Here is a 111,552-nt window from a genome sequence, read left to right as displayed (position 1 = left end):
TTGGTCACACGGGCGCGTTCGGCCACGACGTCGTCGGTGCGGGCCAGCAGTTCGTCGGCGGCGTCCAACGATGCGATCGCCGCGGCCTGCGAGACGCTGGTCGCGGTGAACGGGATGTAGACCTTGCCGAGCGCGGTGATGATGTCGGGGTCGGCGACCGCGTAGCCGATGCGCAGGCCGGCCAGCCCGTACGCCTTCGAAAAGGTTCGCAGCACAACGACATTGCGATGGGCGCGCACCAGTCCGAGGCTGTCCGGCAGCAGTCCGTCGCGGATGTATTCGACGTACGCCTCGTCGACGGCGATCAGGATGTGCGAGGGCACCGCCTCGACGAACCGGGCCAGCTTCTCGGGGTCGACCACGGTGCTGGTGGGATTGTTCGGGTTGCACACGAAGATCAGTCGGGTGCGGTCGGTGATCGCGGCCAGCATCGCGTCGAGGTCGAAGGTGTAATCGGTCAGCGGAACCTGCACGGGTGTGGCACCCGCAGTGCGGACCTGAAGCGGGTAGATCTCGAAGCTGCGCCAGCCGAAGAGCACCTCATCGCCGACGGAGGAGGTGATCTGTATCAACTGCTGACAGAGACTGACCGACCCGCAGCCGACGGAGATGTGCTCGGGGGAGAAGTCGACATGCTTCGCCAGGCGTTGCTTGAGCTCCACATAGCCGTTGTCGGGGTACCGGTTGATGTTGGCGGTGGCCTTCTCAATAGCGGCCCGAACGCCGGGCAGCGGCCCGTGCACGGTCTCGTTGCTTGCGATCTTGATCGCTCCCGGCACCGTTTTCCCCGGTGTATAGGCCGGCAGATCAGCAATTTCGGGTCGCAGGCGGGCGGTCACCCGACCAGTTTATGGGGCGCGGAACTGCGCTTTGCCTCGCACTATCGGGGCTGTGTACTCTGTCGGATCGGCGGTAAACGTCGGGAGGCGTGCCAGAGCGGCCGAATGGGACTCACTGCTAATGAGTTGTCCGCCTTAAAGCGGACCGGAGGTTCAAATCCTCTCGCCTCCGCCAACAACTGAACACATGCGCCCGTAGCTCAACGGATAGAGCATCTGACTACGGATCAGAAGGTTGGGGGTTCGAATCCCTTCGGGCGCACTCACGGTGTAACCCACATGCCTATCTACTGGTATGTCACTCAACTCGATCACCAACGACCGCGCCTCCGTCGCGATTCTGCTCATCCGCCTGTATGTGGGCGCGATCTTCGTCATCGAAGGCGTCCTGAAGTTCGTTCGGGCCGACGCCCTCGGCCCGGGTCGCTTCGCGAAGATCGGGCTGCCTGCCAGCGATCTCCTCGCCAACCTGGACGGCGTCCTCGAGATCGGATGCGGGCTGCTGATCCTGGTCGGTCTCGCCACCCGGCTCGCTACCCTGCCGATGATCGCCGACATGATCGGCGCGATTCTGCTCACCAAGATCCCCCTGCTGTGGGGAAACGCCGCGCTCTATCCGAAGGAGAGCGGCATCTGGGACTTCCTGCATGAGGCGCGGCTCGAGGTGGCGATGCTGTGCGGTTCGCTGTACCTGCTCATCGTCGGCGCTGGGGCGTACTCGGTCGACGCGATGCGCACCCGCGGCGACCGTGCCGCGCGCGAACCGGTCGCGGCGGCCTAGTCACATCCACAGCATTCCTCAAGGTTGATTCTCGGACGGCGGCGTGTGATACCCATCGAGAATGGCGTGCAACCGCGCGCAAGGAGAGGGCTGCATCCGGTGACCGGCCCTGCTTATCCGGACTGGGACTCGGTGTACCGCGACAACGTCACCTGGGTATATCGGCAGATGTACCGCAAGGTCGGCAATCAACCGGACGCCGAGGACCTGACCGCGGAAGTGTTCATGACGGCGCTGCGGCCGATGCGGGTGTCGGCGACCGTCCCGGAGGTGCGCAAGTACCTGCACATGACCGCGCGAACGGTGCTCGCCGCGTACTGGAAAGACCGGATGGGCAGGCAGATCACCGTGATCGACGAGGATGTCCCCGAGGCGGTGGAACCGGAGCAGTCGCGCAGCGATGCGACCGAGACCGTACGGAGGCTGCTTGCACGGCTTCCGGACAACTACCGCCGGATACTGGAACTGCGCTTCCTGCAGGCGTCTTCGGTTCGGGAGGCCGCGAATCAAATGGGTGTCAGCGTTGCCAATGCCAAAGTGCTGCAACACCGCGCTCTTCGAATGGCGGCTCAAACCAACGAGGAGTCGACGTCGTGAGCGATAGAACGGTCCGCCGATTCGTGGAGAACCTGCTACGAGGCCGGGCCACCGAACGCGCACGTCCCGACGACTTCGAAGCCGAGCAGATGAAGGCGGCGATCGACCTGCGGGCCGGGCGGCTGGGCAGCGATGCGCCGCGAGAGGAGTTCCTGACCGACCTGCATCGCCGGCTGTCGAGCGAGGTGGCCGACGAGCAGCCGTCGGTCAGCCATCCCCACTGGGCACCGCGGCGGCGCGACGTGGTGATCGGCGGATCGGTGGCGGCGGCATCGGCGGCGGTCGGCATCGTGGTGGGTCGCAACGTGCTGGCCCCGGATGGCGTCACGACTGCCGCACCGCCGGCCCAGGGCGAGCTCGATCCGAACCAGGGGACATGGCAGCCCGTCGGCTCCAGCGATGAACTGGTCGAGGGCGCGGCGCTGGCGTTCGACCTCGGATCGGTCAACGGCTTCGTGCACCGTGCAGACGCGCAGCTCGAAGCGGTCTCGGGTGTGTGCACGCACCAGGGCTGCAGGCTGTGGCTCGACGCGCCCGAGAACCGATTGCGCTGCCCCTGCCACACGACGTCCTTCTCGCTCGAGGGAGACACGCTCACCCATCAGCTGCCGGTGGCGCCGCCGCCGCTGCCCAAGCTTGCCGTGCGCGAAAGCGACGGTGTCATCGAGGTTTTCGCGCCGCCCAAGTCGACGTAGGCGCCTACGGTGTCGGTATGACGGACACCCCGTGGGAACCGCCGCTGGCAGGCACCGAGGTCGAGCATCTGATCGGTGCGCTCGACCGGATGCGCACGACGTTCCGCTGGAAGACCGACGATCTCGACGCGGCCGCGTTGCAGACGCGCATCGGCGCGTCGGCGTTGACCCTCGGCGGTCTGCTCAAACACCTGGCCATCAACGAGGACTACATCTTCACCCAGAAGCTGACCGGTGAATCGGTCGGTGAGCCATGGGAGTCGGCCTGGGACGGAACCGATGACTGGGAGTTCACGTCAGCGGCCGACGATCCGCCGGAGACTCTGTATGCGCTCTGGGAGGACGCCGTGACGCGCTCCCGCGGCCGGCTCGATGCGGCGCTGGCCCGCGGAGGCCTGGAGCAGCTCGCTCACATCTCCGACGGCGACGGCAACCATGCGAGCCTGCGCCGGCTGCTGTGCGATCTGATCGAGGAGTACGGCCGCCATACCGGCCACGCGGATCTTCTCCGCGAGGCGGTCGACGGGCGAGTCGGTGAGGACCCGCCGCCCGGATGGCAGCCCGTCTCGGGTCGCTAGATTGGGGCGGTGCGGCTCCTGCTCATCGCCGATACCCACGTACCCAAGCGGGCCCGCGACCTTCCCGCGCAGGTGTGGGACGAAGTCGCCGCGGCCGACGTGGTCGTGCACGCAGGCGACTGGGTCGAACCCGAGCTACTCGACACGCTGGATGCGCGCGCCGCGAGGCTGGTCGCCTGCTGGGGGAACAACGACGGTGCCGAATTGCGACGCCGCCTTCCCGAACGCGCCGACGTCACGCTCGAGGGCGTGCGCTTCACGGTCGTGCACGAGACCGGCGCGTCGGGTGGCCGCGATGCGCGGATGGCCAGGGAATACCCCGACACCGACGTCCTGGTGTTCGGTCACAGCCACATCCCGTGGGACACATGCGCGAAAACCGGCCTGCGGCTGCTCAACCCGGGCTCGCCGACGGACCGCCGACGCCAGCCGTTCTGCACCTACATGACCGCCACCGTGCACGACGGCGCGCTGACCGACGTCGTCCTGCACCGGCTGGAGCGCCATGCGTGAGGTGCCTGCCCGCCTCGCCGACGTGCACGAGATCGCCGCCGCGATGCCACACGTAACCCGTATCGAAGGTCCCAAGGGCAACGCGATCTATCAGGTGGGTGGCAAGTCCTTCGTGTTCTTCCGAACGCCGCAGCCCGATGCCGAGGATCCCGAGACCGGTGAGCGCTACGCCGACGTCATCATGATCTGGGTCGAGTCCGAGGCCGACAAGCTGGCGCTCATCCAGGATCCGAGGTCGCCGTTCTTCACTACGGAGCGCTTCGACGGCCATCTCTCCGTTCTGGTGCGCGCCAGCCGGTTATCGTCGATCGGTAAGACCGAGCTCACGGAGCTGATCCAGGACGCGTGGCTGTCGCGGGCATCGAAACGCCGCGGCGAACGATGGTTGGCCGAACAATAGGAGGCAGGCACCTCGGCGAGAGAAGGTCAGCCATGTCGCAAGTGTCCGCAGTCAACGGAAAAGTCATCGCGATCACCGGAGGAGCCCGAGGTATCGGCCTCGCCACCGCGAAAATGGCGCACGGTCTCGGTGCCAAGGTAGCCATCGGTGACGTCGACGAGGCGACGGTCAAGGAGAGCGGCGCCGAGTTCGACTTCGGGTTCTACGCACGCCTGGATGTGACCGACCGGCAGTCGTTCACCACGTTCCTCGACGACGTCGAACGTCAGCTGGGACCTATCGACGTTCTGGTGAACAATGCCGGAATCTGCCCCACCGGCCGCTTCCTCGACGAACCTGACGAGGTGACCGAGCGCACCATCGCGATCAACACCACCGGTGTCATCCTCGGCACAAAGGTCGCGGCGCAGCGAATGGTCAAGCGCGGCAGGGGCCACATCATCAACGTCGCGTCGCTCGCCGGACTCAACGGGGTACCGGGAATCGCGACCTACTGCGCGACCAAGCACGCCGTCGTCGGATACACCGACACCGCACGGATGGAACTACGCGGCACCGGGGTGCACGCCTCCTCCGTGCTGCCGACGCTGACCAACACGTCGATGATCGACGGGGTCACCAGCATGCCGGGGATGCGCAACGCTCAACCTGAAGACATCGCGGCGGGCATCATCAACCTCATCGAGAGACCGAAGCCACGCTTGATCGTCACACGCCAGGCCTCGGTGATGATGGCGATCACGAAGCGATTGCCGCTGCGCCTGAGCGAAGCGGTGACCCGCGCCCTGAATGCCGACCGGATCTTCGCCGATGCCATCGACAAGCCAGAGCGCCGCGACTATGAGGACCGCGCCCGCCACTCGTGATCAGGCAGGCGGCACGTTCGCGTGGTTCGCGCCGCACATGAAGACCGCAAGCCGCGCCGTCGTGTCGCCCGCGTTCCTCCAGCGGTGTCGAGTGCCGTTCTGCACCACGGTGTCTCCGGGACCCAGCACCACCTCCGCGCCGTCATCGAGCTCCAGCACGACGGTGCCCTCCATGACGACTTCGAAGTCGATGGTGTCGGTGGTGTGCATTCCCGGATCGGACATGTCCATGTAGCTGAGCAGACCCGGGACCTCGCTCTCGAAGTCGACGGGACCCGTCGCGGTGCCGGAAGCGGCGGCGCCGTCCGGAGGCAACGCGAACATCCCGAAACGGAATCCGCCGATCGGCGGGAAGTAGGTGTGATGGTCGGGGACGCTGCCGTCGTCGGGAAACTGCGGCGTGGCGTCGCCGCCCCACAGTCTGTGGAACCCGGTCACAGGCAGGGCGGCGACCTTCTCGTCGCTGGCGAACACGGACTTGCCTGACTCGTCGTGTCCGGTTACCACTCGGCGAACATCCATCGGGTTAGTGAACCACCATCCGCATGGACATCCGGATGAATATCGTGGCGGGCATGGATCAGAAGCCACCCACCGCCGTCATAGAGTCCGCGAACCGCGAGCACCCGGGCGACCTGCCGTTCGACGACACCACCGACTTCGACAACGCCGACCGCGGGTTCATCGGCGCTCTCGAACCGTGCGTCGTCAAGGCCGCCGACGGAAGAGTGGTGTGGGACAACGACGTCTACGCGTTCCTGAACGCCGATGCGCCGAGCACTGTGCATCCCAGCTTGTGGCGGCAGAGCCAGCTGTGCGCCAAGCAGGGCCTCTACGAGGTGGTCGAGGGCATCTACCAGGTCCGCGGCCTCGACCTGTCGAACATCACCTTCATCGAGGGCGACACCGGCATCATCGTCATCGACCCGCTGATCTCCACGGAGACCGCGGCCGCCGCTCTCGCGCTGTACCGTGCACATCGCGGTGACCGGCCGGTGGTCGCGGTTATCTACACCCACAGCCACGTCGATCACTTCGGCGGTGTGCTGGGTGTGACGACGCAAGCCGACGTCGACGCCGGGAAGGTGGTGATCATCGCACCCGAGCACTTCACCGATCACGCTGTGCAGGAGAACGTCTACGCGGGAACGGCGATGGCACGTCGCGCCGCCTACATGTACGGGGCAGCGCTGGCACGCGGACCACAGGGGCAGGTCGGTTGTGGGCTGGGCCAGGTCGGGTCCTCCGGTGAGGTGGCGCTGATTGTGCCGACGCTCGACATCTGCGAGACCGGCGAGAAGCACACCATCGACGGCGTCGAGATAGAGTTCCAGATGGCGCCGGGCACCGAGGCGCCCGCCGAAATGCACTTCTATTTCCCGGCTTTCCGCGCGCTGTGCATGGCCGAGAACGCCACACACAACCTGCACAACCTGCTGACCCTGCGCGGCGCGCTGGTTCGTGATCCGCACGGCTGGGCCGGTTACCTGACCGAGGCCATCGACACTTTCTCCGACCGCGCCGACGTCGTGTTCGCCTCTCACCACTGGCCCACGTGGGGCACGGATCAGATCGTCGAATTCCTTTCCCTGCAACGCGATCTGTACGCGTATCTGCACGACCAGACGTTGCGGCAGCTCAACCAGGGATTCACCGGAATCGAGATCGCCGAAGGTTTCCAGATGCCGCCGGCACTGCATAAGGCCTGGCACACGCACGGCTACTACGGCTCGGTCAGCCACAACGTCAAGGCGGTATACCAGCGCTACATGGGCTGGTTCGACGGCAACCCGGGCCGGCTGTGGCAGCACCCGCCGGAGGCGATCGGGCCACGCTATGTCGAGGCGATGGGTGGCATCGACGCGGTCGTGGAGATTGCCCGCAAGGCCTTCAGCGATGGCGATTTCCGTTGGGCAGCAACGCTACTCGACCACGCGATCTTCACCGATCAGAACCACCAGTCGGCGCGCGAACTCTACGCCGACACTCTCGAGCAGTTGGCTTACGGCGCCGAGAATGCGGTGTGGCGCAACTTCTTCCTCGGCGGTGCGACGGAGTTGCGTGAGGGCAACTTCGGTACTCCGACCCAGACCGCGTCGCCGTCGCTTCTGGGCCAACTCACACCTGAGCAGATGTTCGACACCTTCGCGATCAACGTGAATGGGCCGAGGGCGTGGGACCTCGACGTCGCCGTCGACATCACCTTCCTCGACGTCGAGACCAACTACCGGCTGACGCTGCGCAACGGAGTGCTGGTGTACCGCAAGGTGCCTGCCGACGCGGGGAGCGCACAGGCCACCGTCAAACTGGCGAACAAGATGCGGCTGCTGGCGTTCGCGGCGGGTGACGCGAATTCGCCCGGGCTGGAGATCAGCGGCGATGCCGACGCGTTGCCATCGCTGCTTGCGGTGGTCGACCGGCCGGACCCGGGCTTCAACATCGTCACGCCGTAACTCCCTGAGCCGAGTGTGGAGTTGGTGCACGCTTTTCGGCCAAATGCGTGCGGGTAACCCACGTTCGGCGCTCTTCGACTTAGGGAATGCCGCCGTCGACCCGGATGATCGACCCGCTGGTGTAGCTCGACGCGTCCGACATCAGAAACAGTGCGGCGCCGACGATCTCGGCAGGCTGGCCAAGGCGCTTGAGCGCAAACCGCTGCGCACCGGCTGTCGTCGCCTCGATGTCCCAGGCCTTGCTGACGTCGGTGAGGAACGGGCCGGGCATCAGCGTGTTGACACGCACGGTCGGGCCATAGGCGAGTGCCAGCCCCTGGGTCAATGCGTTGAGTCCGGCCTTGGCCGCTGCGTAGGGCAGCTCGTGCGGCCCGGGACGCAGTGACCCCGTCGAGCTGACGTTGATGATCGATCCGCCGCCGACGGCCACCATCCGCTCGGCGATCAACGCCGACAGCCGGAACGGCCCTTTCAAGTTCAGGTTGACGACCGCATCGAACAACTTCTCGGTCACCGTGCCCAGCGACTCGTACAACGGCGACATGCCCGCGTTGTTGACGAGTACATCGACCTTGCCGAAGCGGTCGTATGCCGCGTCGACCAGCCCGTCGAGCTCATCCCAGCGCCCGACGTGCACCGCATACGGCAGCGCGGCGCGGCCGGTCGCGGCGGCGATCTCCTCCGCGGTGGCCACGCATGCGTCGTACTTGCGGCTCGCGATGACGACGTCGGCGCCGCATTGTGCGGCGCCGAAGGCCATCTCCCGGCCTAACCCCCGGCTGCCGCCGGTGATCAGCACCACCCGGTCGGTGAGGTCGAACAGTTCGGCCGCAAAACCCTTGTCGGAGCCCATGCACTTATGGTGTCACGGTGCAATTGCTACTCATCCGGCATGCGTTGCCGCTCCGCAGCCAACCAGGGCAGGGCTCGGACCCCGAATTGTCCGAGGACGGCATCGAGCAGGCCAAGAGGCTGCCCGATGCGCTCGCGCGCTTTCCGATAAGCCGCATCGTCAGCAGTCCGCAGATCCGGGCCAGGCAGACCGCGCAGCCCGTCGCCGATGCCAGGGGGGTCGCGGTCGACATCGACGACCGGCTCGCCGAATACGACCGCGACCTCACGCACTACACCCCGGTCGAGCAGATCTCCGAAGAGGACATGAAGCGGCTCGCCAGCGGCGATCTCCCCAGCGGCGTGGACCAGCCCGCATTCATCACGCGGGTGCTTCAAGGCGTCGACGACATCGTCGCGGCCGCCGATCACGAGGACACCGTCGCGGTGTTCAGCCACGGCGGCGTCATCAACGCCCTCGTCCACACCGTGATGAAAACCCAGCGGTTGCTCTGCGTACAGGTCGACTATGCCGGCGTGACGAGGCTGCTCTGGTCGTCGCGGCAGAAGGCGTTCTTCGTGGCGGGCGTCAACTCCACCGAGCACGTATGGGACCTGCTGCCACGAAACCAGCAGTGGTAGACAAGTCCAGTGACCACACGCCTGGACGGGCTTGACCTCGACGCACTGGACCGGCACCTGCGCTCTGCGGGCATCCCCCGCTCCGGCGACCTGCGCGGCGAGTTCATCTCGGGCGGCCGGTCCAACCTGACCTTCCTGGTGTACGACGACGCGTCCAAATGGGTGCTGCGCCGGCCCCCGTTGCACGGGTTGACCCCGTCGGCACACGATATGGCGCGCGAATACCGGGTGGTGGCCGCCCTGCACGACACCCCGGTGCCGGTGGCCCGGGCCGTCACCATGCGCAACGACGACTCAGTGCTGGGCGCACCGTTCCAGATGGTCGAGTACGTCGACGGCCGCGTCGTCCGTCACACCAAGCAACTCGAGGCGCTCGGCGACAAGAACGCGATCAACGACTGCGTCGACGCCCTGATCAAGGTTCTCGCCGATCTGCACGCGGTCGACCCCGAGGCGGTGGGCCTGGGCGACTTCGGCAAACCCACTGGCTATCTCGAACGCCAGGTCCGGCGCTGGGGCGGGCAGTGGGATCTGGTGCGGACCGAGGACGATCCGTCCGATGCCGACGTCAAGCGCCTGCATTCGGCTCTGGCAGAAGCGATTCCGTCGCAGAGCCGCACCGCGATCGTGCACGGCGACTACCGGATCGACAACACGATGCTCGACGCGCAGGACGCCACCAAGGTGCTCGCCGTACTGGACTGGGAGATGTCGACCCTTGGCGATCCGATCAGCGACGCCGCGCTGATGTGCGTGTACCGCCATCCGTTGTTCAATCTGGTGCACGCGGACGCGGCGTGGTCGTCACCGCTGATCCCGTCGGCCGACGAACTCGCGCAGCGCTACTCCGTGGCCGCAGAGGTCGGGCTGGACCACTGGGAGTTCTACATGGCGCTGGCGTACTTCAAGCTGGCGATAATTTCCGCGGGCATCGCCTATCGGGGCCGCGAGGGTGGCGGCGTCGCCGACGACACCGATGAGGTGGCAGGGGCGGTCGGCCCACTGATCAGCGCGGGTCTTGAGACGTTGAAGCCCTGAGTCAGTAGGGCTGTGCCTTGAGGTTGCGCTTGGCGGCGCGGCGCAACTGAACGATCCTGGCGGTGCCGACCGCAACCGTCAGCAGGCCTCCGCATACCGCGGCCAACAGGATCGCCACGCCCACAGGCAGATTCCACTCCCAGCCGAAGAAGTGGATGCTGGTGGATTCGGTGTTCTGCATGATGAACACCAACAGCACGATCAGAATCACGAAACCGGTGATCAACGCCGACCACAGCGCTGCAGCGCGGGTGAATTTCACCGCCGATTCCGGTTTGACCAGATATTCGCCCGGTGTGGCGACCGGATCCGGTGGTTCCCCCCTGCCGGACGCCGATGGTGGCGGCGGCAGATCGGGCGGCACGGGCGGAACGCTGGTCATGAGTCCATCTTGCCCTTTCCCGCGTCGAATGAAACCACTCTGGGTACTCACGCTGAGCTAAAGCGCGGCGTTGACGCGTGCATGTCGATAATGTCCGGAAGAGTCGGTGCGCCGAAAGGATCGTGTCTATGTCGAGCACGCGGAGCTGGAATCTGGCGATTTTGGCCGCCCTACTTGCACTGATCGCATCGCTGTCGTCGGCGTGCGGTAGCTCCAATCCGCTCGGCGGCGGAGCGGTATCGGGGGACCTGAAGTCCATTGCCGTGGGTTCGGCCGACTTCACCGAAAGCAAGATCATCGCCGAGATCTACGCTCAGGCGTTGGAGGCCAACGGCTTCACCATCCGCCGTCAGTTCGGGATCGGCAGCCGCGAAACCTATATCCCTGCGGTGCAAGACCATTCCATCGATCTGATTCCGGAATACACCGGCAACCTCCTGCAGTACTTCGATAAAGAGGCCACCGCGACCACGCCCGATGCGGTGCTGCTGGCACTGCTCAAGGCGCTTCCGGGCGACCTGTCGATCCTGTATCCGTCACCCGCGGAGGACAAGGACACCCTCGCGGTCACCGAGGAGACGGCGCAGAAGTGGAACCTCAAATCCGTCGCCGACCTCGCGAAGCACTCGCCGGAGGTGAAAGTCGGTGCACCGTCGGAGTTTCAGACCCGGGTGACCGGGCTGGTGGGTCTGAAGAACAAATACGGTTTGGAGATCTCGCCCGCGAACTTCGTCTCGATCAGTGACGGAGGTGGTCCGGCGACGGTGAAGGCCCTGACGAGCAACGCCATCACTGCGGCCAACATCTTCAGCACTTCACCGTCGATCGAGCAGAACAAACTCGTGGTTCTGGAAGACCCCGAGAACGTGTTTCTGGCGGCGAACGTCGTTCCGCTGGTCGCATCGCAGAAGATGTCGAACGAATTGAAGACCGTGCTCGACGCGGTGAGCGCCAAGCTCACCACCGAAGCGCTGATCGAACTCAACACCTCGGTGGAGGGCAACCAGGGCATCGACCCCGACGAAGCGGCGGCCAAGTGGATCAAGGACAACGGCTTCGACCAACCGGTCCAGGGGCCTGGCCGATGAGCGCTTGCGCGAAGAGGAGACGGCACGGTTGATCACGTTCGAGAACGTCACCAAGAAGTATCCCGACGGCACCGTCGCGGTCGACGACCTGACGCTCGAGGTTCCCGAGGGCACGCTCACTGTCTTCGTCGGCCCATCGGGCTGCGGCAAGACCACATCGATGCGGATGATCAACCGGATGATCGAGCCGACGTCGGGCACGCTGACCGTCGACGGCAAGGACGTCACCAAGGTTGACGCGGTCCAGCTGCGGCTCGGCATCGGCTACGTCATCCAGAGCGCCGGGCTGATGCCGCACCTTCGCGTGGTCGACAACGTGGCCACGGTTCCGGTGCTGCGTGGCGAATCGCGGCGCAGCGCACGCAAATCCGCGCTGGAAGTGATGGAGCGCGTCGGTCTGGATCCCAAGCTCGCCAACAGGTATCCCGCGCAGCTGTCGGGCGGTCAACAGCAGCGCGTCGGCGTCGCGAGGGCCTTGGCCGCAGATCCGCCGATCCTGTTGATGGACGAGCCGTTCAGTGCCGTCGACCCGGTGGTGCGCGAGGATCTGCAAACCGAAATCCTGCGCCTGCAAAGCGAATTGCGGAAGACGATCGTGTTCGTCACGCACGATATCGACGAGGCGGTCAAGCTCGGCGACAAGGTGGCTGTGTTCGGCCGCGGCGGCGTGTTGCTGCAATACGCCGATCCGTCGTTCGTGTTGTCCAACCCTGCCGACGAACACGTTTCGGCATTCGTCGGCGCCGACCGGGGCTATCGGGGACTGCAGTTCTTCCACGCGACGGGTTTACCGCTGCATGACATCAAGCACGTCGCCGAAAACGATCTCGATAGCGCTTCGCTGAACCAGGGGGAGTGGGCCCTGGTCATCAAGGAGGGCAAGCCCTACGCGTGGATCAACGCCGAGGGAGTCGAACTGCACCGCAAGGGCAAGGAGCTCTACGACAGCACCGTCGGCGGCGGGTCGTTCTTCCGTCCGGACAACACGTTGCGGCAGGCACTAGACGCGGCGCTGTCCTCACCGAGTGGATTGGGTGTGGCGGTCGACGACGACGGGAAGCTGATCGGTGGTGTGCGCGCCGATGACGTCCTCGATGCGCTCAAGGAGCAGCGCCGGATTCCGGAGCTGGGGTAGCGGATGCGCTATCTGTTCACCCACCTGGACGACCTGTGGGCGCTGACGCTGATCCACCTGCGGTTGTCGCTGATTCCGATCCTGCTGGGGTTGATCATCGCCGTGCCGGTCGGTGCGCTCGTCCAACGAACAACGACGTTGCGACGGATCACGACGCTGACCGCCAGCATCATCTTCACCATCCCGTCTCTTGCGCTGTTCGTCGTGCTGCCGCTGATCATTCCCACGCGCATCCTCGACGAGGCGAACGTCATCGTCGCGCTGACCCTCTATACCGTCGCACTGCTGGTGCGTGCGGTACCCGAGGCGTTGGACGCGGTGTCCCCTGCGGTGCTCGACGCCGCCACCGCCGTCGGTTACAAGCCGCTGGTTCGGATGCTGAAAGTTGAACTGCCGCTGGCTGTTCCGGTGCTCATCGCCAGCCTGCGTGTCGTCGCCGTCACCAACATCTCCATGGTGTCGGTCGGTTCAGTGATCGGTGTCGGCGGTCTCGGTACGTGGTTCACCGAGGGCTACCAGGCCAACAAGAGCGATCAGATCGTCGCGGGCATCATCGCGATCTTCGTGTTGGCCGTCGTCATCGACACACTGATCATGCTGGCAGGCAAGGCGCTGACACCCTGGACGCGGTCCGCGCGCCCGAGCCGGGTCAAGGCGGTGACCGGATGAACTTCCTGCAGCAGGCGTTGTCCTTCATATTCACCGCGGCGAACTGGGGTGGGCCTGCCGGGCTGACCGCGCGCATCCTCGAGCACCTGCAGTACACCGTCATCGCCGTCCTCTTCTCGGTGATCATCGCCGTCCCGCTCGGCATGCTCATCGGGCACACCGGTCGCGGCACCTTCCTGGTCGTCACCGGGGTCAACGCCCTGCGCGCGCTGCCGACACTCGGCGTGCTGCTGCTGGGCGTCCTGCTGTGGGGGCTCGGGCTGATTCCGCCCACCGTCGCGCTGATGCTCCTGGGCATCCCGCCGCTGCTGGCGGGCACCTACTCGGGCATCGCCAATGTCGACCCGGGTGTGGTGGATGCCGCCAGATCGATGGGGATGACCGAGAAGCGGATCCTGCTGCGGGTGGAGACGCCCAACGCCCTACCGCTCATTCTCAGTGGTCTGCGGACCGCGACGCTGCAGATCGTCGCCACCGCGACCGTCGCGGCGTACGCCAGCCTCGGCGGCCTGGGGCGCTATCTGATCGACGGCATCAAGGTGCGTGAGTTCTACCTGGCGCTGGTGGGCGCATTGATGGTGACGGCTTTGGCGCTGATTCTCGACGCTGCGCTGGCGTTCTCGGTGTGGGTGTCGGTGCCGGGTTCGGGCCGGCTTCGCCGGATGCCGCAGCCGCTGCTCAGCGACGAGGTGGCGCTGGAGTCGCGGTCTCCGGCTAAACGCGCAACCGGTGTCGGGCGACAGTCTTCGTCAATTACGGTAGATGAGTGAGTGAAGTAGTCCGCTCGGAGCAACAGGGGTCTTTCCCGGCGACGCTGACCTGGCGCGCGCACGACGTGCCACGGATGGAGTCGGTGCGTGTGCAGCTTTCCGGCAACCGCATCAAGGCCTACGGCCGTATCGTCGCCGCCGCCACCTCGTCGCATCCCGCGTTCTCCGCGTCCTACGACCTGGTGACCGACGAAACAGGCGCGACGAAGCGCCTCTCAATGACCGTCACCCTCGCCGAACGGGAGCGCCAGCTGTCCATCGCTCGCGACGAGGAGAACATGTGGCTCATCCAGCAGCACACCGGGGAGACGAGCCGCGGCGGCTATGGGGGCGCGCTGGACGTCGACGTGATCTTCAGCCCGTTCTTCAACGCATTGCCCATCCGGCGCACGGGGCTCTATCAGCGAAGCGAGTCCGTGGCCCTGCCGGTGGTGTACGTCAGGCTGCCTGAGTTGACGGTCGAGGCGGCGACGATCAGTTACAGCAGCGCGGCCGACGGCATCAAGCTGCACTCGCCGGTTGCCGAGACCACGGTCACGGTCGACTCCGAAGGCTTCATCCTCGACTACCCGGGCCTGGCAGAGCGGATCTGATCACCCCGCCCGCGCGGCCGGCTGCGGCGAGTTCCTCCCGCCACCTGTCCGCACCGATCACGGTGGTCACGATCTCGGGCCTGCCGAAGCTGTCGTAGCGCACCCGGGCGGCGTGACCCGCCTCGACGAGGTCGGTCAGCGGGCGCCCCTCCGCCAGCGCATCGCGGGCCATGTTGAGCCGGTCCAGTGTCCGGTCCAGGACCGGCAGCACCTGGTCGGCGTTGGCCTCGCACATGGCGCGGACGAGGTCCGGCGCGGTCGCCGCCACCCGGGTCCCGTCGCGGAACGAACCGGCGGCCAGCGCGAAGGCCAGCGGCACCTCGCCCGCCGTGGCCGCGAGCGCCTCCGCCAGCAGATGCGGCAAGTGCGAAATCGTCGCGGCGGCGGCGTCGTGCTCCTCGGATCGGGCGGGCACCACCACGGCGCCGCACTCCAGCGCCAGGTCCATCACCAGCGTCCAGACACCGGGGTCGACGTGATCGTCGACACTGACGACCCACGGCGCCCCCACGAACAGCCGGGCGTCGCCGGCCGTCCAACCGGATTCCGCGGTGCCCGCCATCGGATGTCCGCCGACGAAACGATCCAGCAGGCCAACGGAGCCGACCTCCTCGAGGACGCACGACTTCACGCTGGTGACGTCCGTCAAGGGGCATTCAGGCGCCAAATCGCGGATGCGGCCCAACATCTGCGACAGCGCCGGCACCGGTACGGCGAGCACGATGAGGGCATTGGCGTCAGCCGCCCGCGACAACGCCTCGTCGAGGTTCTCGGTCGCGTCGAAGCCGTCGGCCGTCGCGGCCGTAACCGCCTCGAGCGAGCGGTTATAGCCGAAAACCTCGCGTCCTGCCGCCGAGGCGGCGCGCATCACAGAGCCGCCGATGAGACCGAGACCCACCACACAGACAGGTGTGTTCGTCACCCCATCAGCCTGGCACATCTCTGGCAGGCACCGGCGTCTGCCTTACTGCGGGTTCCTGGTCAAGTCCCTGGTCGGGGACTACCGTTGGCCCCCATGGGAGCACAGCGCCCCGCAGCGCAGAAGCAGACTGCCGACCGCGAGGACGGCTTCGGCGTGGCCGTCGTTCGGGAGGACGGCAAATGGCGGTGTGCCGCGATGCGGTCGTCGGCGCTGAACAGCCTGTCCGCCGCCGAAACCGAACTGCGTGAAATTCGTAGTGCAGGAGCGGTTTTCGGGCTGCTCGATGTCGACGACGAGTTTTTCGTGATCGTGCGGCCCGCGCCGGCGGGAACGCGATTGTTGCTCTCGGATGCCACCGCGGCGCTCGATTACGACATCGCCGCAGAGGTGCTCGAGAAGCTCGACAATGACATCAGCGAGGACGATCTGGACCCCGAGCAACCGTTCGAGGAGGGCGATCTCGGGCTGCTCTCCGACATCGGCCTGCCCGAGGCGGTGCTTGGAGTAATCCTCGATGAATCGGACCTGTACGCCGACGAACAGCTCGGGCGTATCGCACGCGAGATGGGCTTCGCCGACGAACTGTCTGCGGTGCTCGATCGCCTCGACCGTTGACGGACGAGGACCTCGTCCGGGCCGCACTGGAGGCTGCGGCCACCACCGGACCCCGTGACGTCCCGATCGGCGCGGTGATCCTCGCCGCCGACGGAACCGAATTGGCGCGGGCGGCCAACGCCCGCGAGGAAACCGGTGATCCGACCGCGCATGCGGAGATCCTGGCGATGCGGGCTGCGGCAAAGGCGTTGGGCGACGGGTGGCGGCTGGAGGGCACCACGCTGGCCGTGACCATCGAACCGTGCACGATGTGCGCCGGAGCGCTGGTGATGGCGCGGGTCCGGCGGCTGGTGTTCGGTGCCTGGGAGCCCAAGACCGGGGCGGTCGGCTCGCTGTGGGACGTCGTGCGCGACCGGCGACTGACCCACCGCCTCGAGGTCCGCGGAGGAGTGCTGGCCGACGAGTGCACGGCGCCGCTCGAGGCGTTCTTCGCCAAGCAGCGGTGAGCCTTCGATCTCAGTTCTGGCTGGCGTACTTCGGGCAGAAATACAGCGGGGCGCCGGCCATGATGTAGTTCGACAAGCCTTCGTTCTTGGTCGTGGCGTCCAGGCGGGCCACGATGGTGGTCAAATCGAAGCCCTGATCGTATTGGGCGCATACACCCTTCGCGAGGCTGGTCAACGTGGCGCAATCACCCGGATATCCCGCAGTGGCCAGACTCTGGCAGTAGTCGGAGTCGGGGACGGCGACGGCGCTCGGCGCGTGAATGAATGACGCGAGTGCCCCGGACATCGCCAGGGCTGCGAGCGCAATGGTCTTCATCGCCACCTTTCTAGCGCTTGCCTACCCGGTTGGGCGGCGGGCCACGCGAAGTCGCTGCGCGTCGATTCGGTCTCGAAAGTTCGACAGCGATTTCAGTGACGTGGCGGGCTCCCGGTAGGCTGCCACACGGTGGCGTGTCCGAGCGGCCTAAGGAGCACGCCTCGAAAGCGTGTGACGGGTAACCCCCGTCCGAGGGTTCAAATCCCTCCGCCACCGCCACACATCTCAGTAACGAGATACACGTCACCAGACCGAAAGGTTGCACTCCAAGGTCGAAACTCCTCGACAGAGGCACGGCGGCAAAAGCCGAGCCGCTCACGACCGACGCGGCCGAGCGCCCGCAGGGTCGCGCCACGGCGTTTCGTTCGCCCTTAGTCAGGCGTCGTCAGGAGCAGGGCCAGCTTCTCGCTTGTGCTGGTGCCTGGCTCCGGATGGTAGATCTGTAGGTGTTGGCCATCGGAGTTGGGAATGACAAATCGGTTGCGGCGAAATACCAGATCGCCAATTTTGGGGTGGTGTAGGCGGCTGGTACCGGTTGGTCGATAGCCCACATCGGCTCTTGCCCACAAGCTTGCGAAGGACGCGCTGCTCACACGGAGTTCATCGACCAGTGTGTGGAGGCGAGAGTCATAGGTTTCACCGACGGCAACTTGGCGTAGACCGCCGACAACGCTGGCGGCGGCGTCGTCCCAGTCGAGGTGGAGTTGACGCTCGGCTGGGTCAAGGAACAATGCGCGGAGAAGGTTTCGGCCGGGTGTGAAGTTGGGGGACAGCTTGCGGGCCAACTGGTTTGAGGCGAGGCAATCCACGCACCGTCCGGCGACGAAGGCGGGTAGGGAGAGCTGATCGATCAGGCCGATTATGTCGTCGCTGACCGTCTCGACACCTGATGGTGTGGGGCGGTGGTCGCGGGCAAGTTGGTGTAGGTGCGCGCTAGCGGCTGCGTCCATGCGCAGCACCCGGGCGAGTGCGTCGAGAATCTGCGGAGAGGGATGGGCGTTACGGCCTTGCTCGATTCTCAGGTAGTAGTCGGCACTGATGCCGGCCAGCGCCGCCAGTTCTTCGCGGCGTAGGCCGTCGACGCGGCGCCGCGGGCCTGCCACGAGGCCGACGTCTTCCGGTCGGACTCGGCCGCGACGCAGCTTGAGGTAGTCGCCGAGCGCATTGCCGCTGGTCATGGGCATAGCGTAGCCAAGAGTGGGACTCTCGGTACCCAGGATGAGCGGGACTTACCCAGGCCGCCGCCAGCCCGCCAAGACTTGATGGGAGCCCACCGACGTGGGTGCCCAGCAAGGATTGAGGCCCTGCGATGACCGACCCAATGACTGACTTCGTGCAAGTGGTTGCACACGAGCGAGAAGGCCGCGACCGAGGTTGGTGGGACCAGATGGCTGGCTGCTACCACCACGATTCGCGTGTGCGGTCGATGTGGTTCACCGGCAGCGGCGAGGAATTCGCCGCTGCCTCCCGGGCCATGGCCGAGCGAGGTGACCACGCGCGACACCGTCTGTCGGTCCCGTCGGTGCATCGGCACGGCCAGCGTGGGGTGGTGTCGATGCCCATGGCGATCGAATTTCGCATCGATATACACGGCGTCGAGGCCGATCTCGTCAGTTACGCCCGCGGCATTTACCGCGTGGAACGCCGTAACGGGCAGCTCAAAATTTGTGATCTGTCGACGATCTATGAACGAGACACCCTGACTGCGGTGGTACCGGGCAGTTCCCTCTCGGTTGATTCCGAGCGGCTCGCCTCGATGCCCGCGAGCTACCGAATGCTCGCGTACTACTTCGATGTTCGCGGATACGTCGTTGATCCCGACCTGCCGAGTGACGACCAGCCAGCAGTGGCACAAGAGCTGCTCACCGAAGCCTTTGACTGGCTCGTGGGCTGAACCACCCCGCAATACACATCACGCAAAGGAGAAATAAATGACCACCATCCTGATCACCGGCGCCAACAAGGGCCTCGGCTACGAAACTGCTCGGCAGCTGATTGCGACGGGTCACACCGTCTACCTCGGTTGCCGTGACCCAAAGCGCGGCCAAGACGCCGCCCAACAACTCGGAGCGCGGCTGGTCAGGCTCGACGTCACCGACGACGACTCGGTGTCCGCGGCAGCGCACCTCATCGAGGAGATGGGTGGGCTCGACGTGTTGGTCAACAACGCCGGTATCGAGGGCCGTGGCGACGACAACGCCATCATCGCAGCCGAGGACGTAACAGCGGAGATGATGCGAGAGGTGTTCGACACCAACGTCTTCGGCCTTATTCGGGCCACTCACGCCTTCTTGCCGCTGCTGCAGCGGTCGCCGGCCCCGGTGATCGTTAACGTCAGCAGCAGCCTGGGATCGATGAGCCTCGCCGAGTCACCGGAAAGCCCGACCTACTTCTATCCTGGTGTCGCCTACCCGGCGTCGAAATCGGCTGTCAACATGATCACCGTCCAGTTCGCCAAGCAGTTTCCGGCCATGCGAGTCAATGCGGTCGAGCCTGGTTACACCGACACAGACCTCAACGGGCACACCGGCACTCAGACGGTCGAAGAAGGCGCGCGGATCATCGTCGAGATGGCCCAAACTGCCCCTGACGGGCCCACGGGCGGCTACTTCTCCGCTCACGGCCCAGTCCCCTGGTAAACCTCCCACTCAAAGACTCAAGGAACCAATGATGAAGATCGTTGTCATCGGTACGGGCACGGTGGGCAGAGCGGTTGCCCGCACACTGCGCCGCAATGCGCACACCGTCGTCTCGGTAGGGCGCAGCTCAGGTGATTTGCACGCCGACATCACCGACACCAACAGCATCCAAACTCTCTTCGAGGAACTCGGCCAGGTTGACGCCGTGGCGTGCGCTGCAGGAGGTGTCTACCCGGCTCCGCTGGTTCACAGCACCGACCAGCAATGGCAGGACTCGATCGCGAGCAAGGGCCGCGGTCAAATCGATCTGGTACGCGCCGCGTTGCCGCACGTCTCCGACAATGGGTCCTTCACGTTGATCTCCGGCATCCTGGGAAAGGAGATCACCGCGGCCAGCACGATCGGTGCCACGGTCAATGCCATGGTGGAAGGATTCGTGATCGCCGCTGCCACCGAACTACCTCGCGGAATTCGTATCAACTGCGTCAGCCCCACCGTCCTCGCCGAGTCGCCGCAATACCAATCGTATTTCCCCGGCTACCCACCAGTGCCCGCAGAGGACGTCGCCATGGCCTACCTCCGGGCCATCGCGAACCCATTCACCGGTCGCATCCTCACGCTCCATCAATTTGTGTGAGAGAGGCTGTGATCACTTCGACGAATCACGCCACGCACGACACAAAGGCAAGGTTCAAATCCCTCCGAGACCGCCAAGTTTTCTCCTCCAACGCAGTGGAGGGCGAAGACTGTCCCATGTTATCGGCGCAACACCTCGAGCAGCTGGCCGAACATGATCGGGTAGAGGAGCGTCAAGGCCGACTCTGGCCCCTTGATCTTCTGCCTTAGGACATCGGGCCGGTCCACCCGTGCGGGGACTATCCGGCCGCCGTCAGGGAGGTTGCCTCGCGCCATAGACGCCGCGCGTTGTCACCATCGAGTGCATAATTCGCAACCCCGCCGGCAGGGCCGAGGTTTTCGGCGCGCTCGGTCACCACGTCGGCTTCGTTATTGTTCTCGCAAATTCGACGAGCGAGAGGTTGTAGTCGCCGCGCGCCTGTTGTTCAACGAAACTGGTTACCACGGAACCTCAGTAGAGGATCTCTCCCGCGTCACGGGGCTCAGCAAGGGCAGCCTCTATGGCGCGTTCGGCGACAAAGAGGCCCTCTTCCAGCGAGTATTCGAAGAGTACTGCGCAAGCTCCGACGAGGGTGCCGCCGCGCGGCTCGAAGGCCCGGAGGACCAGGCCCTGGACCGCATTCGCGACTGGCTGACGGCGCCGGAGGGCCGCACCGACCGGCGCGGCTGCCTGTTGGCGAAGGCCACAGCCGAACTGGCGTGGGAGAACGACGGGATCGCTGCACGGTCGCTCGCGGCGTACGAGACGCTACTGGACAGCTGCCGACAACTTGTCGAGCAGGCGCAGCGTGCCGGGCATGTAGATCCGGCCGCCGACGCCGCGGTGCTCGGCGGGCTGATCCTGACGACGCACCGCGGGCTCGAGGCGCTCGCCAGGGCAGGAGTCGACACGGAGGCGAGGAACCGCATCGCCGACGCCCTGATTGACACCATCGCGCTCACTCCAGTGCGCGCGTAGGCGCCCACTGCTGAGGGCTACTTGGGCCGCCCGTCGGCTTGATCGTTGTTCTTCTGGGATCCCCACCCGTGTACGCGGTCGACTTCAATCAGCGCGCTGATCCGCGCACGGTCCCTGCGGCCGTACGGGGCGTCGGTGTAGTGCCGGGAGAGTGCGTCGATGTCGGCCAAGTCGTCGTCGGGGTAGATCTCGGCGACCCGACCGATGATGGTCACGTGGGTGTACCAATCGCTGTCGTCGAGGACCGTCAGGGATACCCGCGGATCGTTTCGGATGTGCTCCAGGCGTTTCCGGCCCTCGTCCATGTTCACCAGAATGCGGTCGCCCCGTAGGAGGTACCACGTGGCGGCCGACACCGGCTGGCCATCGGAGCGAACGGTGGTGATCACAGCGGGATTTGCCTTCGCCAGCATCTCTTTGGCGGTATCGGTGAGTCGTGACATGCCAGGATGACTACCCACATTCAGGCCCGGGTAGGCCGGCGCCCAAGAACACTGAACCCGAACGTCCGGCGCCGAGCCACCGGTGCAGGACCGTCAACCAGGCCTGGCGGTCCGAGGGATCCCCGACCCACGCGATGTAGCCGTCGGGCCGGACAAGGACGGCGGGGCCTGTATCGGATCGCTCGACCTCCATGAGACCGGGAACGCCCACCGGCCGCGTCTCCCGTTCACGGATGAGCACGAATCCCGGCCGCCGCTGGATGTGTGCCAATTTGTCGGCCCGGAGCGGGATTTCGGCCGCGCGGGTGCCCGCCAGCGGGTGCTGCCCACTGCCATGTGCGTATCGCAGTATGGTGCCTGCAACGCTGCCCGCCACGGCATCACGCACGCGCGGCACGCGAAGCATCCTCGGCGCGATCAGGTTCCGCATTCCGCGGGCGATGCGCGGACGCAGCGTGACGCCGCGAGCCATCAGGCCGGACTGGGTCAGCACCCGCTTGCCGATGGGGTGGCGTTCGCGGTGGTAGGTATCGAGCACGTCGTCGCCCGCGCCCGAGAGCGCCGCGTCGATCTTCCATGCCAGATTAGGCCGACGAAAGCCGCGATCTTGGCTGCTGCGCGGGCGCAGTTCGGGCAAAACGGATTCGACAGGACGACCATCCGTTCGGTGGCGTCGGCGGCGGGCGTCGACCCCGCGCTGGTGATGCACTACATCGCGAACAAGGACGACCTCTTCGGCGAGGTGTCCCGCCTCGACTAATCCCCCCGGACCTGTCCGGGGTGGCGCCGCAGGACGTGGCCGACGTGCTGTTGCCGCTGTTCGTCGAGGTCGGCCGAGCGTGCGGACCTCATCGGATCGCAGCTGCTGGGCATCGTGGTTGGGCGCTACATCCTCGGTATCCCACCCCTTGTCGCGATGGACGATCAGACACTGGCCCGCTGGCTGAAACCGGTTCTGACGCACTACCTCACCGATCCGGCACCGTGACGGGCAGGCATACTGCCAGTTACAAGGTTGCACAACTGAATGGGGGGATGTGACCGACGAGGATTTTGTGCCGGTCGGCACGCCCGTCGACCTCGACAACTGTGCGCGGGAGCCGATCCACATCCCCGGCAGCGTTCAGCAGCGCGGTGTCCTGGCCGTTGTGCGCGAATCCGACTTGGAGGTTCGCCAGGTAAGTGCCAACGTCGCGGACCTGCTCGGTCGCTCCGTGGACGACGTTCTCGGAAAGCACCTGTCACACCTGATCGGGCCGGACGAGGCCGCTCGCGTCGCGCAGGCGACCTCGGCGCCGGGCGACCTACGTCAACGTAACCCGCTCGAGTGCGTGATCGACGTCGCCGGCCAGGCACGCGAGTTCGACGCGATCCTGCGTCGTGAGCCGGGTGACGTCCTGCTGGTCGAGATCGAGATCGCTTACGGCGAAAGGCCGTTCACGTTCCCGAACACCTACCAGGCCGCGCGCAGTTCGGTGGACGAACTCAACCGCGCCGCCACCCTGACCGAGCTCTACGACGCCACCGCGCGCGCGATCCGCGAGCTCACCGGCTTCGACCGCGTGATGGTCTATCGATACGACGAGGACTACAACGGCGAGGTTGTCGCCGAAGCCAAACGCGACGACCTCAACGCGTTCCTCGGGCTGCACTACCCGTCGACCGACATCCCGGCACAGGCGCGGGCGCTGTACGAGAAGAACTGGCTGCGGCTGATCTCCGACGTCGGCTACACCCCATCGCCATTGGTGCCCACGATCGATCCGGAGCGGGGCGAGCCGACGGACCTGACGTATGCGACGCTGCGCAGCGTCTCGCCGATTCATATCGAGTACCTGCAGAACATGGGCGTACAGGCGTCGATGTCGATCTCACTGCTGCGGCACGGACGGCTCTGGGGATTGATCGCCTGCCACCACTACGCCGGTCCGCACCTGCCGCCGTTCGGCACCAGGGCCGCTGCCGAATTTCTCGGCTCCACCCTCTCGCTGCGGCTCGTGGACCAGTTCGAAGACGAGCAACTGCACAAGCGATTGGCCGCGCAGGCCGTGCTGGGGAAGCTCACCGCCGCCACCCTGGACGATCGGGAATCGCTGACTGCGGTACTGCTCGGAGCCCCGAATCTGATGGACCTCGTGCCTGCCGACGGCGTCGCCGTCAACATCGGTGGCGAGTACCGGGTGCGTGGGCCGGTGCCGCCGCCTGCGGTCGTGGCCGCCGTCGCCGCATGGGCGGTCGTCGCGGGTGACGAGATCACGAGCAGCGACTCGCTGTCGCGTGAGCTGCCGGATCTCGACCTCGACCCGCAGGTGAGCTCCGGCGCGCTGGCGATCAACCTGCCCGACGGGCAGTACGCGATCTGGTTCCGAAGCGAGGTGCTGCGTTCCGTCGACTGGGGCGGCGACCCGCACAACAAGGCGATCGCCGTCAGCGAAGGCGACGGGATCCGCCTCAGCCCGCGCAAGTCGTTCGAGCGGTGGCGCGAAACCGTGGACCGTTGCTGCGAACCGTGGGCGGTGACCGAGAAAGAGTCCGCCGAGGCGTTACGACGGCACCTCGTCGAATCGCTGTACCGCCGCACGCGGGGCGCGCTGCGCGTCGCCGAGACCCTGCAGCGCAGCCTGTTGCCCACGTCGATACCGACCGTCGACGGCTGGCAGCTGTCCGCGCATTACGAACCTGCCGTCGGCGGGCGCGTCGGCGGGGACTGGTACGACGCATTCGAGACCCGCGATGGCCGGTTGATCGTGCTGATCGGAGACGTCGCCGGGCACGGCATCACGGCGGCCGGAACGATGGCGCAGGTGCGGAATACCCTTCGCGCGTACCTTTTCACCGGCGCCCCTCCCGCCGAAGCACTCGATTTGCTCAACGACTTCTGCGTCCACATGGTGTCGCGCGCGTTCGCCACCGTCATCGTTGCCCGAATCGACCTGGCCAACGGAGATGTCGAGGCCGCGTGTGCCGGACACCTGATCCCCTTTGTCACCCAGCGCGAGGGTGTGGTCGATCCCGCGCCGATCCGGCTTTCGCCGCCGATCGGGGCGAAGGGCGTGACCTACGAGCCGAGCACATTCCGAATCGAGCGCGGACAGGGTTTGGTGATGTTCTCCGACGGTCTGGTGGAACGGCGCCATGAGCCGATCGACGACGGCATCAACCGGCTGGCCGAAATGCTCGGCTACGCAGGCGATTCGACGGCGACCCGGATCTCGATGGCGATGGCGGCCGGCGTGGCCGACGACGACGTCACCGTCGTCACGCTCCGCCGCCTCTAGGCGCGGTGCTACGGTCCGATCGTGTATCGGGTCATCCAGTGGGGCACAGGCACGGTCGGCAGCGAAATCGTCACCGCCATCCTCGACCACCGAGACGATCTCGAGCTCGTCGGCGCGCTGGTCTACACCGACGCGAAGGACGGCGCCGACGTCGGCACGCTCGTCGGCCGTGAGCCGATCGGCGTCACCGCCACCACCGACGTCGAGCAGATCCTGAAACTGGACGCCGACTGCGTCGTCTACACGCCGCGCACCGCGCGCCTCGACGACGTCTGCCGATTGCTGGGAAGCGGCAAAAACGTTGTCACGACAGCATTTCTGTTCCATCCCGCACGACTCGGCACCCCAGATCGTGACCGCGTCCTTGCGGCCTGCGAGAAGGGCGCGAGCAGCGTGCACGGCAGCGGCCTGAACCCCGGCAACCTATCCGGGGTGCTGCCGCTGGCACTGTCGGGCATGAGCCGAACGATCGACAAGATCACGCTGCAGGAACGTGCGGACTGGTCGGTCTACGAGAGCACCGGAATCACATTCGACAACATGGCATTCGGCCAGCCCGTCGAAGACATCAGCCCGACCGCGACCGACTTCCTGGCGTTCAACAGCTCGATCTTCATCGAACAGGTCTGGCTTCTCGCCGACGCGTTGAACGCGGGCATCGACGACGTCACCGCCACGGTGGAGGCCATCGGAGCCGAACAGGATCACCAGATCTTCGATCATCTGCTGGCCGCCGGAACGACGGCCGGGCAGCGCTGGAACTGGGTCGGGCGCCGCGACGGCGAAGCACTCATCGAGATCGAAACCCTGTGGACGGTCGGCGGCGAGTACCCCGGCCATTGGCCCAAGCCCGCGCACGGCTGGACGCTGACCATCGAAGGCGATCCGTCGATGCGCACCCACTTCATGTCGCTGGCCAGCTTCACCCGCCCTGCCACCATGGAAGAGCACGTGCGGTCGGCCAGCGTCGCGACGGGCATGCAGGTCCTCAATGCCGTCCCGGCCGTGTGCCAAGCACCGCCCGGCTTCGCCACCTCGGCGACGCTGCCACTGATTCGCAGCCATGTCGGGTTCCGGCGAGAAACCGGGGTGGGGTAACAGCTATTGTCTGGTACGTCACTGAAGAAGCGGTCACGGCGGCCACGGTGACAGGCTCGAAAGACGTGGTTGCGAGTGCTTTCGGTGTATAAACCTGCGGGTGAGCATGACGGTTGATGAAGCCGCCGTCGGACGGCCCTTCTCGGTGTTGCTCGTCGAAGACGACCGGGCTGACGCCGTGCTGGTCGAGGAATTGATCGTCGATTCGGGCGCCGACATCCAGGTGGTGTGGTCGCCGTCGATCGAGGACGCCGGGCGCCGACTGAAGGTCTCCCGCCCGGACTGCATTCTTCTGGACCTCAACCTTCCCGACGCCGACGGGATCAAGGCGCTCGACCAGGTCGCCAAACAGGACGCGACCATGCCGATCGTCGTGCTGACCGGTCTCAACGACGAACATTTCGGAGTCTCCGCCGTCGCGGCGGGAGCCCAGGATTACCTGGTCAAGGGCCGGGTTGAGCCGGATACGCTGCACCGCGCGCTGCTGTACGCGGTCGAACGCAAACGCGCCGAGCTGACCGCGGTCGAATTGCACGCCAGCGAAATGCGCGCCACTGAGAACGCCCGCCTCGAACGCGGGCTGCTGCCGTCACCGCTGTTGCTGGACAACCCCGGCGTGGACATCGTCGCGCAGTACCGGCCAAGTCGTCAGTTCGCGCTTCTCGGCGGCGACTTCTACGACTTCGTCCAGACGCCCGACCGGACCGTGCATGTCATGGTCGGCGACGTGGCCGGACACGGTCCCAATGAAGCGGCGCTCGGCGTCGCGCTGCGCATCGGTTGGCGCGCGCTGACGTTCGCAGGCCTGCGTGGCAACGAGCGGATGCATCAGCTGGAACGGATCCTGAGCACCGAGCGGCCGGGCACGAGCATCTTCGCGACCGTGCTGTCCGTGGCGATCTCGCCCGATGACCTGAGTTTCAACGCGGTGTCCGCCGGCCATCCCGGGATGCTGCTGCACGGGCCCGATTCGGTGCAGTGGCTGGAGCCCGCGGTGGGCCCCGCGCTCGGTCTCAGCGGACACGAATGGCCGTTGAACATCCTCGAACTGCCGCCAGGGCACGGCCTTGTGCTGTTGACCGATGGATTGTTCGAAGGCCGTTCCGGGCAGGGCGCCGAGCGCCTCATGGAGGGCGGTCTGCTCGAGGTGGCGCAGTCCTACGCGCACCTTCCCGGCCCCGAGTTCGTCAGTGCGCTCATCGATGACGTCGAGCGCCGCGCACAGTCCGTCGGCGGGACAAGCGACGACATCGCGGTGGTGCGGGTCGAGCGGACGGCGACCGGATGAAGAGGTGGCAACCGACGGTCCAGGGTTGGCAGAACCTCGTGCTGGCGGTCATGGGCCTTGTCCTGCTCGCGGGGGCCATCGTCGGGGCGGTACTGCTGAACCGAACCAACGATGGATGGAACGAGATCACCCGGGAGATCGGGCCGATGCGGATCGCGGCGTTCCAGCTGCAGGCCGCGTTGCGTGATCAGGAGACGTCGATCCGCGGGTATGCGATCTCCGCTGATCCCCAGTTCCTGGAGCCGTATGTCGCCGGGCAGAAGGCCGAACAAGCCGCAGCGCAGGTGATCCGGGACCACGCCGGGGAACGCACCAGGGTGGTCGACGACCTGGAGGACATCGAGCGCAAGTCCGCGGCGTGGCGAGGCGAATATGCCGAGCCGGTGATCGCCGACGTGAAACCGACAGCGCCGTCGATTGTCGACACCGTGTCGGCCGACCGCGGCAAGGCGTTGTTCGATTCTCTCCGGCAACACTTCGACACTCAGCTGGCCCACCTGCAGCAGGAACGCGACGCCGCGCTCGCGGACCTCATGGTGGTGCAGAAATGGCGCGACATCGTCCTGGCCGCGATAGCCGTCGCGCTGGTTCTCACCGCGGTTCTGTCGGCACTGGTGATCCGAACCGCAGTCACGCGTCCGCTCACGGCGCTGGCTGCGTCGTGCAGACGAATAACCCAGGGCGACTTCACCGAGCAGATCGTGCCCCAGGGCCCCAAGGACATTCGCGCCATCGCGGCCGATGTCGAGGACATGCGTCAGCGCATCGTCGACGAGCTGGAAGCCAGTCAGGCGACGCGAAGTCAACTTGCCGACCAGGCTATGGAACTGCAGCGGTCCAACTCCGAACTCGAGCAGTTCGCCTACGTCGCGTCGCACGACCTTCAGGAGCCGCTGCGCAAGGTGGCTTCCTTCTGCCAGCTCATCGAGAAGCGGTATGGGGACAAGCTCGACGAACGCGGCACCGAGTACATCGCGTTCGCCGTCGATGGCGCCAAACGTATGCAGATTCTGATCAACGATCTGCTGACGTTCTCTCGAGTGGGCCGGCTCAACCCGACGCAGAATGCCGTCGACCTCGGCGCGACGCTCGATGACGCGATCGAGAACCTCGACACCGCGATCACCGAATCCGGCGCCGAGATCGTCCGCGAAGGACCACTTCCGCGGATCAAGGGCGATCCCACCCTGTTGACGATGGTGTGGCAGAACCTCATCGGAAATGCCATCAAGTTCAAGCGGGACGGCGTCGCGCCACGCATCGTCGTCGACTGCGAGAAGAGCCCGGACGAACCCGACGGCCCATGGCAGTTGACCGTGACGGACAATGGCATAGGCATTCCCGAGGAGTTCTCCGACAAGGTGTTCGTCATCTTCCAGCGTCTGCACGGGCGCGACGTCTACACCGGCACCGGCATCGGTCTGGCGCTGTGTAAGAAGATCATCGAACACCACGGCGGCAGCATCTGGATCGACAACTCCTTCACCGGGGGTTCCAGGTTTCGCTTCACGATCCCCGTCGCTGCGGACAAGCGAGTCGCAGCCAAACTGGAAGGACCTTCATGAGTCCCGATGGTCGCGCCATCGACGTCCTGCTCATCGAGGACGATCCCGGGGATGAAGTCATCACCCGGGAAGCCTTCGAGCACAACAAGATCAAGAACAACCTTCATGTCGCGCACGACGGCGAGGAGGGGCTGGACTTCCTGTACCGGCGCGGTCGCTTCGCGGATGCCCCGCGACCCGACCTCGTGCTGCTAGATCTGAATTTGCCGAAATACGACGGTCGCCAGCTGCTCGAGCAGATCAAGTCCGACCCGGAACTCAGCCACATCCCCGTCGTGGTGTTGACGACGTCCTCGGCGGAAGAGGACATCCTGCGCAGCTACAAGCTGCACGCCAATGCGTATGTCACCAAGCCGGTGGACCTCGACCAGTTCATGAACGCCGTGCGCCAGATCGACGAGTTTTTCGTCCAGGTGGTTCGGCTGCCGCAGCCCTAGCCGGCCGCGTCGAACTTCATGCGCACCGTGGTGCCGTGGGGTGAGGACTTGACGTCAAGGCCTGCGCTCACCGCCCGCATGATCGGCAGGCCCCGCCCGCGAGTGCTCGGTTGGCTCGGCGGTGGCTGCCAGACGCCGTGATCGGCGATGTCGATGACGATCTGTCCGTGGTCGTAATACGCCTCGACACGAATGGCGCCCGGATCGACCCCGCGGTACGCGTGCTCGATGCAGTTGGTGGCCGCCTCGTTGACCACCAGCACGATGTCGGCGCGGGCGGACTTAGACACCCCGAGCGGCGCGAGCCAATCGGCGAGCCGGCGACGGATTTCGGCAAGTCGTTCGGCGGAAGCCGGAACCTCGATGCGGAGCGACTTGGTCGGTCGCGAACACGCATCGATTGCCACGCGCATCGTTGTACCCCGAAAGGGGCCAGATCTCACGCAAGAGACCGGCGCGTTATCAGTGTGTGATCTAGCGGTAGAACGTCCAGCTGTAATCCGCGCTCCACGCGCCGCCGACGCAGGCCAGCGGGACGCCGTCCGGCGACTGCGCGACACCCGTCTGATCCCCGCACGGCAGACGCAACGTACGTACCCCCACCAGCGGCGGAGCCGAAACCCATACGCTGCGCGAACTGCACGCCAGCGTGTTTCCCGATGCGTCGATGCCCCAGTTGTATCGGGTGTTCTGCACGCAGTGGTCACCGGCGACGGCGGTGCGAGTGAGGTACGGCACGCAGTCGGCGCCGTCGCAATACCCGGGTGAGGCCGACGCGTTCGCCGCCAAAACCATGGGCGCCGCCGCGAACCCGCACGCCAGCGCAACTGCAGCGAGGATCTTCATGAGCCTTAGCGTAGGTTTCTGTGCGCGTCACGCGTAGGGTTTCGGGTCATGAAGCTGGCCATCGCCGCTATGTCAGCCGCCCTCGCGACCGCCGCGAGCGCGGTTGTGCTTGCGCCCGCGGCGAACGCCGACGTCGTCGCCTACCTCGTCAACGTGCATGTGCGGCCCGGCTACAACTTCCCCAACGCCGACGCCGCGATCGGCTACGGCAACACCATCTGCGACCGGGTCGCCGCCAAGATGGATTACGCACAGCTCGTCGACCAGGTGAAGGCCGACTTCCACACCACCGACTACTACCAGGGCGCCTACCTCATCAACCAGGCGATCAACGAGCTGTGCCCCGCGCAGATCTGGCAGCTGCGGCAGTCCGCGGGCGGCTACACCCTGCCCGCCTGACCCTGCCTGATCCATGACAACGGCGGCGCCCCTTGCCGGGACGCCGCCGCTGATCCGTTCGATGTGCCCTAGGGGCAGGTGACCTCGATCTCGAATGGCTTGTTCACCGGCTGCAGCGGGTTGGCCATGTCCACCCCGGTCGCGGTACCGGAAATCGTGTAGGTCTTGCCGTCCTTCTCGGCCTTGGCCTCACCCTGTCCCGCGCCCTGCTGGTAGCCCAGCGTCACGCCGTTGACGTTGCCGAGACCCACAGACTGCACGGTGGGCGAATCGCCATCGCTGACCACGGCCGCGATACCGGTGGCGGCATCGCCGATCGCGATGTTCATGTTGCCGCCCATGGAGCTGCACACGATCGTGCCCGAGACCGCCTGGTCCTTGCCATCGATCGTGACTGTGGTCTTGCCCTCCGCTGAGGCTGCCGACGAGGTCGAACCGGAGGTCTCGGACTTCTTCTCATCCTTGGAACACCCGGACAGACCGGCGACGACGACAGCCAAGCCGCACACGGCGACTACGAACCCACGCTTCACCACGTTCTCCTTTGTATTGTCGCGACCCGTCAAGATCGGCGGATCATCTCCAGCAGTATGGTGCGCGGCGCCGGGCTAACAGGACACTTTGATGGCGAAAGTCCCGGAATTCCGAAAGCTGGGACTGTCGGTGTCGAAGCCCTCGGCGGTTCCGGTGATGTCGTAGGTGCGGCCGGTCATCCCGACGTTCGCGGTGTTGTCGCCAAGGCCCGCGTTGTAACTGCCGGTGAACCCGCCGAGGTCGCGGATGGCGACCGATTCAGCGGTGAGCTGGTCTCTGTTCGACACCAACGCGGTGACGCCGCTCGCGTCATCGCCGGTCGAGATGATGGTCATCGGTCCGATCGTGGTGCACTGCACGGCGTCGGTGGAACCGGCGGCCTGGCCGTTCACGGTGGCCTGTGCGGTGCCTGCGACCAGCGAGCCGGGTGGCGGCTTGTACTCGGGCGGTCCCGACGAGCACCCCGCCAGCGCGAGCGCGGTCGCGGCGATGGCGAGCAGGTGAGTTCTCACAGTGCAGAATCTACGGCGTGGTCGCGCCGAATTCCCCGCCTCCGACAGACTCGTCGGCGCCGTTCTTCAGCGTCGACGCCGAACTGCCCGGCCGGCCGGGTCGTGCGGGTGTGATCCGCACGGCGCACGGCGACATCCACACTCCGGCGTTCATTCCCGTCGGCACCCAGGCAACGGTCAAGGCGGTTCTGCCGGAGACCATGAGAAGCCTTGGCGCACAGGCTCTTCTAGCCAACGCCTATCATCTGTACCTGCAGCCGGGCCCCGACATCGTCGCGGAGGCGGGCGGCCTCGGCACATTCATGAACTGGCCAGGTCCCACCTTCACCGACAGTGGCGGATTCCAGGTGCTCTCACTGGGCGCGGGCTTTCGCAAGGTGCTGGCGATGGACACCGAACGCGTTCAGGCCGACGACATCATCGCCGAGGGCAAGGAACGCCTCGCCAACGTCGACGACGACGGTGTCACCTTCCGATCGCATCTGGACGGCACCACCCACCGGTTCACCCCCGAGGGGTCGATCCAGATTCAGCACCAGCTCGGCGCGGACATCATCTTCGCGTTCGACGAGCTGACCACGCTGGTGAACACCCGTGGCTACCAGGAAAAGTCTGTGCAGCGCACCCACGACTGGGCGGTGCGGTGCGTGGTCGAACACCGCAAACTCACCGCAGCGGCTCCCGATCGGCCCACGCAGGCGTTGTTCGGCGTAGTCCAGGGCGCGCAGTACGAGGACCTGCGCAGAGCCGCCGCGCGCGGGCTCACGTCGATCGTCGGTGATGACGGCGTCGGCTTCGACGGGTACGGCATCGGCGGGGCGCTGGAGAAGCAGAACCTGGCCACCATCGTCGGCTGGGTCACCAGAGAGTTGCCCGACGACAAGCCCCGGCATCTACTGGGTATCAGCGAGCCCGACGATCTGTTCGACGCCGTCGCCGCGGGCGCCGACACCTTCGACTGCGTTTCGCCGTCGCGGGTGGCACGCAACGCCGCGGTGTACTCGACGGCCGGACGGTTCAACATCACCAATGCCCGGTACCGACGCGACTTCACTCCGATCGACGCCGACTGCGACTGCTACACCTGCGCGCACTACACCCGGGCCTATCTGCACCACCTGTTCAAGGCCAAGGAGATTCTGTCCGCGACGCTGTGCACGATTCACAACGAGCGGTTCGTCGTGCGGATGGTCGACCAGATTCGCGCGGCGATCAGGGCGGGGGAGTTCGACGAGCTGCGCGCACATGTGCTGGGCAACTACTACTCGAGCTAGTTGCGATTTGTGTGCGTTTCGGAGCGGTGAGCGCTCCTCAACGCACACAAATCGCTAGGAAAGTTCGGCGATGACCGCCTGCGCTGCCCGCTCGCCGGCGTCGACCGCGCCCTCCATGTAGGCACTCCAGAAGGTGGCGGTATCGGTTGACGCCCAATGGATCACGCCGATCGGGGAGGATAGAGCCGCACCGTAGGTGGTCCACACATGCGGCCCGTGGTTGGCGTTGTAGCAGCCGCGGGTCCACTGCCGCTCCGACCATTCGCCGTCGACATAGAACTCGGGTGTGGCGGCCTTGCTGCCGAAGTGGCGTACGAGTTCGGCGGTCAGCGCTTCCCGCCGCTCGGCCTCGGAAAGGAGCCCGTAGGTGCGTGCCTGGGTTCCCTCCAGGAACAGCAGGATCACGCCGTGGTCATCGCCGGGAATGCACGTGTCGTTCGACATCCGGGCCGGACCGATGTCGGAGATGAGCTGACCGTTGAATCCGTCTCTGCGCCAGAACGGCTCGTCGTAGATGAAGAACGCCTTCATCGCCGAACCGTTGGGCAGCCGCTGGGTCAGCTGATCGCGTACCCCGGGCAGCGGCGGGTCGTACATGATGCGGCCCGCGAGCGTCGGCGATATCGCGACGATGACGCGCCGACCGCGGGCCACCAGTCCGCCGCGGCAGTGCACGGTGACGCCGTCGGCGCAGTGCTCGATCAGCTGGACCGGCACGTCGAGGACGATGCGATCGGAGATCAGCGCCGCCAGCCGATTCGGGATCTCACTGGTGCCGCCGACGAACCGGGTGGTCTGTGCGCCGCCCTCGGACTCGGCGAACAGCTCCGACGTCACCCCGCACGTCCTGATCGTGAACAGCAGATGCAGGAATGACACCTCCGCGGTGGGCACCGCCAGGATCCCGACGGTGCAGATCTCCAGCAGGGTGCGGGCCACCGGCGAAAGCCCCTGCGCGTCATACCAGGCGCCCGCGGTGAAGGCGTCCCATTCGAGCGCCCGCGGAGCCGTCCATGGCGCTTCGACGGGGACCTCTTCTGACAGCACGTCGAGCCGGCGCAACACCAGTTCGAGCTCCCGCAGCTCCGATGCAAAGCGGGCGTGAAACTCGTTCTCCCGCAAGACACCGGCGTCGACCATCTCGTAGGACGTCACGCCCTCGTCGTACTGGGGGAAGGTTTCCACGCCGAGTTCCGCGGCCAGCCGGAACATCCGTTCGTGTGTGTCGCCGATCCACTGCGCACCGAGTTCCACGGGAACCCCGGGCAACGCCTCCTGGGTGAGGATCCGCCCTCCGACGCGCTCGTCGGCTTCCAGCACCAGCGGCGTGAGACCCGCCTCGAGCAGTTTTCGTGCGGCGATCATTCCGGAGAGCCCCGCTCCGACAACGATGACGTCCGCGTCCATGGTCGACGGCTGCACCATCGAGCCACTTTCTCACAGGCCTTGGCATTGAGAGCGCGAACGTGGGTAGTTTCAGGCCATGCCAGAAGAGCTCAGCGCCGAGCAGGCCGCCGCCAGACTCAACGTCGCCGACACCTTGGGGATCCCGCTCGGGCCGGGCCAGCCGCCCGCATTCCTCCGGGCGCTTGGCGACCGGAAGGACTGGACGGATCTGCGCGTCTACGGCGCGCTGCTTGCGGTCGTCACCGACCTGTTCTCACACCAGGGTGTCCGCCACACGTCGGGCTTCTTCGGTCCGCTGGAGCGCGGACTACGCGACAGCGGCGCCAACGTCGAGTTCACGCCCGCGGACTTCCGCCGCTTCGGCCCGCTGCTCGAGCGCCAGGCGCCACGGGTGATGACGACCGTCACGACGCCGCCCGACAAGGACGGCTGGTGCTCACTTTCACTGCACGCCGGCGGGACCATCGCCGAATTGCACCGTGCGGGTGAGGATCCCGAGCGACTGCTGATCGTCGAGGCGTCGGATGCCTACCCGCGGACCTTCGGCATGGGCGAAGAGCATCGGCATGCGCTGCACGTCGATGAGATCGACATCCTGGTGCAGTCCTCCGAACCGCCGCTCGCGCTGCCGGGCGGTGAGGCGCCGCCAAGTGACGTGGACCGCGAGATCGCGCGGCACGCCGTCGACTACATGCCGTCCGGGGTCACCCTGCAGACGGGGATCGGCTCGATTCCGAACCAGATCGCGACGCTGCTCGCCGAGGGGGACGGCGGCGAGTTCGGACTGCACAGCGAGATGTTCACGGACGGCTGCATGCGGTTGCACCAGGCAGGCAAGGTCACCAACACCCGCAAGAGCCAGTACGACGGCGTGAGCGTGACGACGTTCGCGTTCGGCTCGCCGGATCTCTACGCGTGGCTGAACGACAACTCCGACGTCGTGTTCCTGCCCGTCGAGATCGTCAACTCACCCGACGTGATCTCCGCCAACGACAACATGATCACGATCAACGGCGCGCTGGCCATTGACATCCACGGTCAGGTCGTCGCCGACACGATCAGCGGCGGGCAATTCAGCGGAATCGGTGGCGCCGAAGATTTCGTCGCAGGTGCGGGTCTGGAACTGTCGGACCGCTCACTGATCTGCCTGCCGTCGACGTTCGAGAAGAACGGACAGCTGCAGTCGCGCATCATGCCGTGGTTCGGTCCCGGCGCGGTCATCACCACACCGCGACATCAGGTCGACGTGATCATCACCGAGTACGGCGCCGCGGAGCTGGAGGGTATGACGGTCCGTGAGCGTGGCGAGGCGCTCGCCGCGATCGCGCATCCGCAGTTCCGCGACGATCTGATCGCCGCCGCCGAACGCGCGTCCAAGGGCCGTTCCCCGGTCGAGTGAAACCGCTAGAGCGGGTTGAGGATTCGCTCCAGGAACTGACGGGTGCGCTCTTCCTTCGGGTTCCCGAGCACCTCGTCGGGAGTGCCCTTCTCGAGGATGACGCCCTGGTCGGTGAACAGCACCTGGTTTGAAACCTGTCGGGCGAACTGGATTTCGTGCGTGACGATCACCAGCGTCCAGCCCTCGACGGCAAGGTCCTTGATGACCGAGAGCACCTCGCCGACCAACTCCGGGTCAAGCGCTGACGTCGGCTCGTCGAACAGCACCAGCTTGGGCTTCAGAGCCAATGCCCGCGCGATGCCCACGCGCTGCTGCTGTCCGCCGGAGAGCTGGAACGGGTACTGGTCCCTCTTCTCGGCCAACCCGACCTGCTCGAGCAGCTCGAGGGCATCGGCGATGGCCTCCTCCTTCGGTCGCTTCTGCACGATGACCGGGCCCTCGATGATGTTCTGGAGCACCGTTTTGTGCGGGAACAGGTTGTGTCCCTGGAACACGAAGCCGCTGCGCGACTGGAACTTGCGGACATCGGCTTTCGGTGTGGGCGTGGAGAAGTCGATTTCGACGTCGTCCACCCGGATCACGCCGGAATCGGCCCTGTCGAGCGCATTCAACGTGCGCAGCAGCGTCGTCTTACCCGACCCCGACGGGCCGATGATGGTCGTCGCGGTGCCCCGCTCCACCGTGAACGAGACACCCCGCAGCACCTTGTTGTCGCCGAACGCCTTCTCGACGTTCTCGGCGGTGACGCGATACTCGGTCGCGGTTCCGCCGTCTTTGCGTTCGCTGGCTTCGCTCATCGCGCCACATACCTTTCCAGTCGGCGTTCCACGCGGGCCTGCCCGAACGACAGCACCAGGCAGATCACCCAGTAGTAGATCGCCGCCGTGCCGTACAGCGCGAAGAACTCGAACGTCGGAGCCGCCACGATCTGCGCCTGACGCAACAGTTCGGTGACGAGAATCGTCGACGCCAGCGAGGTGTCTTTCACCAGCGAGATCAACGTGTTCGACAGCGGTGGCACCGCGACGCGGGTGGCCTGCGGCAGGATGATGCGCCGCAGCGCGCCCGTGTAGTTCAAGCCGATGGTCTCGGCCGCCTCCCACTGACCCTTCGGCACGCTCAGGATCGCCGAGCGGATGATCTCCGCGGCGTAGCCGCCGACGTTCAGGCTGAACGCGATCACCGCGGCGGGGAACGGATCGATCTTGACGCCGAACTCTGGCAGGGCGAAGAACACGATGAACAGCTGCACCAGCAGAGGGGTGCCGCGGATGATCGAGATGTAGAAGCGGGCGACGTTGCTCAACACCACATTCGACGACAGCCGTGCCAGCGCCACCGCCAGCGCTATCACCAGGCCGACGATGAAGCTGATGATCGTCAGCGGGATCGTCATGGTGAGTGCGGCCTTGGCCAGCGGCCACAGGTTGTCGAGGATCAGCTGCCACGCCGACCGTACCTGGGGTGAGCCGGCCTGCTGCGGTTGTTCGCCGCCGGAGGCGTCGGCCTTCAGGTACTGCTGCGAGATCGCAGACAGCTTGCCGTCGGTGCGCAGTTCCTCGAGGGCACCGTTGAGTTCGGGAAGCAGGCCGCTGTTCTTGCGCGCAGCCAGGCCCTGCTCGCTCTTCTCGCCCGTGTTGCCTGCGATCTTGATGGACGTGTCGCCGGTCTCGGCGAGGTAGGCGTACACCGCGATGCTGTCGTTGATCGTCGCGTCCACCCGGCCCTGGTTGAGCAGTGTGATCGCCTGCGCGAAGCCCTCGACGGACTCGACGTTCGCGCCGGAGTCCCGCGCGACCTGCGCCCAGTTGCTGGTGGTCGACTGGGCGGTCGTCTTACCTTTGAGGTCGTCAAGCGATGTGATCGAATCGTCGTCTGCCTTCGTGACGATGACACCCTCGCCGACCGCGTACGGGACCGAGAGGTCGTATTTCCCTTGGCGTTCCGGGGTGATCGTGACCTGGTTGGCCACGACGTCGAACCGGTTCGCTTCGAGCGCGGCGAATATCGAGTCCCACGGAGTTTCGACGAATTCTACTGGCACCCCGAGTTTCTCACCGACCGCGCGGGCCACGTCGATGTCGTAGCCGACGAGCTCACCAGTGCCGGGATCGTGGTAGCTGAACGGTGCGTATGTCCCCTCGGTGCCGACGCGCAGCACACCCGCCGCCCGGATCGGGGTCGCAGGTGGCGCACCTGTGGCGTCGGTCTTGAGGTACTTCTCCGAAATCTCGGTGAGGGTGCCGTCGGCGCGCAGCTCGTTGAGTGCGCGGTTCAGTTCGGGCAGGTAACCGCTGTCCTTGCGGGCGGCGAAACCCTGCTCGCTCTTCTCGCCGACGGTGCCCGCGATCTTGACCGACTTGTCACCGGTCTCGGCGAGGTAGGCGTAGACGGCGATGCTGTCGTTGATGACGACGTCGACGCGGCCCTGGTTGAGAAGGGTGATCGCCTGGGTGAAGCCCTCGACGGTTTCGACGTTCGCGCCGGCATCTCGCGCCACCTGGGCCCAGTTGCTGGTGGCGTTCTCGGCTGCGGTCTTGCCCTTGATGTCGGCGAGGGTCTTGATCGAATTGTCGTTGGCCCGGGTGACGATCACGCCCTCGCCGACCGTGTACGGCTGGGACAGGTCGTACTTGCCCTGGCGTTCGGGGTTGATGGTCACCTGGTTGGCGACGACGTCGAACCGCTTGGCCTCGAGCGCGGCGAATATCGAGTCCCACGGGGTCTCGACGAATTCGACTGGTACGCCCAGCTTCTCACCGACCGCCTTGGCCACGTCGACGTCGTAGCCGGTTAGTTCACCGGTCTTGGGGTCGTGGTAACTGAACGGCGAGTAGACGCCCTCGGTCCCGATACGCAGCACCCCTGCCGACTTGATGGGGTCCGCAGTGTTACCCGAGGTGCCGCAGGCCGAGAGGAAGACCATCGCAAGCGCCAACAGCGCCAGCAGCCCTCGCCGCAAATAAGAGATCACCGGCGGACGCTAGCAAGGACTACGGCCGTGGCCCAAGGGTTCTGCTCAAGCGGGCCGATATATCCACGGGTATCGGGGCAGTGCAGCAGGGTCGAACTGCGTGAGCATCTGCTCAACGGTCGACGCTTGGTAGCCAAGCGAATCCGCGATCTGCGCGACGGCACGTTCGGTGCCGATCTCGGCGAGCGTGACGGCGCCGTCGCGTTTGGCCAGTCGCGCACCTTTCTCGTTGAGCACCAGGGCGACATGCGCGTACGTCGGCTCGGGGTGACCGAGCAGGCCGGCGAGATAGGCCTGACGTGGCGATGACGGCAGCAGGTCGTCGCCGCGCACCACCTGGTCGACGCCCTGCGCCGCGTCATCGACGACGACGGCCAGGTTGTAGGCCGGAACGCCGTCGCCGCGACGCACGACGAAGTCGTCCACGATCCCGGTGTATTCGCCGTGCAGCAGATCGTAGACCGTGTGCCTCATCGTGTCGGTGCGCAACCGCAGCGCGGGCGGGCGGTCCAGCACAGCACGACGGTCCTCGCGTTCAGCGTCGGACAGGTCGCGACATGTCCCGGGATACGCGCCCTGTGGTGCATGCGGTGCCCGCGGCGCCTGAGCGATATCCTTTCGGCTGCAATAGCATTCGTACAACAATCCGCGGTCCGCCAGCGCTGCGATCACCGCCTCGTAGCGGGCGATGTGCTGGGTCTGCCACTCGGTGGGCTCATCCCACGTCAGACCGATGGCGGCGAGATCGTCGAGCTGGCGCCGCGCGATATCGGTGAACGTGCGGTCGTCGAGATCATCGACGCGCATCACGAAGCGGCGCCCGGTCGAGCGTGCGAACAGCCATGCCAGGACGGCCGTGCGGAGATTGCCGATGTGCAGATCGGCCGACGGACTCGGCGCAAACCTGCCAGCGGTCACCCACGCAATCTAACTAGCTGCGCTCCCACGGCGGATCTTCGCCCATCTTCTTGTAGTACTTGGCGAGGTGGCTCTTCACCCGGTCGATGTCGCTCTCGGGCAGGTCGACACCGCCGCGGGCGCCGTCCATGATCCCGCCGGCGGCCATCACCCCGCGTGGTACGGCTTCGAGCTTGCCGTCGACGACATCGGCGATCAGCAGCTTGTACGCGGTGAAATTATTCTTGTTGTCGCCGTCGTACCAGACGTGGGCATCGCGGTACTTCTGGTTCGGTTCGTCCTCGGCGTCCGCCCACTTACGCACTCGTTTCTCGGCGGGTCCGCCATCCCACTGCCGGTCGCGGTCGGCCAGCGGGAGGTCCTGAAAACTCGTCACAGACATGACTCTGGCGTGCCCTGGACGCACCGATTCAAACCGATGAGTTCCCTGTGGAGTGCCGGTCTGTATGTGTATGGCTACAGAATCGGACACCCACCCAGCCCCGGAGATCGTCGACCGGGCCGCCTGGCAGGCCGAGCTCGACCGGTTGCTCGTGCGGGAGAAGGCGCACACCCGCGAAGGCGACGCGATCGCGGCCGCGCGTCGGCGACTGCCGATGGTCGAGGTGGACGCGCAGGTGCCGGTCGTCGGCGCGAATGGGCAGGTGCCCCTGATCGACGTGTTCGAGGGTCGCAAGCAGTTGCTCGTGTACTTCCACATGTGGCATGACGGCAAGCCTGCGGCGGAGCAGTGCGAGGGCTGCTCCTTCTTCACCGGCCACGCGATGGAGCTGTCGTATCTGCACAGCCGCGACGTCACGTACGCCACGTTCTGTCAGGGCCCGTACGCCGAGAGCGCGCGGTACCGGGACTTCATGGGCTGGCCGATGCCGTGGTACTCGGTGAGCGACTCGGGCGATGCGTTACTCGCCGGCCGTGGGGGTGGCTTCTACGTCGCCTACCTGCGTGACGGCGATCAAGTCTTCGAGACCTACTGGAACACCAGTCGAGGTGTGGAGGCCGGCGCCACCAGCTATCACCTGCTCGATCTCACCGTGTACGGCAGGCAGGAAACCTGGGAATCGTCACCGGACGGCTGGCCGCAGCGATACGACCCATCGGCAGGGGACCAGTTCCGGCGGGACGGACGCCCCACTCCGCAGTGGGACCGGCTGGCCGAGGGCCGCTCCGACGACCTGTCGGGGTAGTTACAGCGGAACCAGGCTGATCGGATTCTGGCCGCTGGTCCAGTCCGGATCGCCGCAGACGCCGGGCTTGCTGCGAAAGCTGATGGCCCCCACCAGAGTCGCCGGGTCGAACGAATACATCAGATCCGCGGGGCCGGTGCTGCCGTTGGGGCATACCCGGCCGTTCGGGACGTCATGGCGCTCCACGGTCCATGCACCACCCGCCACCCGGCTGATCTGCTCGATCAGTCCGGTGGAGCTCGAGATCGTTCCTCCGCACGTGACCTCTGCATTGCACTGCGTCGTGATGGTCCACGTGTTGTGCGTCGGACCGTTGATGAATGTGAAATCGCCGTCAAGCCGATCGTCCGCCCACGCCGGGCCGGCCAGCCCGGCAGCCACTGCGGCCAGGGTGCCGAACACCGCCGCCGTACGAATGATCACCACGCGAGCATCACACGGTTGCGCCGCCAGAGTCACCAAACGCCGCAAACTCTGGGCGCGGATATGTAGGCAGCGCCGCTCCGTCGCCACCGATGTTCGCCACGCCCGTCAATGCGGAGAGTGCCCTGCCGACCGGGCTGGCAGCCAGGCCGGCGCCGGCATGCAGCACCCGAATACCTTTGCGCGTGCCAGGATTCGCCAGCCGCAGCACACCCTGCCTGACCCTTGGTGCGGTGCCGACAAAGGGTTTCATCAGGTCCTGGTATCGAGACAGCGCCGCGCCGATGTCGTTGGTGCCGGCCAGTTCACCGGCGAGGATGTAGGCGCCGATGAGTGCCAGGCTGGTTCCGGCACCGCCGAAGGTCGCATTGCAGAACGCCGCGTCCCCTAAAAGCGTGATCCTGCCTTTACTCCAGGTCGGTGAGTGCACCTGGCCGACAGTGGAGAAATACATCGGCGCACCGTCATCGAGGGCAGCGAGCACACGTGGCGCAGCTCCGCCGGCATCGTCGAACGTGCGTCGCAGGATCGTGAGCTGTCCGGCTCGGTCGAGTTCGTCGAAGCCACGAACGTCGGACATGAAGGTGAGAATGGCGCGGATGGTACCCAGGTTGTCGGGCCGCAGATGTACGCCGCGGTGGCCGGTCACGTGCTGCCAGTTCCACCACCGGTCGTCCTGCTCGGTCCGGGGGATGGTGGCATATGCCAGGTACATGCCGAGGTTCGTGACGTCGACGGATGTCACGAAACGGCGGGACCGCGAATGCAGACCCTCGGCGATGACGAGCAGGTCGGCGTCGAGGGAGGTGCCGTCCTCGAGCGCCACGGCGACGCGATCGTCGTGGTCGGTGACGTCGGCGATACGGGCGTCGAATCGGTAGTCGGTCCGCTCGCTGGTGTGCTCGATGAAGATGCGCGACAGTTCTCCGCGCAGAATCTCGAATTCGGCTGTGGGTCCGTCTCGTTTGCCCGGTTCGGCGACGGGGAACGACGCCGCCGCCGAACCGTCGGCCCGTACGAAACGCGTGCCCTCCTCGGTCGTATTCGCCGCCCGGATCTCGTCCTCGAGACCGATACGGCGCACGACCTCGCGGGCGGCTCCGCGGATGTCGACGTTCTGGCCCTCGTCGCGACGCCGCGGGAAGCGCTCGATGACGGTGGTCCGCCAGCCGCGGGCGTTGAGTTGGTGAGCCAGTGCGGGTCCGGCGATGCCTGCACCGGAGATGACCGCGTGGGGAGTCATCAAGAGGATCCTGTCTGGGAAATGAGTGCCCGGGCCGGGCTCTGGGGTCAGCCAAGTCCGGGGACGATATCTCCGAGGCTATAGGTGACCGGCTGCTCGAGCTGGTCGTACGTGCACGATTTCGGGTCCCGGTCGGGCCGCCAGCGGTTGAACTGTGCGGTGTGGCGAAACCGTTCACCCTCCATGTGGTCGTACCGGACCTCGACGACCCGCTCGGGTCGCAGCGGTACGAAGGAGAGGTCCTTGCCCGCGTTCCAGCGCGACCCCTCGTTGCGGCGCGGAGTGCGTTCGCCCGACATGTGGGCGGCCCAGTTCCACGGATGCTCGTCGAATGATGTGATGAGGGACTGGAATTCGGTGAAGAGCTCGCGCCGCTTGGCCATCGGGAACGCGCCGATCACGCCGACCGATGCCAGGGTTGCGTCGTCGCGGTACAGGCCGAGCAGCAGCGAGCCGATCGCCCCGTCGCCGGACTTGTGCACGCGATACCCGGCTACGACGCAGTCCGCCGTCCGCTCGGGCTTGATCTTGAACATGACGCGCTTGTCGGGCTGATACGTGACGGTCAGCGGTTTGGCGATCAGGCCGTCTAGGCCCGCGCCCTCGAATTCGGTGAACCAGCGCTGCGCGGTGGGCAGATCCGTGGTTGCAGGGGTGACGTGGATCGACGGGCCCGATTCCGCCAGCGCGTCGACCAGCGCGGCGCGGCGCTCGACGAACGGTCGCGATGTGTAGTCCTCGTCGCCGAGAGCCAGCAGATCGAAGGCGATGAACGCGGCCGGGGTCTTCTCGGCCAGCATCCGCACGCGCGAGTCCGCCGGGTGGATGCGCTGCTGCAGTGCCTCGAAATCCAGGCCGTGATCGGTCGCGATGACGATCTCACCGTCGATCACGCAGCGCTTCGGAAGTTCGGCGCGGACGGCGGCGACGAGTTCGGGAAAGTACCGGGTCAACGGGCGCTCGTTGCGGCTGCCCAGTTCGACCTCGTCGCGGTCGCGGAAGCAGATCGACCGAAACCCGTCCCACTTGGGCTCATACGAAGCCTCGGGCGGGATCACCGGCACCGATTTGGCCAGCATCGGGGACACCGGCGGCATCACGGGCAGTCGCATCCGCCCATTGTCCAGCCGAGGTCATCGCTCGCGACGTCGCACGGAGTAGTACAGTTCATCCGTCGCTAGACGGAACTCAAGTTCCGCCTATGGGTCGGGGCAAGGAGATCGGGTGATTCGTCTGTTGACAAAGGCGTGGATGCCACTGCTTCTCGTCGTGGTCGTCGCGCTCGGCGCATATGCGGTGCTTCGCGTCCGCGGCGACATCGGCGGACAGGAACTCACCGGCGGCGCCGCACCCGGCGGCGGCTTCACGGATCCGTTCAATCCCAAGAACATCACGTACGAGATCTCGAGTTCGTCGTCCGGCGGCCCGGTCAGCGTCGACTATCTCGACGAGAACGGACAACCACATCACGTGGACGGCACACTGCCCTGGTCGTACACGATCGTCACCACGCTGCCGTCGATGTCGGCGAACATCGTCGCTCAGGCAGATACCGGCGTCTCCGATCTGCGCTGCCGCGTCGTCGTCGACGGACAGGTGCGCGATGACCGCAGCACCGACGAATACAAGCCGTTCATCTATTGCTTGGTGAAATCGGTATGAGCAATCCACATTCGGCGCCACGACGCACGATCGTCGCCCGCACGATCCGCGTCCTGTCGATACCGATCATCATCGGTTGGATAGTGCTTGCCGCCTTGCTGGCCGTGGTCTCGCCGCCACTCGACGCTGTCGCCGACGAACATTCCGTGTCGATGAGCCCGAAGGACTCGGTGGCATTCCAGGGAATGATGAACATCGGCAAGGTGTTCCACGAATTCGACACCGACTCAACGGCCATGATCGTCATCGAGGGGCAGGACAAGCTGGGCGACAGCGCCCACGAGTACTACAACCAAATTCTGCAGAAACTGCGCGCCGACCACGAGCATGTGCAGTTCGCGCAGGACTTCTGGGGTGACCCTCTGACCGCGGCGGGTGTCCAGAGCCCGGATGCCAAGGCCGCCTACGTTCAGGTGTTCCTGACCGGCGCGCAAGGCACCACTCCCAGCCACGAGTCGGTCGCTGCGGTCCGCGACATCGTCAATTCGGTGCCTGCGCCTCCTGGCGTTCAGGCCCACGTCGCAGGCAACGCCGTTCTTGTGGCCGACACCAGCATCGCCGGCCACAAGAGCCTGGCGGTGATGGCGCTGGTATCCATAATCGTCATCCTGATCATGCTGCTGATCGTCTACCGCTCGCCTGTCACCGCGATCATCGCGTTGCTGATCGTCGGTATCGAACTCTTTGCGTCTCAGGGTGTTACCGCGACGGCAGGCAACCTCAACATCATCGGGCTCACACCGTATGCGGTCAGCATGGTCACGATGCTCGTCATCGCCGCGGGAACCGACTACGTCATCTTTCTGCTCGGCCGATATCAGGAGGCCAGGGCGAGGGGACTCGACCACGAAGATGCCTATTACGAGGCATACGAGGGCGTTTGGCACGTCATCCTCGGCTCGGGATTGACGATCGCGGGCGCGTGCATGTGCCTGACGTTCACCACGCTGCCGTACTTCACCAGCATGGCGTTGCCCTGCGCGATATCGCTGTTGGTGGTCGTGGCGGCCGCGCTGACGCTGGCGCCTGCGGTCCTGGTCGTGGGTTCGCGGTTCGGGTTGCTCGATCCCAAACGTGAATTGTCAACGCGCGGTTGGCGAAAAGTCGGCACGGTGGTGGTGAGGTGGCCCAAACCGATCATCTTTGCGACATCGGTCGTCGCTATCGTTGGGTTCGTCGCTCTGTTGACTTATGTGCCCCAATACAACGACGACAAATTCACACCCGCCGACCTGCCCTCCAACGTTGCCATGGGCGTCGCCGAGCAGCATTTCTCAAAGGCTCGGATGAACCCCGAACTGTTGATGCTTGAGGCCGATCACGATCTGCGCAATCCGGCGGACATGCTCATCATCGACCGAGTTGCCAAGAGCGTCTTCCATCTTCGTGGGATCGAACGGGTGCAGACGATCACGCGTCCGTTGGGCGCGCCGATCGAGCACAGCTCCATCCCGTTCCAGATCGCGATGCAGAACTCGGCCACGCTGCAGACGGCCAAGTACAACAACGACAACACCGCGCAGATGCTCGAGCAGGCCGACGAGTTGAGCAAGACCATCGCCAACATGCAGCGCATGTACGAGATCACCAAGCAGATCGTGGAGGTGACCCACGATATGGATGCCAGAACACATGACATGGTGAACACCACCAACGAATTGCGCGACCACATAGCCAATTTCGACGACTTCTTCCGGCCGATCCGCAATTACCTGTATTGGGAACCGCACTGCTACGACATCCCGCTGTGTTTCTCAACTCGGTCGCTTTTCGACTCGCTCGACGGTATCGACCAGCTGGCGGGCAAGTTGGAGGGGCTTAGCGGTGACATCGACCAGCTGGACCAGTTGATGCCGCAGATGCTCGAAGTGCTGCCGCCGACCATCGAATCGATGAAGACCATGCGGGACTTCATGCTGTCTACGCACAGCACGATGGCCGGCATCCAGAAGCAGATGCAGGAGTCGGCAGAGGGCTCGACGATGATGGGCAACTACTTCGACCAGGCGAAGAACGACGACTCGTTCTACCTGCCGCCGGAAGTGTTCCAAAACCCCGACTTCGAACGCGGTCTGAAGATGTTCGTATCACCGGACGGCAAAGCCGTGCGGATGATCATCACGCACCAGGGTGACCCTGCTTCGGTCGACGGGATACAGCATGTCGCGGGCATCAGGGACGCGGTCGCCGATGCGATCAAAGGCACTCCGATGGAAAACGCCAAGGTCTCGTTGGCGGGCACTGCGTCGCTTTACGCCGACATGCAGAACGGTGTGAGGACCGACCTGCTGATCGCCTGCATCGCATCGATGATCCTGATCTTCGCGATCATGCTGCTGATCACGCGCAGCGTCGTCGCTGCATTGGTGATCGTCGGGACCGTCGCGGCATCGTTGGGCACGGCGTGCGGACTGTCAGTCCTGCTGTGGCAGGACATTCTGGGCCTCGGCGTGCAGTGGATCGTCATCCCGCTGTCGGTGGTGATCCTGCTGGCCGTGGGCTCCGACTACAACCTGTTGGTGGTGTCGCGGCTCCGGGAGGAGATCCACGCCGGGCTGAACACCGGAATCATCCGCGGTATGGGTGCCACCGGCCGAGTGGTCACCGCGGCGGGGCTCGTGTTCGCGTTCACGATGATGTCGATGATCGTGTCCGATCTGCGGGTGGTGGGTCAGCTGGGTATGACGATCGGCATCGGTCTGTTGGTCGACACGCTCATCGTGCGGTCCTTCATGACTCCCTCGATCGCGGCCGCGCTCGGGCGCTGGTTCTGGTGGCCGCTGAACACCTTCCAGATCGTCGACCGCACGAGCGGGCGGGCTCGGCGGGAGGCGAACACCGCACCCATCCCGACGACGCAATGACGGAGCCGGAGTCGAAGCTGCGCCAGCGCACGGACGGTCGGCTGGATCGCTCACGCGACCCGGCGATCCTCGACGCCGCCCTTGCCTGCCTGGCCGAGAACGGCTACAACGCCACGAACATGAACGACGTCGCCGAGCGCGCCGGGGTGGGCAAGGCCGCGATCTATCGGCGGTGGTCGTCGAAGGCGGCGCTGATGACCGACGCGGTCGTCTACTGGCGACCCGATCTGCTCGACAACGACGCCCCCGACACCGGCAGCCTCAGCGGCGATTTCGACGAACTGGTCGAACGGGTGAAACGCAATGACGAATCACTGGTGTCGACCGATCTGATCCTGCGCGTCGCGGTGGAGTCCGCCAACGACCCCGAACTCGCATCGGCGCTGGATCACCTCATGCTGCTGAGGGGGCGGCGGGTGATCTCGGCGATCCTGCGCCAGGCGGAAGCCCGCGGCGAGATCGCCTCCGATCAGGACTGGTCGCAGGTCGCCGACGTCACCACCGCGATGAGCCTGCTGCAGGTGATCCGGGGGCAGCGGGTCGACGCGGCGTTCGTGCGGCAGGTGATCGACACCCTGGTGATCCCGGCCATCCGGCGATGTCCCTAGTGCTCCAACGGCATTCGACATGCGTGCGGATCGCCGGCGAAGGCCCCGGCTGCCACGGTGATGTCGCCGTCGTCGAGCACGAAGCCCTCGTTGGTCCAGCGTTGCAGCGGCCGGGTCGAACAGGTGACCGTGACGGAGCTGCTTTCGCCGGCTGACACGGCGACGGAGGCGAACCCAACCAGATGATGAACGGGATGCGCGTCGACCGTGCGCACCGCGTAGACCTGCACGACGTGCCTTCCATCGCGATCGCCCGTGTTGGTGACCGTCGCGGTGGCGTCGAAGCGCTCGCCGTCGACGGGGCCCAGCGCCAGACCGGTCGTGGTGAACGTCGTGTAGCCGAGCCCGAATCCGAGCGGGTACGCCGCCCGCACCCCGTCGTGATCGAGCTTGCGTTGTCCCCACCAGCGACCGTAGGTCACCGTGCGGGCCCGCCAATCCACCTGCGGCAGATGCGAATCCTGCGTCGGGGTCGCGACGGGCATCCGGCCTGCCGGCTCGGCATACCCCAGAAGTACGTCCGCCAGCGCCCGGCCGCCTTCCATCCCGGGATACCACGCCATCAGTACTGCGGCGACGCCAACGTCCCACGGGTCGATGACGACCGTGCCTCCCGAGATGACGATCACCACGGTGCGAGGGTTCGCCACGGCGACGGCCCGGATGAGCTCCACGTCACCGTCGTGCAGACACAGATCGGACCGGTCCCCACCGAAGGTCCACCAGCGGTGCGAGAAGTTGAACAGGGCACTGGTGAATCGCGCGACCAGTGGCCGGCGCATGATCCCGCCGAACAACGCCATCGTGTCGGGGCCGAGCGCGATCAACGCCTCGCCCTCGTCCTTCGGCGTCAGGCCGACGACGACCACCGCGACATCGGCGGCCCGTGCGGTCTCGGCCGCGTGTTGCGGTGACGCGTCGGAGTCGGCGGTGACCACGCGGTGGCTGCCGAGCCGCTCCCGTAGCCCCTGCGCCACCGATACGGTGTTGGGGGGCTTGACGTTCGATGATCCGGTGTCGCCCAGGTTGGGTGTGGCGGCGAGTCGGCCCAGGACAGCGACGCGTTGCAGATCCTTCTCAGCAAGCGGCAGAAGCGCTGTACCGTCCACGGTTTCGTTGCGAAGCAACACCGTCGCACGGCTTGCCACCTCGCGCGCCAACGCACGATGGTCGGCACCGGCGACCACCGAGCGTGGCGGAGTTGGCAGTGACCGCACCGCGTACTCGATCTGGGTGCGCAGGATTCGGGCTCCGGCTCGCACGACGTCGGCCCGGCTCAGTTCACCCGAGCGGAATGCAGCGGGCAGTGCATGGGCGCGCTGTTGCCGGAACGGCATCTCGACGTCTTGGCCGGCGGCGACGGATTGCACCGGGTGGCGCAGACCCCACACCCAGTCGGTGTGCACGAAACCGGCGAAGCCCCAGCGATCGCGGAGAACATCGGTCAGCAGGTGATGATTCTCGCCGGCCCACTCGCCGTTCACCGAGTTGTAGGAACTCATCACGGAGTCGACACCGGCATCGACGGTTCGGCGGAAGTGCGGAAGGTATCTCTCGTGGAGTACGTCCTCGGGTACGCGGACGTCGACCACGAAGCGTGCCTCCTCCATGGAGTTCAGGGCGAAGTGCTTCACGCTCGTGATCACCCACGGCCTGGCTCCTTCGGTTGCCGCCGAACCCATTTCGCCGAGCAGAAACGGATCCTCGCCGTAGGACTCCTGGGCGCGCCCCCAGCCGGGGAAGGGTGCGACGTTGATGCAGAGGCCGCCCCACCAGTTGGCGCCGTGGACCCGCGCCTCGGCTCCGATCGCGGCCGCGACGCGGCGTTCGACGTCGACGTCCCAGGTCGACGCGCGCGCGATGGCGACCGGGAAGCTGGTCGACGGGCGGATTCCGACGCCGCGCGGGCCGTCGGTGAAGCGGAGCCCGGGGATGCCGATGCGGTCGATGCGCCCCGCCGTGACGGCGAGGAAGTTCGTCCGCGTGCGCGCACCGTCGACAACCGACTTGATCATCGGCTTGTCGCCGTCCAGCAGCCACAGCAGCTCGCGATCGGTGAGCATCTGGAGCAGTGCGGCGGCGGCCTCGTCGGAGTCCTTATCGCCACGACGGACCGCGTCCACGGCCTCGGCGAAAGGAGTGCCCTCGGCGGTCATCGGTTTCGTGCGAATTCTTCGGCGACGACGGCCACGAAACGGTCGACGTCCTCAGGTGTGGTGTCCCACGCCGTCATCCAGCGCACCTCGCCGCGCGCGCGGTCCCAGTCGTAGAAGCGCACCCGTTCGCGGATCCGGTCGGCGATCTCCCTCGGCAGAGTCGCGAAAATGGCGTTCGCCTGGGTGTCCTGGGTGAAGGCCAGACCGCTCAGGCTGCCGTCGGCGATGCCCGTCTCGAGCGCGGTGCGCAGGCGTTGGGCCATCGCGTTAGCGTTGGCGGCGCTGCGCGGCCCGAGATCGTTGTCGAAAAGGGCGAGCAACTGTGCGGACGCGAAGCGCATCTTGCTCGCCAACTGCATGGTCATCTTTCGCAGGAACACCAGCCCATCCGCCCGGTCTGCGTCGAGCACCAGCACCGCCTCAGCTCCGAGCAGTCCGTTCTTGGTGCCGCCGAGGCTGAGGATGTCCACACCCGCATCGGTGGTGAAATCCCGGAAGGCGACGCCGAGGGCGACCGCCGCGTTCCACAGCCGGGCGCCGTCCATGTGGACGGTCATCCCGTGCTGGTGGGCGAAGTCGCACACCGCGCGCACCTCGTCCGGCGTGTACAGGGTGCCCAGTTCCGTCGTCTGCGTGATGCTCACGGCCAGCGGCTGGGCGCGGTGCTCGTCGCCCCAGCCCCACGCCTCGCGGGCTACCAGCTCGGGTGTCAACTTGCCGTCCGGTGTGGGGACGGTGAGCAGTTTCAGGCCGGTCATCCGTTCGGGGGCCCCTGCCTCGTCGGTGTGGATGTGCGCGCTCGCCGCCGTCACGACGGCACCCCAGCGCGGCAGCACGCTGGTGAGTGCGACGACGTTGGCGCCCGTGCCGTTGAAGACGGGGAACGTCTGGGCGCCGGCACCGAAATGCGCGCGGACCACCTCGGCGAGCCGTTCGGTGTAGCGATCTTCGCCATAGGCGACCTGATGGCCGCCGTTCGCCGCGGCAAGCGCGGTCAGCACCTCGGCGTGCACGCCTGCGTAGTTGTCGCTCGCGAAGGCGCGCCAGTCGGGATCATGCAGCGGGGATATCGACACCCCCCGATCCTGCACCCGATGACATTGCCGGGCGTCGGAGGTCTACGTGAGTATGGAAACCGTGGACCTCCCCGTTTCGCCGCCGCTCGAGCCCATGCTGGCCAAGGCCCAGGCCAAGGTGCCCGACGATCCGGGCGTGTGGTCCTACGAGCCCAAGTGGGACGGTTTCCGGGCGCTGGTGTTCCGCGATGACGACGAGATCGTGCTGCTGTCGCGCAGCGGAAAGGACCTGGGCCGGTACTTTCCCGAACTGCTCGACTCCCTGCGCGACGAGCTGGCACCGCGGTGTGTGCTCGACGGTGAGGTCGTCGTCCCGCGCGAGATCGACGGACGGGTCCGGCTGGACTGGGAGTCGCTGAGCCAGCGCATCCACCCGGCGCAGAGCCGGATCACGATGCTGGCGGAGCAGACGCCCGCGCACTTCGTCGGTTTCGACGCACTCGCCACCGGGGACACGTCGCTCATGCGCGAGTCGTTCCGCAAGCGTCGCGAGGCTCTGGTCGAGGCGGTCAACGGTCGGCTGTCCGTTCGAAAAGCGCAGTGTCACGTCACACGCACCACCGAAGATCCCGAGCAGGGTGCGCAATGGCTCGAGACCTTCGAGGGTGCCGGTCTGGACGGGGTGATCGCCAAACGCCTCGACGGGCCGTACCTACCCGGCAAACGGGAGATGGTGAAGGTCAAGCACGCCCGCGACGCGGACTGCGTGGCCATCGGGTACCGGATACACAAGAGCGGAGAAGGCGTCGGGTCGATCCTGCTGGGCCTCTACCGTGACGACGGTGAACTCCAGATGATCGGCGGTGCAGCGTCGTTCAGCGTCAAGGACCGCATCAAGCTGCTCGCCGACCTCGAACCGTTACGTGAGGGCGACAAGGTCAACGATGGCGAGGTCAGCCGGTGGAACTCAGCGGCCGACAAGCGCTGGATTCCGGTGCGGCCCGAAAAGGTGTGCGAGGTCGCGTACGACCAGATGGAGGGAAACACGGTACACGGCAAGCGGTTCCGGCATGCGGTCAAGTTCATGCGCTGGCGTCCCGACCGCGAACCGGCCAGCTGCACGTTCGAGCAGCTCGACGTCCCCCTCAGCTACGACCTCTACGACGTGTTGGAGTCAACGTAATGGCAACGGCTGCAGAAGAAATCGATGTCGACGGCGTCAAGGTCCGGCTGACCAACCGAGACAAGGTGTACTTCCCCAAGCTGGGCAAGAACGGCACCAAGGGCAAGCTCTTCGAGTACTACCTGGCCGTCGCCTCGGGGCCGATGTTGACCGCGCTGCGCGACAGGCCCACGCATCTGCAGCGCTTTCCCGACGGCATCGAGGGCGAGGAGATCTATCAGAAACGCGTGCCGCAGAAGCACCCCGACTATCTAAAGACCTGCACGGTGACATTCCCGTCGGGTCGCACGGCCGATGCGCTCAAGGTCACTCACGCATCGGCTATCGCGTGGGCCGCACAGATGGGCACCATCACGCTGCACCCGTGGCAGGTGCGCTGTCCGGATACCGAGCACCCCGACGAACTGCGTATCGATCTTGATCCGCAGCCCGGCACGGCCTTTGGAGAGGCGCGTGACGTCGCGGTCGATGTGCTGAAACCGTTGCTCGATGAGCTCGGGCTGATCGGCTACCCGAAGACGTCGGGCGGGCGCGGTGTGCACATCTTTCTGCGGATCAAACCCGACTGGGATTTCGTCGAGGTGCGGCGCGCGGGCATCGCGTTGGCGCGCGAGGTGGAGCGCCGGGCACCGGATGCGGTGACGACGTCGTGGTGGAAAGAGGAACGCGGAAAACGGATCTTCATCGACTACAACCAGAACGCCCGCGACCGCACCTTCGCGTCGGCGTATTCGGCGCGCAAGACCGCGATCGCCACGGTGTCGACCCCGCTGAGTTGGGAAGAACTGCGTGGCGCCGACCCCGACGACTACACCATCGCCACGGTGCCCGATTTCCTTGCCACCAGGCCGGATCCGTGGGCGGACATCGACTCGACCGCTCAGTCGCTTGAATCTTTGCTGGATATGGTCAGCGCTGACGAAAAAGAGCGTGGACTCGGGGATCTGCCCTACCCGCCGAGTTATCCGAAGATGCCGGGGGAGCCGCCTCGCGTCCAGCCAAGCAAGAAGGTGGCCGCCAACTGGGACGACGACGGTAACCCCGTTTAGCGGACATCAGCATGCCAGCACTTGTTACCTGTTGATGACGGGCGGACGATTTACTCGCGAGGTCCTGGTCTGGCGGGTTTCACTGGGACTGGTAGGGGGAAATCTCGCGGCGACATGGGGGGACTCCGGATGAACCGTGGAGTCCAGAAAGGCGTGTAAACGTCATGACGGAGAATCTGAGACCGCACTTCGAAGAGGTGCAGGCACACTACGACCTGTCCGACGACTTCTTCCGGTTGTTCCTCGACCCCACCATGACCTACAGCTGCGCGTACTTCGATCGTCTACGCGATATCCCGCTCGAAGAGGCGCAGATCGCCAAGATGGACCTGGCGCTGCGCAAGCTGGGGCTGCGGTCGGGGATGACACTGCTGGACATCGGCTGCGGCTGGGGCGGCACGATGCGGCGCGCACTCGAGAAGTACGACGTCAACGTCATCGGCCTGACGTTGTCCGAGCACCAGCACGCCCACGTGCAGAACATGTTCGACAACATGGAGACCGAACGCAGCAAGCGCGTCGAGTTGCACGGCTGGGAAGAGTTCGACGAGCCCGTCGACCGGATCGTCTCCATCGGCGCCTTCGAGCATTTCGGGTACGACCGCTACGACGATTTCTTCGCGATGGCCCACCGCGTCCTCCCCGATGACGGGGTGATGCTGCTGCACACGATCACCATGTTCACCCCTGAGCAGATCGTCGCAAGCGGCCTGGAATTCTCCGAGGAGCAGATCAGCTTCAACGAATTCATCGGCACCGAGATCTTCCCGGGCGGACAGCTGCCCGCCATCGAGATCGTGGAGTTCCACTCGTCGAAAATGGGTTTCAACCTTGCCCGCAGGCAGTCGCTTCGGCTGCACTACGCCAGGACGCTGGACCTCTGGGCCGAGGCGTTGGAGGCGCACCACACCGAGGCCGTCGAGATTCAGTCCGAAGAGGTCTACCAGACCTACATGAGGTATCTGACCGGTTGCGCGGATGCGTTCCGGGCCGGTTACATCGACCTCAACCAGTTCACCCTTCGAAAGTAGAACCTGTCTGCGACGTTCGTCGCCGGGTTGGTCTAGTCCCCGGTGCGCTGAACGCGGGAGTCGAAGTCGCTGTTGAACGGGCAGCCGCCGGTGACGGTGTAGTGCCCGGTTCCGGTCAGCGTCGTGATCGGATCCTGCGCAGGTGTCGGCAGCGGGTACTGCGCGGTGATCTCGCGATGGGCGGGGCCGCCGTTCTTGCACTGTGCCTCCGACGATCGGTTGGCCAGCACCCACTCGTTCTTGGAGAAGAGGAGAATCTTGGCGCCGTCGGGAGTGAACCAGTAACTCAGGCAGCGGTCGCCGGTGCGAAGACAGTACGTCTTGATGTCGAAGCTCACATCGGCGCTGCGGTTGCCGTCCTTGTAGGTGTCGACCTCCTGGTAGCGGCCGTACAGCGCCTGCGCCGGCGATGCCACCCGGGCAGGCAGGGTGGCGGGGTCGGCCACCGAGATCCCCTGCGCGGCGTCATCCGTGCGGGTGAACGTCACCGTCCGGTTGCTGGCACAGCCCGGGTCGGTCGAGCGGACGACCAACTCGCCCTCCAGGGATCCGTCGGGCCGCGACTCCAGCGACAGTGACTCCCAGACCTCAGTCGAGCCGACATTCTGGCATGACCCCGGCTTCGCGGTCACCGACTCCCACCGGCCGTTTACTTGATCCAGCACCAATGTCGTTGCCGTGGTTATGGATCCATCGACCTTCGTCGCGCTCGCCACACACTTGCCGCTGTCGCACGGCGATTTGAACACCCACGTCTCGTCGCCGCCCGGCGCATTCTGGAACGGCTGACCGTTGGGCTGGGTGGGGGCGCCGAACTGAGCGGTGAACGTCCCGTTCAATCCACCGCCCGGCGCCGGCCCAGGACGTCCGGGATCCGGTGATTCCTCGCCCCCGCTGAGGACGAGCAGGATCGTTGCGACCGCCGCGACGATCATCACGATGGCCACCGGCACCACCACCGCTGTCCGTCGGTACCAGGGCCATGTTGCTGAGTCGTCGTCCCCCGGGGGAGACAGGTCGGGCGGTGCCGCCGGTTGTGCTTGTGTCGGCGCTCCTGCGTTCTCGGCATACGCCGCCGGTTCGCCGAGATGTGTTTGTGCCCAGGCCTTTTCGACATGGTCGGGGGTTCCGGCGTGGGTCGGCGCCCACGGGGGCTGGAGCCCTTGATCGGCGGGTTGGGCCTGTGTGGGCGCCCATGCCTTTTCGACATGCTCGGGCGTGCCTGCCTTGGTCGGCGCCCACTGGGGCGGTGCCTGTTCGGCCGGTCGCATCTGAGTCTGGTCCGCGTCCGGCTCGACCTTCTCAGCAGGCCGAGCCTGCGTTTTGTGCCAGTGCTTTTCGGTGTCTTCCTCTTGGAAGGCCTGCGTCGGAACCAAGGGTGCAGCCCCGGATGCGGTCTGCCGCGAGCCGGGTTTGGCAGGCTGCGGCCGGCCGATGTTGGTGATCGCCGCCTGTGCCGCGCGGGCCATCTCCGTCGTCGTGGCATAGCGCTGTTCGGGGTCCTTGGCCATCCCGGCGGCGATCACGGCATCCAGCTCGGGTGACACGTCGCGCCGCTTGATCGACGGCCGCGGCGGCGGAGTCGTGAGGTGACCGGCGATCTGCTGCTCGACGCTCTCCCCGGGGAACGGCCGGCTGGATGTGAGGCATTCGTAGAGCACGCAGGTCAACGCGTAGATGTCGGATCGGGTGTCGGACTGGCCGGTGGTGAACCGTTCGGGCGCCATGTACGGCCACGTGCCGACCACGTTGCCGGTGGCCGTCAACTTCGTTTCACCTGCTGCGCGCGCGATGCCGAAATCGATCAGATACGAGAAGTCGTCCTCGTCGAGCAGGATGTTGGAGGGCTTCACATCGCGATGCACGAGGCCGATCTTGTGCGCGGCGTTGAGCGCCGAGGCGATCTGCTCGATGACCTTCACCGCTCGCGCGGGCTCCATCGGGCCCTTCGCCAAGGCGTTCTCGAGGTCCTGCCCCTCGATCAGCCGCATGTCCACATACAGCCGGCCCTCGATCTCGCCGAAGTTGTGGATGGGGACGACGTGCGGGTTGTTCAGACCCGCCGCGGCGAACGCCTCGTGCCGGAACCGCTCCTCGAAGACGGGATCCGCGGCGAGCTGTGCCGGCAGTACCTTCACGGCCACGACGCGTCGGGTGGCGGTGTCGAATGCCTTCCACACCTCACCCATGCCGCCGCGGCCGATCAACTCGACGAGGCGGTACCTGCCGAAGGGGGTCCCCTCCACTACGCCTCCCGGGGACTGCAGCAAACAGGCACGTTCACAGTGTTCACGATCGGGCTGCCGCCCGGTCCTGTATTAGAGATTGATGCGGCTGCCGACATAGCGCAACCCACAAGGTGTGACCGGATCCGCACGTTTCAATCCTCCGCCGCTGCGAGGGTCAGGTCAGGCGCGGTAGGAAGCCTGACTATCCCTTGAGAACGCAAAGCAACCGTCCCGTCTGGGCGATCGCATCCCCGCAAGGATGCCATCCGCCGTCGATATTTGCTGTTTTCGATGAATGTGTGGCACCGCGCGCCGCTGGCTGCGAGAATTCCACGATCTGGAGTGTTCGGGGGAACGCCAGCTTGAAGGGGGTAGTTGATGTCGGAGTCTCGTCGGCCCGCAGAGGGTCTGTGGACGGCCGCTTCGCTGTCCGCTTTTGTTGCCGACGCCGGCGTCCGGCCAGCGCCGCCGATCACTTGATTTGGGGAACGACAATGCACGATTCACACGCACTCCGAGCGGTCCAAGAAAGATCCAAGACCGACGACCGATGCTCACATCAGTCAGCAAGTCGATTCAGCAGGAGCAGGTCGTTATGAGCATCAAGCACGTCGCCACCACACCGGCGCTTCGTGGTCTGGCTGTCGCGCTCGCGTCAGTCGTGACCGTCTCGTCGACGGCGTTGGGTGTCGGGGCGGTTCCCGCGTTCGCCCAGCCGGTGGACGACACGACCGTGGTGGAAACCTTCGCGCCTACCGAAGAGGCTCCGGTCGTGACCGAGGCGCCGGTTGTGACCGAGGCCCCACCGGTGGAAACCCCTGCACCGGTGGTGACCGAAGCCCCGGTGGTGACCGAGGCGCCGGTCACGACCGAAGCCCCGGTTGTGACCGAGGCACCGGTGACGACCGAAGCTCCCGTCACGACCGAAGCTCCGGTGACGACTGAGGCTCCGGTGACGACTGAGGCGGTCACCACGGCGACCACCCCGGCTCCAGTCACTACGGCGACCACCTCTGCTCCCGTGACCACCGCGACGACGTCGGCGCCGGAGACCACTGCGACCACCGGTTCGACGTCAGGCACGTCGACGTCTCCGACGTCTCCGACGTCGCCGACAAGTTCGACCTCCGAGACGTCGACGTCGTCCACCAGCGGGACAAGTACGACGGCCACCACGGGCAGCAGCACCTCGGCGTCCGAAACATCTGTGGAAGAGACCACGTCGGAGGGCTCGACGGGGCAGACCTCCGGCAGCGGCACCAGCGGTGAGTCCACCGTCGACGACTCCGGAAGCATCGAACCCGCCGCGGGGGTCACCGCGACGCCTGAGCCGCAGCAGGCCGAAGCGTCGCCGGAGGACATCGCGGTCGCTCAGGATGCCAAGCCGGTCCAGGAGGATCCGCCGCCGGCGGCGCCCACGGAGATCGACAAGCTCAGGAACCTGATCCTGTCGCCTCCGGACGAGAACGGTGAAGGCGGCGGCACCGCAGCGCCCGAGGCCACTCTTGCCGCCGTGGAAAAGCAGGTCGTGCAATGGCAGCCGGACTGGGTGCAGTACGACAAGTTCTACCGGCCGTTGATCTTCAATCCCTATCCCGAGCCGCTTCAGCTCGTCTACGACGTCAACGGCGTGCCGCGGATGGTGCTCATTCCGCCGTTCGGGCGGATCGTCACAGAGGTGCGCGACATCGGGTCGTACAACTTCTCGGCGATGCGGCTGAACCCCTTCGGCGTGCCCATCGACTACGCCGTCGGCAACTTCTTCGGCGGCGGGTACTACCCCGGGCCGGGCTTGCCGCCTCCACCGCCACCGCCGCCGGTGCGCACCCTGTCCGACGTGCCAGTCCAGGTCAAGTACGCCGGTGCGACGTACCGGCCGATCGTGGTGCGCAAGATCGTCGACGTCGGGCCGGATCCGGCGCAGGGCGGTGCGCACAAGGTCCTTCTCGACGGCGTGACTCCCGCATGGGGTGAGTGGAAGAACAACGAGCAGGGCGTACCGCAGTTCGAGGTCAATCAGACCCAGAGCTTCCCCGGCATGGAAGCGCCCGCGCAGGGACCGCTTCCGGGTAATTACGACCTGCAGTTGGTCAGCGACTCGAAGCCCACCGGCCTGTCCGGCAAGGACATGACCGTGATCGTCGGAGCGGTGCTCGCGGCGGCCGTCGGCATCGGCGCGATCGCGCTGACGGTGTTCCTCGGTAGGCGGCGTCGGCCACTGCACTGACGAGCGCTCGGGTTAAGTAGGGGCATGCGGCTTTCGTCGTCCGTCCGGAAATGGTCTGCGGTTCTCGCACTCTTCGCCATCGTCGCCAGTGGTGTCGGTGTCGCGGCCATGATGATCTATGGCGGCTTCATCGCGCCGAAACCGTCGGAGCGGACCGCGGCACCGCGCACGACGCTGGCGCCCCCGCCGCCGAAGGTCCCGACACCTGTCGAGTTCACGGTGGGGGTGACGGTCACCAATCAGACCTGTGTCCCCGAAGGCCCGTGCACCTACACGTACACGATCGCGCCGAAATACATTGGCCTGCATCCTTTGCCGGAGACACCGTTCAAGGTGTCCTACGAGGTCGTGGGCGGCAACGCACCGCAGCCGGGCGAGTTCACCGTGCAGAAGGATCAGGCGCAGATCATGCAGGACGTCGTACTTGAAGGGCCGCCAGGAGCTCAGCTGACGGCCACTGTCATGAGCGTGACCGGCTGAATATCGCGGTTCCGGGCCCACAGCGGCGGGCGCGGGATCATTGTTGGCTCTATGACGAAGGCGTCACTTCTGCGGGCCGAGGAAGGTTTGCCGCGCGACGTCCAGGGCGCCGCTGACCCCCGCTTCGGAAACGTCGTGCGGATCTTCGCCGGACTGTTTCCTGGCCGGCGGTTCGGCGGTGGCGCGCTGGCCGTCTACATCGACGGCAGACCCGTTGTCGATGTGTGGACCGGGTGGTCCGACAGGTTGGGCGAGCAGGCGTGGACGGCAGACACCGGGGCAATGGTGTTCTCCGCGACCAAAGGGATCGCGGCCATGGTCATCCACCGCCTCGTCGATCGCGGCCTGCTGTCCTATGACGAGCCCGTCGCACGGTACTGGCCCGAATTCGGCGCCAGCGGCAAGGACGACATCACCGTGCGCGACGTACTGCGGCACCGGTCCGGGCTGGCGCATCTCAAGGGCGTGACCAAGGACGAACTGCTCGACCACCTACTCATGGAAGAGCGGCTCGCCGCCGCACCGGTCGATCACCTCCGCGGCAAGCAGGCCTACCACGCTCTGACGTACGGATGGATTCTGTCCGGGCTCGCCCGCTCCGTCACGGGGTCGGGCATGCGTGACCTCATCCGGGTCGAAGTTGCGCAGCCGCTGAACACCGACGGCCTGCATCTCGGTCGTCCACCTGCCGGGTCTCCGACCAAGGTCGCGCAGATCCTGGCTCCGCAGGGCACCCGCGCGAATCCGGTGTTCGACTTCGTGGCGCCGAAGGTGGCCGGGTTGCCGCTGTCGGGTGCGCTCGGCGCGATGTATTTTCCCGGCATCAAATCCCTTGTACAGGGCGATATCCCGTTCCTCGACGCAGAGGTTCCCGCGGCCAACGGCGTGGTGACGGCGCGTGGACTGGCCAGAATGTATGCCGCGATCGCCAACGGTGGCAGCATCGACGACGTCCAGCTACTGTCCGAGGAGCTGACGCAGGGTCTCATCGGAAATCCGAAACCGTGGCCCGATCTGAACATGGGTGTGCCGATGCCGTTTCACCTCGGCTACCACGAATCGCCGATTCCCGGTCTGCTCAAGGGGTTTGGCCACATCGGCCTCGGCGGAACACTCGGCTGGGCCGATCCGGCGACCGGCAGTGCGTTCGCCTTCGTCCACAACCGGCTGCTCACGCCGATGCTCTTCGACATGGGCTCGTTCGCAGGCATCGCCCGCCCGCTGCGCAACGCCATCACAGCCGCGCGACGGGCCGAGCCCACCGTGGTTCCGAAATACGGTGCGCGCTACCGGGAGTCGGCTCCGAAGAAGGTCGCAGGACGACGCTAGCCCGTCGGGACGATGCCGCGTGCCCGTGGCAGCGGTAGGTCGTTGTAGGTCGCGATCCCCGGTGCCGCCGCCACGACCTCTGGAATCGCATGGATCGGCGGCATCGCCGTCATGATGTGGCCGAGCACGAAGAAGTCCTCGATCGTCTTGGCGTTCTCGATCATGTCCTGCGGCGGCAGGAAACCGACAGTCATGTTGACCGTCGGACGACCCTCGATCGTGATCTTCCAGCCGTCGCCGTCGATCTGCCAATCCGGTTCCAGCGTCTGGCCCTTCTTCCACCGCACGTTGATGTCGATGACGGTCTTGCCGTTGACGATGCCCTGCCAGCTCGCGAAGCAACCCGCGACATGGCCGGCCGGGATGGTCCACGAGGCCATCACCAGATCCTCTGTGGTCTGGGCGTATTCGGCCACGCACTTGATTTCGTCCAACTCGACGCCGAGAGCGTCGGCGACCAGTTGCACGGCCTCGGCGAACACCGCCGTGCCCTTGGACATCATCGGCTGTAGGTCCGGATCGTCGATGGCCATGCCGAAGCCCGCGGGCCGCTCGGTGTCGGGGGAGTCGTAGAGGGTGGTGTCGGCGGACTCGGCGATGATGAGCTTGTCGACCCGGTCGCACGACGTCGCCGCCACGATGGCGAGCAGTTCGGCGAAACCCGGGCTGACGCCCGAACCGAACAGCGTCGACCCGCCGCGCTGGCATGCCTCTTCGAGCTTGTCCCGGCCGTCGCCGAGGTTGTGTCCGGTGATGAAGGACGCCGACGCGACGACGTTAACGCCCGCCTCGAGGATGCGGACGAGCTCGTCGACGTCGATCCACATCGGGTTGTAGACCACGGCGTCGGGCTTGAGCGCGAGAAGCGCGTCCACGTCGTTGGTGGCCTTCACGCCCAACGGCTCGATACCGGCCAGCTCGCCGGCGTCGCGGCCGGATTTGTCTTTCGACCACGCGTAGAGGCCGACCAGTTCGTAGTTCGGATTCTTGGCGATCGCCTCGACCGAGCTTTTTCCGACATTTCCCGTCGTCCACTGGACGACCCGGTAAGGGGTGTTTGGCACGCGCTCAGCATAGGGAACGGTGCCGCGTCACGGAAGGCTTTTTTACCGACCGGTGAAAAATCGCCTAAAGTGACCATGATGAGCGGGCGAACACGGGGGCGTCCACCGCGGATCAACCGCGATCAGATCGTCGACGCGGCACGCAGTGTGGCCGCAGGCGACCTGACTATGCAGGCCGTCGCCAATGCGCTCGGTGTGAGCCGCAAAGCGCTGCATTACTACGTCGGCGACCGGGCAGGTCTGCTCACGCTGATGGTCCTCGATCAGTTCGAGTCCGAACTCGCGCCCGTCGAACTGCCCACCGGCGATGACTGGCGAGCCACGCTGCGGGCGTACGCGGTGGCCTACCGCGACGGCCTGATCAAGGTCGGCGTCGGAAGCGGCGGGGCCGATCACGCGACGGACTTCACACAGCTACGCGGACTCAGCACGTCGGCGGCGCTGGCGCTGGCCGACCGCGTCCTGTACGCGCTGTTGACGGCCGGCCTCGATCCCGACAGCGCGCGGCACGGTCTCACGGCTGCATCCAACATCGCGCAATCGGCCGCGCAGACCGTCGTCGCGCAGACCGCGACCGGCGAGCACCGCCACCGTGCGGAAACGACCGAGGCGCTGTTGCGGGAGCCGGACGACACCTATCCGGCGCTGCGTCGGGTGCTCGCATCGGCGCAACCGACCGAGCGCGACGCCGAAACCCAGTTCGAGTTCGAACTCGACGTGGTGATCGCCGGGCTGGATCAGATTCTCACAGCGGAGTGAGCGCGACTTTTCCGGTGCGCTGGACCCCGCCGCCGTCGATCCACGTCAGATCGATGACGTCGCCGGGGTAATGGCGGTCCAGGACGTACGTCAGGGTGGTGGCGCTATCAAGCGGCGTGCCGTCGAGCGTTGTGAGAATGTCACCGCTCACGAGTCCGGCTTGTTCGGCGGCGCCGCCTTGCAGAACGTCGGCGACGAGCACGCCCGGCTCGTCCCTCGGAGCGGTGCGGACCCCGACGCCGAGCAGCACCGGTGGTCCGATGTGCACCGTGTCCGACGCCGCTCCGGAGCGGATCTGATTGGCGGTGGCGATCGCGTCGTTGATCGGGATGGCGAAACCCTTGCCGCCCGGACCCATTCGGAAGTTCACCGATGCCGCGGTCGTGACTCCGACGACCTGTCCGGCGCCGTTCACGACCGGACCCCCCGAGTCTCCTGCAACCACCGGGGCGGCGAACTCGATCAGGCCGGTGATTTCGTCCTCGCTGCCGGTGAGCTCGTCCTGGGCGGTGACGGTGCGGCCGAACGCGCTGATGGTGCCGACCTCCTGGGTCAGCGGTGCGTCGCTGCCCTGCGCGTTGCCGAGAGCAACGACGGGCTCGCCTTGCACCAGGGTGTTGGAGTCACCTATCGGCGCTGCCGGCAGCCCGCCGGCGCCCAGCAGTTGCAGCACGGCGATGTCGCGCCGACGGTCGTAACCGACGAGGGTCGCGGGGAACGATTGGCCGCCCACAGTCGCGGTGATGCGGTCGGCGCCCGACACCACGTGGAAGTTGGTCATCACCTGACCACCCGGGTCGAGCACGATGCCCGTGCCGTTTCCGATCGCGTTCTGATAGTGGATCTCGGTGTCGATGCGGGCGATGGCCGGCTCGACCTGGCTCGCCGCGGCGACCGGGTCGGCGGGCTGAGCCGTCGATATTGCCGGGTTCACCGGCGCGACCAGCGCCAGGACCGCGACAAACGCGGTCAACAGCGCCGCCAGCGAGCGACGCATCTGGGATATGCGCATCAGCCCATCTTGCCCGAAAGAATTTGTTTCTAATCCTCGACCGCGACACCGCCGCGAAGACGCCTGCGGCGACGACGCGTCGGCTCGACCTTCTCGGACGTACCGCTATCAGGCGATTTGCCGTTGGTCTTCGTGGTCTCGAGCTCTGCCGCATCGGCTTCTGTGGCCGCCGACTCAGCCTCAGTGGCCGACGATTCGGGCTCGGTGGCCTCGACTGCGACCTCGGACGGCTTGTCCTCGGTGGCGTCGGCCTCGTCGTCTTCGGCGGCCTCCGCGTCGTCTGAGATGTCCGAGATGTCTGAGGTGTCCTCGTCGTGCTTGTCGCGGCGGCCGCGCCGCTGCTTGGCCTTCTTGGGCTTCAGCGGTTTCGGCGCCGGTGGCGGCAGTTCGGCGACATCGGCGAGGTAGAAGGCGAAGATCCCGAGCAACGCGAGCGCGGCGGCTGCACCGTAGAGGCCGAACAGCCACTGGCCGACGTTGTCCAGCGACAACCAGATCTCGCTGATCGCGGTGCCGATGATCACCAGCCCCGCAAGGACGTGCAGCACGATCGACGCCGTCCGTAGCCGCAGGGCCAGCAGCGGCGTGCGGAACTCCGGCCGACGGGTGCGCAACAGCGTGAAGACCACCGGCAGCGCAGCCAGGCCGATCAGGGCGCCCGCGACGATCCGCATCACCGTGCCGAGGGTGTGCGATGTGACGCCCATCAGCTCCCACCAGCGAGGCAGGACGAAGGCGAAATAGAGGGCCGCCGCGACACCAGAGAACGACGCGTGCCACAAGACCGCGACCCAGCGCCGCATGCTCCTCCTTGAGGTTGGGTGGCCCGAGGTGCGACCAGGTAAGTCGTGATGTAGTCGCACCTCGGTCCGGGTGCGGAGGATAGGGGATTTGAACCCCTGAGGGCTATTAACCCAACCCGCGTTCCAGGCGAGCGCCATAGGCCACTAGGCGAATCCTCCGCCGGTCATGGTAGCCGACCACCCTGATGCGCCCGTCGAGTTGCACCTGGGCAGCTTCCCGGGTCGTCCCCCTCGCCCTTCGGGCTGGGGGTGCCCCCAGCGCTCCGTTGCCCTCCGAACCCGGGTACTAGACTCCGTTCTGGACCCCGCGCGGCGTCTATCCTGTGAACTCCCCCAGGGCCGGAAGGCAGCAAGGGTCAATGGGCTCTGGCGGGTGCGCGGGGTCCCCTCGTATTTCACCGCCTCCCAGTGAAAGGCGCCTCGTGTCGTTTCAGTCGCTCGGTCCTGAGGAACTCCGCGCACAGCACGAGTTGCAAAAGGGCAACTACGCCGACCTTCAGGCGAAGGGCCTCAAGCTCGACCTGACGCGAGGAAAGCCGTCCGCCGCCCAGCTGGATCTGTCCAACGCGCTGCTGGAGCTCCCGGGCAAGGACGTCTTCAAAGACGCCGACGGCACCGACACCCGCAACTACGGCGGACTGCACGGGTTGCCTGAACTCCGGGCCATCTTCGGCGAGCTGCTCGGCATCGGTGTGCCCAATCTGATCGCGGGCAACAACGCCAGCCTGGAGTTCATGCACGACGTTGTGACCTTCACGATGCTGCACGGCGGTGTCGATTCCCCGCGGCCGTGGGCGGCCGAACCCGCGGTGAAGTTCCTCTGCCCGGCGCCGGGGTACGACCGGCACTTCGCGATCACCGAGACCCTCGGCATCGAGATGATCACCGTGCCGATGCACGAGGACGGTCCCGACGTCGACCTCATCGAGGAACTCGTTGCAGTCGATCCGGCCATCAAGGGCATGTGGTGTGTGCCGGTGTACTCGAACCCGACCGGCGTGACCTACTCGTGGGAGAAGGTGCGGCGGCTTGTTCAAATGCGAACCGCTGCCAACGATTTCCGGTTGATGTGGGACAACGCCTACGCGGTGCACACGCTGAGCCACGATTTCGAGGCCAACATCGACGTCCTTGGCCTGGCCGAAGCCGCGGGCAACCCGAACCGGCCGTTGGTGTTCGCGTCGACATCGAAGATCACTTTCGCCGGTGCGGGGGTCAGCTTCTTCGGCGGCTCACTTGGCAACATCGCCTGGTATCTGCAGTACGCCGGTAAGAAGTCGATCGGGCCCGACAAGGTCAACCAGCTTCGGCACCTGAAGTTCTTCGGTGACGCCGACGGCGTGCGCCTTCAGATGCAGCGTCATCAGGAACTGCTGGCCCCCAAGTTCGCCACCGTCTTGGAGATCCTTTCCGACCGGCTGGGCGAGTCGAAGATCGCATCGTGGACCGAGCCCAAGGGCGGCTACTTCGTGAGCCTGGACGTGCTGCCCGGTACCGCGCGCCGCACCATCGCGCTGGCGAAGGACGCCGGAATCGCGGTGACCGAGGCCGGAGCGACCTTCCCGTACCGAAAAGACCCGGAAGACAAGAACATCCGGATCGCGCCGTCGTTTCCGCCCCTGCCCGAGTTGCGCGAGGCGATGGACGGCCTGGCGACGTGTGCGTTGCTTTCGGCCACCGAGTCGTTGTTGAAGGACTGATCCCTATCTACGACAGCTTCTTGACGACCGCGCTGCCGACCATGGCCACGGAGCTGACGAGGCTGTAGCGATAGCCGTCGCATGTCGGGCATGACTCGATATGGCGCGCAACGCGTTTGCGGACCAGTACGGTGAACTGTCCGTCCCAGCCGGACAGCGCGGCGGCGAGGTCAGGGCAGCCGTGATGGGCGGCCCGCCGTGCCACCATGAGCGCCCCCAACGAGCGCTCGAAGGTCTGGCGCAGCCGCTGCAGGAGTTTCTTGGCGCAGTCGTGGCTGACACCCAGCGCGTCCGCGAGCTCGGGTCCGGCCAGGTCGCGGCGGTAGGCCAGTTCCAGTACGTCGCGATCGCGGTCGGATAGTCCCTGGGCAGCGGCCATCACCAGCGCGGCCAGCTCATTGCGCGCGGTCTGAGTGAACGGCCCCGGACCGACGGACACAGCGTCGGGTACCTCGTCGAAGGCGGATTCGCGGCGCCGGTCCTGCAGGGTGCGCAGTGCCGCGCTACGGGCGATGGCGTAGAGCCACGGCCGCAGCTTGTCCGGCTCACGCAGCTTCGGCAGTTCTGCCGCCGCGATGCAGAAGACGTCCTGCACGCAGTCGGCCGCGGTGTGGTGATCGCGTACAAGCGTCATGCAGTAGTCGTGAAGCCGAGATGCGTAGCGGTGATAGATCGCGCCGAGCGCCACCCGGTCGCCGGCTGCGGCGTCCCTGGCGAGTTCCGCGTCGCTGATGAGCCGTATCGGCGGGGTGGTGGTTGCCATGGGTAAAGACTGCGTTTTCGGCGCGGCTCTCGTAATCGCCCCGCCGCCAGATTCCGCTTCCGGCAAGGAAGGTTTTCCTATCCGCGGGGTAAGCCTCAAACGCCGACCGCCCCATCACCGGTGTCGGTGATGAGGCGGTCGGGTCGTGCGTGGCCGGCTACGTCGGGTGCAGCCGCCCAGCTCACTACTTGGTGCGGTGCGTTCCCGTGCCGGTGCCGTTGCCCGTGCCGGTTCCGGTGCCGTTGCCGGTGCCGTTGCCCTTGCCGCCTTGGGCCAGGCTCATCTCAGCCGCGGTCAGGGTGCGGATGCTCTGCTTGCGGAGGGCCAGCTTGCTGCGGTTGATGTTCATTGGTGTTCTCCTCGTGGTGTGATCGCCGGCCCTCGTGGGCCGACTCATAGGTAAGAGCGCCAAACTCGTTGGGAGGGGACGCTTTTCGTCGGGTATTTTCGATGCTTTTTTCGCGTGCGCCGACGCCACGCAGAGCACCGCCCCGCAACCGGGTGCTGTCGGTTGCGGGGCGGTGCGTGGGGGTGAGTCGTTGCGGGGTCGCCTAGCCGATCGTGGCCGTCTGCGGAGGCAGGTCGGTCGACGTCAGCGTCGGCTGGTGGGTGCCCGTCGTGCGCACTGTGGTGTGCTTGGTGGTCTTGCCGCCGCCGGTGCCTGTTCCGTTTCCGCCGCCGGTGCCGTTGCCGCCTTCGCCACCGTGGGCCATGCGCAGCTCATCGGCGGTCAGGGTGCGGATGCTCTGCCGGCGTAGGGCCAGTTTGTTGCGGTTGGTGTTCATTGGTTTTCCCTCCTGTGTAGCTGCCCGGATGGGCAACTTGTATAGGTATGAGCGCCGAACACCTTCTGCGGGGACACTTTTGTCTTGGCAGTTCTCCGGGTCGTGCTACGTCGTCCAGTTCACTATTTCGTCTTGACGGTGGGGTTCGTCGCCTTGGAGACGCCGGTGGTCTCGCCACCGCCGCCTTTACCGCCGTGGGACGCATCTGGAGGTAGGAACCCGACAAACTCTGGGCGGGGACACTTTTGGATGCGAGATGTCAGCGGCGCGCCGTCCTGGCGATCTGGCTGGCGTAGTGGCGATCCAAGAAATTCAGCAGGATCAGTTCATGGGTGCGGGCCGCCGATCGCAGCAGCCGGACGGCGTTGAGATGGCTGAAGCTGTGCAACAGCGAGCTGTAGGACTGTGTCAGTTCATCTCGTCCCGAACGGTCCGAGAGCTCCGCGAGCAAGGGCGAGAGCCTCTCGGAGCGGCGACGGAACGTTTGGCGGGCGGGCTCGAAGAGGTGTTCGCTGGCGTCGTCGAGCAGTGCGGCGACGTCGGATCGTTCACTGCGCCAACGTGTCCCGATGCCTGGATCGAGGTTGGCCGCATTCGGATACTCGGGCCGATACCCCGCGGCACCGCCCTTCGCCCAGTCGCGGCGCTGTTGCATGTCGAGTCCGGCGTCTGCCAGCAGTCGGTCGGTGGCGTAGAGGCACAGTTTCCAGCGCGCGTCCTGCGCCGCATCGCCGAACAGGTCGCCGTCGAGCAGACCGAGCACCTCGAGCACGGCGTCGCTGTCGGCCGCGTGGATCTGCTCGGCAAGATCGATGCCGGCATCGCCGCCGTACCGTTCGACCTCGCGATCGTAGGTGTCGGTCGACACCTTCCATACCGTCCCGTCGGCGAGGTGGCCGGTCAGCGCGTCGGTGAGCGCAGGCAGTGCGTGTTCGCGAAGCGCGGCCGGCTCTCCGTGCAGGCGGAGCCTGAGATGGTGGTCGGGGTCGGCGTAACGCAGGAAGAACCAGCGGTCGAGGATTCCGGCGTCGCGCAGCCGGGTGATCACAGGGCCGACGGCGTCGGTGAGGATGCGGTCCGCGGAGGCGGTACCGGTGTAGGCCTTGAGGTACAGCCATTCGCTGCCCGGCGCGAAGCTGCGCCGCGCATCCGGTTTCCGCCACGGCCGCGGGGCAGGCGCGGGTTCGCCGCCGCGAATGAAGGGCACGATCAGCTCATGGGCGAAGCGGCCCTGCGGACCGGTGGCCACCGCGCTGGGCAGCACCTCCTCGAGGACTGCCGCCGACCGCCCTCGCAGCACCTTGGCCGCGGTGGCGGTCAGCGCGGGACTGGCGGTGTCCACGTATAGGCGGTTGTCACCGTCGGTGATCAGAAGCTCTGCGGGAAGACCACGTTCGCCGCGCAGGGCCGCCCAGCCGGCGACGGGGTCGGATCCGGTGAGCGTCTTGATCTCGGCGGCCGACAGGCGCCAGCGGGCCCGGGCCAGCACCAGCTTGCCGGCTGTGACGCGCGGAAGGGTCGGTGCAGACGACAGAGCACCCCACTCCCACGCGAGACCTGCTGCCACTCCGTCGTTCTGCAGTGCGGCCAGGAATCGGTACACACCGAACCCGCGCCACGCCGGGTTGTGCGCGGTGGTCAGCCGGGGCCGGACTTCGGCGCCAAGCCGGGGGCTGTAGAGCACCACGCGATCGCCCTCGAGACGCAGGGTCAGCTCGTCCACGCTGATTTGGCGATCGGCAGGCGCCCCTGAACGGCCCAGTAGCACCAGCTCGTAATCGCGCAGCACCGGCCGGGCCAGCACATTGCCAACGCGTCCTTCGGGGAGGTGGATGATCTCGGCGAATACGACGCCGGGTGCATGCGCCTCCTCGGCACGCAGATGCGCCCGCACCGCGTCGTGCAGACGAGCATCGCCGTGGCAGAAGCGCCCCAATAGCTCGGCGCCCGAAGGTCCAGTGGCGCTTTGTATTTCGATGCCGTCGTCCAGCACGCTTGCGAAGACGGCCATTGCGTCGGGCAGCGGAGACGGAGACGCTGTGGCGAGGCGAGCCACGGTGCCTGCGTCGAGTTCGAGAGTGCGCGCGCCGCTGTCCCGGGCACGCATCACGAGGTCGAGCAGAGTCGCGTCGCGGGCGGTGAATGCGTAGATTCCCGCCACCCCGCCCAGATCCATTCCGGCCAGCAGCGGGGACTCGTCCGCGGCCGGATGCGACGACCGGTCGTATCCGACACCCATCTCCTCGTCGAGGGCCTCCATCAGAGGGATTTCGCGGTCTTCATAGCGGGCCGCAAAGTCCGCCTTGAATTGGCGCAACGCCGGATCTTCGCCCTGGGCCGACACCCGGTGGAGCAGATCCACGCCCTTCGCGAGCAGCGCCACCTCGTCGGGACCCAGCGTCAGGCCCGAACCGTCGCGATGCAGATCGACCTGCACCAGCCGGGCACTGTCGCCACCGCCGGCAAGCTCGAGCAGGCTGGTCGCCACACCCTCGTAGGCGGCCGGTGAGTTGCCGAGCCCCGCGGCATCCAAGCGGGTGAGTTCCTCGGACACCCGCTCCAGCGCCTGCGACGTCGCGGCCAGATCGGGACCGCTCAGAGACGACAGCACGTGCGCCAGCGGCTCGGGTCCGGTGACCGCGGGCTCGGCCACCGGGGTGAGAACATGCGCATCGACAAGGGCGTCCACGTAGTCGCGCGCTTCGTCCTGTTCGACTCCTGCGACGGCCTGGACAGCCTGCGCGACCTTCTCGACCGAGCACCCCCCGACGGCCGTGTCCAGTGCGCATCGCAATGGCTCGTCGTCCTCGATCACGACCAGATGGTGGGTGCGCCTGCCGTTGCCCAACCGGCTCTCGATGAGCCGCATCGCGCCGCCTGCGTGGTAGCGGCTGGAATTGGGCTCGACCTCCATCGCCGGTCGTACCGACGGGTCCTTCAGCAGCCGTTCCACGAGCCCGGCGAGCACCTCGGTGTCGGGTCTGCTGTGTCGCGTGGTGCCGTCGGGGCCGTCGACCATCAATGCGGTCGAATCGCCGACCGCACCCAGCGCGCAACCTGCGAACAGGCCGAAAGGTGTTGCGCGGGTGCACATCCGAACCAGGTATGCGGTCACGGACGCCGCCACCCGGTCGTCGGCTGCACCGGCCGCCAGGCGCTCCAGGAGCCCGGGGGACGCGAGGTGTAGCGCCTCACGGACCTCCGGTCGCTGCGCGAGGACCTGCCAGTACTGCGGATCACTGCGCAGCCGGTCCAGTTCCTCCATCGGGAGCAGCGGGGCGCGCATCACGAAGAAGCCACTGGCGTTCAGCGGGGCATTCATTGCGTCTCCTAACGCCCAGGTCCGACGACGAGCTGGCCGGCGACCAGTTGTGCGTAATGCCCGCCTGCCGCCATGAGTTCGCGATGGCTGCCGACCTCGACGACGTGGCCCGCGTCCATCACGACGATGCAGTCGGCATCGACGACCGTCGCGAGACGATGCGCGACGAGCACGACGGTGCAGCCGAGCCGGGCGATATTGGCATGCACCTTGGCCTCGGTGACGGTGTCCAGATTGCTTGTGGCCTCGTCGAGCAGCAACAGGCGTGGCTGCGTCGCGAGCGCGCGGGCAAGGGCCAGGCGCTGGCGCTGGCCACCCGACAGCGAGGCACCTGCGTCGACGAGCGGCGTGTTCCATCCCATCGGCATCGCGCGGATGTCCTCGGCGATGCAGGCCTGCTCCGCTGCGGCTTCGAGTTGCTCGAGCGGAAGGCTCGGATCGCCGAGGCTGAGGTTCTCCTTGATCGACAGCCCGAAGATGTAGGGGTCCTGGGTCACCACGCCGATCTGCGATCGCACGCTTCGCGGGTGCATCGTGGCCAGGTCGATCCCGTCGAGCAGCACCCGCCCACCGTCGGGTGTGTACAGACCCAACAGCAGCCGGCCCAATGTGGATTTGCCCGACCCCGAGCGTCCGACAACGGCCAGGACCTGCCCGGGGCGCACGTCGAGATCGACACCGTCGATGGCCGGGGGGCCGTGCGGCGTGTAGCGGAAGCGCAGTCCCTCGGCGCGCAGCGCACCGGTGAGGCGAGGTGGATGCCGCAACTCGCGCCCGGCGGTCTCGGTCGGCGTGTTGAACACGTCGTCGAGGCGGGCCATGTAGCTGCCGAGGAGCTGAATCTGCAGGACGGTTCCGACAAGGATGCCGAGGGGTTCCAAGAACGCGGTGGACAACGCGGCCAGAGCGAGCATGGTGCCGAGCGAGAGCTGGCCACTGCCGACGAGGTAGGCCCCGAACAGCAGCACCGCGATCGGGGAGAGCAGGGACAGTCCGTGCAGCGCGGTCTCGACCGTCGCCGAAAGGCGCCCGCGGCGCAACGAGACGTTCAGTTCTGCCACGAACAGGTTCGTCCAATGCGATACCGCGCGCCGCTCGGCGCCTGCGGCCTTGAGGGTTTCGACCGCTGAGAACATCTCGTAGGCGTAGGACTGCGAGCGGGCTTCGGTGGCCAGCGCCTCACCCATCAGATGCTGATTGCGTCGCCGGGCCGCCAGCAGAACGATGCACTGGGCGGCGCCGAGCGCGACCACAAGCAATCCCAGCTGCGGCGACAGGAGGAAGATCACCAACAGATATGCGGTGGCCAGCACGCCGTCGAGCATCGCGGCAATCGTTCCGCTGGTGAGGATCTCTCGGACCGTGGCGTTGCTGCGCAGCCGCATCATCAGGTCCCCGGAAGAGCGTTTGAGGAAGAACGAGTACGGGAGGTCCACCAGGTGCTCGAGGAAGCCGAGGGTCATCTCGACGTCGAGCCGGCTGCGCAACCGCAGCAGTAGGTGGGCCCGCAGATAGGTGGCCAGCGCCGAGTAGCAGATCAGCGCGGCCATCACCGCGGCGACGATCTTCAGTAGGCGGTCGTCGCCGGCTGGCACGATCTGATCGACGATCACGCCGGTGAGGATGGGCACCGCCAACGCCATCAGCCTGACGACCACCGAGGTGGCCAGCACCTTGCTGATTCCCTTCGAGCGGGTCAGCAGGTGCCGCGCATGGTGCAGCGCGCCAGGGGGTTTGCGTCCGCCGGTGGCGAACGAATCGCTGGGCTCCAGCATGATCGCGACGCCGCTGTACAGATCGCTGACCGCCTGCCACGAGACCTGGTATTTGCCTGCGGCGGGGTCGACGATCGTCACACCACGACGAGACGTCGAGTCCAGGACGACGAAGTGTGCAGCGCCCCAATGCAATACGGTGCCGCGGGGCAGGGCGTGCAGATCGTCGAGTTCGGTGGCCACGCCACGCGCGCGCAGCCCATACGACGTGGCTGCCTCGGCGAGCCGCAGCGCGTCCACGCCGTCGCGCCCGGTGCCGGTGGCCTCGTGCATCTCCGCCAGTGACACGTGGCGGCCGTGATAGGCGAGCGCCATGCACATCGCGGCGGCCCCGCAGTCGGCCATCTCGGCCTGCGCGATGTGCGGGATCGCGCGCCGCCGCCTCACCAGAACCTCGGCAGGAACACGTCGATCAACCGCTGGGGCTCGGCGGGAACCAGAAGCTCGCCTGCGGACGCCGGGGTGGGTTGCGCCAGTCGGGCGGTCACGTCGGTGGCGGTCACCTCGACGATCACGGCGTCAACCGTCGATCCGGTTCCATCACGGAAACCCACAGTCGCGCCGGGGGCGGGCGACGGTCCTGCTGTGCGGTCCGCGGTCACGGTCGCACCCTGCACAACAGCGGGCAACGCCGTGGTCTGTTGGACGGTGATGGTGGCCGCGGCGACGGCGCCCCCGGCGAGCAGCACGGTCAGCGCGATGAGTCCCGCATCGATCCACCGCGGGTTCTTGATCAGCTCGCCGGGGCGGGCGCCTGCCGACTGCCGGTCTCGCCAGGTCGCACGGAACACCGACTCATAGCGGACATCGTCGTCGTCAGGCACGACCTCACCCCCGGTCGCGGGGCTGGCAGCACCGGGGTGCTCGGCCCCATTTGTTTTCACATCGACTCCCCAAAGTGTGGCTGTCGCCGTCGCGTCGCGTGGCCGATCAGTCATTGCGAGTAAGAGGGGCGACCGGGCCGAACGGTGACACATTTCCGCGGAATCGCCCCGTTTGGTTACACGCGGCGCTGCGGCGTCACCCGGTCTCGGTAGCGTGTGCGAGCGTGGCGCTCTACCGCAAGTACCGACCGGCGACCTTCTCCGACGTGGTTGGCCAGGAGCACGTCACCGAACCGCTGTCCACCGCGCTGACGGCCGGGCGCATCAACCACGCCTATCTGTTCTCAGGGCCGCGCGGGTGTGGGAAGACGTCGTCGGCGCGCATCCTGGCGCGCTCCCTGAACTGCGAGCAGGGGCCGACGGCCACGCCATGCGGCGTATGCAACTCGTGTGTCGCCTTGGCGCCCAACGGGGGTGGCAGTGTCGACGTCACCGAGCTCGACGCGGCCAGTCACGGCGGGGTCGACGACACCCGCGAGCTCCGCGACCGCGCCTTCTACGCGCCTGCGCAGTCGCGCTACCGCATCTTCATCGTCGACGAGGCGCACATGGTCACCACGGCCGGCTTCAACGCGCTGCTGAAGATCGTCGAGGAGCCACCCGAGCACCTGATCTTCGTATTCGCCACGACCGAGCCCGAAAAGGTGCTGCCGACCATCCGCTCGCGCACCCACCACTACCCGTTCCGGCTGCTGGCGCCGCGGACCATGAGATCGCTTCTCGAGCGGATCTGCGCGCAGGAGAACGTGACGGTCGACGACGCGGTGTACCCGCTCGTCATCCGCGCCGGTGGCGGATCGCCGCGAGACACGCTCTCGGTGCTCGACCAGTTGTTGGCGGGTGCGGACGGCAATCAGGTCAGCTATCCGCGCGCCCTGGCGCTGCTGGGGGCGACCGATGTGGCGCTGATCGACGATGCGATCGATGCGCTCGCGGCGGGAGATGCCGCGGCGCTGTTCGGTGCCGTCGAAGGCGTGATCGACGCCGGGCACGACCCGCGGCGGTTCGCCACCGATCTGCTTGAGCGTTTTCGCGATCTGATCGTGCTTCAAGCGGTTCCCGACGCCGTCGCCCGTGGCGTGGTCGACGGGCCGGAGGACGTGCTCGATCGGATGCGGGATCAGGCGACCCGGGTGGGCACCGCCACGCTGACCCGTTACGCCGAGGTGGTGCACGCCGGGCTGGGCGAGATGCGCGGAGCCACCGCGCCTCGACTACTGCTCGAGGTCGTATGCGCGCGACTGCTGCTGCCGTCGGCCAGCGATACCGAGTCGGCGTTGTTGCAGCGCGTCGAACGCATCGAGACCCGGCTGGACATGTCCATCCCGGAGGGTGAGCAGTCCGGCGCTCCGAAGCAGTACAGCCGCAGGAGCAAGACCGAGCCGGAGGCTGCCCCGGCTCCCGCGGAGGCGGCGCCCGCGCCGGTGCTCAAGCCCGCACTCGAGCCGACGGTGGTGGCCGAGCCTGCGCCGGCGCCGGAGGTGGCCGTCGAACCCGTGGCGCAGCCGAAGGCCGCCCCTGAGCCCCCGGCGGAACCGACGCCCGTCTCACCTCCGCCGGTGCGAGCGCCCTCAGACCCGGTCGTGGCGGCGCCCCCGTCCGCGGCCGTCACCGGTGAGCCCAACGCGGCGGCGGTGCGCAGCATGTGGACGACGGTGCGCGAGAAGGTCCGTCAGCGCAGCCGCACCACCGAGGTGATGCTGGCAGGCGCGATCGTCCGCGCCGTCGAGGGCGACACCCTGGTGCTCAGCCACGAGTCCGCGCCGCTGGCCAAGCGGCTGACCGAACAGCGCAACGCCGATGTGATCCGTGAGGCTCTCAAGGATGCGCTCGGCGTCGACTGGAAGATCCGCTGCGAGGTAGGCGGAGGCGGTGCGCCTTCGACGCCTGAACCGAGCGAGTCGTCGCCCTCCTCATCGTCGTCACCGCAGCGCGACGACGACGATGAGGAGAGCATGCTCGCAGAAGCGGGCAGCGACACGTCGGTTACCCCGCGGCGCGACCCCGAGGAAGCGGCGCTCGAGCTACTTCAGAACGAGCTCGGCGCCCGTCGCATCGAAGGCGGCTGACAGCCTAGGGCGTCCACCAGGGGCGAAGCGGCAGACCGCCGTCGTTGCCCCGCGAGTCGAGCTTGACGGCCAGAACCTGGTGCAGCTGAACGACATTCGTCTCGAATCCGACCCGTGAGCCGGCCATGTACAGGCCCCACACCTTCGCTGTCGGAAGCCCGACCTCTTCGACGGCTTCGTCCCAGTGCTCGACGAGATTGCGGCACCAGTCGCGCAGCGTCAGCGCGTAGTGGTTGCGCAGATTCTCTTCGTGCACCACTTCGAGCCCGACGTTCTGCGCCTCGGTGATGATGCGTCCCGAGCCGGTGAGCTCCCCGTCGGGGAAGACGTAGCGGTCGATGAATCCGTCCGCCTTGGCGCCGGTCCGATTGTCGTGGCGGGTGATGCAGTGGTTGAGCAGAAGCGCGCCGGTGCGCATCTTCGACTGGAGGAACCGGAAGTAGGCCTCGTAGTTCTGCACGCCGATGTGCTCGGTCAACCCGATCGAGGAGACGGCGTCGAACCCGGATTCGCGGATGTCGCGGTAGTCACCGTGGCGCACCTCGGCCAGATCGGACAACCCCTGCTCGGCGATCGCGTTCTGCGCCCACTCCGCCTGTTCCTTGGACAGCGTGACGCCGATGGCCTTCACGCCGTGCCGGGCGGCGTAGCGCACCATGCCGCCCCAGCCGCAGCCGACATCGAGCAGGCGGTCGCCGGGCTGCAGGCGCAGCTTCTCGAACACCAGCCGGTACTTGTTCTCCTGTGCCTCTTCCAGAGTCGCGTCCGGAGAGGTGTAGCTCGCACAGGTGTAGGTCATCGACGGACCGAGCACCCACTCGTAGAACTTGTTCGAGACGTCGTAGTGGTGGTGGATGGCCTCCGCGTCGCGAGTCTTGCTGTGGCGCAACCCCTCCATGACACGGCGCCACCGCGGCAGCGCTTCCTGGGGCGGCGGGGCGATCGGCTTGAGGTGCTCGAAGCCGATGGATCGCGCGACATTCGCCAGCACCCGCGCGGGTGGACGCTTGAAGTCCATGTTGTCGCGCGAGGCGAGTGCGTTGATCAACTCGTACGGATCGCCGAAATGGACGCCGATGGGGTCGAGGTCCCCAGATACGTAGGCGCGGGCCAGCCCGAGTTCACCGAGCCCGGTCGCCAGATACGTGGTGCCGCGCGGTGTCAGCAGATTGAGGCCGACCGTGGCGTCCGCGGGTCCCGCCGAACTGCCGTCATAGGCCGTGATCTTGAGCGGTACCTCGCCAACGGCGAAGATCTCGAGGATCTCTGCCAGCGTGAGCCGTCCGGCCGGGGCGCGTTTCGAGTCTTCTTTGAACGTGGTCATCGTCTTTGCACCGCCTTCGCATAAAGGTCGAGAAGTCGAGAATCGGGGTCGTAGGTCTTCTTCACCGTTTTATACGCCTCTCCACCATAGAGTTCGTCGAACTCGTCGGCGCTGTAGTACGCATCGGAGTACAGCGATTTGTGCCCCTCGAGGTCACTGACTTTGCGTTCGATCAGCTTATTGGTGTGCCCTTCTGTCGGGCCCACCGGCACGGACGACCAGAAGCCGATGTTGACATACGTGTGCTGGGCGCGGATCGGATAGAGCGGCCAGCTGGTGTTGTCACGGAGTCGCAACGGGCACAACCAGATCGGCTCGATGGGCACATTCTCCAGGAACCAGTCGACGAACTCGGCCGCTCGGCCGATCGGTACCTCGATGTCCTGAACGACGCGCTCCAGTGGCGGCCTGCCGTTGCGCTTCTCGATCTTGTCGGCGATGTTGTATTTCTGGTCGAAACCGATCAGCTTCCAGTAGACGCTGCTCCGCCGGTAGCGCCGCGGCCAGAACTTGCGGATCCGCGGGTCCTGCGCGCCGAATGCCCTCGAGCACCAGAACCAGTCGGTGTCCCAGCGCCACAGGTAGTCGTGGATCGTCAGTCGGTCGTGCTTCTCGCCTTCGGGGTGCTGAATGGAGCGGTAGTAGATCTGCTGGCCGGTGTAGTCGCTGACCGGACCTGGTGTGCCGGTTCGGAACCCGAGCGTCAGGTAGCTCTCGTCGGCCGAGAACACCACACCGTCGAGGTAGTCCACGGGCTTACCGTCGTGTCCGCCGGTTTCGACGATGCGGTCCATCGTCGCGAAGAGCTCCGTCAGCGCGTTGAACCGCAGATGGCGAATCTCGACGAACGGTTTGACCGGCTCCAGCTCGATCTTGATACGCACTGAATATCCGAGCGTGCCATAGGAATTGGGGAAGGCATGGAACAAGTCAGGGCGGAGGTCGCGACTTGCGGTCACCACCTCGCCGGTGCCGGTGAGGATGTCCATCTCCAGCACGGACTCGTGGGGCAGGCCGTTGCGGAACGACGTCGACTCGATGCCCAGTCCGGTGACCGCACCGCCGAGGGTGATCGTCTTGAGCTGTGGCACGACCAGTGGTGCCAGACCGTAGGGGAGGGTGGCCGCGACGAGGTCTTCGTAGGTGCACATGCCTGCGACGTCGGCGGTGCGCGTCGCGGGGTCGACGGCGATGACACCGCGGAGACCCGAGACGTCGAGCCCCTTGGTCGTCGTCTTGGCACGGGCACGGAACAGGTTCGATGTGGGTTTCGCGAGGCGAACCGTCGCGTTCGGAGGAATCGCCCGATAGCTGGCAAGGAGCCGCTCTACTCCCGCGGAGTGAGCAGTACGTGCATCAGTTTCCACCACAGACACGGATATACGCTAGTCCGCGGTCGCAACCGATGCGACCGCACCACCGCAGTGCCACCCCGATTTAGGAGTTTGTACCGATGGGACAGGTCAGCGCGTCCAGCACCGTCGTGATTGACGCCTCTCCGGAAACCGTATTGGCGGCCGTCGCCGACTACGCCACTGTGCGCCCCAAGATCCTTTCCCCGCACTACAGCGCCTATCAGGTGCTCGAGGGCGGACAGGGCGCCGGCACCGTGGCGTCGTGGAAGCTTCAGGCCACCAAGTCGCGGGTGCGTGACGTCAAGGCCAGCGTGGATGTGGCCGGTCACACAGTCATCGAAAAGGATGCCAACTCGACGATGATCACGAACTGGACGGTCGCCCCCGCGGGGGAGGGCTCGTCGGTGACGGTCAAGACGTCCTGGCAGGGCGCAGGCGGGATCGGCGGCTTCTTCGAGAAGACGTTCGCGCCGCTGGGACTTCGCAAGATCCAGGGCGAGGTCCTCGAGAACCTCAAGAAGCAGGTGGAGGGCTAGCTGGAGCCGAGGAAGCCGGCGATACCGCGCACCACGGCGTCGGCATACTTCTGCCGGCCCTCGGGTGTCTTCATCAGCGCCGAGTCGGCGGGGTTCTTCATGTTGCCCATCTCGACCAGGATCGACGGGTACTGAGCCAGGTTGAGCCCGGCGATGTCGGAGCGCGGATTCAGCCCGGCGTCGCCGATGTAGGTGGACGGCACCAGACCCGAGGCCTGCAACTGGTCCCTCATGATCTGGGCGAACCGCACCGACGGCCCGGCCTGGACGTCGTTGAGCGGCGGGGACGAGTACAGGACGTGGAAGCCACGGCCAGTCGAGGGCCCGCCGTCGCCATGGATGCTGACGACCGCATCCGGGTGCACCGAGTTGGCCAGCGCCGCGCGTTCGTCGACGCAGGGCCCCACGCCGGTGTCGTCGCCGCGTGACATCGCGGTGCGGATGCCGAGCGCGGTCAGCGCCTGGCGGATGCGCAACGTGGTCTCCCACGTGAACGAGTGCTCGGGATAGCCGTCGTCGGTCGAGGTGCCGCTGGCCTGGCAGTCCTTGGTACCGCCGCGACCGGTGGGCACCTGCTTGCTGATGACCGAGGCGTCGTTGGAGCCGTTGTGGCCGGGGTCGAGGAAGACGATCTTGCCGGCGATATTGGCCGGGGCCGCTGATGCCGGGCTGACGAGCGTCGATGCCGCGACGAGCAGGCCGGTCGCGACCGCGGCGCAGGAGCGCATTGTCTTGTTCGTACCGACACGCAGGCAGGGATGCACGGGCGCCACCGTAGCGCCGACCACGACTACTGTTAAGGCCCAACCCGACGACGCGACCACATCGAGACCAATACGCAAGGGGATCGTCATGCAACCCGGTGGTGGAGGCCAACCCGATATGTCTGCGCTCCTGGCTCAGGCCCAGCAGGTGCAGCAGCAGTTGATGGAAGCTCAGGCGGCGCTGGCCGCGGCCGAGGTCAACGGTCAAGCGGGCGGTGGCCTGGTGCAGGTCACGATGAAGGGCAGCGGTGAGGTGATCGCCGTGCGGATCGACCCCAAGGTGGTCGACCCCGAGGACGTCGAGACACTGCAGGACCTCGTGGTCGGCGCGATCGCCGACGCGTCCAAGCAGGTCACGATCCTGGCGCACGACCGCCTCGGACCGTTGGCAGGCGGTATGGGCGGCGACTTAGGGCTGCCGGGACTCTGACTTGTTCGAAGGACCGGTCCAGGATCTGATCGACGAGCTCGGCAAGCTGCCGGGTATCGGGCCGAAGAGCGCGCAGCGCATTGCGTTTCACCTGCTTTCCGTCGAGCCGCCGGACATCGACCGGTTGACGGCGGTGCTGGGCAAGGTCCGCGACGGCGTGACGTTCTGTGCGGTGTGCGGCAACGTGTCCGATGACGAGCGGTGCAGGATCTGCTCCGATGCCCGCCGCGACGGATCGGTGGTGTGCGTCGTCGAGGAGCCCAAGGATGTGCAGGCCGTCGAGCGCACCCGCGAATTCCGCGGCAGGTACCACGTGTTGGGCGGTGCGCTGGATCCGCTGTCGGGAATCGGGCCCGAGCAACTGCGAATCCGCGAGCTGTTGAACAGGATTGGCGAGCGGGTGGACGGTGTGGACATCAGCGAGGTGATCATCGCGACCGACCCGAACACCGAAGGCGAAGCGACGGCGACGTACCTGGTGCGGATGCTGCGCGACATCCCCGGACTCAGCGTGACGCGGATCGCCTCGGGCCTGCCGATGGGTGGTGACTTGGAATTCGCCGACGAGCTGACGCTGGGCCGCGCCCTCGCAGGCCGCCGCGCGATGGCCTAGTTCCTTTTTGCGCAGCGCTATCCACGTTCTGCAGAACAGTTCTCGAACCGACCCCCGGCCCCCTTCACGCCGAAATCCGAGTTTTGTAGACGGTTACTCGCACTTTCCCTACAAAAGCCCGCTTTCGGCGCGGTGTCGGTGGCTGAGAGCACGATGCACACATGGCTGAAATCTTGCTTGGCGGGGAAGCATTGGCGGCTGGCGTGGTGACACGCCACGGACTCCGACGTCGGTATTCGCCGCTCTTCCGCGGGGTGTACATCGAGAAAAGTGTCGACCCGTCGCTGCGGGACCGGGCGATTGGCGCGTGGCTCGCGACGCGTCGCAAAGGTGTCGTCGCCGGCGTGGCAGCGTCCGCGCTGCACGGGGCACCGTGGGTGGATCCCACCGAACCCATCGACGTCGTCGGCGTCAAGATCCAGCCGCAGGATGGTCTGATCCCGCGATCCGAACGCATCGCCGACGACGAGATCGTCCGGATCGCGGGCCTACCCCTGACTTCGCGGGTCCGCACGGCATTCGACCTCGGTCGACATCTCGGCCGGGCTGAAGCGCTCGCACGACTCGACGCGCTGATGTGGAATCAGCGATATCAGGTCGACGATGTTCTGGCCCTGGGTGACCGGTATCCGCACGTCCGCGGCATTCGGCAGCTTCGCGGATTGCTTCCGCTCGTCGACGGGGGAGCGGCGTCGCCGCGGGAGTCCCGCATCCGGTTGGCGCTCCACGACGCGGGCTTTCCACGGCCCGAAACTCAGATCGCCGTGATCGTGGGTACCCGCCCGGTCGCCTGGCTGGACCTCGGCTGGCGGGAGTGTCAGGTCGCTGCCGAATATGACGGGGATCACCACCGCAAGAACCGAAAGCAGTACGTCAAAGACGTAGGTCGTCTTCGGATGCTGGAATCGCTTGGCTGGAAGGTCATTCGCGTCATCGCCGAGGACCGGCCGTGGGAATGGCTCGCCAGAGCAGAGGCCGCGCTGGTGAGCCGAGGCTGCTCGGTTGAGGCCAACTTGTTCGCGGCCTAGACGCGGCGGGGGGCCGCGAGACGCTCCTTGCGCAACAGTCCGACCTCGTCGATCTGCAGTGGCGTCAGCTCGCCGACCACACGCGAAAGCAGATAGTCGGCCAGTTGCGGATTACGCGCCAGACACGGTCCGTGCAGATACGTCGCGACGATGCCGCCCTGTACTGCCCCGTCGATACCGTCGCCCGCGCGGTTACCCGCCCCGCTGACGATGCGCGCCAACGGCTGCGCGGCGGCACCCAGAACCGTTCCGCCGCGGTGATTCTCGAAACCGGTCAGGCGTTCCGACAGCTCGGGCAGCAGTGGTTGCGACACCACTTCACCGATCGTGCGCGTCTCCTGCGGGGATGTCGTGACGTCGAGCATTCCCACGCCGTCGACCCGCTCACCCGACGATGTCTCATACCAGTGGCCCAGCACCTGGATCGCCGCGCAGATCGCGAGCACCGGAGCGCCCCGCTCCGCCGCCTGCTGAAGACCCGGGTAGCGGATCAAGTGTCTGGTCGCCAGCCGCTGTGCGTAATCCTCCGCTCCGCCAAGGGTGTAGAGGTCAAGCTCGGACGGCACCGGGTCCGCAAGGGTGATCTCGACGATCTCCGCGTCGAAACCGCGCAACCGCAGGCGTTGGCGCAACACCACCGAATTGCCGCCGTCGCCATAGGTTCCCATCACGTCGGGCAGTACCAACCCGATCCGCACTGTCGACTCAGACATGCCCACCCCTGCCGAAGGTCCGGTTCAGCGAGAGGAACGCTGTGTAGTTGGCAACCACCTCGACATGCCCCGGCGGGCACGACGTGATCGCTTCAACGGCGTTGTGCACCAACGTGTGTTCGACACCGGCGTAGCCCAGTCGCACCGCCAGATCGGTGCCGCGCTCACCCGCGGCGACGACGGGTTTGCCGATGAAATGTTCGAAGTTGACGTCCCACAACCACGACAGGTCCTCCCCGTCGGGCACCTGGCCGTTGACCGAGATCACCACGGAGCCGGCGTCGGTGTCGACCATCGACAGCGCCTCCTGCCAGCCGGCAGGGTTCTTGGCCAGCAGCATGCGCACCGAGTGCTGACCCAGTCGCACCGTGCTGTAGCGACCGGCCACCTCGTCGACGCCGGACACCGCGGCGACCGCCGCTGCGGGGTCCGCGCCCAACGTGACCGCCGCCGCCACGGCCTGAGTGGCGTTGCCGCGGTTGACTTTTCCGGGTAACGCCAGCTGCATCGGCAGCGACAACCCGTCGGGCCCGTAGATGTGTGTGTCGTCGTAGGACCACTGGGGCGTGGGCCGCTTGAAATCCGTTCCCGTCGAATACCAGTGCGCGCCGTCGCGGACGATGATCTCGCCCGAGCGTGGACAGCTCACCGAATCGTTGGCCCACCCGCCGCCTGCGGCCACCCAGACGACGTTGGGGCTGTCGTATGCGGCCGACGTCATCAACACGTCGTCGCAATTCGCGACCACCACCGTCGACGGATGACGCGCCAGCCCGCCCCGCAGGGTGCGTTCGATGTGATTGATTTCACCGACCCGATCGAGCTGATCCCGCGACAGGTTCAGCAGCACGATCACGGCAGGATCGAGCGCGTCGGCCACATGTGGGACATGCATCTCGTCGACTTCCAGCGCCGCCAACGCCGCATCACGCGTTCCCGCGAGGGCCGCGACCAGACCGGCGTCCATGTTCGCGCCCTCGGCGTTGGTCGCCACCGACCCCAGCGTGCCGAGCGCCGCCGCGGTCATCCGTGTGGTGGTCGACTTGCCGTTCGTGCCGGTCACGATCACCGTGCGACGGCCCTCGCCGAGCTGGCCGAGTATCGATTTGTCCAGCGTCATCGCGACCAGACCACCGATCATGGCGCCGGCGCCGCGACCGGTCACCCGCGACGCCCAGCGCGCGCCCGCTCCGGCGGCAAGCGCTGTACGTCCGCGAATGGTGACCATCCCCGGAAGTCTAAGAGGCCAGAAGCAGGTAGCCGACACGCTGGCGAGTGATCCGGTGTTGTCAGGGTCGCGTGCCATCCTCGAGAACGTGAGCCAAACTGACGCCGGATATCGCCGGCCGAGCGGCTCCTGGGGTCGCCCGGCAGCCGAGGATGGCGCGGGCTGGGCGGTTGTCGATGTGGAAACGTCGGGTTTCCATCCAGGACATGCCCGGGTCATCAGCATCGCGGCCCTGGCTCTCGGCGACGACGGCAACGTCGAACAGAGCCTCTACACACTGCTCAACCCCGGAGTCGATCCCGGACCGACCCACGTGCACGGGCTCACCGCCGAGATGCTGGAGGGCCAGCCCCGCTTCGCCGACATCGTCGGAGACCTGATCGAGCTGCTTCGCGGACGCACTCTGGTGGCGCACAACGTCGGCTTCGATTACTCGTTCCTGACCGCCGAGGCCGAGATGGTCGACGCGGAACTGCCCATCGACACCGCCATGTGCACCGTCGAACTGACCCGCAGGCTCGAATTGGGCACCGAGAACCTGCGGCTGGAAACCCTTGCCGCGCACTGGGGTATCACGCAGCTGAAGCCGCACGACGCCCTCGACGATGCGATGGTGCTCGCGCAGATCCTCAAGCCGGTGCTGGTACGCGCCCGCGAACGCAAGGTGTGGCTGCCGGTTCGCCCGTTGTCGCGGCGCGAGTGGCCCAACGGCCAAGTGACACATGAGGAGTTGCGGCCACTCAAGATGCTGGCGGCGCGGCTGCCCTGCCCGTACGCCAACCCCGGCCGGTTCGTCGTGGGGCGGCCCTTGGTTCAGGGCATGCGGGTCGCCCTCGCGGCCGAGGTCGACCGCACGCACGAGGAGCTCGTCGAGCGGATCGTGCACGCAGGCCTGTCGTATGCGGACGCGGTCGACGCCGAGACCTCGCTCATCATCTGCAACGAGGCCCAACCCGAGCAGGGCAAGGGCTACCAGGCACGCGAGCTGGGTGTGCCGTTCGTCAGGGACGCCGATTTCATCCTCGGCCTCGACGCCGTGGTCGGCGGCAGCACCATCGAGGAGTTCACCGACATCACGCCGGCCGGCGACCAGTTCGCGCTGTTCTAGACGGCCCCTTGTAACCACTACGAAGGTAGTGATACAGTTTGGTCATGGGTACCACTACATACGTAGTACAACGCAGAGAATCCTGGTGGGAGACCTATCGGCGTCGCGGTTACTTCTTCCGCGAAGCCGCGATGCTGACCATCGCCTTGGGCTTCTGCCTGCACCTCTACCGGGTGATCTTCGGCGACGACCTCACGCTGCAATACGCCATGACGCCGACGACCGACCTGCTGCTGATGATTCCGATGACCTACGCGGCCGTCACGGGAATCCTGAGCTACCGCAGGATGCACTTCGTCAACCGCGTCCACAGGATGGCGCTGACCGCCTCGCTGGCGTACATCACGATCAGCGTCCCGTTGCACCTGTACGTCCTGTTCGTGCTCGGCGACGTCAGCTTCTATGTGCACATCGCCGGCTACTGGTTCAGCTGGCTGCTGATTTGCGCGGTCTACCCGGCGTTCCTCACGCTGTTCGCCAAACTGCACTATAGGAACTGATGCCGCCGAACCCGGAACGCCGGAACCAGATCCTCGACACCGCCATCGACATCCTCTGCGATGACGGCGTCGGGGGTCTCACACATCGCCAGGTCGACGGTCGCGCCGACCTACCGGCGGGGACCACCTCGAACTACTTCCGCACCCGGCAGGCGCTGCTTGAAGCCACCGCCCAACGCACGGTTGATCTGCATTGGCAACGCGTCGAGGCGTTGCGGTCGGGGATAGGCCCGTTGAGCCCTGATGCCCTGAGACAGTTGATGATTCGCATGCTCGAACCCAACGAGCAGATGCGGCGCTTTACGCTGGCCCGGTTCGAGCTGTTCATGGAGAGCACGCGACGCGAAGAACTCGCGCCACTGGTGAGAGAGCTCCAGGCGGCCGCGGTGAAGTCGGCGACACTCATCTTCGAGGCCGCCGGCTTCACCCCGGCGCCGGAGAGGATGGACGAAATCAGCAGGCTGCTCAACGGCTTTGTGTTCAGCAACCTCACCATCGCACCCGAACCGGGCGCGCAGGATGCCGCCAGTCTTGTGGACCGACTGCTGAGCGTCTTCCTCGACTGAGGAGCTAGCGGGAGGCGCGGTTGACGGCCGATACGACCGCGCGGAGCGAAGCGGTGGTGATCGACGTCGCGATTCCGACGCCCCACACCGTTCTGCCGCCGATCGACGTCTCGACGTAGGCCGCGGCCTGCGCCTCCTCGCCTGCCGACAACGCGTGCTCGGAGTAGTCCAGGACCGAGACGTCGATGCCGATCGCACCGAGCGCATCGATGAACGCCGCGAGCGGACCGTTGCCCGCACCGACGATTTCGCGTTCGATACCGTCGACCTTGACCACCGCTTCGATGGTGTCCGTGCCGCCGTCCACCTCGGATGCGGTCACCTTCTGACGGATGCGTTCCAGCGGCCGTATCGGGGCGAGGTACTCGTCGGCGAAGACGTCCCACATCTCCTTCGGTGACACCTCGCCGCCCTCGCCGTCGGTGATCTTCTGGATCGCCTGCGAGAACTCGATCTGCAGCCGCCGCGGCAGGGCCAGGCCGTGGTCGGCCTTCATGATGTAGGCGACGCCACCCTTGCCGGACTGCGAATTCACCCGGATGACAGCCTCATACGTGCGTCCGACGTCGCGCGGATCGATGGGCAGATACGGGACCTGCCAGAGAATGTCGTCGATATCGGCGTCCTGCTCGTCGGCCGACACCTTCATGGCGTCCAGACCCTTGTTGATCGCATCCTGATGGCTGCCGGAGAACGCGGTGTACACGAGATCGCCGCCGTACGGGTGGCGTTCGTGCACCGGCAGCTGGTTGCAGTACTCGACGGTGCGACGTATCTCGTCGATGTTGGAGAAGTCGATCTGCGGGTCGACCCCGCGCGAGAACAGGTTCATGCCCAGCGTGACGAGGCATACGTTGCCGGTGCGCTCACCGTTGCCGAACAGGCAGCCCTCGATCCGATCGGCACCTGCCTGGTAGCCCAATTCCGCTGCGGCCACGGCGGTTCCGCGGTCGTTGTGCGGGTGCAGGCTCAGGATGATGGCCTCGCGCGGAGCCAGGTGCCGGTTCATCCACTCGATCGAATCGGCGTACACGTTCGGAGTCGCCATCTCGACAGTCGCAGGCAGATTGACGATCAGTGGCACCTCGGGGGTGGGTTCGATGATCGCCGCGACCGAATTGCAGACGTCCACGGCGTACTCCAGTTCGGTCCCGGTGTAGGACTCGGGCGAGTACTCGAACCGCCACTGCGTGTCCGGGTACTTCTTGGCCTCCTCGACGCACATCCGCGCGCCGTCGGTCGCGATGGCTTTGACCGCTTCGCGATCGGCGCGGAACACCACTCGCCGCTGCAGGATCGAGGTCGAGTTGTAGAAGTGCACGATCGCTCGCGGCGCGCCTTCGCACGCCAGGAATGTCCGCTCGATCAGCTCGGGGCGGCATTGCGTGAGCACCTGGATGGTGACGTCGTCGGGAATAGCGCCCTGGGTGATGATCTCGCGGACGAAGTCGAAGTCGGTCTGGCTGGCTGACGGGAAACCGACCTCGATCTCCTTGTAGCCCATGCGCACCAGCAGGTCGAACATGCGGCGCTTGCGTTGCGGGCTCATCGGGTCGATCAGGGCTTGGTTGCCGTCGCGCAGATCGACGGCACACCACATCGGTGCGCGGTCGACGATCTTGTCAGGCCATGTGCGATCGGCCAGCCTGACGGATTCGACCTCGTCAGCGAACGGGCGATACCGCCCGACCGGCATCGACGAGCCACGTTGGGTGTTCCAGCCCGGCTGGCCGGGGTTCGGCGGACCGGCGGGTGTGGTGAGCGTGCGAACCGACGCGAAGGCGTCAGGAGAATCTGGTGCGGGTCTTGAGAAGGTGGTCACGATGGTCGCTCCGGGTTGTCGATGGACTCACGACCGGCGCATCGCGAACACCCGCGACGGGAAGCCGGTCTGATCAGACCCCGTCGCGGCTGCTGAGAAGGAGCACCCGCTGCACCTGGCCACTGTAGCAAGCGTGGCTGCCAGCCCGAAACCCCAGGTTATTCAGAGCCCTGCCAGCTGGGGCAGAGTCGCGTGGGCGATCAGGAAGTAGATCATCAGGCCGGGTCGGCGCCCTGCGGTCAGACCTGAGAGTCGGGGAAGGCGATCACCGAAAGGAAGCGGATCGGCAGCTGCACCAGATCCACCGGACCGTGCGCACCCTCCCCGTCGAACTGCAGCGAGTCACCCGGGCTCAATCGGTACACCGTGCGGCCGTGGCCGTAATCCATCACGCCCTCGAGCACGAAGATGAATTCCGTGCCCGGATGCTGGAACAGGGGATAGGTGTGGCTCTTCGCCGACAGCGTGACGTGCAGGCACTCGAGGCGTTTGTGCTCGCCGCGCAGCGAGCCGAGCAGCTGGTATTCGTGGCCTTCCTTGGTGCCGTTGCGCACGATGCGGGCACCCGTGCCCGCGGTGACGAATGCGGCGGGCCGCTCGACATCCGCGCCGCGGAAGAGGCTGGTGACCGGAACGTTGAAACCATTGGCCAGCAGGGCCAGAGTGCTCAGGCTGCACGATGTCTGGGCGTTCTCGATCTTCGACATCATCGCCTTCGAAATGCCAACGCGGGTAGCCATTTCGGCGACCGTGAGCGCATGCTGTAGACGGAGCCGGCGGACATTGCGGCCAATGGCGGCTTCCAATTCGAGTTCCTCGACCGGCGCCTGCGGATCGCGGTCACGAGCCGTGCCGGATCTGTTGCGAAGCAATGGGACGTCAGACATGGTTGTCCTGCGGAGTCAACGCATCTGTCCTGCACCGGAATACGGATAGGGGCTCTGCAGCAGAGCCCCCTCCGCGAACCGGGACAGCCGGAAGTCCTTCTCCGGAATACGGGGGTCGGCGCTGCGGCCGTCGATGACGAGGTCGGCGATCAACCGGCCGACGGCGGGAGCGATCTTGAATCCGTGACCGCTGAAGCCCGCTGCGATGACGAGCCCGTCCACCTCGGTCCTGCTGATGACCGGGTTCCAATCCGGCGTGACGTCGTAGCAGCCGGCGTAGCTGCCGGTGATCGCCGCGCCGGTGAAGCCTGGGAATCTGGTGCCGACGCGTTCTACGGTCTCCTCGACGAAGGCCTCGGTGGCGCGGTTGAGGTATGCGTCGGGGTTCGCATCCTCGACATCGGACAGATCGCTGTTGCCGAACAGCAGCTCACCGCCGAGCTCTGGCCGGATATATTGCAGTGAAACGAGATCGGAGAACACCGGTACGGTGCCGATCGGCATGCCGGGCGCGATTGTGACGAGCTGTTCGCGGACAACGCGGATGGGCACATCGATGTTGTACGGCGCAAGGAAAGGTGCCGTCCAGACTCCGGTAGCGACCACGACGGTGTCCGTGGCGATTACGTCGCCGTTCGCCAACCGCACACCAGCGACCTTGTCATCGTTGATCAGCAGGTCGGTCACGTTGGCGCCCTGACGAATTCGCACACCTGCCGCGCGTGCCGACGCCGCGAACGCCTGCGCCGTCAGGTAGGCGTCACCGTATCCGCCGCGTGCTTCCCACGCGAAGGCCTCGAACACCGCCAGATCCGCGTACGGCCACAGCCGGGCGACCTCTGCGGCGTCGATCTCCTCGGTCTGAACGCCAACGGCACGCTGCGCGGCGAGACTACTACGCAACGAGAGGGCGTCGCCTTCACCCACGCCGACGACATAGCCGGTCTGGCGGAAACCGATGTCGGTGCCGAAGATCTCCTGCCCCTTTTCGAACACCTCGAGGCCGACGGTGGCCATCGCGGCCAGTGAGCTCACTCCGTAGTGGCAGCGCACGATGCCGCTGGACTTTCCGGTCATTCCTGCGCCGACGGTATTGCGTTCGGCCACCACGATATTCGTGACACCGCGCTGCGAAAGGGCCCAGGCCGCGGCGGCGCCTTCGATGCCGCCGCCGACGATCACGACATCCGCGGTACTCACCGGCCTGGAATCCATTCGGTGCCGGCCAGCGGGACCCGGGCCATCGCCGCGGCCTCGATGGTGACGGCGACCAGATCCTCGGGTTCGAGGTGGCGCACGTGGGACTTCCCGCACGCGCGCGCGATCGTCTGCGCCTCCATGGTGAGCACCCGTAGGTAGTTGGCCAGCCGCCGGCCGCCCCCAACGGGGTCGAACCGGGACGCCAGCTCGGGATCCTGTGTGCTGATACCCGCCGGGTCGGTGCCGTCCTGGAAGTCGTCGAAGAATCCCGCAGCGCTACCGAGCTTTTCGTACTCGGCGGAGTAGCGAGGATGGTTGTCGCCCAACGCTATGAGGGCCGCCGTGCCGATCGCGACCGCGTCTGCTCCCAACGCCAGCGCCTTCGCCACGTCAGCACCGGTGCGAATGCCGCCCGAGACGATGAGTTGCACTTTGCGATGCACCTCGAGTTCCTGCAGCGCCTGCACCGCCTGCGGCAGCGCGGCCAGCGTCGGCACGCCGACATGTTCGATGAACACCTCCTGGGTCGCTGCCGTGCCGCCCTGCATCCCGTCGACCACGACGACATCCGCTCCCGCATGCACAGCGAGCTTCACGTCGTAGTACGTGCGGGTGGCGCCGACCTTGACGTAGATGGGCTTCTGCCAGTCGGTGATCTCCCGTAACTCGTTGATCTTGATCGTCAGGTCGTCGGGTCCCGTCCAGTCGGGATGGCGGCACGCGGAGCGCTGGTCGATGCCCTCGGGCAGCGTGCGCATGTTCGCGACGCGCGGCGAGATCTTCTGACCCAGCAGCATGCCGCCACCGCCGGGCTTGGCGCCCTGGCCGAGCACGACCTCGATCGCGTCGGCCTTTCGGAGGTCGTCGGGGTTCATCCCGTATCGCGACGGAAGATATTGGTAAACCAGGTATTTGCTCTGCGTCCGTTCCTCGCGGGTCATGCCGCCGTCGCCCGTAGTCGTGGACGTACCGACCTCGCTGGCGCCGCGGCCGAGCGCCTCCTTCGCGGGACCGGACAGCGCACCGAACGACATACCGGCGATCGTGACCGGGATGTCGAGGTGCAGCGGGTGTTCTGCGTATCGGTCGCCGAGAACAACGTCGGTGTCGCACCGTTCGCGGTAACCCTCCAGCGGATAGCGCGACATCGACGCTCCGAGGAACAGCAGGTCGTCGAAATGGGGGAGGGGACGCTTGGCGCCCCAGCCGCGGATGTCGTAGATGCCTGTGTCCGCTGCACGCTGGATCTCGGCGATTACCGACCGGTCGAACGTCGCGGACTCGCGTAGGTGGCTCATCAGTAGGCCGTCGCGTTGTCGGCGTGGAAATGGTAGAGCGAGCGCGCGGAACCGTAGCGCGTGTAGGCGGCGGTGTCATCCTCGAAACCAGCTGCTGCCAACAGTGATTCGAGCTCCGCGTGGTGTTCGGGCCGCATCTCCTTGGTGACGCAGTCGGCCCCGAGCGATGCGACGGCGCCGCGGACATAGATGCGTGCCTCGTAGATCGAGTCCCCGAGCGCCTCGCCGGCGTCACCGCGCACGATCAGCCTGCCCGCCTGCGCCATGAAGGCGCTCATATGTCCGACGTCGCCGCCAACCACGATGTCGACTCCCTTCATCGAAATACCGCACCGTGCAGCCGCTTTGCCCTCGATAACCAGCAGTCCGCCGTGCGCCGTGGCACCTGCGGATTGCGATGCGCTGCCCTTGACCCGGACAGTGCCACTCATCATGTTCTCGGCGACGCCGGTACCCGCGTTGCCGTTGATCGTGACGTCGGCCTGTTGATTCATGCCCGCGGCGTAGTACCCGACGTGGCCCTCGACCCTCAGCCGTATCGGCGCGTTCAGACCGACCGCGACATTGTGCGCGCCGTCGGGGTGAGCGATGGCGAAGTCGCCCGAGAGGCCGGGTTCGTGCAGCGCCGTGTTCACCTCGCGCAGCGGAGTGGTCGCCAGGTCGAACGCCGTCAGCGTCTCCACGCGTAGATCACCTCCGGCTCGGGTTCCCAGATCTTGGCCGCGTCCACACCGGGAAGCCCGGCCAGCGCGCGGTATTCGCTGCCCATCGCGACCCAGTCGTCGGTTTCGGCGATGACCGCCGGCTTGCACGCGATGGCGTCGCGCACCACGGCGAACGAATCCCGATTGGACACCAGCAGGGTGTAGAAGCCGTCGAACGTTGCGCACAACTCCTTCAGAGCGGCCTCGATGTCGCGGCCGTCCGCCAGTTGCCTCGCGATGAATCGGGCTCCCACCTCAGTGTCGTTCTCGCTGTCGAATTCGACTCCAGTCGCGCGTAATTCGCGGCGAATGGTGGCGTGGTTCGCGAACGATCCGTTGTGCACCATGCACTGTTCGGGGCCGACCGCGTACGGATGAGCCCCTGCCGGCGTCACAGCCGACTCCGTCGCCATCCTGGTATGGCCGACACCCTGCCAGCCCTGCGCCTTGGACAATCCCCAGCGTTCGGCGAGGACCCGCGGGTGGCCGACGCCCTTGAGCACGGCGAGATCGGCGCCGAAGCCCGCGACGAGCGCATCGGGATAGGCGGATCTGGCGGCGGCCAGGATGTCCTCCGACGAGGCCTGTGCGGTAAGCAGATACGTCTCGTCGAGCTGTGTCACGGCAACGCCGAGCGTGGCAGCCACCTCGTCGGGGCTAGCGTCGACTTCGAGCAGCGAAACGCAGCCGTGTCCCGGTGGTGACCAGGTCGGATCGCCGTACACGGCGACGCCTGCCGAGTCGCTTCCGCGGTCGCCCATCTCGCACAACATGCCGGTCACGAGTTCCCCGAGCTGCGGGCGCAGGTCGGGGTTGCGCAGATGCAGGCCCACAATGCCGCACATTCGGCCAGTTCCTTCCTAGAAGGCGGTCAGGTAGTGGTCGATCTCCCACGGCGTCACGGCGCTGTGGTAGGCGAAGAACTCGTCGCGCTTGATGTTCGCGAAGTAGGACGCCACCCCCTCGCCCGCGGCGTCGAGCACGCCGGTGATGACGGGGTCGCCCTCCAGCTCGTCGACGGCATGCAACAGGGTCGGCGGTAGTGCCGAACGTCCTTGGGAGCCAACGCCACCGGGGTCGGTGCTTCGTTTGATGCCGTCGATGCCTGCACCGAGGGCCGCCGCAATCGCAAGGTAGGGGTTCGCCGACCCGTCGCCTCCCCGCAGCTCGACGCGTTGGTCGTCGGGTACCCGGATGTAATGAGTGCGGTCGTTGCCGCCGTAGCTGGGCGTGTTGGGCGACCACGAGGCGCCCGACGCGGTGCTGGTCGCACGGGTCCGCTTGTAGGAATTCACCGTCGGCGCGACAACGGCCTGCAGCGCGCAGGCGTGTTCGAGGATGCCGCCGATGAAGGAGTAGGCGGTTTCGGACAGCCCGAGCCCGCGCTCGTCCGGAACGTCATGGCCCGCCGGAAAGACCGGTGCACCGCCCGTGGTCAGCGAAAGGTGCAGGTGCAGACCGCTTCCCGTGCGATCCGTGAACGGTTTGGGCATGAAGGTGGCGACCATGCCGCGTTCGGCGGCGATCATCGAGAGCAGGTAGCGCAGGGTGACGACGCGGTCGGCGGTGGTCAGCGCGTCGGCGAACTGGAAGTTCTGCTCGAACTGGCCGTTGCCGTCCTCGTGGTCGTTGGCGTAGTTGGACCAGCCGAGTCGGTTCATCGCCGTCGAGATGGCGGTGAGGTGGTCGTACATCCGGGTGACACCGCGTGCGTCGTAGCAGGGCTGCGCGGCGGTGTCGGCCGTGTCCGCGGTAGACAGCGTGCCGTCGGCGTCACGATGCAACAGGAAGTACTCGACCTCAGCGCCGACCCACGGCTCGAAGCCGGCGTCGGATGCCTGCGCGATCAACGCCTTGAGGATGACCCGCGGCGCGTAGGGCCACGGCTCGCCGTTGACGTGCGGGTCGCAGTGCACGATGGCCAGTCCCTCCTTGAGGAACGGAATCGGTGTGAACGAGGCGGGGTCCGGAATGGCCATCAGGTCAGGGTCTTTCGGCTCCTGGCCTATGGCGCCAACCGCGTACCCGGCGAATCCGACGCCCTCGGTGGCGAGCAGGTCGACGGCCTCGACCGGTACCAGCTTGGCGCACGGTTTGCCTCGCAGGTCGATGAACAGCGCGAGGATGAATTTCGTCCCGGCCGCTTCGGCCAGAGATGCGAGATCTGCGGACATTGTGCGGAAACCTTGTCTCTTGTCAGGAAACTCGACACCGATGAGCCGACCGGCGCGGCCCAGTGGCCCGCGCCGGTCGGTTACGGATCAGACGGTTTGCAGCTCGTACGACGCTTCGCGGTGGAACGCCGTGTCGATGCCTGCCTCTTCTTCATCGGGCGAGATGCGGATACCCATCGTCTTCTTGATCGCGAACGCGATGATGCCTGCGACGACGAACGAGTAGACCATCACCGCGCCCGCGGCGACGGCCTGCCGCCACAGCTGGTCGAAACCACCGCCGTAGAACAGTCCGTTGATGCCGTTGGGCATGCTCTCGCTGGCCAAGAGGCCGATCAGCAACGTGCCGACGACGCCGCCGACCAGGTGGACGCCGACCACGTCGAGCGAGTCGTCGTAGCCGAAACGGTCCTTGAGGCCCACGGCGTACACGCAGATGACACCCGCGATCGCGCCCAGGATGATCGCGCCGACGGGCGTGACCGCACCGCATGCGGGGGTGATGGCGACAAGACCGGTGATCGCGCCGGAAGCGGCGCCGACGCCCGTCACGTGGCCGTCCTTGATCTTCTCCACCGCGATCCAGGCCAGGGTGGCGGCACAGGTGGCGACGAACGTGGTGACCATGACGATCGCGGCGGAATTGCCTGCGGCGAGGGCGGATCCACCGTTGAAGGCGTACCAACCGGCCCACAGCAGGCCCGCGCCGAGCAGTGTTAGCGGGACGTTGTGCGGTTTGCGCAGCTTGCCCCAGCCTGCGGACTTGCCCAGCACGATGGCGACGGCAAGCGCTGCGGCGCCCGCATTGATGTGCACCGCGGTGCCGCCTGCGAAGTCGACCGCCGCGAGCTTGTTGGCGATCCAGCCGCCGACGGAGTTCTCGGTCACCACGCCGTCAAACGCGAAGACCCAGTGCGCAACGGGGAAGTACACCAGCACCGCCCAGACCGCGGCGAAGACCATCCACGCGCTGAACTTCATCCGGTCGGCCACCGCACCCGAGATCAGTGCGACGGTGATCGCTGCGAACAGCGCCTGGAACAGTGCGAACAGGGATATCGGTAGCCCGCTGATCGTCGTGTCCGACTCAAGCAGGTCCTTCATCCCGGCGAATTCCGTGATGCTGCCGAGGAATCCGCCGTAAGACGTGCCGAAGGTCATCGAGAAACCGAACAGCACCCACAGCACCCCGACGATCGCCACGGCGCCGAAGGTCATCATCATCATGTTGGTCGAGCTCTTGACGGACACCATGCCGCCGTAGAAGAGAGCGAGCCCGGGAATCATCAGCGTGAGGCCGATGATGCAACACAGCATGAATGCTGTGGTCCCTGTATCCACGTCCATATACGTCTCCTGATAGTGATGCGGCCCGCCATAGGGCCGTTCACTGCCAGTAACCGATGTTTCTGTTACGTGGACCGGCTTGTGAGGTTGCCTGCACGTTAATAAGCGGCCGGTCGCTAGAGTTCCTGCGATGAGGCTTGATCGACGGTGGTGGGTCGCCATTGGCGTCGCGGTGGTGGCTGCCGTCGCGGTGGTGTTGTCCAACACCGTCTTCAGCGGGCCGTCCGAGGAGTGCAAGCCGGTGCAGGCGATGCTCGAGTACAACAATTCGCAGGGCGAGTTGATCAAATCGAAGGCCAGCGACACCGACCCGGCGGTGCCCACGGTGGCCGAGGACGCCGCATACCAGCAGTGGGCTGACGGCATGGCTCAGCGGGCGCAGGAGATCAACGACCCCAACCTGGCGGGCACGGCCATCCAGGTCGCCGACGCGGCCTCCAAGTTCGTCGCCATGCTGCCCCGGATGCGGTCCGAGACCGAAGGCCGTGCTCCGAACGCGCCCGCGCCGCCGGTGTACTTCGAGATGACGCTGCTCAATCAGCGCATCATTGACGGACTCAAGCAGCTCGAGGAAGCCTGCAAATAACCGCTGCTGAGGCCGGTTCGCCGGTGCGGTGACCGGCGGAGTAAATGAGATGCGCCAAACCCTTATCCTTGGTGGGACTGTGCTCGACCGAAAGGCGCGGTCCCAAGCGTTGAAAGGCATGCCCAGTGGCGCTCGTCGTGCAGAAGTACGGCGGATCCTCGGTCTCTGACGCCGAGCGGATCCGCCGCGTAGCCGAGCGCATTGTCGAGACCAAAAAGGCCGGTCACGACGTCGTCGTGGTGGTTTCGGCGATGGGCGACACCACTGATGACCTGCTCGACCTGGCTCGTCAGGTGTCTCCCGCACCGCCTGCCCGGGAGATGGACATGCTGCTGACGTCGGGTGAGCGCATCTCCAATGCGCTGGTCGCGATGGCCATCGACTCGCTGGGCGCGCAGGCGCGGTCGTTCACCGGATCGCAGGCCGGCGTCATCACCACCGGCACCCACGGCAACGCCAAGATCATCGACGTCACCCCCGGCCGCCTCCAGCAAGCCCTCGACCAGGGCCTGATCGTGCTGGTCGCCGGTTTCCAGGGTGTCAGCCAGGACAGTAAGGACGTCACGACTCTGGGGCGCGGCGGATCCGACACCACCGCGGTCGCGCTCGCCGCGGCACTGAAGGCCGACGTGTGCGAGATCTATACCGACGTCGACGGCATCTTCACCGCGGACCCTCGGATCGTGACCAATGCCAAGCACCTCGACACCGTGAGCTTCGAGGAGATGCTCGAGATGGCCGCCTGCGGCGCCAAGGTGTTGATGCTGCGGTGCGTGGAATACGCGCGTCGCTACGACGTTCCGATTCACGTGCGCTCGTCGTACACGGACAAACCAGGCACTCTCGTCAAAGGATCGATGGAGGACATCCCGATGGAAGACGCCATCCTGACCGGAGTTGCGCACGATCGCAGCGAGGCGAAGGTCACCGTCGTCGGCCTGCCCGACGTCCCGGGCTACGCGGCCAAGGTGTTCCGCGCCGTCGCCGACGCCGACGTGAACATCGACATGGTGTTGCAGAACATCTCGAAGATCGAGGACGGTAAGACCGACATCACGTTCACCTGCTCGCGCGAGAGCGGACCCGGCGCGGTGGAGAAGCTCACCGCCCTTCAGGGCGAGATCGGCTTCTCCAAGGTGCTCTACGACGACCACATCGGCAAGGTGTCACTCATCGGCGCGGGTATGCGCAGCCATCCCGGCGTGACGGCGACGTTCTGCGAGGCACTCGCGAAGGTCGGGGTGAACATCGACCTCATCTCCACGTCTGAGATTCGAATCTCGGTGCTGGTCAAGGATACTGAGCTGGACAATGCCGTCGTCGCGCTGCACGAGGCATTCGGCCTCGGCGGTAATGAGGAAGCCGTCGTGTACGCGGGATCGGGACGCTAGATGGTGAACTTCGGAGGGCAGGAGCGAAGCGACCGGGGAATAAACATCGGAGTGGTCGGCGCGACCGGGCAGGTCGGCCAGGTCATGCGCGCACTGCTGGAGGAGCGCGACTTCCCCGCCACCAGCGTGCGGTTCTTCGCGTCATCGCGGTCCCAGGGTAAGAAGCTGCCGTTCCGCGGCCAGGAGATCGAGGTGGAGGACGCAGAGACCGCCGATCCCACCGGGCTGGACATCGCGCTGTTCTCGGCGGGCGCGACGATGTCGCGCGTGCAGGCCCCGCGGTTCGCGGAGGCGGGCGCCGTCGTCATCGACAACTCGTCGGCATGGCGCAAGGATCCCGACGTGCCGCTGGTCGTCAGCGAGGTCAATTTCGAGAGAGATGCAGGCAGGCGACCCAAGGGCATCATCGCCAACCCGAACTGCACGACGATGGCCGCGATGCCGGTACTCAAGGTGCTGCACGACGAGGCCGGTCTGGTGCGCATGATCGCGTCCACCTACCAAGCGGTCTCGGGCAGCGGCATCGCGGGCGTCGACGAGCTGCACGCGCAGGCCAGTGCCGTCGTCGCGAACAGCAGGGAGCTGGTCGCCGACGGTGGCGCGCTCGACTTCCCTGCACCGGCGAAGTACGTCGCGCCGATCGCGTTCAACGTGGTGCCGCTGGCCGGTTCGCTCGTGGACGACGGTTCGGGCGAGACCGACGAGGACCAGAAGCTGCGCGACGAGAGCCGCAAGATCCTCGGCATCCCGGACCTCCTGGTGAGCGGTACGTGTGTGCGGGTGCCGGTGTACACGGGCCACTCGCTGTCGATCAACGCCGAGTTCTCCAGGCCGCTGTCCGTGGCGCGTGCCACCGAGCTGCTGGCCTCTGCTCCGGGAGTGACGGTGGTGGACGTCCCGACGCCGCTGGCGGCCGCGGGCGTCGACGACACGCTGGTCGGCCGCATCCGTCAGGATCCCGGCGTGCCGGACGGCCGCGGGCTTGCGCTTTTCCTGTCGGGTGACAACCTGCGAAAAGGCGCGGCGCTGAACACCATTCAGATTGCCGAGCTGCTGGCCGCCGAGCTCTGACGTCGTTGCGGCGTCTTCCAGCAGGACTGTTCTCGCTGTTTCTCTGCTGGACTGCCGTTTCGGCGGCCGCCGTCCACGCCGACCCGCCCGCGCCCGCACCTGACCCGATCCTGCATTCACTTGCGCCGGGGCAGGTCATCCGGATCGCTCCGACTGCCGGAACAGGGACGTCGACAAGGGATTACGGCATCGGGGCCACAGACCTCTGCGAGTTCATGGAATTTCCCAGCGGCATCCTGCAGGTCTGCGGTGACAGCTTCGCCGGCCAAGCCGTCGGATTCGGTGGCTGGTACTCACCGATCGCGCTGCACGTCGAAACCGATTCGATCGACGACCCCAACGGCGTGCGCTACGAAGGGGTGACAGGGATCGACAAGCCGCTGCTGGCCGGGCCGACAGAGCCGGGCACTTCGCAGCTGCCCGCCGGAGTGGTGCAGATCAACCGTGAGAACTACATGATGGTCACCACGGTCCGCGACCTGAACCCGATCACGTCGCGGTTGGTGAAAGCCGATCCGGCACAGGGCAACTGGCCGACCATTCCGGATTCGAAACGCGACGCCTCCTATGCGGACTCCCGGCAGTCGCAGATCAGCGGATACTACGACCCCATCCCGAAGCCGGATTCCGAGAGCGGCTGGGTGTACATCGTCGCGAACAACTTCGACCGCACCGGACCGCTCGTGCTGTACCGCGCACAGCCCGCGACCTTTGCTGATCGCTCCAGCTGGCAGGGCTGGTCTGCGGAGTTGGGCTGGGGCCGTCCGCCAACTCCGTTGTGGGGGGACTGGATCGGTGAGATGAGCATCCGCCAGATCGACGGTAGGACGGTGCTGTCGTACTTCAATGCCAGCACCGGCAACATGGAGGTACGGGTCGCAGCCGATCCGACGGGTCTGGGTTCGGCTCCGGTGACCACGGTCGTCGTCGCCACGGACTGGCCGCAACCCGTGGAAAACCTTGGGCCGCCGGAGAACAACCGGTTGGCGCAACCCTACGGCGGCTACATCTCGCCCGGCTCGACACTCGACGAGCTTCGGGTGTTCATCAGCCAGTGGAATACCACTGCAGGGGGAGGAACGCCCTACCGCGTCGTGCAATTCGCGGTGAACCCGTTCAAACCCTAGTCACGCCTGCGTGAACATCTCCACGGCGAGGTTGCCCAGCGTCTGAGCGTGTCCCTCGGAGCAGGCCCTTTCAGAACGATGGTGACGGATACCCCTTTTCGAGGGCGCAACACGTCTTCGAGGAAGTAGTCCGACATCGTGCATAGGGCCATCCGATCGGGGTATCTGTGCGCCATCAGCCCCACGGATGTCGTGACGACACCAGCCAGGAGTACTCATGCCCCCTCGCCGCAACCGCGATCAAACCGCACCGAAGCCCACCAGCCCGACCGGTAATACCGACGGCGACGCCGGTGATATCGACGTGCGCGCTCAGTCTGGAAAATTCCTGACCACCGCACAGGGTCTGCGTCTCCCGGACACCGACCACTCCCTCAAGGTGGGCGATCGGGGTCCGTCGCTCCTCGAGGATTTCCATCTCCGCGAGAAGATCACCCATTTCGATCATGAACGCATCCCCGAGCGTGTGGTACACGCACGGGGTGCGGCGGCGCATGGCGTGTTCGAGTCCTACGGCACTGCCAAGTCGTTGACCAAGGCGGGTTTCCTGAGCCGCAAGGGTAAGAAAACCGAAGTGTTCTGCCGGTTTTCGACGGTGCTCGGTTCGCGGGGGTCCGCCGACACCGTGCGCGACACCCGTGGATTCGCGGTCAAGTTCTACACCGACGAGGGTAATTTCGACTTGGTCGGCAACAACATTCCGGTGTTCTTCATCCAGGACGGCATCAAGTTCCCAGACGTCATTCACGCCGGAAAGCCGCACCCCGACCGGGAGATTCCGCAGGCGCAGTCGGCACACGACACGTTCTGGGATTTCGTGTCGTTGCACACCGAAGCGACCCACCATGTCTTCTGGAATATGAGCGATCGCGGCATTCCCCGGTCCTACCGGACCATGGAAGGCTTTGGGGTGCACACGTTCCGGCTGGTCAACGGCAAAGGCGAGACGAGCCTCGTCAAGTTCCACTGGAAGCCGATCGCCGGTGTGCACTCGCTTGTTTGGGAGGAAGCACAGATCGCGGCGGGCTGCGATCCCGACTTCCACCGGCGCGATATGGCCGACGGTATCGAGGCAGGCGCATACCTCGAATACGAACTCGGCGTGCAGGTCATGCCTGACGACGGCACCGACACTTTCGAGGGTATCGACCTACTTGATCCGACCAAGATCGTCCCCGAGGAAATGGTCCCGGTGCAGCTGATCGGAAAGCTGACGCTGAACCGGAATCCGACCAACTACTTCGCCGAGACCGAACAGGTCGCCTTCCACACCGGCAACCTGGTTCCCGGCATCGAACCGACGAACGACCCGCTGATGCAGGCGCGGCTGTTCTCGTATCTGGACACACAACTCACCCGGCTCGGCGGCCCGAATTTCACTCAGCTGCCGATCAACCGGCCCCACTGCCCGGTGAACGACATGCTGCGTGACGGCATGCATCAGACCGCCATTCACACCGGCTTGGCACCGTACCGGCCGAACAGCATCGACGACGGCGAACCGCTGGTCGCCGACGCTGGTGACGGTGGCTACGTGCAGACCCCGCGGACGGTCGAGGGCAAGACGGTGCGCGCCCAACCGTCCTCGTTCGACGATCACTTCACCCAGGCGGCGATGTTCTACCGGAGCCTGACGTACGTGGAGCAGGTCCATATCATCGAGGCGTTCACGTTCGAGCTCGGAAAGTGCTACGAGCAGGCGATCAAGGAACGCGAACTCCAGGTGCTGGCCAACGTCGACACCGACCTGTGCAAGCAGGTGGCGATAGGCCTCGGGCTGCCGGCGCCGAAGGGCAACCCGCCCGTTGATGTCCTCGAATCGACTGCGCTGTCACAGGTTGTCGACACTCCGGGCCCGATCGACGGTCGCAAGATCGGCATCATTGCGGGGGCCGACTCCGACCTCGCGGGTGTGACCAAACTGGTGCAGGCGATTCAGCGACTCGGTGCGACTCCGTTGGTGACCGCTCCGATCGGCGGGGTGTTGAAGTCTGGCAGACGCAGCGTCATCGTCGAGCGGACTCTGTTGACCGCGCGGTCTATCGAGTACGACGCGATCGTCGTTGCCGCCGGGACCAAGCCCACTCGCGACATCAAGCTGGTGGTCCTGCTGCAGGAGGCATTCCGGCACTGTAAGCCGGTTGCGGCATGGGGTGATGGCACAAAAGCCTTAACGGCTGCAGGAATCGATCTCGACGCTGCCGGGGTCCTGGTCGCCGACGGAGTGAACAAATCGTTCACCGATGCGCTTCGGAATGCAGTTGGGCTGCACCGAGTCTGGGACCGTGCGGTTGACGTGATGGCGTCCGAAGTCGCGCCGGCGCGCTGACGGGCAGGCGCGACTTACGGTGTGAGCGACTTGGTCGCGGGACCTTCGAGTAGGGTGCCGTCGGGCGCGAAGCGCGAGCCGTGCAGGGGGCATTCCCAGGTGCAGTCGGCGTCGTTCCAACTCACGATGCCGCCCAGGTGTGGACACACCGGGGAGACAACGTGAGTTGTGCCGTCAACCGTGCTCTCGGCGCGCAAGTGCCAGGGCGGACCGGTCACCACACCATCGCCCTCACTGGGAGTGGCCGCCGAGGCGAACATCGGCGTCACCCAACCCTTGGCGAGGTTGAAGCCCACTTCGAGGTTCGACTTCAGGGCGGTGGTGATGCCTGCGGCTTCGTGCGGGCTCCAACTCGCGAACGCGCGGCGCCAGTCCATCCTGCCGCCGAGTATCTGGGACGAGAGCGCCAATGCCGCTGCGACCCCGTTGGACATCCCCCACTTGTCGAAACCCGTGGCGACGAAGATCTTCTCAAACTTGGGCAGTAGCGGGCCGACGTACGGAAGCTCGTCGACCGGATGGTAATCCTGGGCGGACCAGAAGTGTGTCCGAACGGCGCCCGGATAGTGCAGGGCTGCCCATTTCGCCAACTCCTCGATGTCGGCGGCCGGCGAATCGGCCCGGCCGACCGTGTGGCCTGCGCCGCCGACGATGAGCTTCTCGCCTGTGGCGGACGGCGCGTAGCGCACGGACCGGGTGGGCGAGTCCACGGCGATGAACATGGGTCGCGTGATGTCGCCGGGCACGTCGAAGGCCAGGCAGTAGGAACGTTGCGGCTTCACCCGCGCGAAGAATCCGCCACGATCCAGGATCGGGATACCGGTAGCCAGTACGCACTGCTGGGCTGGTATCGAAACCTGTTGCTGCTGGCCGTTTTCAGCTGATGTCGCTGCCTGCACACTGATCCGCAGCGGACCGGTGCCGGAGATCGACGTCACCCGCGCGCCTTGCAACAGCCTGCCGCCGTGTGATTCGAAATCGGTCACCAAGCTGTTGAGAAACGGCATGGGATCGATCTGCGCCTGGTCCCGCAGCCGGACACCGCCCTGGAACGGAAAGGGCACATCCGCATCGTCCACCCACGCAGCACCTTCGATGCCGGCCTCCCGGGTGGCTGCCAGCACGGATTTTGCGGTGCTGACGCCGTCCGCGCCCTGGGCGTACGCGTAGTCATCTTCGCGCTGGACGTCCACCCCATGTTCCTCGCAGTGGCGAAGCAGCCAGTCGCGACCTTCGGTGTTCCCGGCGACGTAGTCGCGCAGAATTTCTCGCCCGTGTTTGCGGGCGATGCGTGACAACTTGCTGCCCTGCAGCAGGCTCACTTTGCCGGTGGTGTTGCCCGTCGCCCCGGCGCCGACGTATTGGGCTTCGACGACGGTCACTCGCTTCCCCGCCCTGGCGAGGAGCACAGCTGTTGTCAGACCGGTGATTCCGGCGCCGACGACCACGACGTCGGCAGGATCTCCCTCGATACTGCGCAGGGCACTGACGGGTGCAGCCTGGTCGGCCAGCCATAGCGAGGTCATGGCGCCAGAACTACCCGGCCCACCTGCCGTCAAACGTCACCAGCTTGCCTGACGGATAGGAAATCCTTCCCTCGCAGAAGCGAAGTCTGGCTTCTGGGCGGTTACGGGTGCGCGGCATTCTCGGGACTATTTCGTCAGCAACACCGCCGCCCATGCCGACTCCCGAGAGGGACCCGAATGATCAAGCCAACGAACACGTTCGCAGCGATTCTCTTCGGGGCCCTGGCTGTCCTGGCCATCGCTCCCGCGACCGCCTTCGGCGAGAACCCGTCGGACCCCGGCGGATGCGACTACACCGACGCCGACGGGGCCACCATCGCGCTCCGCAACGGCGAAGACGCCTCCGTAGACCGGAAGGTGGTGTCCTGCCGCGGCGGGTCGATTGTCGTCACCATGCCGGCCGTGCGCTCATCCCACATTCGTGGCCCGCTCGTGCCGGTACCGACCCAAGCGACTACGTCTGAACCCGACCCGCTGACGACCCCCAAGCGAATGGTGTTGGACACCGTGCCCATCCGGATCGGCACCCTCTGAGACGAGTCGGTCCATACACAGCTGATTCATAGCCGATACATGACGGGCGCATCATTACCGTCTGCATGATCGTGGCCATGAGCGAAACACCGACTCCGTCCTCTGAACCCGCGACCGCACCGGTCGCGACCGCCCCGCCTGCCGCGCCACTCGAGGTGCGCGACGAGCGCCACCACTCCAAGCTGACCTCGGTCGCCGCATGGGTCGGCATCGTCGCAGGTGTGGTCTTCACCGTCGCCGTGATCTTCTTCTCCGGTTTCATCCTCGGAGCGCACAGCGGAGGCCATCACGGCGGCGGCCACATGGGCGATCGCGGCGATCGCGGCGATCACGGCTTCGCGGTCTTCCGTGGCGGACCGCCGCCGGGATTCCCGATGCCGCCCGACGGTCAGTTCGAGCGCCCCGGCCGCCCCGGCTTCGGACCGCCGCCCGGCCCTGGTGGCCCCGGGTTCGAGGCACCTCCGCAACCAGGCGGACCACCGTCCCCAGGGTCACCGACGGTCACGCCGCGGCCCTGACATCAAAGGATGTTTTGAATAAGTCCACTCTGGGTCATCTCCTCGATGAGGCGCCAGCCCATGGCCTCGCCACCCTCGTCGAGGAGATGACACCCTATGACCGAGAAATACACGACCACTGACTCCGGGGCTCCGGCCCCCAGCATTGAACACTCACTGACCGTCGGCCCCGACGGCCCCATCCTGCTCCAGGACCACTACCTGATCGAGCAGATGGCCAACTTCAACCGGGAACGCATTCCGGAGCGGCAACCGCACGCCAAGGGCGGCGGCGCGTTCGGCCAGTTCGAGGTCACGCACGACGTCAGCGCATACACCAAGGCCGCGTTCCTGCAGCCCGGTACGAAGACCGAGATGATCGCCCGTTTCTCGACCGTCGCCGGCGAGCGCGGCAGTCCAGACACCTGGCGCGACCCGCGCGGATTCGCGTTGAAGTTCTACACCTCCGACGGCAATTTCGACCTGGTCGGCAACAACACCCCGGTGTTCTTCATCCGCGACCCGATGAAGTTCCAGAACTTCATCCGGTCCCAGAAGCGCATGGCCGCGAACAACCTTCGTGACCACCACATGCAGTGGGACTTCTGGACGCTCTCACCGGAGTCGGCACATCAGGTCACCTGGCTGATGGGTGACCGCGGCATCCCCAAGACGTGGCGCAACATGAACGGCTACTCCAGCCACACCTACAGCTGGGTCAACGCCGACGACGAACTGTTCTGGGTGAAGTACCACTTCAAAACGGACCAGGGCATCGACTTCCTGACCCAGGAGGATGCGGATCGGCTGGCAGGCGAGGACGGCGACTATCACCAGCGTGACCTGTTCACCTCGATCGCGGACGGCAACTTCCCGAGCTGGACGTTGCACGTGCAGATCATGCCGTTCGAGGACGCCAAGACCTACCGGTTCAATCCCTTCGATCTCACGAAGGTGTGGCCGCACGGCGACTACCCGCTGCACGAGGTCGGAAAGATGACCCTCAACCGCAACGTCGAGGACTACCACGCGCAGATCGAGCAGGCCGCCTTCGAGCCGAACAACGTCGTGCCGGGTGCCGGACTGAGCCCCGACAAAATGCTGCTGGCGCGCGGGTTCTCTTACTCCGACGCCCACCGCGCCCGGCTCGGGGTCAATTACAAGCAGATCCCGGTCAACGAACCTCACGTCGAGGTGCGCGCGTACGCCAAGGACGGCGCCATGCGGATCCGCAATGCGACGGATCCGGTCTACACGCCGAATTCGATGGGCGGTCCGGAAGTCGACCCGAAGCGCGCGGCGGAGGTGCACTGGGCGTCGGACGGCGACATGGTGCGCACGGCGTACGCGCTTCGTCCCGAGGACGACGACTGGGGTCAGGCAGGCACGATGGTGCGCGACGTTCTCGATGATGACCAGAGGAATCGGTTGGCGCACAACATCATCGGTCACGTATCCGATGGTGTCCGCGAACCGGTGCTCTCCCGGGTCTTCCAGTATTGGACCAACGTCGATCCTGACCTCGGCAAGCAGATCGAGGAAGGTGTGCGAGCCAAGCTGAGCGGCAACGACGGGTAGGGGTCACGGGCATCTTGCCGTCTGAAGCAGGGCTGGCATGATCAAGTCCATGAGCATCGAAGTCCTATTCACGTCAGAGTCCACTGCAACCGGAGGTGGCCGCGAGGGTCACGTCAAGTCGTCGACCGGCAGGATCGACCTGAACACCAACCACCCGAAGGAGATGGGTGGCAGCGGTGTGGGCACCAACCCCGAGGAGCTGTTCTCGGCCGGTTACGCCGCCTGCTTCCTTGGTGCGCTCCGTGCCGTCGCAGGCAAGGAGAAGATCGAGATCGACGACGCCAGCGGCATCACCGCGCAGGTCGGTTTCGGCAAGGACCCGGACGGTGGGTTCGCCATCAACGCTCATTTGATCGGCTACCTGCCCGGCTTCGAGCAGAGCGCTGCGGAGGAGTTGATGGAGAAGGCTCACCAGTTCTGTCCGTACTCCAAGGCCACCCGCGGCAACATCGACGTCAAGCTGTCGGCGAAGGTCTAGTCCGTGACGGAGCCGCCTCGGCGGGCGCGCCGGGGCCGGGGCGCAACCCTGGCCGTGCTGGCCGGCGTCGGCCTCGCCGTGGCAGCGCCTGCCGGTGAAGTCTCCGCCAAGCCGTCCGATCCGGGCGTCGTGAACTACGCCGTGATGGCCAAGGGTTCGGTGAGCAACATCGTCGGGGCGCCGATGCGCTTCGAATGGACCTTCACCAATCCGTTCCAATCGTTCTGGGTCGACAACGCGGTGTGCAACAACTGGGCGGATGTCGGGTTGCCCGACGTGTTCGCCGATCCCGACCTGGCGTCGTTCAATGGGGCGGTGGCGCAAACCGGGCCGGACGATCAGACGCACTTCGTGAAGCAGGCGATCGGCGTCTTCGCCACGACCGACGCCGCCGACCGGGCCTTTCACCGCCTCGTCGACCGCACCGTCGGCTGCAGTGGCCAGACCACCGCGATGCATCTGGACAACATGACCACCCAGGTGTGGACCTTCACCGGGGGACCAGCCAGCGCGACCGACGCCGACTGGGTCAAACAGGAGATCGGAGCCGGGCCGCCGGCGACACCGGGCCAAGCCACCGACCGCAGGTGCTTCAACACCACCCGGAAACGCGAGAACGTTCTGCTACAGGCGAAAGTTTGTCAGTCCGGCAACGGCGGTCCGGCCGTGAATGTGCTGGCCGGTGCGATGCAGAACACGTTGGGGCAGTAACGCGGGCCCATGCGGGTACACGTCACGACGAAGTCAGAAGAAAAACCATGGGACTTTGTCGGTGCGGTCTGGAAGATGTAGTGAAGGACGCGATCGTTCCCTACCCGGAAGGGGCCGGAAGATATGACCTTCGCCATGACGTCCGACGTGGACGACGCGCACCCATCAGATCCCGATGCGGAGCTGACCAGCGCAAACGATGCCGCTAGCTACATCGCGGACAATTCTTTGACCGATGGTCCGGTGGGCCAGGTGGGGCTGGAGGTCGAGGCGCACTGCTTCGACCTGACCGACCCGATGCGACGGCCCGAATGGGACGAGCTGACCGAAACCATCGCCACCATTCCACCGTTGCCCGGCGGCAGCGCCGTGACCGTCGAACCCGGCGGTGCCGTCGAATTGTCGGGGCCGCCGATGAACGGGCCGCTCGATGCCATCGCCGCGATGCAGGCCGACCGGGCGGCGCTGCGTGCGGCCTTCGCCGAAGCCGGGCTGGGGCTGGTGTTGCTCGGAGCCGACCCGCTGCGCCCCGCCAAGCGCGTCAACCCGGGCGCCCGCTACCAGGCGATGGAGACCTTCTTCGCCGCCAGCGAATCCGCGGAGGCGGCCGCGGCGATGATGACGTCGACGGCCTCGATCCAGATCAACCTCGACGCCGGGCCGCAGGACGGCTGGGCCGATCGGGTGCGGCTGGCCCACGCGCTCGGGCCGACGATGATCGCGGTCGCGGCCAACTCACCGCTGCTCAGCGGCAGGTTCGCGGGTTGGCGGTCGGCGCGCCAGCACATCTGGAGCCAGTTGGACTCGGCGCGCTGTGGCCCTGTTCTCGGCGCCAGCGGGGACGACCCGGTCAGCGACTGGGCCCGGTATGCCATGAAGGCGCCCGTCATGCTGGTCACCACGCCGGACGTCGTTCCGGTGACCACCTGGGTGCCGTTCGCCGATTGGGCCGACGGCCGCGCGCTTCTGGGCAGTCGCAAGCCCACCCGGGCGGACCTCGACTACCACCTGACCACCCTGTTCCCCCCGGTGCGGCCGCGGCGCTGGCTGGAGATCCGCTACCTCGACAGCGTGCCCGACGCCGTCTGGCCCGCCGTGGTGTTCACACTCGTCACGCTGCTCGACGATCCGGTGGCCGCCGATATCGCCGCCGAGGCCACCGAATCGGTGGCGACCGCATGGGACCGTGCCGCGCAGATCGGACTCGGCGACCGCAGGCTGGCCGATGCCGCCGCGCGATGCGTGCAGGTGGCCGCCGAACGGGCGCCCGCCGAACTCGAGGAATCGATGCAGCAGTTGGTGCGTTCGGTCGAACAGGGACGATGCCCGGCCGACGATTTCTCCGACCGGGTGGTGAAGTACGGGATCGCACCGGCGGTCACCCAATTGGCGCAAGGGGAGTTGTGACGCAACGCGAGACAATCGCCCGCGAACTCACGACTGCCCGCGACCGAACGCTGCGGTTGGTCGACTTCGACGACGCCGAGCTTCACCGCCAGTACGACCCGCTCATGAGCCCGCTGGTGTGGGACCTCGCCCACATCGGCTGGCAGGAGGAACTCTGGCTGCTGCGCGGGAATGACCCCGGCCGTCCCGGCCTCCTCGATCCGCAGGTCGAACGCTGTTACGACGCGTTCCTCAACTCCCGCGCCAGTCGGGTCGACCTGCCGCTGCTGTCACCTGCTGAGGCCAGGTCCTACTGCTCGACGGTCCGCAACAAGGCGCTCGACGGCCTCGACGCACTGCCCACCGGCGGCGACGAGTTCAATTTCGGCCTGGTGATCAGCCACGAGAACCAGCACGGCGAAACGATGCTGCAGGCACTGAACCTGCGCGCCGGACCCGCACTGCTGGACCGCGGCGTGCCGCTGCCGCCGGGCAGGGCTTCGGTCGCCGGGACGTCGGTCCTGGTGCCTGCAGGCGAGTTCGTCCTCGGCGTCGACGCGGTCACCGAACCTCACTCACTGGACAACGAACGGTGCGCGCATGTGGTCGACCTGCCGGCGTTCCGCATCGGCACGGTGCCCGTCACCAACGGTGAATGGCGGCACTTCATCGACGACGGCGGATACGACGACCGGCGCTGGTGGTCCGATCGCGGTTGGCAGCACCGGCGAGACGCCGATCTGCGGGCACCGCAGTTCTGGAATACCGCAGACCTGGTGGGCACCCGCACCCGCTTCGGGCATGTCGAGGACATCCCCGCCGACGAACCCGTCCAGCACGTCACGTTCTTCGAAGCCGAGGCATACGCGGCGTGGGCGGGCGGCCGGTTGCCCACCGAGCAGGAGTGGGAGAAGGCCTGCGCGTGGGATCCCGCCGTGAACGCGCGCCGTCGCTATCCGTGGGGTTCATCGGAACCGACGACGCACCTGGCCAACCTCGGCGGCGACGCCTTGCGGCCTGCGCCGGTGGGCGCCTACCCGGCGGGCGCGTCGGCGTACGGCGTCGAACAAATGCTCGGCGATGTGTGGGAATGGACGACGTCGCCGCTGCGGCCGTGGCCGGGCTTCACACCGATGCTCTACGAGCAGTACTCGGCACCCTTCTTTGACGGCGACTACAAGGTCCTTCGCGGGGGATCATGGGCCGTCGCATCGAGCATCGTGCGTCCCAGTTTCCGCAACTGGGACCACCCGATCCGGAGGCAGATCTTCTCGGGTGTGCGCCTGGCATGGGATGTTGCCTGATGTGCCGGCATATCGGCTGGCTCGGCGAACCGATCTCCGTCGCGTCGCTGCTGATGGAACCGGCGAACGGCCTTCTGGTGCAGTCGTATTCACCGCGTAGGCAGAAGCACGGCCTGATGAACGCCGACGGTTGGGGCGCCGGTTTCTACGACGCGGGAACACCGCGGCGTTGGCGAAGCGCCGCGCCGCTGTGGGGTGATGCGTCGTTCGCATCGGTGGCGCCCGCGCTGCGCAGCGGATGCATTGTCGCCGCCGTACGGTCGGCGAGCGTGGGTATGCCGATCGAGCCCTCGGCATCCGCGCCGTTCACCGACGGCCAGTGGCTGCTATCGCACAACGGCCTGGTCGACCGCGCCGCCCTGCCTCTCTCGGCGAAGGCCGAATCGACCTGCGACAGCGCACTGTTGGCGGCGTTGATCTTCGACCGTGGCCTGGATGCGCTGGGGGAAACCATCATCGACGTCGCGGCCGCCGACCCCAATGCCCGGCTGAACATTCTGGCGGCCAACGGTTCTCGGGTGCTCGCCACCACGTGGGGTGACACCCTGTCGGTGCTGCGGCGCACCGACGGCGTCGTGGTGGCCAGCGAACCCTACGACGACGACCCCGGCTGGCAGGAGGTCCCCGATCGCCACCTGGTCTCTGTCGCCGGTCCCGACATCGAGCTCACACCGCTGAAAGGATCATGATGACGTTCGCCCTGTCGAACTACCTGTCCGCCACCTCGGCAGGCGACGCCCTGCGTCGTGACGTGCTCGACGGGTTGACGAAGACGCCGAAGACGTTGCCGCCCAAATGGTTCTACGACTCCGTCGGCAGTGATCTGTTCGACCAGATCACCCGCCTGCCCGAGTACTACCCCACCCGCACGGAGGCGCAGATCCTGCGCGAGCGGTCGGTCGAGATCGTCGCGGCGTCTGGCGCCGACACCCTCGTCGAACTGGGCAGCGGCACGTCGGAGAAAACCCGCATGTTGCTCGATGCATTGCGGGACAGCGGATCCCTTCGCCGGTTCATCCCGTTCGACGTCGATTCCACAGTGCTGGAGGCCGCCGGATCCGCCATCGAGAAGGAGTACCCAGGCATCGAGATCGACGCGGTGTGCGGCGACTTCGAGGAGCATCTCGGCAAGATCCCCCGCGTCGGTCGCAGGCTGGTCGTCTTTCTTGGCTCGACGATCGGAAACCTCACGCCGGGGCCGCGCGCCGAGTTTCTGACAGCGCTGGCGGACACCTTGCAGCCCGGCGACAGCCTGCTGCTCGGCACCGACCTGGTCAAGGACACCGACCGGCTGGTGGCGGCCTACGACGACAGCGCAGGCGTCACCGCGCAGTTCAACCGCAATGTGCTGGCGGTGGTCAACCGCGAACTGGACGCGGACTTCGGGCTCGACGCCTTCGAGCATGTCGCCAGATGGAACGCCGACGAAGAGCGCATCGAGATGTGGCTGCGCGCCAACCACGCCCAGCAAGTGCATGTGAAGGGACTAGACCTGGCCATCGACTTCGCCGACGGCGAGGAGATGCTCACCGAGGTTTCGAGCAAGTTCCGCCCCGATGGCGTGGCGGCGGAACTGGCCGCCGCCGGCCTGCGTCGCACACATTGGTGGACCGACAGCGCCGGCGACTTCGGGCTGTCGCTCGCGACGCCGTGATGTCCGAACCGGGAAGCCTTGCCGAGCAGTGGCGTGTGGCAAGACCTGCCGTCGCCGGACTGCACCTCGACAGCGCGGCCTGCTCCCGGCAGAGCTTCGCGGTCATCGATGCCGCCACACAGCACGCCCGCCACGAAGCCGAGGTCGGCGGATACGTCGCTGCCGCGGCCGCGACACCGGTGCTCGACGCGGGCCGTGCGGCCATCGCCGCGCTGACCGGTCTGGACAGCAGTGGCGTCGCCTACACGACGGGCGCCAACGACGCACTCGACATCCTGCTGTCCAGCTGGCCCGGTGAGCGCACCGTCGCATGCCTGCCCGGCGAGTACGGTCCCAACCTGGCGGTCATGGCCGCCAACGGTTTCGACGTGCGCGCACTGCCGGTCG

The 111,552-nt window shown here is 66.2% G+C and carries 113 protein-coding genes, 4 tRNA genes, 1 other RNA gene and 2 pseudogenes (2 of these 120 cut by a window edge); 70 read left to right on the top strand and 50 right to left on the bottom strand.

Features of this window, described 5'->3' with window-relative positions; all coding sequences use genetic code 11:
• Window positions 1–839, bottom strand: partial view of a histidinol-phosphate transaminase gene (gene hisC, locus AB4Z42_RS19695; RefSeq protein WP_442010879.1) — the 5' portion only. 208 nt of this gene lie to the left of the window's left edge; 839 of the gene's 1,047 nt are visible here — the first part of the coding sequence; it begins with the start codon at window positions 837–839; its stop codon lies beyond the left edge, outside the window.
• 83 nt (window positions 840–922) lie between these two features.
• Here hisC and AB4Z42_RS19690 point away from each other — a divergent pair.
• From AB4Z42_RS19690 to AB4Z42_RS19650, 9 genes are all read left to right on the top strand, one after another.
• A tRNA-Ser gene (locus tag AB4Z42_RS19690) sits at window positions 923–1,014 on the top strand.
• Between the two features lie 14 nt (window positions 1,015–1,028).
• Window positions 1,029–1,101, top strand: a tRNA-Arg gene (locus tag AB4Z42_RS19685).
• Window positions 1,102–1,134: 33 nt separating this feature from the next.
• Window positions 1,135–1,620: a DoxX family protein gene (locus AB4Z42_RS19680; protein ID WP_442010878.1), complete on the top strand. Its 486-nt coding sequence runs from the start codon at window positions 1,135–1,137 to the stop codon at window positions 1,618–1,620.
• A gap of 66 nt (window positions 1,621–1,686) precedes the next feature.
• A complete protein-coding gene (locus AB4Z42_RS19675; protein ID WP_442010877.1) occupies window positions 1,687–2,217 on the top strand; it encodes an RNA polymerase sigma factor in 531 nt (176 codons plus the stop codon).
• On the top strand, window positions 2,214–2,912 hold the full coding sequence (locus AB4Z42_RS19670; protein WP_442010876.1) for a Rieske (2Fe-2S) protein: 699 nt from the start codon (window positions 2,214–2,216) through the stop codon (window positions 2,910–2,912). Before AB4Z42_RS19675 ends, AB4Z42_RS19670 begins: the two co-directional genes overlap by 4 nt.
• Before the next feature lie 17 nt (window positions 2,913–2,929).
• Entirely contained in the window at window positions 2,930–3,490 is a 561-nt protein-coding gene (locus AB4Z42_RS19665) for a mycothiol transferase (RefSeq protein ID WP_442010875.1), read from the top strand.
• 9 nt (window positions 3,491–3,499) lie between these two features.
• Window positions 3,500–4,003, top strand: coding sequence for a metallophosphoesterase family protein (locus tag AB4Z42_RS19660; RefSeq protein WP_442010874.1), 504 nt, complete (start codon window positions 3,500–3,502; stop codon window positions 4,001–4,003).
• Window positions 3,996–4,403: an MmcQ/YjbR family DNA-binding protein gene (locus AB4Z42_RS19655; RefSeq protein WP_442010873.1), complete on the top strand. Its 408-nt coding sequence runs from the start codon at window positions 3,996–3,998 to the stop codon at window positions 4,401–4,403. The genes AB4Z42_RS19660 and AB4Z42_RS19655 overlap by 8 nt, the downstream gene beginning before the upstream one ends.
• 32 nt (window positions 4,404–4,435) lie before the next feature.
• Window positions 4,436–5,269, top strand: coding sequence for an SDR family oxidoreductase (locus AB4Z42_RS19650; protein ID WP_442010872.1), 834 nt, complete (start codon window positions 4,436–4,438; stop codon window positions 5,267–5,269).
• Here the strand turns inward: AB4Z42_RS19650 and AB4Z42_RS19645 are convergent, their stop codons facing one another.
• Window positions 5,270–5,791 carry a cupin domain-containing protein gene (locus AB4Z42_RS19645; protein WP_442010871.1) on the bottom strand — a complete coding sequence of 174 codons (522 nt, stop codon included), beginning with the start codon at window positions 5,789–5,791 and terminating at the stop codon, window positions 5,270–5,272. It abuts the gene before it with no gap.
• A 53-nt stretch (window positions 5,792–5,844) separates the two neighbouring features.
• Between AB4Z42_RS19645 and AB4Z42_RS19640 the strand changes: the two genes are divergently transcribed.
• Window positions 5,845–7,722, top strand: coding sequence for an alkyl/aryl-sulfatase (locus AB4Z42_RS19640; RefSeq protein ID WP_442010870.1), 1,878 nt, complete (start codon window positions 5,845–5,847; stop codon window positions 7,720–7,722).
• 79 nt (window positions 7,723–7,801) lie between these two features.
• Here AB4Z42_RS19640 and AB4Z42_RS19635 read toward each other — a convergent pair whose 3' ends face one another.
• Window positions 7,802–8,575 (bottom strand): SDR family NAD(P)-dependent oxidoreductase, encoded by a 774-nt coding sequence (locus tag AB4Z42_RS19635; protein ID WP_442010869.1) that lies wholly within the window; start codon window positions 8,573–8,575, stop codon window positions 7,802–7,804.
• Window positions 8,576–8,592: 17 nt separating this feature from the next.
• On the opposite strand from AB4Z42_RS19635, the gene AB4Z42_RS19630 reads away from it, so the two are divergent.
• Together AB4Z42_RS19630 and AB4Z42_RS19625 are read left to right on the top strand one after the other, a co-directional pair.
• Window positions 8,593–9,195 carry a histidine phosphatase family protein gene (locus tag AB4Z42_RS19630; RefSeq protein ID WP_442010868.1) on the top strand — a complete coding sequence of 201 codons (603 nt, stop codon included), beginning with the start codon at window positions 8,593–8,595 and terminating at the stop codon, window positions 9,193–9,195.
• Between the two features lie 9 nt (window positions 9,196–9,204).
• Window positions 9,205–10,233 carry a phosphotransferase family protein gene (locus tag AB4Z42_RS19625; protein WP_442010867.1) on the top strand — a complete coding sequence of 343 codons (1,029 nt, stop codon included), beginning with the start codon at window positions 9,205–9,207 and terminating at the stop codon, window positions 10,231–10,233.
• Window position 10,234: 1 nt separating this feature from the next.
• Here the strand turns inward: AB4Z42_RS19625 and AB4Z42_RS19620 are convergent, their stop codons facing one another.
• On the bottom strand, window positions 10,235–10,615 hold the full coding sequence (locus AB4Z42_RS19620; protein ID WP_442010866.1) for a LapA family protein: 381 nt from the start codon (window positions 10,613–10,615) through the stop codon (window positions 10,235–10,237).
• A gap of 128 nt (window positions 10,616–10,743) precedes the next feature.
• Here AB4Z42_RS19620 and AB4Z42_RS19615 point away from each other — a divergent pair, with 128 nt between their 5' ends.
• From AB4Z42_RS19615 to AB4Z42_RS19595, 5 genes are read left to right on the top strand one after another with little or no spacing between them, the layout of a single operon-like run.
• The gene (locus tag AB4Z42_RS19615; protein WP_442010865.1) at window positions 10,744–11,703 is read left to right on the top strand and encodes an ABC transporter substrate-binding protein; all 960 of its coding nucleotides are present in this window, start codon (window positions 10,744–10,746) and stop codon (window positions 11,701–11,703) included.
• A 28-nt stretch (window positions 11,704–11,731) separates the two neighbouring features.
• Window positions 11,732–12,838 (top strand): ABC transporter ATP-binding protein, encoded by a 1,107-nt coding sequence (locus AB4Z42_RS19610; RefSeq protein ID WP_442010915.1) that lies wholly within the window; start codon window positions 11,732–11,734, stop codon window positions 12,836–12,838.
• Between the two features lie 3 nt (window positions 12,839–12,841).
• Complete coding sequence (locus AB4Z42_RS19605) at window positions 12,842–13,507, top strand: ABC transporter permease (protein WP_442010864.1); 666 nt, start codon at window positions 12,842–12,844, stop codon at window positions 13,505–13,507.
• A complete protein-coding gene (locus AB4Z42_RS19600) occupies window positions 13,504–14,277 on the top strand; it encodes an ABC transporter permease (protein WP_442010863.1) in 774 nt (257 codons plus the stop codon). The genes AB4Z42_RS19605 and AB4Z42_RS19600 overlap by 4 nt, the downstream gene beginning before the upstream one ends.
• Window positions 14,274–14,870 carry a putative glycolipid-binding domain-containing protein gene (locus tag AB4Z42_RS19595; RefSeq protein ID WP_442010862.1) on the top strand — a complete coding sequence of 199 codons (597 nt, stop codon included), beginning with the start codon at window positions 14,274–14,276 and terminating at the stop codon, window positions 14,868–14,870. Before AB4Z42_RS19600 ends, AB4Z42_RS19595 begins: the two co-directional genes overlap by 4 nt.
• Here AB4Z42_RS19595 and AB4Z42_RS19590 read toward each other — a convergent pair.
• Window positions 14,833–15,810: a prephenate dehydrogenase gene (locus AB4Z42_RS19590; protein ID WP_442010861.1), complete on the bottom strand. Its 978-nt coding sequence runs from the start codon at window positions 15,808–15,810 to the stop codon at window positions 14,833–14,835. The genes AB4Z42_RS19595 and AB4Z42_RS19590 overlap by 38 nt on opposite strands.
• 75 nt (window positions 15,811–15,885) lie before the next feature.
• On the opposite strand from AB4Z42_RS19590, the gene AB4Z42_RS19585 reads away from it, so the two are divergent.
• Together AB4Z42_RS19585 and AB4Z42_RS19580 are read left to right on the top strand one after the other, a co-directional pair.
• Window positions 15,886–16,407, top strand: coding sequence for a tRNA adenosine deaminase-associated protein (locus AB4Z42_RS19585; RefSeq protein ID WP_442010860.1), 522 nt, complete (start codon window positions 15,886–15,888; stop codon window positions 16,405–16,407).
• Window positions 16,404–16,853, top strand: coding sequence for a nucleoside deaminase (locus AB4Z42_RS19580; protein ID WP_442010859.1), 450 nt, complete (start codon window positions 16,404–16,406; stop codon window positions 16,851–16,853). The genes AB4Z42_RS19585 and AB4Z42_RS19580 overlap by 4 nt, the downstream gene beginning before the upstream one ends.
• A gap of 10 nt (window positions 16,854–16,863) precedes the next feature.
• Here the strand turns inward: AB4Z42_RS19580 and AB4Z42_RS19575 are convergent, their stop codons facing one another.
• A complete protein-coding gene (locus tag AB4Z42_RS19575; RefSeq protein WP_442010858.1) occupies window positions 16,864–17,169 on the bottom strand; it encodes a DUF732 domain-containing protein in 306 nt (101 codons plus the stop codon).
• A gap of 128 nt (window positions 17,170–17,297) precedes the next feature.
• On the opposite strand from AB4Z42_RS19575, the gene AB4Z42_RS19570 reads away from it, so the two are divergent.
• Window positions 17,298–17,388 (top strand) — tRNA-Ser (locus AB4Z42_RS19570).
• A gap of 152 nt (window positions 17,389–17,540) precedes the next feature.
• Here AB4Z42_RS19570 and AB4Z42_RS19565 read toward each other — a convergent pair.
• Complete coding sequence (locus AB4Z42_RS19565; protein ID WP_442010857.1) at window positions 17,541–18,347, bottom strand: helix-turn-helix transcriptional regulator; 807 nt, start codon at window positions 18,345–18,347, stop codon at window positions 17,541–17,543.
• A 131-nt stretch (window positions 18,348–18,478) separates the two neighbouring features.
• Here AB4Z42_RS19565 and AB4Z42_RS19560 point away from each other — a divergent pair, with 131 nt between their 5' ends.
• The 3 genes from AB4Z42_RS19560 to AB4Z42_RS19550 are packed head-to-tail and all read left to right on the top strand — an operon-like array spanning window position 18,479 to window position 20,445.
• A complete protein-coding gene (locus tag AB4Z42_RS19560; protein ID WP_442010856.1) occupies window positions 18,479–19,063 on the top strand; it encodes a nuclear transport factor 2 family protein in 585 nt (194 codons plus the stop codon).
• Between the two features lie 37 nt (window positions 19,064–19,100).
• On the top strand, window positions 19,101–19,808 hold the full coding sequence (locus AB4Z42_RS19555) for an SDR family oxidoreductase (RefSeq protein WP_442010855.1): 708 nt from the start codon (window positions 19,101–19,103) through the stop codon (window positions 19,806–19,808).
• Between the two features lie 31 nt (window positions 19,809–19,839).
• Complete coding sequence (locus AB4Z42_RS19550; protein ID WP_442010854.1) at window positions 19,840–20,445, top strand: short chain dehydrogenase; 606 nt, start codon at window positions 19,840–19,842, stop codon at window positions 20,443–20,445.
• Between the two features lie 119 nt (window positions 20,446–20,564).
• Here the strand turns inward: AB4Z42_RS19550 and AB4Z42_RS19545 are convergent, their stop codons facing one another.
• Window positions 20,565–20,720 (bottom strand): hypothetical protein, encoded by a 156-nt coding sequence (locus AB4Z42_RS19545; RefSeq protein ID WP_442010853.1) that lies wholly within the window; start codon window positions 20,718–20,720, stop codon window positions 20,565–20,567.
• Between the two features lie 25 nt (window positions 20,721–20,745).
• On the opposite strand from AB4Z42_RS19545, the gene AB4Z42_RS19540 reads away from it, so the two are divergent.
• Window positions 20,746–21,402: a TetR/AcrR family transcriptional regulator gene (locus tag AB4Z42_RS19540; RefSeq protein ID WP_442010852.1), complete on the top strand. Its 657-nt coding sequence runs from the start codon at window positions 20,746–20,748 to the stop codon at window positions 21,400–21,402.
• Window positions 21,403–21,419: 17 nt separating this feature from the next.
• On the opposite strand, the gene AB4Z42_RS19535 is transcribed toward AB4Z42_RS19540, so the two are convergent.
• Window positions 21,420–21,845, bottom strand: a complete 426-nt coding sequence (locus tag AB4Z42_RS19535; protein WP_442010851.1) for a TIGR03618 family F420-dependent PPOX class oxidoreductase — start codon at window positions 21,843–21,845, stop codon at window positions 21,420–21,422.
• A gap of 10 nt (window positions 21,846–21,855) precedes the next feature.
• Window positions 21,856–22,383, bottom strand: coding sequence for an aromatic-ring hydroxylase C-terminal domain-containing protein (locus tag AB4Z42_RS19530; protein ID WP_442010850.1), 528 nt, complete (start codon window positions 22,381–22,383; stop codon window positions 21,856–21,858).
• Window positions 22,384–22,452: 69 nt separating this feature from the next.
• Here AB4Z42_RS19530 and AB4Z42_RS19525 point away from each other — a divergent pair, with 69 nt between their 5' ends.
• From AB4Z42_RS19525 to AB4Z42_RS19495, 7 genes and pseudogenes are all read left to right on the top strand, one after another.
• Entirely contained in the window at window positions 22,453–22,605 is a 153-nt protein-coding gene (locus AB4Z42_RS19525) for a helix-turn-helix domain-containing protein (protein WP_442010849.1), read from the top strand.
• 78 nt (window positions 22,606–22,683) lie between these two features.
• Window positions 22,684–22,833: pseudogene (locus tag AB4Z42_RS19520) on the top strand (TetR/AcrR family transcriptional regulator); the annotation flags it as partial.
• A 49-nt stretch (window positions 22,834–22,882) separates the two neighbouring features.
• Window positions 22,883–25,123, top strand: coding sequence for a SpoIIE family protein phosphatase (locus tag AB4Z42_RS19515; RefSeq protein ID WP_442010848.1), 2,241 nt, complete (start codon window positions 22,883–22,885; stop codon window positions 25,121–25,123).
• Window positions 25,124–25,144: 21 nt separating this feature from the next.
• Window positions 25,145–26,221: an NAD(P)H-dependent amine dehydrogenase family protein gene (locus AB4Z42_RS19510; protein ID WP_442010847.1), complete on the top strand. Its 1,077-nt coding sequence runs from the start codon at window positions 25,145–25,147 to the stop codon at window positions 26,219–26,221.
• Between the two features lie 106 nt (window positions 26,222–26,327).
• The gene (locus tag AB4Z42_RS19505; RefSeq protein ID WP_442010846.1) at window positions 26,328–27,509 is read left to right on the top strand and encodes a PP2C family protein-serine/threonine phosphatase; all 1,182 of its coding nucleotides are present in this window, start codon (window positions 26,328–26,330) and stop codon (window positions 27,507–27,509) included.
• Window positions 27,506–29,074, top strand: coding sequence for a sensor histidine kinase (locus AB4Z42_RS19500; protein ID WP_442010845.1), 1,569 nt, complete (start codon window positions 27,506–27,508; stop codon window positions 29,072–29,074). Before AB4Z42_RS19505 ends, AB4Z42_RS19500 begins: the two co-directional genes overlap by 4 nt.
• Window positions 29,071–29,511: a response regulator gene (locus AB4Z42_RS19495; protein WP_442010844.1), complete on the top strand. Its 441-nt coding sequence runs from the start codon at window positions 29,071–29,073 to the stop codon at window positions 29,509–29,511. The genes AB4Z42_RS19500 and AB4Z42_RS19495 overlap by 4 nt, the downstream gene beginning before the upstream one ends.
• Here AB4Z42_RS19495 and AB4Z42_RS19490 read toward each other — a convergent pair.
• Together AB4Z42_RS19490 and AB4Z42_RS19485 are read right to left on the bottom strand one after the other, a co-directional pair.
• Window positions 29,508–29,918 carry an ATP-binding protein gene (locus AB4Z42_RS19490; protein WP_442010843.1) on the bottom strand — a complete coding sequence of 137 codons (411 nt, stop codon included), beginning with the start codon at window positions 29,916–29,918 and terminating at the stop codon, window positions 29,508–29,510. The two genes, AB4Z42_RS19495 and AB4Z42_RS19490, sit on opposite strands and share 4 nt — an antisense overlap.
• A 67-nt stretch (window positions 29,919–29,985) precedes the next feature.
• Window positions 29,986–30,357, bottom strand: a complete 372-nt coding sequence (locus tag AB4Z42_RS19485; protein WP_442010842.1) for a hypothetical protein — start codon at window positions 30,355–30,357, stop codon at window positions 29,986–29,988.
• A 48-nt stretch (window positions 30,358–30,405) separates the two neighbouring features.
• Here AB4Z42_RS19485 and AB4Z42_RS19480 point away from each other — a divergent pair, with 48 nt between their 5' ends.
• On the top strand, window positions 30,406–30,756 hold the full coding sequence (locus AB4Z42_RS19480) for a DUF732 domain-containing protein (RefSeq protein WP_442010841.1): 351 nt from the start codon (window positions 30,406–30,408) through the stop codon (window positions 30,754–30,756).
• Window positions 30,757–30,824: 68 nt separating this feature from the next.
• On the opposite strand, the gene AB4Z42_RS19475 is transcribed toward AB4Z42_RS19480, so the two are convergent.
• On the bottom strand, window positions 30,825–31,289 hold the full coding sequence (locus AB4Z42_RS19475; protein ID WP_442010840.1) for a lipoprotein LpqH: 465 nt from the start codon (window positions 31,287–31,289) through the stop codon (window positions 30,825–30,827).
• 75 nt (window positions 31,290–31,364) lie between these two features.
• A complete protein-coding gene (locus AB4Z42_RS19470) occupies window positions 31,365–31,802 on the bottom strand; it encodes a lipoprotein LpqH (RefSeq protein WP_442010839.1) in 438 nt (145 codons plus the stop codon).
• Window positions 31,803–31,819: 17 nt separating this feature from the next.
• Here AB4Z42_RS19470 and tgt point away from each other — a divergent pair, with 17 nt between their 5' ends.
• A complete protein-coding gene (tgt, locus tag AB4Z42_RS19465) occupies window positions 31,820–33,076 on the top strand; it encodes a tRNA guanosine(34) transglycosylase Tgt (protein ID WP_442010838.1) in 1,257 nt (418 codons plus the stop codon).
• Between the two features lie 54 nt (window positions 33,077–33,130).
• On the opposite strand, the gene AB4Z42_RS19460 is transcribed toward tgt, so the two are convergent.
• On the bottom strand, window positions 33,131–34,501 hold the full coding sequence (locus AB4Z42_RS19460) for a flavin monoamine oxidase family protein (RefSeq protein ID WP_442010837.1): 1,371 nt from the start codon (window positions 34,499–34,501) through the stop codon (window positions 33,131–33,133).
• Window positions 34,502–34,559: 58 nt separating this feature from the next.
• Between AB4Z42_RS19460 and AB4Z42_RS19455 the strand changes: the two genes are divergently transcribed.
• Window positions 34,560–35,882, top strand: coding sequence for an acetyl-CoA hydrolase/transferase family protein (locus AB4Z42_RS19455; protein ID WP_442010836.1), 1,323 nt, complete (start codon window positions 34,560–34,562; stop codon window positions 35,880–35,882).
• Between the two features lie 5 nt (window positions 35,883–35,887).
• On the opposite strand, the gene AB4Z42_RS19450 is transcribed toward AB4Z42_RS19455, so the two are convergent.
• From AB4Z42_RS19450 to AB4Z42_RS19430, 5 genes and pseudogenes are all read right to left on the bottom strand, one after another.
• Complete coding sequence (locus AB4Z42_RS19450) at window positions 35,888–36,679, bottom strand: amino acid ABC transporter ATP-binding protein (RefSeq protein ID WP_442010835.1); 792 nt, start codon at window positions 36,677–36,679, stop codon at window positions 35,888–35,890.
• Window positions 36,676–38,058 carry an ABC transporter permease subunit gene (locus tag AB4Z42_RS19445; protein ID WP_442010914.1) on the bottom strand — a complete coding sequence of 461 codons (1,383 nt, stop codon included), beginning with the start codon at window positions 38,056–38,058 and terminating at the stop codon, window positions 36,676–36,678. Before AB4Z42_RS19445 ends, AB4Z42_RS19450 begins: the two co-directional genes overlap by 4 nt.
• An 18-nt stretch (window positions 38,059–38,076) precedes the next feature.
• Window positions 38,077–38,808, bottom strand: a pseudogene (locus tag AB4Z42_RS19440) (amino acid ABC transporter substrate-binding protein); the annotation flags it as partial.
• Between the two features lie 93 nt (window positions 38,809–38,901).
• Window positions 38,902–39,774 carry a tRNA glutamyl-Q(34) synthetase GluQRS gene (gluQRS, locus tag AB4Z42_RS19435; protein WP_442010834.1) on the bottom strand — a complete coding sequence of 291 codons (873 nt, stop codon included), beginning with the start codon at window positions 39,772–39,774 and terminating at the stop codon, window positions 38,902–38,904.
• Window positions 39,775–39,787: 13 nt separating this feature from the next.
• On the bottom strand, window positions 39,788–40,156 hold the full coding sequence (locus AB4Z42_RS19430) for a hypothetical protein (RefSeq protein WP_442010833.1): 369 nt from the start codon (window positions 40,154–40,156) through the stop codon (window positions 39,788–39,790).
• A gap of 70 nt (window positions 40,157–40,226) precedes the next feature.
• Here AB4Z42_RS19430 and AB4Z42_RS19425 point away from each other — a divergent pair, with 70 nt between their 5' ends.
• Complete coding sequence (locus AB4Z42_RS19425) at window positions 40,227–40,961, top strand: DUF899 family protein (protein ID WP_442010832.1); 735 nt, start codon at window positions 40,227–40,229, stop codon at window positions 40,959–40,961.
• Here AB4Z42_RS19425 and AB4Z42_RS19420 read toward each other — a convergent pair whose 3' ends face one another.
• From AB4Z42_RS19420 to AB4Z42_RS19410, 3 genes are read right to left on the bottom strand one after another with little or no spacing between them, the layout of a single operon-like run.
• A complete protein-coding gene (locus AB4Z42_RS19420; protein ID WP_442010831.1) occupies window positions 40,962–41,384 on the bottom strand; it encodes a hypothetical protein in 423 nt (140 codons plus the stop codon).
• A 10-nt stretch (window positions 41,385–41,394) separates the two neighbouring features.
• Window positions 41,395–42,627: an FAD-dependent monooxygenase gene (locus AB4Z42_RS19415; RefSeq protein ID WP_442010830.1), complete on the bottom strand. Its 1,233-nt coding sequence runs from the start codon at window positions 42,625–42,627 to the stop codon at window positions 41,395–41,397.
• Window positions 42,628–42,674: 47 nt separating this feature from the next.
• Window positions 42,675–43,739 (bottom strand): ATP-dependent DNA ligase, encoded by a 1,065-nt coding sequence (locus tag AB4Z42_RS19410; protein ID WP_442010829.1) that lies wholly within the window; start codon window positions 43,737–43,739, stop codon window positions 42,675–42,677.
• Window positions 43,740–43,851: 112 nt separating this feature from the next.
• Between AB4Z42_RS19410 and AB4Z42_RS19405 the strand changes: the two genes are divergently transcribed.
• The 3 genes from AB4Z42_RS19405 to AB4Z42_RS19395 are packed head-to-tail and all read left to right on the top strand — an operon-like array spanning window position 43,852 to window position 47,761.
• Window positions 43,852–44,289 carry an MmpS family transport accessory protein gene (locus tag AB4Z42_RS19405; RefSeq protein WP_442010828.1) on the top strand — a complete coding sequence of 146 codons (438 nt, stop codon included), beginning with the start codon at window positions 43,852–43,854 and terminating at the stop codon, window positions 44,287–44,289.
• Window positions 44,286–47,153 (top strand): MMPL/RND family transporter, encoded by a 2,868-nt coding sequence (locus AB4Z42_RS19400; RefSeq protein WP_442010827.1) that lies wholly within the window; start codon window positions 44,286–44,288, stop codon window positions 47,151–47,153. The genes AB4Z42_RS19405 and AB4Z42_RS19400 overlap by 4 nt, the downstream gene beginning before the upstream one ends.
• Window positions 47,150–47,761 (top strand): TetR/AcrR family transcriptional regulator, encoded by a 612-nt coding sequence (locus tag AB4Z42_RS19395; RefSeq protein ID WP_442010826.1) that lies wholly within the window; start codon window positions 47,150–47,152, stop codon window positions 47,759–47,761. The genes AB4Z42_RS19400 and AB4Z42_RS19395 overlap by 4 nt, the downstream gene beginning before the upstream one ends.
• Here the strand turns inward: AB4Z42_RS19395 and AB4Z42_RS19390 are convergent.
• Together AB4Z42_RS19390 and AB4Z42_RS19385 are read right to left on the bottom strand one after the other, a co-directional pair.
• Window positions 47,758–49,917, bottom strand: coding sequence for a beta-glucosidase (locus AB4Z42_RS19390; protein WP_442010825.1), 2,160 nt, complete (start codon window positions 49,915–49,917; stop codon window positions 47,758–47,760). The genes AB4Z42_RS19395 and AB4Z42_RS19390 overlap by 4 nt on opposite strands.
• Entirely contained in the window at window positions 49,914–50,993 is a 1,080-nt protein-coding gene (locus AB4Z42_RS19385; RefSeq protein WP_442010824.1) for a threonine aldolase family protein, read from the bottom strand. The genes AB4Z42_RS19390 and AB4Z42_RS19385 overlap by 4 nt, the downstream gene beginning before the upstream one ends.
• Before the next feature lie 52 nt (window positions 50,994–51,045).
• Between AB4Z42_RS19385 and AB4Z42_RS19380 the strand changes: the two genes are divergently transcribed.
• The 3 genes from AB4Z42_RS19380 (at window position 51,046) to AB4Z42_RS19370 (ending at window position 54,196) form a co-directional block, all read left to right on the top strand.
• On the top strand, window positions 51,046–52,116 hold the full coding sequence (locus tag AB4Z42_RS19380; RefSeq protein WP_442010913.1) for an ATP-dependent DNA ligase: 1,071 nt from the start codon (window positions 51,046–51,048) through the stop codon (window positions 52,114–52,116).
• Window positions 52,116–53,165: a non-homologous end-joining DNA ligase gene (gene ligD / locus AB4Z42_RS19375; RefSeq protein WP_442010823.1), complete on the top strand. Its 1,050-nt coding sequence runs from the start codon at window positions 52,116–52,118 to the stop codon at window positions 53,163–53,165. The genes AB4Z42_RS19380 and ligD overlap by 1 nt, the downstream gene beginning before the upstream one ends.
• A gap of 164 nt (window positions 53,166–53,329) precedes the next feature.
• On the top strand, window positions 53,330–54,196 hold the full coding sequence (locus AB4Z42_RS19370) for a cyclopropane mycolic acid synthase family methyltransferase (protein ID WP_442010822.1): 867 nt from the start codon (window positions 53,330–53,332) through the stop codon (window positions 54,194–54,196).
• Between the two features lie 32 nt (window positions 54,197–54,228).
• Here AB4Z42_RS19370 and AB4Z42_RS19365 read toward each other — a convergent pair whose 3' ends face one another.
• Complete coding sequence (locus tag AB4Z42_RS19365; protein WP_442010821.1) at window positions 54,229–56,442, bottom strand: protein kinase domain-containing protein; 2,214 nt, start codon at window positions 56,440–56,442, stop codon at window positions 54,229–54,231.
• 577 nt (window positions 56,443–57,019) lie between these two features.
• Here AB4Z42_RS19365 and AB4Z42_RS19360 point away from each other — a divergent pair.
• From AB4Z42_RS19360 to AB4Z42_RS19350, 3 genes are read left to right on the top strand one after another with little or no spacing between them, the layout of a single operon-like run.
• Window positions 57,020–58,651: a hypothetical protein gene (locus tag AB4Z42_RS19360; RefSeq protein WP_442010820.1), complete on the top strand. Its 1,632-nt coding sequence runs from the start codon at window positions 57,020–57,022 to the stop codon at window positions 58,649–58,651.
• 24 nt (window positions 58,652–58,675) lie between these two features.
• Complete coding sequence (locus AB4Z42_RS19355; RefSeq protein WP_442010819.1) at window positions 58,676–59,131, top strand: hypothetical protein; 456 nt, start codon at window positions 58,676–58,678, stop codon at window positions 59,129–59,131.
• 51 nt (window positions 59,132–59,182) lie between these two features.
• Entirely contained in the window at window positions 59,183–60,460 is a 1,278-nt protein-coding gene (locus AB4Z42_RS19350) for a serine hydrolase domain-containing protein (RefSeq protein ID WP_442010818.1), read from the top strand.
• On the opposite strand, the gene AB4Z42_RS19345 is transcribed toward AB4Z42_RS19350, so the two are convergent.
• Entirely contained in the window at window positions 60,457–61,524 is a 1,068-nt protein-coding gene (locus AB4Z42_RS19345) for an NAD(P)H-dependent amine dehydrogenase family protein (RefSeq protein WP_442010817.1), read from the bottom strand. The two genes, AB4Z42_RS19350 and AB4Z42_RS19345, sit on opposite strands and share 4 nt — an antisense overlap.
• Before the next feature lie 78 nt (window positions 61,525–61,602).
• Here AB4Z42_RS19345 and AB4Z42_RS19340 point away from each other — a divergent pair, with 78 nt between their 5' ends.
• Window positions 61,603–62,283, top strand: coding sequence for a TetR/AcrR family transcriptional regulator C-terminal domain-containing protein (locus AB4Z42_RS19340; protein ID WP_442010816.1), 681 nt, complete (start codon window positions 61,603–61,605; stop codon window positions 62,281–62,283).
• Here the strand turns inward: AB4Z42_RS19340 and AB4Z42_RS19335 are convergent.
• The 3 genes from AB4Z42_RS19335 to AB4Z42_RS19325 all read right to left on the bottom strand — a co-directional run bounded on the left by AB4Z42_RS19335 (window position 62,270) and on the right by AB4Z42_RS19325 (window position 64,257).
• Window positions 62,270–63,295: a S1C family serine protease gene (locus AB4Z42_RS19335; protein ID WP_442010815.1), complete on the bottom strand. Its 1,026-nt coding sequence runs from the start codon at window positions 63,293–63,295 to the stop codon at window positions 62,270–62,272. The genes AB4Z42_RS19340 and AB4Z42_RS19335 overlap by 14 nt on opposite strands.
• A gap of 29 nt (window positions 63,296–63,324) precedes the next feature.
• A complete protein-coding gene (locus AB4Z42_RS19330) occupies window positions 63,325–64,098 on the bottom strand; it encodes a hypothetical protein (protein ID WP_442010814.1) in 774 nt (257 codons plus the stop codon).
• 73 nt (window positions 64,099–64,171) lie between these two features.
• Window positions 64,172–64,257, bottom strand: a tRNA-Ser gene (locus tag AB4Z42_RS19325).
• 137 nt (window positions 64,258–64,394) lie between these two features.
• Here AB4Z42_RS19325 and ffs point away from each other — a divergent pair.
• Both ffs and AB4Z42_RS19315 read left to right on the top strand, forming a co-directional pair.
• Window positions 64,395–64,491, top strand: an RNA gene (ffs, locus tag AB4Z42_RS19320) — signal recognition particle sRNA small type.
• Between the two features lie 29 nt (window positions 64,492–64,520).
• On the top strand, window positions 64,521–65,798 hold the full coding sequence (locus AB4Z42_RS19315; protein ID WP_442010813.1) for an aminotransferase class I/II-fold pyridoxal phosphate-dependent enzyme: 1,278 nt from the start codon (window positions 64,521–64,523) through the stop codon (window positions 65,796–65,798).
• A gap of 7 nt (window positions 65,799–65,805) precedes the next feature.
• Here the strand turns inward: AB4Z42_RS19315 and AB4Z42_RS19310 are convergent, their stop codons facing one another.
• The 6 genes from AB4Z42_RS19310 to AB4Z42_RS19285 all read right to left on the bottom strand — a co-directional run bounded on the left by AB4Z42_RS19310 (window position 65,806) and on the right by AB4Z42_RS19285 (window position 73,327).
• Window positions 65,806–66,561, bottom strand: coding sequence for an RNA polymerase sigma factor (locus AB4Z42_RS19310; protein ID WP_442010812.1), 756 nt, complete (start codon window positions 66,559–66,561; stop codon window positions 65,806–65,808).
• Between the two features lie 184 nt (window positions 66,562–66,745).
• Window positions 66,746–66,910, bottom strand: coding sequence for a hypothetical protein (locus AB4Z42_RS19305; protein WP_442010811.1), 165 nt, complete (start codon window positions 66,908–66,910; stop codon window positions 66,746–66,748).
• A 202-nt stretch (window positions 66,911–67,112) separates the two neighbouring features.
• Window positions 67,113–67,346, bottom strand: a complete 234-nt coding sequence (locus AB4Z42_RS19300; protein WP_442010810.1) for a hypothetical protein — start codon at window positions 67,344–67,346, stop codon at window positions 67,113–67,115.
• Between the two features lie 259 nt (window positions 67,347–67,605).
• Window positions 67,606–70,668: a lantibiotic dehydratase gene (locus AB4Z42_RS19295; protein WP_442010809.1), complete on the bottom strand. Its 3,063-nt coding sequence runs from the start codon at window positions 70,666–70,668 to the stop codon at window positions 67,606–67,608.
• An 8-nt stretch (window positions 70,669–70,676) separates the two neighbouring features.
• On the bottom strand, window positions 70,677–72,830 hold the full coding sequence (locus AB4Z42_RS19290; RefSeq protein ID WP_442010808.1) for a peptidase domain-containing ABC transporter: 2,154 nt from the start codon (window positions 72,828–72,830) through the stop codon (window positions 70,677–70,679).
• Window positions 72,827–73,327 (bottom strand): hypothetical protein, encoded by a 501-nt coding sequence (locus tag AB4Z42_RS19285; protein ID WP_442010807.1) that lies wholly within the window; start codon window positions 73,325–73,327, stop codon window positions 72,827–72,829. Before AB4Z42_RS19285 ends, AB4Z42_RS19290 begins: the two co-directional genes overlap by 4 nt.
• Window positions 73,328–73,491: 164 nt before the next feature.
• Between AB4Z42_RS19285 and AB4Z42_RS19280 the strand changes: the two genes are divergently transcribed.
• Window positions 73,492–75,396 carry a DNA polymerase III subunits gamma/tau gene (locus tag AB4Z42_RS19280; protein ID WP_442010806.1) on the top strand — a complete coding sequence of 635 codons (1,905 nt, stop codon included), beginning with the start codon at window positions 73,492–73,494 and terminating at the stop codon, window positions 75,394–75,396.
• Window positions 75,397–75,400: 4 nt separating this feature from the next.
• Here the strand turns inward: AB4Z42_RS19280 and AB4Z42_RS19275 are convergent, their stop codons facing one another.
• Together AB4Z42_RS19275 and AB4Z42_RS19270 are read right to left on the bottom strand one after the other, a co-directional pair.
• A complete protein-coding gene (locus AB4Z42_RS19275; RefSeq protein WP_442010805.1) occupies window positions 75,401–76,720 on the bottom strand; it encodes a class I SAM-dependent methyltransferase in 1,320 nt (439 codons plus the stop codon).
• Entirely contained in the window at window positions 76,717–78,096 is a 1,380-nt protein-coding gene (locus AB4Z42_RS19270) for an FAD-binding oxidoreductase (protein WP_442010804.1), read from the bottom strand. Before AB4Z42_RS19270 ends, AB4Z42_RS19275 begins: the two co-directional genes overlap by 4 nt.
• A gap of 77 nt (window positions 78,097–78,173) precedes the next feature.
• Here AB4Z42_RS19270 and AB4Z42_RS19265 point away from each other — a divergent pair, with 77 nt between their 5' ends.
• On the top strand, window positions 78,174–78,611 hold the full coding sequence (locus AB4Z42_RS19265; RefSeq protein ID WP_442010803.1) for an SRPBCC family protein: 438 nt from the start codon (window positions 78,174–78,176) through the stop codon (window positions 78,609–78,611).
• Here AB4Z42_RS19265 and AB4Z42_RS19260 read toward each other — a convergent pair.
• Entirely contained in the window at window positions 78,608–79,339 is a 732-nt protein-coding gene (locus AB4Z42_RS19260) for an Rv3717 family N-acetylmuramoyl-L-alanine amidase (RefSeq protein WP_442010912.1), read from the bottom strand. The genes AB4Z42_RS19265 and AB4Z42_RS19260 overlap by 4 nt on opposite strands.
• Window positions 79,340–79,463: 124 nt before the next feature.
• Here AB4Z42_RS19260 and AB4Z42_RS19255 point away from each other — a divergent pair, with 124 nt between their 5' ends.
• From AB4Z42_RS19255 to AB4Z42_RS19245, 3 genes are all read left to right on the top strand, one after another.
• Window positions 79,464–79,805: a YbaB/EbfC family nucleoid-associated protein gene (locus AB4Z42_RS19255; protein WP_442010802.1), complete on the top strand. Its 342-nt coding sequence runs from the start codon at window positions 79,464–79,466 to the stop codon at window positions 79,803–79,805.
• A gap of 1 nt (window position 79,806) precedes the next feature.
• Window positions 79,807–80,418 carry a recombination mediator RecR gene (recR, locus tag AB4Z42_RS19250; protein ID WP_442010801.1) on the top strand — a complete coding sequence of 204 codons (612 nt, stop codon included), beginning with the start codon at window positions 79,807–79,809 and terminating at the stop codon, window positions 80,416–80,418.
• A 161-nt stretch (window positions 80,419–80,579) separates the two neighbouring features.
• The gene (locus tag AB4Z42_RS19245) at window positions 80,580–81,446 is read left to right on the top strand and encodes a hypothetical protein (RefSeq protein WP_442010800.1); all 867 of its coding nucleotides are present in this window, start codon (window positions 80,580–80,582) and stop codon (window positions 81,444–81,446) included.
• Here AB4Z42_RS19245 and AB4Z42_RS19240 read toward each other — a convergent pair.
• Both AB4Z42_RS19240 and AB4Z42_RS19235 read right to left on the bottom strand, forming a co-directional pair.
• On the bottom strand, window positions 81,443–82,159 hold the full coding sequence (locus tag AB4Z42_RS19240) for a type 1 glutamine amidotransferase (RefSeq protein WP_442010799.1): 717 nt from the start codon (window positions 82,157–82,159) through the stop codon (window positions 81,443–81,445). The genes AB4Z42_RS19245 and AB4Z42_RS19240 overlap by 4 nt on opposite strands.
• Complete coding sequence (locus AB4Z42_RS19235; RefSeq protein ID WP_442010798.1) at window positions 82,152–83,387, bottom strand: MurT ligase domain-containing protein; 1,236 nt, start codon at window positions 83,385–83,387, stop codon at window positions 82,152–82,154. Before AB4Z42_RS19235 ends, AB4Z42_RS19240 begins: the two co-directional genes overlap by 8 nt.
• An 88-nt stretch (window positions 83,388–83,475) precedes the next feature.
• Here AB4Z42_RS19235 and AB4Z42_RS19230 point away from each other — a divergent pair, with 88 nt between their 5' ends.
• From AB4Z42_RS19230 to AB4Z42_RS19220, 3 genes are read left to right on the top strand one after another with little or no spacing between them, the layout of a single operon-like run.
• Window positions 83,476–84,495: a DEDDh family exonuclease gene (locus AB4Z42_RS19230; protein WP_442010797.1), complete on the top strand. Its 1,020-nt coding sequence runs from the start codon at window positions 83,476–83,478 to the stop codon at window positions 84,493–84,495.
• A gap of 44 nt (window positions 84,496–84,539) precedes the next feature.
• Complete coding sequence (locus AB4Z42_RS19225; RefSeq protein ID WP_442010796.1) at window positions 84,540–84,995, top strand: hypothetical protein; 456 nt, start codon at window positions 84,540–84,542, stop codon at window positions 84,993–84,995.
• Complete coding sequence (locus tag AB4Z42_RS19220; protein WP_442010795.1) at window positions 84,995–85,561, top strand: TetR/AcrR family transcriptional regulator; 567 nt, start codon at window positions 84,995–84,997, stop codon at window positions 85,559–85,561. Before AB4Z42_RS19225 ends, AB4Z42_RS19220 begins: the two co-directional genes overlap by 1 nt.
• Before the next feature lie 4 nt (window positions 85,562–85,565).
• On the opposite strand, the gene leuA is transcribed toward AB4Z42_RS19220, so the two are convergent.
• From leuA to AB4Z42_RS19180, 8 genes are all read right to left on the bottom strand, one after another.
• The gene (leuA, locus tag AB4Z42_RS19215; RefSeq protein WP_442010794.1) at window positions 85,566–87,383 is read right to left on the bottom strand and encodes a 2-isopropylmalate synthase; all 1,818 of its coding nucleotides are present in this window, start codon (window positions 87,381–87,383) and stop codon (window positions 85,566–85,568) included.
• A gap of 239 nt (window positions 87,384–87,622) precedes the next feature.
• Window positions 87,623–88,270 (bottom strand): helix-turn-helix domain-containing protein, encoded by a 648-nt coding sequence (locus AB4Z42_RS19210; RefSeq protein ID WP_442010793.1) that lies wholly within the window; start codon window positions 88,268–88,270, stop codon window positions 87,623–87,625.
• A 15-nt stretch (window positions 88,271–88,285) separates the two neighbouring features.
• Window positions 88,286–89,485, bottom strand: a complete 1,200-nt coding sequence (locus tag AB4Z42_RS19205) for an NAD(P)/FAD-dependent oxidoreductase (RefSeq protein WP_442010792.1) — start codon at window positions 89,483–89,485, stop codon at window positions 88,286–88,288.
• A complete protein-coding gene (locus AB4Z42_RS19200) occupies window positions 89,467–90,768 on the bottom strand; it encodes an FMN-binding glutamate synthase family protein (RefSeq protein ID WP_442010791.1) in 1,302 nt (433 codons plus the stop codon). The genes AB4Z42_RS19205 and AB4Z42_RS19200 overlap by 19 nt, the downstream gene beginning before the upstream one ends.
• Window positions 90,768–91,451 carry a protein glxC gene (locus tag AB4Z42_RS19195; protein ID WP_442010790.1) on the bottom strand — a complete coding sequence of 228 codons (684 nt, stop codon included), beginning with the start codon at window positions 91,449–91,451 and terminating at the stop codon, window positions 90,768–90,770. The genes AB4Z42_RS19200 and AB4Z42_RS19195 overlap by 1 nt, the downstream gene beginning before the upstream one ends.
• The gene (locus AB4Z42_RS19190; protein ID WP_442010789.1) at window positions 91,439–92,317 is read right to left on the bottom strand and encodes a glutamine amidotransferase; all 879 of its coding nucleotides are present in this window, start codon (window positions 92,315–92,317) and stop codon (window positions 91,439–91,441) included. The genes AB4Z42_RS19195 and AB4Z42_RS19190 overlap by 13 nt, the downstream gene beginning before the upstream one ends.
• Window positions 92,318–92,332: 15 nt before the next feature.
• The gene (gene glnT, locus AB4Z42_RS19185; RefSeq protein ID WP_442010788.1) at window positions 92,333–93,646 is read right to left on the bottom strand and encodes a type III glutamate--ammonia ligase; all 1,314 of its coding nucleotides are present in this window, start codon (window positions 93,644–93,646) and stop codon (window positions 92,333–92,335) included.
• An 87-nt stretch (window positions 93,647–93,733) separates the two neighbouring features.
• Window positions 93,734–94,987 carry an ammonium transporter gene (locus tag AB4Z42_RS19180; protein WP_442010911.1) on the bottom strand — a complete coding sequence of 418 codons (1,254 nt, stop codon included), beginning with the start codon at window positions 94,985–94,987 and terminating at the stop codon, window positions 93,734–93,736.
• 136 nt (window positions 94,988–95,123) lie between these two features.
• On the opposite strand from AB4Z42_RS19180, the gene AB4Z42_RS19175 reads away from it, so the two are divergent.
• The 5 genes from AB4Z42_RS19175 to AB4Z42_RS19155 all read left to right on the top strand — a co-directional run bounded on the left by AB4Z42_RS19175 (window position 95,124) and on the right by AB4Z42_RS19155 (window position 101,497).
• Window positions 95,124–95,579: a hypothetical protein gene (locus AB4Z42_RS19175; protein WP_442010787.1), complete on the top strand. Its 456-nt coding sequence runs from the start codon at window positions 95,124–95,126 to the stop codon at window positions 95,577–95,579.
• A 125-nt stretch (window positions 95,580–95,704) separates the two neighbouring features.
• Window positions 95,705–96,970 carry an aspartate kinase gene (locus tag AB4Z42_RS19170; protein ID WP_442010786.1) on the top strand — a complete coding sequence of 422 codons (1,266 nt, stop codon included), beginning with the start codon at window positions 95,705–95,707 and terminating at the stop codon, window positions 96,968–96,970.
• Window positions 96,971–98,041 (top strand): aspartate-semialdehyde dehydrogenase, encoded by a 1,071-nt coding sequence (locus AB4Z42_RS19165; RefSeq protein WP_442010785.1) that lies wholly within the window; start codon window positions 96,971–96,973, stop codon window positions 98,039–98,041.
• 26 nt (window positions 98,042–98,067) lie between these two features.
• Complete coding sequence (locus AB4Z42_RS19160) at window positions 98,068–99,168, top strand: DUF4185 domain-containing protein (protein WP_442010910.1); 1,101 nt, start codon at window positions 98,068–98,070, stop codon at window positions 99,166–99,168.
• 217 nt (window positions 99,169–99,385) lie between these two features.
• Entirely contained in the window at window positions 99,386–101,497 is a 2,112-nt protein-coding gene (locus AB4Z42_RS19155; protein WP_442010784.1) for a catalase, read from the top strand.
• 14 nt (window positions 101,498–101,511) lie between these two features.
• Here AB4Z42_RS19155 and AB4Z42_RS19150 read toward each other — a convergent pair whose 3' ends face one another.
• The gene (locus AB4Z42_RS19150) at window positions 101,512–103,023 is read right to left on the bottom strand and encodes an FAD-dependent oxidoreductase (protein ID WP_442010783.1); all 1,512 of its coding nucleotides are present in this window, start codon (window positions 103,021–103,023) and stop codon (window positions 101,512–101,514) included.
• Between the two features lie 177 nt (window positions 103,024–103,200).
• On the opposite strand from AB4Z42_RS19150, the gene AB4Z42_RS19145 reads away from it, so the two are divergent.
• The 10 genes from AB4Z42_RS19145 to egtE form a co-directional block, all read left to right on the top strand.
• Window positions 103,201–103,557 carry a hypothetical protein gene (locus AB4Z42_RS19145; RefSeq protein WP_442010782.1) on the top strand — a complete coding sequence of 119 codons (357 nt, stop codon included), beginning with the start codon at window positions 103,201–103,203 and terminating at the stop codon, window positions 103,555–103,557.
• Window positions 103,558–103,634: 77 nt separating this feature from the next.
• A complete protein-coding gene (locus tag AB4Z42_RS19140) occupies window positions 103,635–104,075 on the top strand; it encodes a hypothetical protein (protein ID WP_442010781.1) in 441 nt (146 codons plus the stop codon).
• Window positions 104,076–104,171: 96 nt separating this feature from the next.
• On the top strand, window positions 104,172–105,632 hold the full coding sequence (locus AB4Z42_RS19135) for a catalase (protein WP_442010780.1): 1,461 nt from the start codon (window positions 104,172–104,174) through the stop codon (window positions 105,630–105,632).
• 49 nt (window positions 105,633–105,681) lie between these two features.
• The gene (locus tag AB4Z42_RS19130; protein ID WP_442010779.1) at window positions 105,682–106,110 is read left to right on the top strand and encodes an organic hydroperoxide resistance protein; all 429 of its coding nucleotides are present in this window, start codon (window positions 105,682–105,684) and stop codon (window positions 106,108–106,110) included.
• 3 nt (window positions 106,111–106,113) lie between these two features.
• Window positions 106,114–106,821, top strand: coding sequence for a sensor domain-containing protein (locus AB4Z42_RS19125; RefSeq protein WP_442010778.1), 708 nt, complete (start codon window positions 106,114–106,116; stop codon window positions 106,819–106,821).
• A 123-nt stretch (window positions 106,822–106,944) separates the two neighbouring features.
• A complete protein-coding gene (gene egtA, locus AB4Z42_RS19120) occupies window positions 106,945–108,228 on the top strand; it encodes an ergothioneine biosynthesis glutamate--cysteine ligase EgtA (RefSeq protein ID WP_442010777.1) in 1,284 nt (427 codons plus the stop codon).
• The gene (gene egtB, locus AB4Z42_RS19115; RefSeq protein WP_442010776.1) at window positions 108,225–109,511 is read left to right on the top strand and encodes an ergothioneine biosynthesis protein EgtB; all 1,287 of its coding nucleotides are present in this window, start codon (window positions 108,225–108,227) and stop codon (window positions 109,509–109,511) included. Before egtA ends, egtB begins: the two co-directional genes overlap by 4 nt.
• Window positions 109,511–110,200 (top strand): ergothioneine biosynthesis protein EgtC, encoded by a 690-nt coding sequence (egtC, locus tag AB4Z42_RS19110; protein ID WP_442010775.1) that lies wholly within the window; start codon window positions 109,511–109,513, stop codon window positions 110,198–110,200. Before egtB ends, egtC begins: the two co-directional genes overlap by 1 nt.
• Window positions 110,200–111,165 carry an L-histidine N(alpha)-methyltransferase gene (egtD, locus tag AB4Z42_RS19105; protein ID WP_442010774.1) on the top strand — a complete coding sequence of 322 codons (966 nt, stop codon included), beginning with the start codon at window positions 110,200–110,202 and terminating at the stop codon, window positions 111,163–111,165. Before egtC ends, egtD begins: the two co-directional genes overlap by 1 nt.
• Window positions 111,165–111,552: the 5' end (the start) of an ergothioneine biosynthesis PLP-dependent enzyme EgtE gene (egtE, locus tag AB4Z42_RS19100; RefSeq protein WP_442010773.1), read on the top strand. The gene runs 746 nt beyond the window's last position; the window shows 388 of its 1,134 coding nt (coding positions 1–388); its start codon is at window positions 111,165–111,167; its stop codon lies beyond the right edge, outside the window. Before egtD ends, egtE begins: the two co-directional genes overlap by 1 nt.

The organism is Mycobacterium sp. 2YAF39 (assembly GCF_052114565.1).
GTDB lineage: Bacteria > Actinomycetota > Actinomycetes > Mycobacteriales > Mycobacteriaceae > Mycobacterium.
The sequence above is the reverse complement of the archived record's forward strand: the minus strand, read 5'-3'. Positions and strand labels throughout refer to the sequence as shown.

Excerpts from the sequence above, each read along its gene's own strand:
- AB4Z42_RS19635 (WP_442010869.1), bottom strand. The coding sequence starts at position 8,575 with ATGGGCTCCGACAAGGGTTTTGCGGCCGAACTGTTCGACCTCACCGAC.
- AB4Z42_RS19255 (WP_442010802.1), top strand. The coding sequence starts at position 79,464 with ATGCAACCCGGTGGTGGAGGCCAACCCGATATGTCTGCGCTCCTGGCT.
- AB4Z42_RS19340 (WP_442010816.1), top strand. The coding sequence starts at position 61,603 with ATGAGCGGGCGAACACGGGGGCGTCCACCGCGGATCAACCGCGATCAG.
- AB4Z42_RS19235 (WP_442010798.1), bottom strand. The coding sequence starts at position 83,387 with ATGGTCACCATTCGCGGACGTACAGCGCTTGCCGCCGGAGCGGGCGCG.
- AB4Z42_RS19415 (WP_442010830.1), bottom strand. The coding sequence starts at position 42,627 with ATGACTCCCCACGCGGTCATCTCCGGTGCAGGCATCGCCGGACCCGCA.
- AB4Z42_RS19680 (WP_442010878.1), top strand. The coding sequence starts at position 1,135 with ATGTCACTCAACTCGATCACCAACGACCGCGCCTCCGTCGCGATTCTG.
- AB4Z42_RS19140 (WP_442010781.1), top strand. The coding sequence starts at position 103,635 with ATGAGCGAAACACCGACTCCGTCCTCTGAACCCGCGACCGCACCGGTC.
- AB4Z42_RS19370 (WP_442010822.1), top strand. The coding sequence starts at position 53,330 with ATGACGGAGAATCTGAGACCGCACTTCGAAGAGGTGCAGGCACACTAC.
- AB4Z42_RS19200 (WP_442010791.1), bottom strand. The coding sequence starts at position 90,768 with ATGAGCCACCTACGCGAGTCCGCGACGTTCGACCGGTCGGTAATCGCC.
- AB4Z42_RS19655 (WP_442010873.1), top strand. The coding sequence starts at position 3,996 with ATGCGTGAGGTGCCTGCCCGCCTCGCCGACGTGCACGAGATCGCCGCC.
- AB4Z42_RS19555 (WP_442010855.1), top strand. The coding sequence starts at position 19,101 with ATGACCACCATCCTGATCACCGGCGCCAACAAGGGCCTCGGCTACGAA.
- AB4Z42_RS19310 (WP_442010812.1), bottom strand. The coding sequence starts at position 66,561 with ATGGCAACCACCACCCCGCCGATACGGCTCATCAGCGACGCGGAACTC.
- AB4Z42_RS19545 (WP_442010853.1), bottom strand. The coding sequence starts at position 20,720 with ATGGCGCGAGGCAACCTCCCTGACGGCGGCCGGATAGTCCCCGCACGG.
- AB4Z42_RS19425 (WP_442010832.1), top strand. The coding sequence starts at position 40,227 with ATGGCTACAGAATCGGACACCCACCCAGCCCCGGAGATCGTCGACCGG.
- AB4Z42_RS19220 (WP_442010795.1), top strand. The coding sequence starts at position 84,995 with ATGCCGCCGAACCCGGAACGCCGGAACCAGATCCTCGACACCGCCATC.
- AB4Z42_RS19620 (WP_442010866.1), bottom strand. The coding sequence starts at position 10,615 with ATGACCAGCGTTCCGCCCGTGCCGCCCGATCTGCCGCCGCCACCATCG.
- AB4Z42_RS19305 (WP_442010811.1), bottom strand. The coding sequence starts at position 66,910 with ATGAACATCAACCGCAGCAAGCTGGCCCTCCGCAAGCAGAGCATCCGC.
- AB4Z42_RS19190 (WP_442010789.1), bottom strand. The coding sequence starts at position 92,317 with ATGTGCGGCATTGTGGGCCTGCATCTGCGCAACCCCGACCTGCGCCCG.
- AB4Z42_RS19485 (WP_442010842.1), bottom strand. The coding sequence starts at position 30,357 with ATGAAGATCCTCGCTGCAGTTGCGCTGGCGTGCGGGTTCGCGGCGGCG.
- egtC (WP_442010775.1), top strand. The coding sequence starts at position 109,511 with ATGTGCCGGCATATCGGCTGGCTCGGCGAACCGATCTCCGTCGCGTCG.
- AB4Z42_RS19410 (WP_442010829.1), bottom strand. The coding sequence starts at position 43,739 with ATGCGACTGCCCGTGATGCCGCCGGTGTCCCCGATGCTGGCCAAATCG.
- AB4Z42_RS19565 (WP_442010857.1), bottom strand. The coding sequence starts at position 18,347 with ATGACCAGCGGCAATGCGCTCGGCGACTACCTCAAGCTGCGTCGCGGC.
- AB4Z42_RS19210 (WP_442010793.1), bottom strand. The coding sequence starts at position 88,270 with ATGTCTGACGTCCCATTGCTTCGCAACAGATCCGGCACGGCTCGTGAC.
- AB4Z42_RS19130 (WP_442010779.1), top strand. The coding sequence starts at position 105,682 with ATGAGCATCGAAGTCCTATTCACGTCAGAGTCCACTGCAACCGGAGGT.
- AB4Z42_RS19150 (WP_442010783.1), bottom strand. The coding sequence starts at position 103,023 with ATGACCTCGCTATGGCTGGCCGACCAGGCTGCACCCGTCAGTGCCCTG.
- AB4Z42_RS19450 (WP_442010835.1), bottom strand. The coding sequence starts at position 36,679 with ATGAGCGAAGCCAGCGAACGCAAAGACGGCGGAACCGCGACCGAGTAT.
- AB4Z42_RS19165 (WP_442010785.1), top strand. The coding sequence starts at position 96,971 with ATGGTGAACTTCGGAGGGCAGGAGCGAAGCGACCGGGGAATAAACATC.
- AB4Z42_RS19560 (WP_442010856.1), top strand. The coding sequence starts at position 18,479 with ATGACCGACCCAATGACTGACTTCGTGCAAGTGGTTGCACACGAGCGA.
- AB4Z42_RS19550 (WP_442010854.1), top strand. The coding sequence starts at position 19,840 with ATGAAGATCGTTGTCATCGGTACGGGCACGGTGGGCAGAGCGGTTGCC.
- AB4Z42_RS19430 (WP_442010833.1), bottom strand. The coding sequence starts at position 40,156 with ATGTCTGTGACGAGTTTTCAGGACCTCCCGCTGGCCGACCGCGACCGG.
- AB4Z42_RS19360 (WP_442010820.1), top strand. The coding sequence starts at position 57,020 with ATGAGCATCAAGCACGTCGCCACCACACCGGCGCTTCGTGGTCTGGCT.
- AB4Z42_RS19495 (WP_442010844.1), top strand. The coding sequence starts at position 29,071 with ATGAGTCCCGATGGTCGCGCCATCGACGTCCTGCTCATCGAGGACGAT.
- AB4Z42_RS19260 (WP_442010912.1), bottom strand. The coding sequence starts at position 79,339 with ATGCGCTCCTGCGCCGCGGTCGCGACCGGCCTGCTCGTCGCGGCATCG.
- AB4Z42_RS19605 (WP_442010864.1), top strand. The coding sequence starts at position 12,842 with ATGCGCTATCTGTTCACCCACCTGGACGACCTGTGGGCGCTGACGCTG.
- AB4Z42_RS19615 (WP_442010865.1), top strand. The coding sequence starts at position 10,744 with ATGTCGAGCACGCGGAGCTGGAATCTGGCGATTTTGGCCGCCCTACTT.
- AB4Z42_RS19390 (WP_442010825.1), bottom strand. The coding sequence starts at position 49,917 with ATGACCGCCGAGGGCACTCCTTTCGCCGAGGCCGTGGACGCGGTCCGT.
- AB4Z42_RS19240 (WP_442010799.1), bottom strand. The coding sequence starts at position 82,159 with ATGTCTGAGTCGACAGTGCGGATCGGGTTGGTACTGCCCGACGTGATG.
- AB4Z42_RS19535 (WP_442010851.1), bottom strand. The coding sequence starts at position 21,845 with ATGTCACGACTCACCGATACCGCCAAAGAGATGCTGGCGAAGGCAAAT.
- AB4Z42_RS19650 (WP_442010872.1), top strand. The coding sequence starts at position 4,436 with ATGTCGCAAGTGTCCGCAGTCAACGGAAAAGTCATCGCGATCACCGGA.
- AB4Z42_RS19640 (WP_442010870.1), top strand. The coding sequence starts at position 5,845 with ATGGATCAGAAGCCACCCACCGCCGTCATAGAGTCCGCGAACCGCGAG.
- ligD (WP_442010823.1), top strand. The coding sequence starts at position 52,116 with ATGGCAACGGCTGCAGAAGAAATCGATGTCGACGGCGTCAAGGTCCGG.
- AB4Z42_RS19585 (WP_442010860.1), top strand. The coding sequence starts at position 15,886 with ATGGGAGCACAGCGCCCCGCAGCGCAGAAGCAGACTGCCGACCGCGAG.
- AB4Z42_RS19265 (WP_442010803.1), top strand. The coding sequence starts at position 78,174 with ATGGGACAGGTCAGCGCGTCCAGCACCGTCGTGATTGACGCCTCTCCG.
- AB4Z42_RS19225 (WP_442010796.1), top strand. The coding sequence starts at position 84,540 with ATGGGTACCACTACATACGTAGTACAACGCAGAGAATCCTGGTGGGAG.
- AB4Z42_RS19665 (WP_442010875.1), top strand. The coding sequence starts at position 2,930 with ATGACGGACACCCCGTGGGAACCGCCGCTGGCAGGCACCGAGGTCGAG.
- AB4Z42_RS19575 (WP_442010858.1), bottom strand. The coding sequence starts at position 17,169 with ATGAAGACCATTGCGCTCGCAGCCCTGGCGATGTCCGGGGCACTCGCG.
- AB4Z42_RS19480 (WP_442010841.1), top strand. The coding sequence starts at position 30,406 with ATGAAGCTGGCCATCGCCGCTATGTCAGCCGCCCTCGCGACCGCCGCG.
- AB4Z42_RS19135 (WP_442010780.1), top strand. The coding sequence starts at position 104,172 with ATGACCGAGAAATACACGACCACTGACTCCGGGGCTCCGGCCCCCAGC.
- AB4Z42_RS19300 (WP_442010810.1), bottom strand. The coding sequence starts at position 67,346 with ATGAACACCAACCGCAACAAACTGGCCCTACGCCGGCAGAGCATCCGC.
- AB4Z42_RS19350 (WP_442010818.1), top strand. The coding sequence starts at position 59,183 with ATGACGAAGGCGTCACTTCTGCGGGCCGAGGAAGGTTTGCCGCGCGAC.
- AB4Z42_RS19590 (WP_442010861.1), bottom strand. The coding sequence starts at position 15,810 with ATGTGCCAGGCTGATGGGGTGACGAACACACCTGTCTGTGTGGTGGGT.
- AB4Z42_RS19175 (WP_442010787.1), top strand. The coding sequence starts at position 95,124 with ATGAGGCTTGATCGACGGTGGTGGGTCGCCATTGGCGTCGCGGTGGTG.
- AB4Z42_RS19145 (WP_442010782.1), top strand. The coding sequence starts at position 103,201 with ATGATCAAGCCAACGAACACGTTCGCAGCGATTCTCTTCGGGGCCCTG.
- AB4Z42_RS19600 (WP_442010863.1), top strand. The coding sequence starts at position 13,504 with ATGAACTTCCTGCAGCAGGCGTTGTCCTTCATATTCACCGCGGCGAAC.
- AB4Z42_RS19275 (WP_442010805.1), bottom strand. The coding sequence starts at position 76,720 with ATGACCACGTTCAAAGAAGACTCGAAACGCGCCCCGGCCGGACGGCTC.
- AB4Z42_RS19500 (WP_442010845.1), top strand. The coding sequence starts at position 27,506 with ATGAAGAGGTGGCAACCGACGGTCCAGGGTTGGCAGAACCTCGTGCTG.
- AB4Z42_RS19335 (WP_442010815.1), bottom strand. The coding sequence starts at position 63,295 with ATGCGCATATCCCAGATGCGTCGCTCGCTGGCGGCGCTGTTGACCGCG.
- egtD (WP_442010774.1), top strand. The coding sequence starts at position 110,200 with ATGACGTTCGCCCTGTCGAACTACCTGTCCGCCACCTCGGCAGGCGAC.
- AB4Z42_RS19645 (WP_442010871.1), bottom strand. The coding sequence starts at position 5,791 with ATGGATGTTCGCCGAGTGGTAACCGGACACGACGAGTCAGGCAAGTCC.
- AB4Z42_RS19245 (WP_442010800.1), top strand. The coding sequence starts at position 80,580 with ATGGCTGAAATCTTGCTTGGCGGGGAAGCATTGGCGGCTGGCGTGGTG.
- AB4Z42_RS19330 (WP_442010814.1), bottom strand. The coding sequence starts at position 64,098 with ATGCGGCGCTGGGTCGCGGTCTTGTGGCACGCGTCGTTCTCTGGTGTC.
- AB4Z42_RS19155 (WP_442010784.1), top strand. The coding sequence starts at position 99,386 with ATGCCCCCTCGCCGCAACCGCGATCAAACCGCACCGAAGCCCACCAGC.
- AB4Z42_RS19505 (WP_442010846.1), top strand. The coding sequence starts at position 26,328 with ATGACGGTTGATGAAGCCGCCGTCGGACGGCCCTTCTCGGTGTTGCTC.
- AB4Z42_RS19205 (WP_442010792.1), bottom strand. The coding sequence starts at position 89,485 with ATGGATTCCAGGCCGGTGAGTACCGCGGATGTCGTGATCGTCGGCGGC.
- AB4Z42_RS19295 (WP_442010809.1), bottom strand. The coding sequence starts at position 70,668 with ATGAATGCCCCGCTGAACGCCAGTGGCTTCTTCGTGATGCGCGCCCCG.
- AB4Z42_RS19455 (WP_442010836.1), top strand. The coding sequence starts at position 34,560 with ATGCCAGAAGAGCTCAGCGCCGAGCAGGCCGCCGCCAGACTCAACGTC.
- glnT (WP_442010788.1), bottom strand. The coding sequence starts at position 93,646 with ATGTCCGCAGATCTCGCATCTCTGGCCGAAGCGGCCGGGACGAAATTC.
- AB4Z42_RS19460 (WP_442010837.1), bottom strand. The coding sequence starts at position 34,501 with ATGGTGCAGCCGTCGACCATGGACGCGGACGTCATCGTTGTCGGAGCG.
- egtA (WP_442010777.1), top strand. The coding sequence starts at position 106,945 with ATGACCTTCGCCATGACGTCCGACGTGGACGACGCGCACCCATCAGAT.
- AB4Z42_RS19400 (WP_442010827.1), top strand. The coding sequence starts at position 44,286 with ATGAGCAATCCACATTCGGCGCCACGACGCACGATCGTCGCCCGCACG.
- AB4Z42_RS19395 (WP_442010826.1), top strand. The coding sequence starts at position 47,150 with ATGACGGAGCCGGAGTCGAAGCTGCGCCAGCGCACGGACGGTCGGCTG.
- AB4Z42_RS19380 (WP_442010913.1), top strand. The coding sequence starts at position 51,046 with ATGGAAACCGTGGACCTCCCCGTTTCGCCGCCGCTCGAGCCCATGCTG.
- AB4Z42_RS19355 (WP_442010819.1), top strand. The coding sequence starts at position 58,676 with ATGCGGCTTTCGTCGTCCGTCCGGAAATGGTCTGCGGTTCTCGCACTC.